Origin of the sequence: Clostridium paraputrificum AGR2156 (genome assembly GCF_000424025.1) — a bacterium.
GTDB classification, from domain to species: Bacteria; Bacillota; Clostridia; order Clostridiales; family Clostridiaceae; genus Clostridium; species Clostridium paraputrificum.
The window spans coordinates 483374-578332 of the sequence record NZ_KE384122.1 but is presented as its reverse complement, the minus strand read 5'-3'; the positions used below and the strand labels follow the sequence as shown (position 1 = coordinate 578332).

The 94959-nt window shown below is 29.2% G+C and carries 92 protein-coding genes, 2 pseudogenes and 1 riboswitch (1 of these 95 running past the window's edge); of the genes and pseudogenes, 20 read left to right on the top strand and 74 right to left on the bottom strand.

The genetic code is table 11. The features are described from left to right. The 12 genes from G594_RS0117555 to G594_RS0117500 form a co-directional block, all read right to left on the bottom strand. Window positions 1-520, bottom strand: a 520-nt coding sequence (locus G594_RS0117555) for a transketolase (RefSeq protein ID WP_027099746.1), incomplete at its 3' end; no start/stop codon positions are given. A 17-nt stretch (window positions 521-537) separates the two neighbouring features. Further along, window positions 538-2037 (bottom strand): glycerol kinase GlpK, encoded by a 1500-nt coding sequence (glpK, locus tag G594_RS0117550; protein WP_027099745.1) that lies wholly within the window; start codon window positions 2035-2037, stop codon window positions 538-540. A 14-nt stretch (window positions 2038-2051) separates the two neighbouring features. Further along, window positions 2052-2990, bottom strand: a complete 939-nt coding sequence (locus G594_RS0117545; RefSeq protein WP_034867065.1) for a transketolase family protein — start codon at window positions 2988-2990, stop codon at window positions 2052-2054. Window positions 2991-3002: 12 nt separating this feature from the next. Beyond that, window positions 3003-3821: a transketolase gene (locus G594_RS0117540; protein ID WP_027099743.1), complete on the bottom strand. Its 819-nt coding sequence runs from the start codon at window positions 3819-3821 to the stop codon at window positions 3003-3005. Between the two features lie 155 nt (window positions 3822-3976). Continuing rightward, complete coding sequence (locus tag G594_RS0117535; RefSeq protein ID WP_027099742.1) at window positions 3977-4981, bottom strand: LacI family DNA-binding transcriptional regulator; 1005 nt, start codon at window positions 4979-4981, stop codon at window positions 3977-3979. Window positions 4982-5124: 143 nt separating this feature from the next. Beyond that, complete coding sequence (locus tag G594_RS0117530) at window positions 5125-6402, bottom strand: glycoside hydrolase family 140 protein (RefSeq protein ID WP_027099741.1); 1278 nt, start codon at window positions 6400-6402, stop codon at window positions 5125-5127. 3 nt (window positions 6403-6405) lie between these two features. Beyond that, window positions 6406-7821: an L-fucose/L-arabinose isomerase family protein gene (locus G594_RS0117525; RefSeq protein WP_027099740.1), complete on the bottom strand. Its 1416-nt coding sequence runs from the start codon at window positions 7819-7821 to the stop codon at window positions 6406-6408. A gap of 86 nt (window positions 7822-7907) precedes the next feature. Then, window positions 7908-9200 carry a PTS sugar transporter subunit IIC gene (locus tag G594_RS0117520; RefSeq protein WP_027099739.1) on the bottom strand — a complete coding sequence of 431 codons (1293 nt, stop codon included), beginning with the start codon at window positions 9198-9200 and terminating at the stop codon, window positions 7908-7910. A 326-nt stretch (window positions 9201-9526) separates the two neighbouring features. Next, a complete protein-coding gene (locus tag G594_RS0117515; RefSeq protein WP_027099738.1) occupies window positions 9527-10381 on the bottom strand; it encodes an alpha/beta hydrolase in 855 nt (284 codons plus the stop codon). A gap of 107 nt (window positions 10382-10488) precedes the next feature. Then, on the bottom strand, window positions 10489-11217 hold the full coding sequence (locus tag G594_RS0117510) for a MurR/RpiR family transcriptional regulator (protein ID WP_027099737.1): 729 nt from the start codon (window positions 11215-11217) through the stop codon (window positions 10489-10491). An 85-nt stretch (window positions 11218-11302) separates the two neighbouring features. Then, window positions 11303-12781, bottom strand: a complete 1479-nt coding sequence (locus G594_RS0117505) for a glycoside hydrolase family 1 protein (protein ID WP_027099736.1) — start codon at window positions 12779-12781, stop codon at window positions 11303-11305. Between the two features lie 81 nt (window positions 12782-12862). Then, a complete protein-coding gene (locus G594_RS0117500) occupies window positions 12863-13474 on the bottom strand; it encodes a hypothetical protein (RefSeq protein ID WP_027099735.1) in 612 nt (203 codons plus the stop codon). A gap of 185 nt (window positions 13475-13659) precedes the next feature. Here G594_RS0117500 and G594_RS19355 point away from each other — a divergent pair, with 185 nt between their 5' ends. Then, window positions 13660-14532, top strand: coding sequence for a diacylglycerol/lipid kinase family protein (locus tag G594_RS19355; protein WP_051196079.1), 873 nt, complete (start codon window positions 13660-13662; stop codon window positions 14530-14532). A 249-nt stretch (window positions 14533-14781) separates the two neighbouring features. Here G594_RS19355 and G594_RS20235 read toward each other — a convergent pair whose 3' ends face one another. The 6 genes from G594_RS20235 to G594_RS0117465 all read right to left on the bottom strand — a co-directional run bounded on the left by G594_RS20235 (window position 14782) and on the right by G594_RS0117465 (window position 18851). Next, window positions 14782-14922, bottom strand: a complete 141-nt coding sequence (locus G594_RS20235) for a hypothetical protein (protein ID WP_155849331.1) — start codon at window positions 14920-14922, stop codon at window positions 14782-14784. A 215-nt stretch (window positions 14923-15137) separates the two neighbouring features. Continuing rightward, window positions 15138-15455: a hypothetical protein gene (locus G594_RS0117485; RefSeq protein ID WP_027099734.1), complete on the bottom strand. Its 318-nt coding sequence runs from the start codon at window positions 15453-15455 to the stop codon at window positions 15138-15140. 89 nt (window positions 15456-15544) lie between these two features. Then, on the bottom strand, window positions 15545-16231 hold the full coding sequence (locus G594_RS0117480) for an ABC transporter permease (RefSeq protein WP_027099733.1): 687 nt from the start codon (window positions 16229-16231) through the stop codon (window positions 15545-15547). Further along, window positions 16232-17140 carry an ABC transporter ATP-binding protein gene (locus G594_RS0117475; protein WP_027099732.1) on the bottom strand — a complete coding sequence of 303 codons (909 nt, stop codon included), beginning with the start codon at window positions 17138-17140 and terminating at the stop codon, window positions 16232-16234. Window positions 17141-17220: 80 nt separating this feature from the next. Beyond that, on the bottom strand, window positions 17221-18156 hold the full coding sequence (locus tag G594_RS0117470) for a sensor histidine kinase (protein ID WP_027099731.1): 936 nt from the start codon (window positions 18154-18156) through the stop codon (window positions 17221-17223). Further along, window positions 18156-18851, bottom strand: a complete 696-nt coding sequence (locus tag G594_RS0117465; RefSeq protein WP_027099730.1) for a response regulator transcription factor — start codon at window positions 18849-18851, stop codon at window positions 18156-18158. The genes G594_RS0117470 and G594_RS0117465 overlap by 1 nt, the downstream gene beginning before the upstream one ends. Before the next feature lie 491 nt (window positions 18852-19342). Between G594_RS0117465 and G594_RS0117460 the strand changes: the two genes are divergently transcribed. Together G594_RS0117460 and G594_RS20770 are read left to right on the top strand one after the other, a co-directional pair. Beyond that, complete coding sequence (locus G594_RS0117460; RefSeq protein ID WP_027099729.1) at window positions 19343-20227, top strand: NAD-dependent epimerase/dehydratase family protein; 885 nt, start codon at window positions 19343-19345, stop codon at window positions 20225-20227. Between the two features lie 73 nt (window positions 20228-20300). After that, window positions 20301-20414: pseudogene (locus tag G594_RS20770) on the top strand (IS30 family transposase); the annotation flags it as partial. Between the two features lie 285 nt (window positions 20415-20699). Here G594_RS20770 and G594_RS0117455 read toward each other — a convergent pair. Continuing rightward, window positions 20700-21074, bottom strand: coding sequence for a hypothetical protein (locus G594_RS0117455; protein ID WP_027099728.1), 375 nt, complete (start codon window positions 21072-21074; stop codon window positions 20700-20702). Window positions 21075-21371: 297 nt separating this feature from the next. Between G594_RS0117455 and G594_RS0117450 the strand changes: the two genes are divergently transcribed. Continuing rightward, window positions 21372-22151 carry a histidinol-phosphatase gene (locus G594_RS0117450; protein ID WP_027099727.1) on the top strand — a complete coding sequence of 260 codons (780 nt, stop codon included), beginning with the start codon at window positions 21372-21374 and terminating at the stop codon, window positions 22149-22151. 135 nt (window positions 22152-22286) lie between these two features. On the opposite strand, the gene G594_RS0117445 is transcribed toward G594_RS0117450, so the two are convergent. Together G594_RS0117445 and G594_RS0117440 are read right to left on the bottom strand one after the other, a co-directional pair. Continuing rightward, window positions 22287-22682 carry a HEPN domain-containing protein gene (locus G594_RS0117445; protein ID WP_027099726.1) on the bottom strand — a complete coding sequence of 132 codons (396 nt, stop codon included), beginning with the start codon at window positions 22680-22682 and terminating at the stop codon, window positions 22287-22289. 2 nt (window positions 22683-22684) lie between these two features. Further along, the gene (locus G594_RS0117440) at window positions 22685-23041 is read right to left on the bottom strand and encodes a nucleotidyltransferase family protein (protein ID WP_027099725.1); all 357 of its coding nucleotides are present in this window, start codon (window positions 23039-23041) and stop codon (window positions 22685-22687) included. Window positions 23042-23196: 155 nt separating this feature from the next. On the opposite strand from G594_RS0117440, the gene G594_RS0117435 reads away from it, so the two are divergent. Continuing rightward, window positions 23197-23646 (top strand): hypothetical protein, encoded by a 450-nt coding sequence (locus G594_RS0117435; protein ID WP_141668618.1) that lies wholly within the window; start codon window positions 23197-23199, stop codon window positions 23644-23646. A gap of 82 nt (window positions 23647-23728) precedes the next feature. On the opposite strand, the gene G594_RS0117430 is transcribed toward G594_RS0117435, so the two are convergent. Further along, complete coding sequence (locus tag G594_RS0117430) at window positions 23729-25582, bottom strand: glycoside hydrolase family 13 protein (protein ID WP_242829746.1); 1854 nt, start codon at window positions 25580-25582, stop codon at window positions 23729-23731. Further along, window positions 25572-26906 carry an MATE family efflux transporter gene (locus tag G594_RS0117425; RefSeq protein ID WP_027099722.1) on the bottom strand — a complete coding sequence of 445 codons (1335 nt, stop codon included), beginning with the start codon at window positions 26904-26906 and terminating at the stop codon, window positions 25572-25574. Before G594_RS0117425 ends, G594_RS0117430 begins: the two co-directional genes overlap by 11 nt. A 116-nt stretch (window positions 26907-27022) precedes the next feature. Between G594_RS0117425 and G594_RS0117420 the strand changes: the two genes are divergently transcribed. From G594_RS0117420 to G594_RS0117405, 4 genes are all read left to right on the top strand, one after another. After that, the gene (locus tag G594_RS0117420) at window positions 27023-27691 is read left to right on the top strand and encodes a helix-turn-helix transcriptional regulator (protein ID WP_027099721.1); all 669 of its coding nucleotides are present in this window, start codon (window positions 27023-27025) and stop codon (window positions 27689-27691) included. A gap of 129 nt (window positions 27692-27820) precedes the next feature. Further along, window positions 27821-29377, top strand: a complete 1557-nt coding sequence (locus tag G594_RS0117415) for an MBOAT family O-acyltransferase (RefSeq protein WP_027099720.1) — start codon at window positions 27821-27823, stop codon at window positions 29375-29377. Window positions 29378-29387: 10 nt separating this feature from the next. After that, on the top strand, window positions 29388-30500 hold the full coding sequence (locus G594_RS0117410; RefSeq protein WP_027099719.1) for a hypothetical protein: 1113 nt from the start codon (window positions 29388-29390) through the stop codon (window positions 30498-30500). 158 nt (window positions 30501-30658) lie between these two features. Continuing rightward, window positions 30659-31162 (top strand): hypothetical protein, encoded by a 504-nt coding sequence (locus tag G594_RS0117405; RefSeq protein ID WP_027099718.1) that lies wholly within the window; start codon window positions 30659-30661, stop codon window positions 31160-31162. Window positions 31163-31218: 56 nt separating this feature from the next. Here the strand turns inward: G594_RS0117405 and G594_RS0117400 are convergent, their stop codons facing one another. The 32 genes and pseudogenes from G594_RS0117400 to G594_RS0117250 all read right to left on the bottom strand — a co-directional run bounded on the left by G594_RS0117400 (window position 31219) and on the right by G594_RS0117250 (window position 63080). After that, the gene (locus G594_RS0117400; RefSeq protein WP_051196078.1) at window positions 31219-32289 is read right to left on the bottom strand and encodes an amidase family protein; all 1071 of its coding nucleotides are present in this window, start codon (window positions 32287-32289) and stop codon (window positions 31219-31221) included. A gap of 50 nt (window positions 32290-32339) precedes the next feature. Then, window positions 32340-33551, bottom strand: a complete 1212-nt coding sequence (locus G594_RS0117395) for a phosphopentomutase (protein ID WP_027099716.1) — start codon at window positions 33549-33551, stop codon at window positions 32340-32342. 16 nt (window positions 33552-33567) lie between these two features. Then, the gene (locus tag G594_RS0117390) at window positions 33568-34728 is read right to left on the bottom strand and encodes a YhfX family PLP-dependent enzyme (RefSeq protein WP_027099715.1); all 1161 of its coding nucleotides are present in this window, start codon (window positions 34726-34728) and stop codon (window positions 33568-33570) included. Between the two features lie 14 nt (window positions 34729-34742). After that, the gene (locus tag G594_RS0117385; RefSeq protein WP_027099714.1) at window positions 34743-35849 is read right to left on the bottom strand and encodes an aminotransferase class V-fold PLP-dependent enzyme; all 1107 of its coding nucleotides are present in this window, start codon (window positions 35847-35849) and stop codon (window positions 34743-34745) included. A gap of 14 nt (window positions 35850-35863) precedes the next feature. Further along, window positions 35864-36742 carry a phosphotriesterase family protein gene (locus G594_RS0117380; protein WP_034867056.1) on the bottom strand — a complete coding sequence of 293 codons (879 nt, stop codon included), beginning with the start codon at window positions 36740-36742 and terminating at the stop codon, window positions 35864-35866. A gap of 134 nt (window positions 36743-36876) precedes the next feature. Beyond that, on the bottom strand, window positions 36877-38163 hold the full coding sequence (locus G594_RS0117375) for a YhfT family protein (RefSeq protein WP_027099712.1): 1287 nt from the start codon (window positions 38161-38163) through the stop codon (window positions 36877-36879). Between the two features lie 70 nt (window positions 38164-38233). Beyond that, window positions 38234-39970 carry a serine hydrolase gene (locus G594_RS20005; protein WP_065423211.1) on the bottom strand — a complete coding sequence of 579 codons (1737 nt, stop codon included), beginning with the start codon at window positions 39968-39970 and terminating at the stop codon, window positions 38234-38236. A 34-nt stretch (window positions 39971-40004) separates the two neighbouring features. Beyond that, complete coding sequence (locus G594_RS0117365; protein ID WP_027099711.1) at window positions 40005-40361, bottom strand: DUF2620 domain-containing protein; 357 nt, start codon at window positions 40359-40361, stop codon at window positions 40005-40007. Window positions 40362-40380: 19 nt separating this feature from the next. After that, complete coding sequence (locus tag G594_RS0117360; protein ID WP_027099710.1) at window positions 40381-40731, bottom strand: PRD domain-containing protein; 351 nt, start codon at window positions 40729-40731, stop codon at window positions 40381-40383. A gap of 48 nt (window positions 40732-40779) precedes the next feature. Further along, window positions 40780-41679, bottom strand: coding sequence for a GntR family transcriptional regulator YhfZ (yhfZ, locus tag G594_RS0117355; protein WP_242829745.1), 900 nt, complete (start codon window positions 41677-41679; stop codon window positions 40780-40782). A gap of 186 nt (window positions 41680-41865) precedes the next feature. Then, on the bottom strand, window positions 41866-42189 hold the full coding sequence (locus G594_RS0117350) for a DUF6572 domain-containing protein (RefSeq protein ID WP_027099708.1): 324 nt from the start codon (window positions 42187-42189) through the stop codon (window positions 41866-41868). Between the two features lie 143 nt (window positions 42190-42332). Next, a complete protein-coding gene (locus G594_RS0117345; RefSeq protein WP_027099707.1) occupies window positions 42333-44351 on the bottom strand; it encodes a methyl-accepting chemotaxis protein in 2019 nt (672 codons plus the stop codon). Between the two features lie 126 nt (window positions 44352-44477). After that, complete coding sequence (locus G594_RS0117340; protein WP_027099706.1) at window positions 44478-45428, bottom strand: TDT family transporter; 951 nt, start codon at window positions 45426-45428, stop codon at window positions 44478-44480. Between the two features lie 12 nt (window positions 45429-45440). Continuing rightward, on the bottom strand, window positions 45441-46673 hold the full coding sequence (locus G594_RS0117335) for an NAD(P)/FAD-dependent oxidoreductase (RefSeq protein WP_027099705.1): 1233 nt from the start codon (window positions 46671-46673) through the stop codon (window positions 45441-45443). A 4-nt stretch (window positions 46674-46677) separates the two neighbouring features. After that, window positions 46678-47094 carry a 4Fe-4S dicluster domain-containing protein gene (locus G594_RS0117330; RefSeq protein WP_027099704.1) on the bottom strand — a complete coding sequence of 139 codons (417 nt, stop codon included), beginning with the start codon at window positions 47092-47094 and terminating at the stop codon, window positions 46678-46680. A 14-nt stretch (window positions 47095-47108) separates the two neighbouring features. Next, entirely contained in the window at window positions 47109-49181 is a 2073-nt protein-coding gene (locus G594_RS0117325; protein ID WP_027099703.1) for a molybdopterin oxidoreductase family protein, read from the bottom strand. A 431-nt stretch (window positions 49182-49612) separates the two neighbouring features. Next, complete coding sequence (locus G594_RS0117320) at window positions 49613-50191, bottom strand: TetR/AcrR family transcriptional regulator (RefSeq protein WP_027099702.1); 579 nt, start codon at window positions 50189-50191, stop codon at window positions 49613-49615. Between the two features lie 65 nt (window positions 50192-50256). After that, entirely contained in the window at window positions 50257-51054 is a 798-nt protein-coding gene (locus G594_RS19345; RefSeq protein WP_051196077.1) for a Tim44 domain-containing protein, read from the bottom strand. 81 nt (window positions 51055-51135) lie between these two features. Continuing rightward, window positions 51136-51570 carry an MOSC domain-containing protein gene (locus G594_RS0117310; RefSeq protein ID WP_027099701.1) on the bottom strand — a complete coding sequence of 145 codons (435 nt, stop codon included), beginning with the start codon at window positions 51568-51570 and terminating at the stop codon, window positions 51136-51138. Window positions 51571-51574: 4 nt separating this feature from the next. Continuing rightward, window positions 51575-52537 (bottom strand): GTP 3',8-cyclase MoaA, encoded by a 963-nt coding sequence (moaA, locus tag G594_RS0117305; protein ID WP_027099700.1) that lies wholly within the window; start codon window positions 52535-52537, stop codon window positions 51575-51577. An 18-nt stretch (window positions 52538-52555) separates the two neighbouring features. Beyond that, a complete protein-coding gene (gene moaC / locus G594_RS0117300) occupies window positions 52556-53029 on the bottom strand; it encodes a cyclic pyranopterin monophosphate synthase MoaC (RefSeq protein ID WP_027099699.1) in 474 nt (157 codons plus the stop codon). Window positions 53030-53040: 11 nt separating this feature from the next. Next, window positions 53041-54054, bottom strand: coding sequence for a molybdopterin-binding protein (locus G594_RS0117295; protein WP_027099698.1), 1014 nt, complete (start codon window positions 54052-54054; stop codon window positions 53041-53043). 13 nt (window positions 54055-54067) lie between these two features. Beyond that, entirely contained in the window at window positions 54068-54724 is a 657-nt protein-coding gene (gene modB / locus G594_RS0117290) for a molybdate ABC transporter permease subunit (RefSeq protein ID WP_027099697.1), read from the bottom strand. Between the two features lie 5 nt (window positions 54725-54729). Continuing rightward, the gene (gene modA, locus G594_RS19340) at window positions 54730-55482 is read right to left on the bottom strand and encodes a molybdate ABC transporter substrate-binding protein (protein WP_051196076.1); all 753 of its coding nucleotides are present in this window, start codon (window positions 55480-55482) and stop codon (window positions 54730-54732) included. Window positions 55483-55504: 22 nt separating this feature from the next. Next, the gene (locus G594_RS0117280; protein WP_027099696.1) at window positions 55505-55996 is read right to left on the bottom strand and encodes a MogA/MoaB family molybdenum cofactor biosynthesis protein; all 492 of its coding nucleotides are present in this window, start codon (window positions 55994-55996) and stop codon (window positions 55505-55507) included. Between the two features lie 13 nt (window positions 55997-56009). Continuing rightward, window positions 56010-56489, bottom strand: a complete 480-nt coding sequence (gene mobB, locus G594_RS20605) for a molybdopterin-guanine dinucleotide biosynthesis protein B (RefSeq protein ID WP_027099695.1) — start codon at window positions 56487-56489, stop codon at window positions 56010-56012. Window positions 56490-56606: 117 nt separating this feature from the next. Continuing rightward, window positions 56607-57077 (bottom strand): annotated as a pseudogene (locus tag G594_RS20600) (molybdenum cofactor guanylyltransferase); the annotation flags it as partial. A gap of 23 nt (window positions 57078-57100) precedes the next feature. Next, window positions 57101-58303 carry a molybdopterin molybdotransferase MoeA gene (locus G594_RS0117270; RefSeq protein WP_034867048.1) on the bottom strand — a complete coding sequence of 401 codons (1203 nt, stop codon included), beginning with the start codon at window positions 58301-58303 and terminating at the stop codon, window positions 57101-57103. A gap of 98 nt (window positions 58304-58401) precedes the next feature. Continuing rightward, a riboswitch (molybdenum cofactor riboswitch) is annotated at window positions 58402-58543 on the bottom strand. Window positions 58544-58730: 187 nt separating this feature from the next. Next, on the bottom strand, window positions 58731-59222 hold the full coding sequence (locus tag G594_RS0117265; protein ID WP_027099693.1) for an LURP-one-related/scramblase family protein: 492 nt from the start codon (window positions 59220-59222) through the stop codon (window positions 58731-58733). Between the two features lie 289 nt (window positions 59223-59511). Continuing rightward, window positions 59512-61395 (bottom strand): PTS fructose transporter subunit IIABC, encoded by a 1884-nt coding sequence (locus tag G594_RS0117260; RefSeq protein WP_027099692.1) that lies wholly within the window; start codon window positions 61393-61395, stop codon window positions 59512-59514. A gap of 18 nt (window positions 61396-61413) precedes the next feature. After that, complete coding sequence (pfkB, locus tag G594_RS0117255) at window positions 61414-62316, bottom strand: 1-phosphofructokinase (protein WP_027099691.1); 903 nt, start codon at window positions 62314-62316, stop codon at window positions 61414-61416. Window positions 62317-62318: 2 nt separating this feature from the next. Continuing rightward, window positions 62319-63080 (bottom strand): DeoR/GlpR family DNA-binding transcription regulator, encoded by a 762-nt coding sequence (locus G594_RS0117250; RefSeq protein WP_242829744.1) that lies wholly within the window; start codon window positions 63078-63080, stop codon window positions 62319-62321. Between the two features lie 235 nt (window positions 63081-63315). Here G594_RS0117250 and pflB point away from each other — a divergent pair, with 235 nt between their 5' ends. Then, entirely contained in the window at window positions 63316-65550 is a 2235-nt protein-coding gene (gene pflB, locus G594_RS0117245; protein WP_034867045.1) for a formate C-acetyltransferase, read from the top strand. Window positions 65551-66024: 474 nt separating this feature from the next. After that, window positions 66025-66231, top strand: a complete 207-nt coding sequence (locus tag G594_RS0117240) for an alpha/beta-type small acid-soluble spore protein (protein ID WP_027099688.1) — start codon at window positions 66025-66027, stop codon at window positions 66229-66231. A 97-nt stretch (window positions 66232-66328) separates the two neighbouring features. Here G594_RS0117240 and G594_RS0117235 read toward each other — a convergent pair whose 3' ends face one another. The 6 genes from G594_RS0117235 to G594_RS0117210 form a co-directional block, all read right to left on the bottom strand. Further along, window positions 66329-66631, bottom strand: a complete 303-nt coding sequence (locus G594_RS0117235) for a spore coat protein (RefSeq protein WP_027099687.1) — start codon at window positions 66629-66631, stop codon at window positions 66329-66331. 4 nt (window positions 66632-66635) lie between these two features. Next, entirely contained in the window at window positions 66636-66851 is a 216-nt protein-coding gene (locus G594_RS0117230) for a hypothetical protein (RefSeq protein WP_027099686.1), read from the bottom strand. A 38-nt stretch (window positions 66852-66889) separates the two neighbouring features. Beyond that, window positions 66890-67561 (bottom strand): manganese catalase family protein, encoded by a 672-nt coding sequence (locus tag G594_RS0117225; RefSeq protein ID WP_027099685.1) that lies wholly within the window; start codon window positions 67559-67561, stop codon window positions 66890-66892. A 183-nt stretch (window positions 67562-67744) separates the two neighbouring features. After that, window positions 67745-67903: a DUF1540 domain-containing protein gene (locus tag G594_RS19995; protein WP_065254241.1), complete on the bottom strand. Its 159-nt coding sequence runs from the start codon at window positions 67901-67903 to the stop codon at window positions 67745-67747. A gap of 61 nt (window positions 67904-67964) precedes the next feature. Further along, the gene (locus G594_RS0117215; protein ID WP_027099684.1) at window positions 67965-69347 is read right to left on the bottom strand and encodes a CehA/McbA family metallohydrolase; all 1383 of its coding nucleotides are present in this window, start codon (window positions 69345-69347) and stop codon (window positions 67965-67967) included. Window positions 69348-69462: 115 nt separating this feature from the next. Continuing rightward, window positions 69463-70563 carry a hypothetical protein gene (locus G594_RS0117210; protein ID WP_027099683.1) on the bottom strand — a complete coding sequence of 367 codons (1101 nt, stop codon included), beginning with the start codon at window positions 70561-70563 and terminating at the stop codon, window positions 69463-69465. A gap of 169 nt (window positions 70564-70732) precedes the next feature. Between G594_RS0117210 and G594_RS0117205 the strand changes: the two genes are divergently transcribed. Beyond that, window positions 70733-71881, top strand: a complete 1149-nt coding sequence (locus G594_RS0117205) for an SEC-C metal-binding domain-containing protein (protein ID WP_027099682.1) — start codon at window positions 70733-70735, stop codon at window positions 71879-71881. A gap of 216 nt (window positions 71882-72097) precedes the next feature. On the opposite strand, the gene G594_RS0117200 is transcribed toward G594_RS0117205, so the two are convergent. From G594_RS0117200 to G594_RS19330, 3 genes are all read right to left on the bottom strand, one after another. Continuing rightward, on the bottom strand, window positions 72098-73636 hold the full coding sequence (locus G594_RS0117200; protein WP_027099681.1) for an AbgT family transporter: 1539 nt from the start codon (window positions 73634-73636) through the stop codon (window positions 72098-72100). Between the two features lie 299 nt (window positions 73637-73935). Then, window positions 73936-76599, bottom strand: coding sequence for an EAL domain-containing protein (locus tag G594_RS19800; protein ID WP_027099680.1), 2664 nt, complete (start codon window positions 76597-76599; stop codon window positions 73936-73938). Between the two features lie 167 nt (window positions 76600-76766). Then, window positions 76767-78464 carry a cell shape-determining protein gene (locus tag G594_RS19330; protein WP_242829743.1) on the bottom strand — a complete coding sequence of 566 codons (1698 nt, stop codon included), beginning with the start codon at window positions 78462-78464 and terminating at the stop codon, window positions 76767-76769. A 225-nt stretch (window positions 78465-78689) separates the two neighbouring features. Here G594_RS19330 and G594_RS0117185 point away from each other — a divergent pair, with 225 nt between their 5' ends. Together G594_RS0117185 and G594_RS0117180 are read left to right on the top strand one after the other, a co-directional pair. Beyond that, entirely contained in the window at window positions 78690-79421 is a 732-nt protein-coding gene (locus tag G594_RS0117185; RefSeq protein WP_051196075.1) for an AzlC family ABC transporter permease, read from the top strand. A gap of 1 nt (window position 79422) precedes the next feature. Then, a complete protein-coding gene (locus tag G594_RS0117180) occupies window positions 79423-79752 on the top strand; it encodes an AzlD domain-containing protein (protein ID WP_027099678.1) in 330 nt (109 codons plus the stop codon). A 22-nt stretch (window positions 79753-79774) separates the two neighbouring features. On the opposite strand, the gene G594_RS0117175 is transcribed toward G594_RS0117180, so the two are convergent. Continuing rightward, on the bottom strand, window positions 79775-81073 hold the full coding sequence (locus G594_RS0117175; RefSeq protein ID WP_027099677.1) for a homoserine dehydrogenase: 1299 nt from the start codon (window positions 81071-81073) through the stop codon (window positions 79775-79777). A gap of 88 nt (window positions 81074-81161) precedes the next feature. Continuing rightward, a complete protein-coding gene (locus G594_RS0117170) occupies window positions 81162-82262 on the bottom strand; it encodes an AI-2E family transporter (RefSeq protein WP_027099676.1) in 1101 nt (366 codons plus the stop codon). Window positions 82263-82414: 152 nt separating this feature from the next. Between G594_RS0117170 and zupT the strand changes: the two genes are divergently transcribed. Then, entirely contained in the window at window positions 82415-83176 is a 762-nt protein-coding gene (zupT, locus tag G594_RS0117165; protein WP_027099675.1) for a zinc transporter ZupT, read from the top strand. 60 nt (window positions 83177-83236) lie between these two features. On the opposite strand, the gene G594_RS0117160 is transcribed toward zupT, so the two are convergent. Then, window positions 83237-84115: an IS1/IS1595 family N-terminal zinc-binding domain-containing protein gene (locus tag G594_RS0117160; RefSeq protein WP_027099674.1), complete on the bottom strand. Its 879-nt coding sequence runs from the start codon at window positions 84113-84115 to the stop codon at window positions 83237-83239. Window positions 84116-84291: 176 nt separating this feature from the next. Between G594_RS0117160 and G594_RS20230 the strand changes: the two genes are divergently transcribed. Both G594_RS20230 and G594_RS0117150 read left to right on the top strand, forming a co-directional pair. Beyond that, complete coding sequence (locus G594_RS20230; protein ID WP_155849330.1) at window positions 84292-84468, top strand: hypothetical protein; 177 nt, start codon at window positions 84292-84294, stop codon at window positions 84466-84468. Window positions 84469-84480: 12 nt separating this feature from the next. Further along, window positions 84481-84744 (top strand): spore coat protein, encoded by a 264-nt coding sequence (locus tag G594_RS0117150; RefSeq protein WP_027099673.1) that lies wholly within the window; start codon window positions 84481-84483, stop codon window positions 84742-84744. Window positions 84745-84817: 73 nt separating this feature from the next. On the opposite strand, the gene G594_RS0117145 is transcribed toward G594_RS0117150, so the two are convergent. Together G594_RS0117145 and G594_RS19325 are read right to left on the bottom strand one after the other, a co-directional pair. Continuing rightward, window positions 84818-86575, bottom strand: coding sequence for an SUV3 family DEAD/DEAH box RNA helicase (locus G594_RS0117145; protein ID WP_027099672.1), 1758 nt, complete (start codon window positions 86573-86575; stop codon window positions 84818-84820). Window positions 86576-86764: 189 nt separating this feature from the next. Beyond that, window positions 86765-89014 (bottom strand): LamG-like jellyroll fold domain-containing protein, encoded by a 2250-nt coding sequence (locus G594_RS19325; protein WP_051196074.1) that lies wholly within the window; start codon window positions 89012-89014, stop codon window positions 86765-86767. 320 nt (window positions 89015-89334) lie between these two features. On the opposite strand from G594_RS19325, the gene G594_RS19320 reads away from it, so the two are divergent. The 3 genes from G594_RS19320 to G594_RS0117125 are packed head-to-tail and all read left to right on the top strand — an operon-like array spanning window position 89335 to window position 91689. Beyond that, a complete protein-coding gene (locus tag G594_RS19320; protein WP_051196073.1) occupies window positions 89335-90246 on the top strand; it encodes a patatin-like phospholipase family protein in 912 nt (303 codons plus the stop codon). A 9-nt stretch (window positions 90247-90255) separates the two neighbouring features. After that, entirely contained in the window at window positions 90256-91122 is an 867-nt protein-coding gene (locus G594_RS0117130; RefSeq protein ID WP_027099671.1) for a DUF5685 family protein, read from the top strand. A gap of 45 nt (window positions 91123-91167) precedes the next feature. Then, entirely contained in the window at window positions 91168-91689 is a 522-nt protein-coding gene (locus tag G594_RS0117125) for a J domain-containing protein (protein ID WP_027099670.1), read from the top strand. Window positions 91690-91716: 27 nt separating this feature from the next. Here the strand turns inward: G594_RS0117125 and G594_RS0117120 are convergent, their stop codons facing one another. The 5 genes from G594_RS0117120 to G594_RS0117100 form a co-directional block, all read right to left on the bottom strand. After that, complete coding sequence (locus G594_RS0117120) at window positions 91717-92055, bottom strand: hypothetical protein (protein WP_027099669.1); 339 nt, start codon at window positions 92053-92055, stop codon at window positions 91717-91719. Between the two features lie 93 nt (window positions 92056-92148). Then, on the bottom strand, window positions 92149-92745 hold the full coding sequence (locus tag G594_RS0117115; RefSeq protein WP_034867039.1) for a nucleotidyltransferase family protein: 597 nt from the start codon (window positions 92743-92745) through the stop codon (window positions 92149-92151). Further along, window positions 92739-93464, bottom strand: a complete 726-nt coding sequence (locus G594_RS0117110; RefSeq protein ID WP_278244172.1) for an ABC transporter ATP-binding protein — start codon at window positions 93462-93464, stop codon at window positions 92739-92741. The genes G594_RS0117115 and G594_RS0117110 overlap by 7 nt, the downstream gene beginning before the upstream one ends. Before the next feature lie 56 nt (window positions 93465-93520). After that, window positions 93521-94507: a FecCD family ABC transporter permease gene (locus G594_RS0117105; RefSeq protein WP_027099666.1), complete on the bottom strand. Its 987-nt coding sequence runs from the start codon at window positions 94505-94507 to the stop codon at window positions 93521-93523. Continuing rightward, window positions 94504-94959 carry the end of an ABC transporter substrate-binding protein gene (locus tag G594_RS0117100; protein WP_027099665.1) on the bottom strand. Its footprint extends 570 nt past the window's final position, so the window shows 456 of its 1026 coding nt (coding positions 571-1026); the start codon falls outside the window, past its right edge; its stop codon occupies window positions 94504-94506. Before G594_RS0117100 ends, G594_RS0117105 begins: the two co-directional genes overlap by 4 nt.

Below are 94959 nucleotides of genomic sequence, written 5' to 3'. Positions count from 1 at the left end.
ATATAGTTAAATTGTCTAAGTTATAATGAGCTGCACACATACTAGCTTCCCACACTTGACCTTCTTCTAATTCTCCATCTCCAAGTAATGCATATACTCTATAGTCTTTTTTATCTACTTTACCTGCTAAAGCCATTCCTACTGCTGCTGAAATACCTTGACCTAATGAACCAGTTGACATATCTATTCCTGGTAGATCATTCATGTTAGGATGCCCTTGTAGATCTGAACCAATCTTTCTTAATGTCATTAATTCTTTAGGATCAAAGAATCCTCTTCTTGCTAATGCACTATATAGTACTGGAGCTGCATGACCTTTTGATAAAACAAATCTATCTCTATTTTCATCCTTCGGATTTTCAGGATTAATATTTAGTTCATTAAAAAATAGTGTAGTAACTATATCTGCTGCTGAAAGTGAACCACCTGGATGACCTGATGCTGATTCTGTTAACATTTCTACTATGTCTTTTCTAATTTGCTTAGAAATTTGGATTAATTCCTCTTTGTTTTTTTTCATGATACACCTCTATTTGTTTAATTACTTTTGTACATAAATAACACACTTTCAACTGCGTTATCCCAACCTTTACATAACTCTTTTCTATTTGCTTCATCTATTTTAGAAAGGAATTCATCTTCCCCTCTATCTAAATTCTTTATTTCATCTATAGACTCCCAAAAGCCTGTTCCTAATCCACCTAAGTAAACTGCCCCCATAGCTGATAGTTCTTCAACTGAAGATCTTATAACCTTTATATCTAATAAATCGCATAAAAATTGCATTAAAAACTTATTAGTTGTAGCGCCACCATCACCCTTTAACTCTTTTATTTCAATCTGGCTTTCTTTGCTCATTTCTCTTACTACAGCATTAATTTGATAAGCTATACTTTCTAATGCAGCCCTCATTATATGTCTCTTATCTGAACTTCTTGATAATCCTACAATTGAAGCTTTTGCATTATGACTCCAGTATGGGTATCCCAAACCAAAAAAGGCTGGTACTAGGTATACTCCTTCATTGCTATCTAAAGATTCTATCCCCTCTTGAAATTCACTAAAATTAGAAAACATGTTTAAATTATCCTTAAGCCAATTTAAAGTATCTCCATTACTATGAATTATTCCCTCTAAAGCATAGTTTGCTCCATCCTTTGTCTTCCATCCTAAAGCTGAAACCAATCCATTTTCAGATTTCATTAACTTACTTCCAGTATTCATAAGAACAGAACATCCTGTTCCAAAGGTTGCCTTAACCATTCCTTTTTCAAAGGCTCTTTGTCCAAATAATGCCCCTTGAGAATCTCCTATAACACCACATATAGGAATTTCTACATCAACTACACCCTCAATATTTGTATATCCAAAAATATCGTCACAATTTTTAAGCTTAGGCAACATTTCCTGGGTAATGTTAAATATTTTCATAAGTTCTTTATCCCAAGATAAGCTATTTATATTTAATAACATTGTCCTACTTGCGTTAGTGTAATCTGACACATGAGCTTTTCCATAAGTAAGCTTCCATATTAACCAGCTTTCAATTGTTCCAAGTAATAGTTCTCCTTTTTCAACCTTCTCTTTTGCACCTTCAACATTATCAAGAATCCATTTAACTTTTGTTGCTGAAAAATAAGGATCTAATACAAGTCCTGTTTTTTCCTTTATCTTCTCTTCTAACCCTAAATCTTTTATCTCCTCACAAATCTTAGTAGTTCTTCTACACTGCCATACTATAGCATTATGAACTGGTTTCCCAGTTACTTTGTCCCATACAACTACCGTTTCTCTTTGATTGGTAATAGATAGGGAAGATATCTCTTCCCCCTTTAAACTGTTTTTCTCTATTAACTCCTTTAGTAAAGAAATTACATTTTCATATATCTCAATAGGATTATGTTCAACATAATCTCTCTTAGGATATATTTGATTATGTTTTTTACTACATTTATAAAGAATTTTTCCTTCCTTATTTACTAAAAGAGCTTTAGAACCTGCTGTACTTTGATCTATTGCAATAATATACTTCTTCATAGTCTTATACCCGTCTAGTTTTTTCCAATTAATTCTTTAGCTAACTTTACTAAATTTTCTTTACTTAAGCCATAGTAATTAAATATTTCTTTACTTGTTCCTGTAATTGCTGCTTCGTCCTTAATGCCAACAATTTTCATTGGAACTGGTGCATTTTGTACAACTACTTCTGATACAGCAGCTCCAAGTCCACCATAAATGCTATGTTCTTCCACAGTAATAATGTGCCCTGTTTCCTTAGCTGCTTTTATAATAGCTTCTTTATCAAGAGGCTTAATAGTATTCATATTTAACACTCTACATTTAATTCCTAATTCTTTAAGTTCATCTGATGCTTCAATTGCTGGTTTTACTGTTTCTCCTGTTGCAATAATTGTTATATCTTTTCCTTCTCTCATAACATTAGCTTTACCAATTTGAAAGTCAAAATCAGTTGATTCATAAACATCATCTACAGGATTTCTTCCTATTCTTATATAAGCTGGTTTATCATATTTAACTAATTCTCTTACAAGTTTTTCTGTTTCAAACCTATCTGCTGGTAAAAATATATCCATATTAGGAATAGCTCTCATTACAGCAATATCTTGAAGTGAATGATGGGACATTCCTAATGCACCATAGCTTACTCCTCCACTTATTCCTATTAACTTTACATTAGTATTTGAATATGCAACATCTACCTTAACTTGTTCTATACTTCTCATTGTTAAGAAACAAGCAGGTGATGCTGCAAAGCACTTCTTTCCTGTAGTTGCAAGTCCTGCTGCTATTCCAACTAGGTTTTGTTCTGCTATTCCAACTTCAACAAATTGCTTAGGATATTCATTTGCAAAGTTTGTCATTGATGCAGAACCTCTAGAGTCACTTGTTAAAACATATATATCTTTATCATCCTTTGCTAGTTCCATTAATGTATCACAAATTACTTGACGATTAGCTATCTTATTCATTATTAATCCCTCCTATAAACTATTAAGTTCTTTCATTGCAATCTTATATTCTTCTTCAGTAGGTACTCCATGATGCCACTTTGCAACATTTTCCATGTATGATACACCTTTTCCCTTTACTGTATTAGCTATTATCATAGTAGGCTTGTCCTTTTGAATTGAATCTTTTGAAAATGCTTTTAATAATGCTTCTATATCATGACCATTTAAAACAATTACATTCCAACCAAAACTTCTCCATTTATCTTCAAGAGAATTTAAAGCCATAACATCTTCTGTACTTCCTGATATTTGAAGTCCATTTCTATCTATAATTGCAGTTAAGTTATCTAGCTTATAGTGAGCTGCTGCCATAGCTGCTTCCCATACAGAACCTTCTGCTAGTTCTCCATCTCCTAATAATGTAAACACTCTATAATCTTTTTCATCTCTTTTGGCACCAAGTGCCATTCCTACAGATGCTGAAAGTCCATGACCTAATGCCCCTGTATTAATTTCAACTCCTGCATTTTTGTTATTTGGATGTCCAATTAAAGTTGAACCAAACTTACTATAACTCTCCAATTTCTCTTTTGAAAAATATCCTTTATCAGCAAGAACACAATATAATAACTCTGCTGCATGACCTTTGCTCATTATAAATCTATCTCTATCTTCATTTTTAGGATCTTTTGGATTAACATTCATAACTGAATAATAAAGTGTAGTTACTATATCTGCACTAGAAAGTGAACCTCCTACATGTCCAGCTTTTGCGCTGTAAACTAAATTAACTACATCTTTTCTAATTTCTCTAGCTTTTTCATTTAACTCTAATACTAAATTATTCATTACTTTCCCTCCCATATTTTATCCTTTACCCTTATTATAAATATTTAGTACATATTTTTCAATAAATTTAGTAAATATTTTAGTATTTTTAAATAAATTTTTAGTTCAGGCAAACAAAAAAGAGCTGACTTTATTAAATCAGCTCTTAAAACCTTTTATATAACACTTTTTCTTTCAACAATATCAGTAGATATTTGTACTTTTAGTTTTCCTTCATCCTCTTCTTCTATCTTTTCTATTAGTCTATTAATAGAAACCTTGCCTAATCTTTCAACATCTACTCTTACAGTAGTCATTGGAGGATTTATCATATCACTAAATGGAATATCATCAAATCCAACTATGGACACATCTTCAGGAATTTTAATTCCTTTTTCATTCATAGCTTTTATTGCACCTAATGCAATAATATCATTAAATGCAAACAATGCTTTTGGAAGTTTTATATTTTCATTTGATAATATCTCTTTAAAATCTCTATAGGCTCCATCTGTAGTTGGTTCTACCTTATACATATTCTCTTCATGAACCTCTAGGTTATGCTCTTTCATTGACTGAAAGAATCCTTCTTTACGACACTTAAAGTTGCTAATATCTACAGTACTACCTATATAACCAATATCCTTAATACCTCTATCAATTATATATTTAGTAGCTAAATATGCTCCTCTATCGTTATTAATAAGAACAAAATCACAATCCTTAGCTTTAAAATAAGTATCTACAACTACCATTGGAATATTTAGATTTTCAAACTCACTAAAATCTTCTTCTTCCATCTCAGTTCCTAAAAGCAATATTCCATCTACTCTCTTTTGAGTAAATATTTTTTGTATATCTTCCTTAGTATCTTTTCCAGCTTCAACTTGAGTAATTAAAAGTTCATACCCACTATTTCTGCAAGTTCTTTCACAAGATTCAATTAACTTTGAAAAGAATGGAGTATCTGATAATATATATCCATGTTTTTTGAATTTTATCATTCTAATTATTTTATCTTCACTCTTTTTTTGAGTTTTGAAGTATCCTAATTCTTCTGCTATCTTCAGTATTCTCTCCTTCGTTTCTTTCCCTACTCCTTTTCTGTTATTAAGGGCATTAGAAACTGTTCCAGGAGATACTTGTGCTAATTTTGCAATATCTTGCATTATTGTCTTCATCTTTTTCTCCTTACCTTCTTATGCTAATTTCTTTTTATTCACTATTATAAGTATATCCTATTTTTAAATAAAAACAAACATATTTACTAAATATTTATCACTTTCATGTATTTTTTTAGAGAAATAAAGAGATTTAACAAATGTTAAATCTCTTTTTCTAATATTATTAATCCATCCTGTTCAAAATTATGCATGTGAATAGTTGTTTTTCCATCTACAACTTCATAGTTAGGTATACAAATATTCTTATCTTCTAAATCCATAATTTTAATGTTATAATCCGATAAGTCTAAATCAACTTTAACAGTTGTATTAACTGGAACATAGATAAATATTTTATCTTTTTCTAATGTACCAGCCATTCTAATATCTTTAACTTCGTTTAATATTTTATCCATAGGAACAAGCTCTCCTATATTATACATTTCAAAAATATACTTTATATAGCCATAATCCCAAGCTCCTGGATACTTAACTGCATCGTTCCAAGGATTAGGGGCATCAAAACCTTCACCTATTCCAAGTCCAAAATTTTTATTTATTTTATGCCAGCTATAAATACCATGAGCTCCATAAGTCACCCCTGCTGATGCACCAGAAAGTATGCTCATCCAAGCTGCTCTTCTAACATCGTATCTATAAAATCTTCCGTACATTCTTCTACTAAATCCCATTTGTTCATAACATGGTTCAGAATTTAGTAAAGGCTTTGCTGGATACTTTTTGTATAGAGTTTCTGCTAATAAATATGGCATAGCTAAGTTTTGCGCATTATGACCAGATTGGTACATATAAAAATCTATTTTATCAATAAACTCTTCTGGAATTTCATCTAACCTTCCTTTTATATGAAGTGTTTGCAACAAGTTTGGTGCAAGCTCTCTTAATAAATTTGATGCCTTCATATAATACTTTTTAGTATCCTCTGTATCAAAATCAGTATCTCCACTAATTACATACATAGGTTCTAAATCTGAGAAAGTACCATGTACCACTTCTACATATTTATCAATAAAATCATATGGCATTATATTTGAACTATTCATATTGCTTGCCCATGTTCCAGGGACATAATTGCACCATAAAACTACTAATGCTAATTCAAACCCTTTATCTTTAGCCATTTTGCACATAGTTTTTGCACGTTCAAAATATTCCATATTAAAATCAGTAAATTCAAAAGTCTTTTTATCCTTTGTAGGAAGAGGATAGTAATTAAGATCTGTACCACTAGCATCCCACTGTGGCATAATATTTATTTGTAAAACGTTAAACCCTTGCATCTTTCTTAGGTTTAAATAATATTCCCACTCTTCAATTGTTATATTTGTAAATGCACTCCAACATGTATCTGCTAAATAAAAAAACTTCTTTCCATCCTTTATAAAGGTTCTTTGGTTGTCACTTACCTTTACAGCCATATTTTATTCACCTCTTAATTGCTCTTTTACTTTTTCTTCTATATTATCATAAAAATCAGGAGTTAAATATCCTAGATACTTACATGCTTCGTATATTTGAGGAAGTATATCTGCATGAATTCCCACACAATGATGGACATATGGACCACAAACCAACTTTTCTTCTAATCTCTTTAAGTTTTCCACTTCAATCCATACATAAGTTCCTTGATTAAATGGTCCTTCTATACCTTTAGCATGTCCCATTAATAATGAATATTCTCCATTATCACCATCAAATCTAATTATAGACATATCTCCACCAATAAGCTCTCCATGTAATGCTCCTGGATGAGAGTGATTAAATGCAAATGGTGCTCCAAAGCTTGGTTTTCCCTTCATTAACGAAACAGGCCATGGGCCACAATGTTGTAAAAGTTCTCCATTTGGATTTGTTGGATGAGGAACTGTCCAATCTGCAAAGAAAGGTTTAACTTTTCCCATAGTAGCTGCTTGAGCTATTACCGATGTAATAGCACCATGAATATCTGTTTCACAAGCTACAGGAATTCCCTCATCACTTAATAGTGAGTTTGCAACGCAAGGGAATATTCCTAATGCATCTTGCATTGAGTTCCAGCATTGAATTGCAACAGCTTTACATCCATACTTGTTAGCAAAGTTTTTCATAGCTATTTTTAAAGCAGCTGTTTTTCTTACTCCATCCTCACTTACATTAATTATCATTTTTTCTTTCATATAATTAACTACATCTTGTAATTCTTGTCCATTTTCTTCTACTAATCTGTTCATTTCTTTTTGAACATCCACCATAGTTACAGGATGAACCTTAATATTAAACTTTTCTAACAACTCTCCCTCATTAACCATCATTGTCCAGAATCCAGCTGGTCTAGTTGAAATTTGTAATACTGTTAAGTTTCTAATTTCCTTTACAATATTACTAGTTGCAATAAATCTATTAATTCCATCTTCAAATTGCTTATCTTCTACATCACACATTGTTAAATAAGAAAACTTAACTCTAAATCTTCTTAATATCTTTCCTGTTGCAAAAAGACCACATTGAGAATCTCTAAGTCTTGCTCCATTTTCTAAAGGGCTTTCATCCTTAGGTCCCCATAAAAGAACTGGAAGATTAAAGTTTTTAGCTACCTTCGCTACTAAATCTTCTGTTCCAAAGTTACAATGTGGAAAAAATAAAGCATCAACCTTTTCACTTGTTAGTTTATCAACTATAGGTTGAACATGACTTTCATCAAATAATAACCCCTCTTCATTTATATCTTTAATATCTACAATATCAATATTCATAGATTTTAATTTATCTAATATAATATCATTGTATTTTATAGCATCTTCTCTACTAAAAATATTTCTTCTTGTTCCTACAACACCTAATCTAATTTTATACTCCATAAATTACCTCTCCTCTATAATTAATAAGAGTTTTCAGCTAAAGACAGCCTCAAACTCTTATTTTCTATTATTTTATATTTTGAACACTATTGCACTAATGTTTCTTCAGATGAAACTTCTTCACTCTTTAAAGCTTGTTTATCTAATACTTTGAAGAATGGGAAATAAACTAACATACCTATAGCTATTAAGACAACTTGAAGAACTGCTACTTTCCAACCACCTGCAAGTACACCATTTACTAATATAGGCATACCAAAAGGAACTTGAACTCCATTTAATCTTGGCACTATATTAGCTGCAATCGCTAAGTAAGCTACTAAAGTTTGAATTAATGGAACAGTTATAAATGGTATTGCCATAATTGGATTTAATATTAAAGGCAACCCAAATACTATAGGCTCATTAATTGTAAAACATCCAGGACCAACAGTTAATTTAGCAATCGCCTTATGTTGTTTAGCTTTTGCAAATATAAGCATTACAAATATAAGAGATAAAGTACCACCAGCACCACCAATACCTGCAAATAATCCATAGAAAGTTTTACCCATTATATTAGGTAAATCAGAATTTGCAACTCCTGCCATAACAGCTTCCATATTCATTGTATCCATTGGTAAGTATAAAGCACTTATAAAACTTCCTACAACTAAAGAACCATGTAGACCAAATATCCAAAGCACCATTTGAATTAATATAATAAATAATAATGACCATATTGATCCAGATAGGTTTTGTAGTGGTGCTGCGATTATCCCATATACAAAATCCGCAAAAGAACCATACTTAGTTAAAGAGAATCCAAAAGCAACAAATACAAATAAGAACCCTACTATAATTGCTGGGAATAACCCCGCAAAAGTATTTGACACTACAGGTGGTACACTTTCTGGCATTTTAATTATTATTTTCTTATCAAGGAACAAGCAATATAATCTACCTGCAATTAAAGCTACTATCATAGCTCCAAATAATCCCTTAGCACCAAGCCAACCAATATCTAAATAGCTACCAGTTTCAAAGTTAGCTAATGGAGTAATAATTAAGAAGCAGAATGCCGATATACATCCAGCACCTATAGCTTTTTGTCCTAAATTTTCAGCTAAACAGTAAGCCACAGTAAAAGATGCATATAAGGCAATAAGACTAGTTGTTAGTGTTGAAGCCGCCATTAAATAAGTTCTTATACCTGTATCAGTTAAAAATTGTTTCCATGCATCGATAGGCAATACAGCTAACAATAAAGCGATTGATCCAATCATTAATAAAGGCATCAACATCATTAACCCATTTGATATTGCAGAAAGATAGTTGTTAGTTTTTACCTTTTCAGCAAATAGCATAACCTTGTCCATAATTTGTTCTTTGTCTTTCATCTTAACCCCTCCAAATTTATAAATGAGTTCTTCTAATTATTTAATTGATCAATTATTACAATACTAATTATAAATGGTATTTCTAAATTTGTAAACCTTTTTATAAATAAATATTTACTAAATTTAAACTAAATTTTATTAAATTTATGCTTTTTTCTTCTATTATTCTCTTTTAACTAGAAAAAAACTACATTTTAGTACTAATATAAGCTTTCTTATCAACTTAATATTTAGTAAATATTGTATAAACTCCCCTTATATGTATTTATATATAAAAAAGAGTGCTATTCCCTTATGTAATAACACTCTTTTTCTATAAATATTTATTAATCTATATAATCTGAAAGCCACTCCATACACAAATCAAACCAACGTATTACATGATTATTAAAATGACTGTCCTTTCTAGCTGTTGTTCTATCACACAAAGCAAGTCCATGCTCACCCTTTTCAAAAATATGAAGCTCAAAAGGAACATTGTTTTCTCTTAAAGCTAATGAATACTTAATTATTCCAGATACATCAACCAACACATCTTCAAATGTATGCCACATAAAAGTTGGTGGTACATCTTTGCTTACTTTGTTTACTAGATTAAATTTATTTAAATCCTCTTCAGTTGGGTTGTCAACTCCAAAAAATCTTTCATTTTGGCTATATTTTAAGTCAAATATTTTGCTACCAAATCCCTTCTCTCCTGGTTCTGTAGGATTCGCTTCAATTGCTGTATAACATAAAATAGATGCACATAACCTTAAATCTTCTAGGGTAACACCCGCTTTATCTGCAAGTTCTTGATTTACCGTATTTACACTTAAATTTGCAGCTAAATGCCCACCTGCAGAGAAACCACATACTATAACTTTTTCAGTATCTACAAGCCACTTATCTGCATTTTCCTTTACTATCTTCATACATTTTGCAAGCTCTATTAAAGCATGTTCTGGTGTATTTTTATTTACATCTCCAGTAGTATACCAAAGTACAACACTATGCAATCCAACACTATTAAACTTTAATGCTATTGGCTCTGCTTCTCTGTCACTTGTAAATGCATATCCTCCACCAGGACAAACAACCACTAATGGTCTTTTCTTACCAACATTATATTCTTGTGAGTTATGAAGAATATATGTGTCTAAATAGGCTGTTTCATTAATTTTAATTCTCTCATTATTCATTTTATACTCCTCCTTATTTTCACTAGATATTTAGTAAAATATTTTTATCATCAAAAAAAGTTTAGCACAAATATGCTAAACTTTAGACGTTAAATTTTGACCTGTATTTATTTATAGTTGGCACATAATGTATTTAATATATATAACAAAGAATACATTCCTTCCCCATATAATGAATTATCCCCACATAAAAGTATTAAATCAAAATACTTAGTAAATTCATTTTTCTCATTTTCTGTAATAAGAATAGTTTTTCCCTTCATTTCAGATACCATGTTCTGATTATCTTCAATTGTAAAATAATTTCCCTTAAAAGAAATAAAAATTGCTAAATCTTTATTGGTTAACTTCAAAACTTCTTCATCTACAGAACTTATAGGTAATACTTCAACGTATTTTCCCTTCATCATCATTCTACATTGAAATTCTAATGTTATAGCTAGGTTGTTTTCAAACCCAAAAATAATAACTCTTTTGGCATCCTTTATTAACTTAATTGATCTTTCTATAATATCATTAGATAAATTATTTCTTGTAACCATTAGTCCATTTATTATCTTTTCATAATAGCCTTCCTGACTAAAGTCCTCATATTTATAAACTTCACTAGGCATTTCTAGAATTGCCTTTACATTTGTGAAATTCTTCAACCCAATTTCTCTAAAAAATCTTGTTGCAGTTGATGGTGAACAAGCACATAATTCCGAAAACCTCTCTAAATTCATATCCTTTACTTTATCTATATTATTAATAAGTTTCTTTGCAATAATGATATTAGTATCATTATCTGAGTGTTCCCTAATATATTGAAATAAAACCATTAAAATATATTCCATAAAAAATAATCCTCCAATAAATTCTTTTGACATTATATCATCTAAACATCAAAAAAACAATTGAAGGACTATTGTAGAGTATATTCTAATCTAAATCTGTTCCATTAGATGCAATTACTTTCTTATACCAGTTAAAGGACTTCTTTTCCTTTCTGCTATAATTACCAGTACCATCATCATATTTATCAACATAAATAAAACCATAACGCTTTGCCATTTCTCCAGTTGATGCACTAACTAAATCTATACATCCCCATGGTGTGTATCCCATTAAATCAACTCCATCAACGTTTATAGCATCATCCATAGCCTTTATATGCTTTCTTAAATAATCTATTCTATAATCATCGTTTATACTACCATCTTCCTCAACCTTATCAAATGCACCAAGTCCATTTTCTACTATAAATAATGGAATTTGATATCTATCATATAGATAATTTAAAGCAACTCTCATTCCTGTTGGATCTATTGCCCATCCCCAATCAGACTCTTCTAAGTAAGGGTTCTTAATACCACCCATTAAGTTACCAGATGATTTTTTAGTTCCATCCTCTGGGTTAGCTGATACAGTTAAGGACATATAATAACTAAAGGCTAAGTAATCAACCTTTCCTTCCCTTAATATTTCCTTATCTCCATCTTCCATTTTTATATTTATACCTTCTCTTTCAAACTCTTTTAGCTTATAAGAAGGATAATATCCCCTACATTGAACATCTGTGTAGAAATAGTTACTACTTGATTTTTGCCAAGCTAGAAAAACATCATCTGGATTACAACTGTATGGATAATTTAACATATATGCAAGCATACAGCCTATTTTAAATTCATGATTAATTTTATGTCCAAGAATTACAGCTTTTGCACTTGCAACAAATTGATGGTGAGCAGCTTGCATAGTAGTTTGCTTATCTCTAGCAATAACACCACCTGCCATATAACTTCCAAGTTCTATACAGTTTATTTCATTAAATGTCATCCAATACTTAACCTTATTTTTATATCTATTAAAAATAGTTTCACAGTATCTTACATAACAATCTATAGTTCTTCTATCTGCCCATGAATTCCACTTCTTAGTTAATCCAAGAGGTGTTTCATAGTGAGATATTGTTACTATAGGTTCTATTCCACATTTTAACAATTCATCAAAAACATTATCATAGAATTTTAATCCCTCTTCATTTGGTGTTTCTTCATATCCAAGTGGGAATATTCTTGACCATGCTATTGATAATCTAAAACATTTAAATCCCATCTTTGCAAATAAAGCTATATCTTCTTTATAATTACTATAGAAGTCTATTCCATCATGATTTGGATATAATTTATCATCAAGACAACAAAGCTCTGCCCCTTCTGGAATATCTTTTATGTTAAACATAGGCACACCGCCTGTTGTTCCATCTTGTAATTTATAAGTTACTAATCTAGGTGATGTATGTGTTCCATTTGTAATAACATCATCAGTAGATAATCCTTTACCACCTTTGTTCCATCCACCTTCAAATTGGTTTGCTGCTGTAGCTCCCCCCCATAAAAAGTCTTTTGAAAAAGCCATAATATCTCCTCCTTTTATTTTATATTTTTAGTCTATCACTAAAAGTTAGAGATTTTACCGTCAAAAAATGACGTGTACTTTTTATATTGGAGAATCACAGTATTCACATCTTCCTACACTACCCTTAACTATATTTCTAGCACCACAACACTTACAAACAACAACATTAGGTTTATAGTACTCATTATTAGGTTTTTGTGATGGAATTACTAATTCATTTTCCCTTTCATCAATATAAGCTCCTTGAAAATATCCTGAACTTATCATATCATCTATATCTTCCCTTACTTCTCTAACAGTTAAGTTTGCTATTTCAGCAATTCTTACTAAATTACATTCTCCTCCATTTATTACTATAGCAATATACTTTCTATATTTTTCTGCTTTTACTGAAAGTTTTTTTGACGTCATAAATAGAACTACTCCAGCTACTAAAAAGAATAGCGCTAAAACTATATCAGATAAATCCCACCCTCTATCAACAAAGGATACAATCCCACAAAAAATCATAAAGAAACATACGTATGAAGCAATTCTTACTCCTTTTCCAGTAGTTAAAATTGTCTTTCTATTTATCTGTGTACGTTTATAAATCAAGTAAATACCAACCGGCCAAAATAGTATAATTGCTATAATTATTACTGGCCATGTATATATTGGATTTATTCTATCACTATTATTAAATGTACTCATTCTATTATCCCCCTTCTATATCCCATAATATTACATTTTATACTTAAATTATATATTCTTATAAAAGTCCAGTCAATGTATTCATCTACCACTTATACTCTTCATTTTTATCATTATTGTATATATACTACATAACCAATAATGATATACTTAATATATACAGCTTTTTAAATAAGGGGGACTTTATGACACATGTATTTATTGTAAATCCATTTGCTGGTGGAGGAAAAAGTTTAAAAATACTTAATAAAATAAAAGAAGTATGCAATAAAGAAAATATAGACTACATTGTAAGGTTTACCAAAGCTCCTAATGATGCCACAAAAATAGCAAGAGAATATGAAAACTTAGGAGGTATAATCTATAGTGTTGGTGGAGATGGTACTATGAATGAAGTATTAAATGGTATTGTTGGCTCTAAGAATCTTTTTGGGATTCTTCCAGCTGGTAGCGGAAATGATTTTCATAGAGTACTTATGGCTATGGATGAGATTTCTCCAACTATTGATATAGGAAAAATTAATGATAGATATTTTATAAATATAGCTTGTATTGGAATTGATGCTGATGTTGCTAACAATGTAAGCATAATGAAAAAGACTAAAATTCCAGCATCTCAAATTTATAACATAAGTATTCTTTATACTTTCTTTAAGTATAAATATAAGGACCTTGAGTTTAACTTAAATAACTCTCAAATAAAGGACAAGTTCACCTTGCTAGCCATATGTAATGGAAAATATTATGGTGGAGGTTACAAGATTGCACCAAATGCAGAACTTAGTGATGGTCTTTTTGATATTTACTTTGCTAAAAAAATATCAAAATTAAGAATTCCTAGCCTTTTCTTAAAACTAATTAAAGGTAGCCATGAAAAATCACCAATTATACATAAAGGAAAAAGTGATTCATTAATAATAAAAACTGATGAAGATATTGTATGTAATGTTGATGGTGAACAATTAATAGCTAGAAATTTTAATGTTCAGATTATACAAAATGCAATAACACTTTACAATAATAAGGAACTTACAGAACAATTTTTATCAGTAAATTAATAAAAAAGGTGTGGCGGATATTTATTTCCCTTGTTCCGTCGCAAGCTCCAAGTCACATGGAAACAAATATTCCCCCCACACGTACTAAAGGTAAGGAAATTATAAAATTACTATCCTTTTTTATATTTTTTAATATGAAAATGTAATAATACCTTTGATTTATAGCTAATTGAAATTTTATACTTTCCTAGACAGTAAAAAAGAGAAATTGCTTTGCAATTTCTCTATCTTTATACCTTATTACCCTAATTAATATCCTAAAGTATCCTCATATTCCTTTAATATAGTAGCTTGGTCCTTTACCCCGTCATCTACTACTCCTTGACTTTGTACACCTTCGTTTACTTCACCATTTAATACTTGTTCATTTAACTTTTCATCTTTCTTCATATTATGTCCCTCCCATATTTATGATAACGTTTTCTCTTGCCCTCGATTTAATTTTATCATCATTTTAAAAACCTAGCAACAAGAGATTTTTTTCTTAATCATTTATTAATAGGATTAACTAATAAAGAATAAATTATTATTACTTCTCTAAATAAAAAAATACTAGCCACATAAGTTTGGAATAAAGACGATAATTAAATATACTTTGATAACTCTTAAGGTGTTATTTTTTCAAAAGTATTAGAATCAACCTTATATTTAGAGTAAAGTGCAGCATTATCCATAGGACCTATAATTTTATCATTACATATAACCCAATAGTTTGTTTTAGTACCATCTCTAGGTGTTTGTTTTAAATAGATATTATATCCACTTATTTTATATGAATTAATATATTCAGAAATAACTACCTCTGAAGTTTCCTTTGTAATTACTTTATATTCTTTTGTAGAGGTATTAGTTAATATATAATGAGAATTTAGTGTAATTGACTTGTCAAAGTTAGCTACACACTTCAGTGTAAGAGATGCCATATATTTAACAGCTAAAAATCCTAATATAAAAATAAAGCTTATTATGAAAAATAAATATTTTTCTATTAAAGTGTTTCATATTTTTCCTCCTACACATCTACCTCATTAAGATTTTTAGCTACATATATATAAGATAAAATTCCTATGATAAATATAATAATTGGAAAAACAGTATTTAAAGTGCTTGTTGTTCCAAGCCTATCAGCATAACTCTTTCCAGATACTAAAAGTATAACTAATACTGTTAATAACGTGGACTTGCTCTTATAGGATATAAATGTAGCTAAAAGCACAAAGCCTATAGCTGATATTATTCCCATAAGATAAATAATTGGCCTGCTTACAATATAGTTGTATCCTAAGCCTACATAAAAACTAAATACTTTATTACTTACTAAGAATAAAATTAGTTGCAATCCTAAGGTAAATATTATACTTAAAACAACAAAGGCTATAACAGTACAAACCTTAGCTAATAATATTCTTCCTCTAGCCTGAGGATATAAAAATAGTGTTTTTACTGTGCCATCATAAAATTCATCACCTACTAAGTTACCCACTAGTATTGCACCATAAACAGAAAATATAACTACTGTTACCTGTACAATTTGTTCTATATGATAGTAGATCACATTTTCTTGGGAAACATCTTTAAAACCAACTAATATAGCAGTAATTGTTGATGCAATAAATATAGCAATATTGGCTAAAATCACTCCAAAAATATCACTCTTTATTTTGTTCTTCTTAAATTCTATCTTCATTAAATTAAACATTTAAATCCCCCTTACCTTTTTTATGAAATATTCCTCTAGGGAGATTTGAACCATATTAAAGGATAATACCTCTACATCACTTTTTACCAAAGTGCTTAATATCTTTTTTCTTTCCTCTAAAGCTTCATAAACTCTAATAGTACCCTTATTTATAAGTTTCATATTTATTATATTTAATTCTTTTTCCAAAATAGCTAAAGCCTTTGAATAATCCTCAACTTCAATTTCAATATAAACTGAACACTTTTCCTTTACTTCTTCTAGTAATCCATCTTCAACTATTTCTCCATTCTTTAAAAACATTACCTTATTCACTAGTGTTTCAAGTTCATTAATAGCATGACTTGATATTATTATTGTAGTATTAAACTCTCTGTTAAGTTTTAATAAAATCTCTCTTAGTTCAACTATTGCAATAGTATCTAGTCCGTTAGTTGGCTCATCTAAGATTAAAAGCTCTGGTTCTGTTATAAGTGCATAAGCAATAGCTAGTCTTTGCTTTTCTCCAAAGGATAATTCTTTAATTTTCCTATCCTTCTTATTATGAAGACCTACCCTTTTCAATACACTTTCTAACTTTTCCTCATCATAAAACCCTAAGTATTCACAATGTACCTTAAAGTTTTCATAAAGAGTTAACTTTTTATAAAATACAGGCTCATCTATTAAAGCTCCAATATTTCTTAAATAATCATAACTATCTTTCTTAATCTCTTTTCCTAGTACTTGTATATTTCCACTTGTTGGCTTTAACAAATTAACTATAAGCTTTAAAAGAGTGGTTTTACCTGCTCCATTTTCACCAATTAAACCATAGATATCTCCTGCTTCTATATTAAAAGAAACACCTTTTAATACAGTTTTATTTTTAAATTCCTTTGTAACATTATTAAAAGAAACCCTATCCACAAAACTTCCTCCTTCCTATGGCTTAATTCTAAAATTAACTTTTAACTATTTTATCTCTTATTTCTTACATAGTTCTTAAGTTAAACAGTGAAGTTCTTAAGAGCAACCCTAAATACAGTTTCCTTCCCCTGTTCACTTTCCACTTCTATAGCCCCCTCCATATTTTCAACTAGCTTTTTACTTATAGCAAGGCCTAGTCCACTTCCTGAAGCTTCTTTATTTCTTGATGACTCTCCTATATAGCTTCTTTCAAACACTTTCTTCTGCTCTTCCTTTGAAATACCTCTACCTCTATCAATTACTTCTATAAATGTATTTTCCTCATCCTTAATTATGTTGAAACCTAAATACTTACCACTTCCCCCATACTTGTATGCATTGTTGATAAGATTATTAATTACTCTCTCAACCCCTTCCTTATTTCCTAAAACATAAGCTGATTCCTCTGGCATATTAATATTAACCTGAAATTCTTCATTGGATAAAATATCATAATAAGATAATATAATTTCCCTGGAAATCTCTCTTAAATCAATTTTTTCAAGGTCTATTTTCTTATCTCCACTTTCAAGTTTTGCAAGGGTAAAAAATTTATTTACTAATTCTAGTACCTCCTTAGAACGAGTATTTATCTTATTTAAAATCTCATTTCTTTCAACTTCTGAAATAGTAGAATCCTTAATTAAAATTTCTATATACCCCATAATTACTGTTAAAGGAGTCTTTAAATCATGAGATACATTAGAAAGCATATTATTTATAGTAGTTTCCTTATTTATTCTTAAGGTCTTTTCCCTCCTATTAAAGTTGATTAAATCATTTATACCAACTAATAACCTTCTTAGCTCTAATTTATCAGTAGGAAGCAATAAAGTTTTACACATCTCATCTTCATTAAACTTATTAAGCTCATCTGAAATAAACTTAATGTCCTTTGTTATTCTTCTTAACCTATATTTATCATAAATAATTACAGATAGGAGAATTATTATTACTACCCACAAAACTAATTTCATTACTCTTTCCTCTCATACTTATACCCTATTCCCCATAGAGTTTTTATATATTTAGGTTTTGATGGATCTCTCTCTACCTTTTCCCTTAATCTTCTTATATGAACATTTATTATATTGTCATCTCCCATAAACTCATCTTCCCATACTTGTCTATAAATCTGTTCCTTGGTAAAAACTATATTAGGATTAGTTAAAAAAAGCTTAAATATTTCAAACTCCTTATTTGTTAACTTTAAATCCTCATCTCCTCTTTTTACTGAATAATTATTTATATCTATTATTAAATTATCTACTTTGATTACTTTATTTTGCTTAACTTCTTCATTAGAATACTCAGTAGCTCTTCTTATTGCAGCCTTAACCCTTGCAGATAACTCAACCATTGAAAAAGGTTTGGCTACATAATCATCAGCACCAAATCCTAGTCCTAAAGCCTTATCTATTTCTCCATCCTTTGCTGATAAAATAATTGCTGGCACATTACTCTTTTCTCTTATTCTTTTTATAAGCTCAATACCATCCATCTTTGGCATCATTATATCTAAGATAACTAAGGAATAATCCTTCTGCCTAAATTGAAATAGCCCCTCTTCACCATTAAAAGCAGTATCAACTATATACCCTTCCTTAGTTAAATAATTCTTAACCATTAAAGAAATCTCTTTTTCATCTTCAACTAACAAAATTCTCTTCATAAAAACCACCCCTCCTTTATATATTTTACCAAAAAGTGTAGCAACTTCATATTTAAAGTCAAATTAAGAAAAGAAATAGGAGGAGTTTAAATAAAAATATATATAATGTATATTTAAGTCATAGAACATCTATTTTTAATCTTAAGTGATATAAAAGGCATAAAAGAGTGCCAGTTATAGCAGTAAGGGAAAACAAAGATGATTGATATGATCTTGTTGCTAGATTAATTGGAGAAGCCAAACAAAAATTATCTCTCTTTACTATTTCATCAATCTTCTTTAAATCATCTGTTATAGTGTATCTTAATATTCTATTAAAAATAGATAAGAAGGCAATATACTAGTTAAGATATAAGAGATTAATATACTGTAGCATAGGTTATTAACATGTTATGGCATATTTTTATATGTAAAATCTAACTAATTATAGATAAATATTCAACTATAGTTTTATAATGTTATAAGAGATGTGTTAAAAAGGAGATGTAGAAATGAATATTTTAATTTTAGGTGGCACTAGACTTTTTGGGAAAGTATTAGTTAGAAATTTAATTGAGCGTGGACATAATGTAACTATAGCTACAAGAGGTTTAACTCAAGATAGTTATGGAGATTTGGTAACTAGGATAATTATAGATAGAGAAAATAAAAAAAGTATTGAAAAAGCTTTAGAAGGAAAGTATTTTGATATTATATATGATAATTTATGTTATTCTCCTAATTCAGCAAGAGACTTATGTGATGTAATTGAGGATAAAACAGATAGATACATAATAATATCAAGTTCAGCTGTCTATAAATTTAATAAAAATATAAAAGAGGAAGAATTTAATCCATATATTTATAAAGTTATTTATGGAGATAGAAATGATTTTTCTTATGCAGAGGGAAAAAGACTATCAGAGGCAGTAGTATTTCAAAATTATAATATTAAAACTGTAGCTGTTAGGTTTCCAGTAGTACTTTCTAAAGATGATTATACAAAAAGACTTTATTCATATGTAGAAAATAATATATTAAACAAAAGTACAAATATTAATAATATTGATTCGAATTTAAGTTTTATTAGTGATAAAGAAGCAGGTGATTTCTTAGCTTGGTTAAGTAATGTTGATTATGTGGGTCCAATAAATGCTGCAAGTTATGGATCTATAACCATTAAAGAAATTATAGAATATATTGAAAAATCTACAGGTAAAAAAATGATAATAAGTAGTGATGGAATAAATGGAAAGTATAATGGAATCTTTGATTCTAATTTGGACATATCTAGAGTAGAAAGTCTAGGTTTTAAATTTAATAATATTAAAGAATATATATTCAATCTGCTTGAATACTATACAGATATATGTATTACAAAATTCTTTCAGTCATAAGAAAACCCAAATCTGATTTATATAAATTTTATCTTGACTAATTGAAAAATAAAACTGAACTAATAAAAAATCCATAGTAAATTATCCATGTTATGATATTGCTTTTGTAGAAGATTGGATGAAAACTCTTCCAAGAAGAATACTGAAATATAAAACTCCAGAAGAGTTATTTTTCACTAATATTTAGAACGATTTTTATCAACTTCAAGATAAATAATCATTTTATTACAAGTAGGACATACAAAGGCTTGATTTTGAATGATTTTCCATTTAAAATAGCTACCTCTTTTTAGGTATATATAGCTAGCTTTAGAATTAGGATCATCAGATTCCTAAGTATTTGCATAACGATCACCAATTAAGTTTCCAGCTATCATGGTATTAGAGCAATATGGACATTTCATAATATCACCTCCTATACTAAATTATTTTAAATATTAATTTTTGAGAAGTTTTTAAAAGTCATATTTCATTATTTAAAGAGATTTTTATCTTTGTAAAGTAGATATGCAAGAAATAGCCATAAGAATAGCCTTGGTATCAAAGTTGTCAAATCTCCAATAATTAACAAATAAGTACAATCTATTAAAACTAATAGATATATTATAAATACTCCTATTTTATTTTTTCTAAGGATTAAAATAAATGAGGCAAAAGATATTAATGATAGAATAAAATAACAAATAATTTCATTAAAGGTATAAGGAATTTTCTTTAATAGTAATGGATTTATAATTGGCGTTAATAACAAAAGTGACCCAATACCATTAGATATAGTTGCAATGATTAATATTATGCTTAGTAATTTATTAAATTTTAAATTTTGATAGTTAAAGAATTTACTCATAATAAGCCCCCCCATTATTATACATATATATCAGTATTCTCCTATAATTTATTTATTCCTTTATAATATAAAAAAGCAATAAATATATTATTTTCCTTGTATGTAATATTGAATTAATAATTACTAAAAGTGAGTTTGTTAAATTATTAGAAGAAAAGGTAGGAATAACGGCTTTATATACTTATCCAGATAAATTAGCATATAAATAGTAGCTACTCTTATTCCCTATGCTACCCTTTTATTACGTCCTCCTTTGTATTACAATTATAATAGTATAAAACTACTAAGGAGGATTTTATGAAGAACAAAGTTAACTTTCACACACATACATATAGATGTAAACATGCAGTTGGAAATGAAGAAGATTATGTAATTGAAGCTATAAATCAAAACCTTACTACCTTAGGTATGAGTGACCATGGACCATATCCTGATGATAGACTAGGTTTTAGAATGGAATATAAAGAACTTCCTGAATATATTTCTACAGTAGAAAAACTAAAAGAAAAATATAAAGACAAAATCAAATTATATTGTGGTCTAGAAATTGAATACGACCCAAATTCTTATGATTACTATAAATACTTATTAAATGAACTACATCTAGATTACTTAGCTTTAGGTCAACATGTATTTACTCATAAGGGGAATTTTTGCAACTCATTTGAATTAACTAGTACTGATGAATACATATCTTATGCTAATAGCATAGTTGAAGCATTTAGCACAGGATTCTTTAAATTTCTTTGCCATCCTGACTTAATATTTTTAAATGACTTTCCTTGGGATGATAATTGCGAAAAGGCATGTGATATTATAATCCAAGGTGCAAAGAAATATAACATGATCCTTGAGATTAATGGAAATGGTGTAAGACGTGGAATAAATGAATTCTGTGATGGAAAAAGGTATCATTATCCTCATGAAAACTTTTGGAAAAAGGTTAGTAAAAATAATTTAAGAGTAATTATAAATTCTGACTGCCATAATCCTAAAGACTTATGGGATGAAAATATGGATAAAGCCTACGAATTTGCAAATAAGTTAGATTTAAATATAGTATATGATATATTCTAATTAGAATTTATCTCACAAAAATCAATTCAACACCGCATTTTTACTATAACTTCTTAAGTTCTTAACTTTTTAAGAACTTAAGAAGCTATATTTTTTCATATAAAAAAAGCGTCGCAATAGAAAAACAAATTTTCTCTATTGCGTCAGCTCCATTGATTTTCTAATTTCTTTTAATTCATTGAGTAACTCAAAAAATCTTTCTAAATATTCCTCATATTCATTATGATCTAATATTTCATAATCATCTGATGCATATCTACGACTAAAATAAAAATCCTTTAATTCTCTGCAAAGTCCCTTATATTCTTTAAGCTTTGGAAAATCACTCAAATATAAAGTTTCTAATAATTTCACAAGATTATGTTCCCTATTTACCACTCCATACTTTTTAGTAATTATACCTTTTAAGTTTTTTTCTATACATTGTTGACAGTGTACTAACACTCCATCTTCTAACCCCTCTATATTCTTTGTATTATAAATAAATTTTTCATCTATATCTGCAAAATAAAACATATCTCTCTTTACCAATGTTACCATCTCCTTATATCTATTAAATCCTTAGTAATTGCTTGTTCAAATGATGGGCTTAATGATAATTCTAAAAATCTCCTTTTAGTATATAACTTTAAATCCACGTCTCTTTCTATTCCAAGCTCTTCTATCTTATCTTCCAAAAAATGTCTCAACTCTTTTAATTCTCTAATTGATTTATCTTCATCAATTAAAGCTAATATATCTATATCGCTATACTTAGAATACATTCCTTTCGAAATTGATCCAAAAAGATATATATCAGTAACCTTAAGGATTCCTAATATGCATTCTTTTATTTTTATTATTTCATTCTTTAAGCATATATCTAAATTATAATCCACATCAAATCTCATATTATCCTCCACTTATGACTCATAGCTATATTATATTATTTAACCTTATCTATTACAATAATACATATATTGAACTTCTCACCCCTTTCTTTATATTGTAAAATAATACTAATATACATTATTACTTAATCATTTTATTTCTCTATGCTATTGGAATGGTGGTATCATACTTCAGATCAGCCACTCATTATATTAAAAAGCATAAAACAGATCCTATCTATAAAGTTAAACTTAATTCTAATTTAACTACTTATTTCACAGTATCATTAACAATTATCACCTTAATTATTCTGATTAAAACTTCTATAGCTACTATTCTTTTTTTAATAATCATTTTAGATGGTATAAACGAAATTATTGAATACTATGTTAATAAATATCTATATTTCTTTGATAATGGTCTATTTATGCATGGTAAGTTCATTGAGTATTCATCAATAAAAAAAGTTAAAATATTAGATACCAAAAGAAAAACATTATTTAAATTACAAATAGAATTTGATAATACTACCCTATCAGAAAACATTAATCACTTATATAAAGATGAAGTAGCTAATTATCTTTCAAGAAATTTACCTGAGGTATTTAATTGCTTAAATACATGATAAAAAGACTAGAAAATGTTTTATATCCATTTTCTAGTCTTTTTTATTTGTAAATAACATTATTTAAGAATTTATATTTCAATTATAATAGTACTTTAAATTCATATCCCTTTAATTTTATAGACTCCTTAAGATCTATATTCTCTTCATTAAATACATCAAATGCTTTTCTATTTTTTAGTTCATCCATGAAAGGTATAACTATTTCCTCCTTTGAATTATTAATTATTACCGTTATATCTTCCTTTTTATATATCAAAACAGGAGTATTTTTTCCTGCTATCACCCACTTATTTTCTAGTGCTTTAAGCTGTGGATTTACTTTTCTCATATTTATTAATTTTTTAGTAAAATCTAACATATCCTTGTCTTGTTTTTCTTTATCCCAAGCCATACATCTTCTATGAAACTCTTGCCCATTACCTTGATTACCTTCCATGCCTATTTCTGTACCATAATAAATGCAAGGAGAACCAGCTTGAGTAAACATAAATAATAATGCTAACTTTACCTTCTCTTTACTACCTTTAGCTAATGTAAGAATTCTAGGAGTATCATGGCTATCTAAAAGATTAAACATCACTTCATTTACTTGCTTTGGATAGCTTACATTTACTTTATTAATCATGTATTTAAACTCTTCTCCATTAGCACAATCATAGCAAAAGAAGTCTTTAATCCCATCTCCTAATGGATAATTCATAACACCATTAAATTGATCCCCCATAAGCCAAGGTAAAGAATCATGCCATATCTCTCCTACTATATAACTGTTAGGATTTACTGCTAATATTCTTTCCTTAAACTTTCTCCAAAACACATGATCAATTTCATTACTTACATCTAATCTCCAACCATCAATATTCATTTCACCAGACCAGTACTCCCCAACCTTTAGTAAGTACTCAACAACATCTGGATTTTCTGTATTTAATTTTGGCATTTTAGGGGTTCTTCCAAAGGTTTCATAATTTAGGTTTCTACCATCTAATTTTTCTAGTGGCCTATCTACTGCTGGGAACTTATTTATATGAAACCAATCCTTAAATTTAGATTTTTCACCATTTTTAATTACATCCTGCCATTGAGGTGAAAAATATCCCATATGATTAAACACACCATCTAATAATATTTTCATATTTCTTTTATGCAACTCATCAACTAATTCTTTGAAAGTTTCTTTATCTCCTAAGGCTGGATCAATTTGGAAATAATCGATTGTTTCATATCTATGATTAGATGTTGCTTTAAAAATAGGACATAGATATAATCCTGTAATTCCCAAATCCTCTAAATAATCAAGTTTCTCTATTATTCCTCTTAAGTCCCCTCCCATGAAGTTTTTACCTGTTGGCTCTGTTCCCCAAGGCTCCACTCCTTCAGGATTTATAGATGGATCTCCATTATTAAATCTATCAGGAAATATTTGATACCAAATCATATCTTTTGCCCATTCTGGTGATTTAGGAACATCTATATTATTCAAATAAGGGAAACAAAAGAAATCAGAGACTTTGCTTAATATATAGATATCATCATTTTTTCCTAATTCATATATCTTCTTTTCAGTAAAAAGGATTTTTTCCTCTTTCCCTTCTAATATAAATGCATATCTCGACCTCTTTTTTTCTGGCTTATATTCTCCTATCCAATAATCAAAATACTCTGTTTCAACCTCTTTTTTCATAGGAAGAGTTTCAGCTTTCCATCCTGTACCTCCAGCACCTAAGTTACCACCATCTGCTCCCCCAACTTCCCATATATAAGGATCTCCAATTCTTAAATAAGCTTTTTTTACTTCTCCTTTTTTGGTCCTAATCCTTAAATGTAAGGTTTCACTATCATATCCATAAGAATAATTACTCTTTGGAAGATGAAAAATTCCTTCTCTTGTTATTCTGCCACACATTTTATCCTCTCCTTCTCTATCTAACAAATGATTTTTCTTCCCACTTTCTTGATTTCCACCTTAATGCCACTAAAACTCCTCTTATGATTTCATCTAATGCAAATCCTATCCATACTCCAATTAACCCAAGTCCTAGCCCTATACCTAAAACATAAGAAATTCCAACAGCAAAAGTCCACATTGAAAATATTGCTATATATACAGGAAACTTTACATCTCCAGTTGCTCTTAAACCATTAATACCTATAAGATTCGTTGTCCTTCCAAACTCAAGAAATATATTTACAAATAAAACCTGACTTCCTAATGATAATATCTCTTCATTAGTTGTAAATATTGCCAATATATACTTTCCAACTATAGCAAGTAAAATACTCATACTAATTGTTACAATTAGAGATCTAGTAACACAGTATTTAAATAAGTTAAATGCTTTATCTTTTTCACCTTCACCAATAAGCCTTCCTATTAAAATACTTCCCCCTTGGGCAACCCCTTGTGCAAAAAGATAGGCTAAAAAAGCAATATTTCCAACATAAGTTTTTGTAGCCATACTGGCTATACCTATGGTATTTATTATGCTTGTTATAACTAATTGGCTTAAGTTATATGAAAGTTGTTCTCCTAATGTTGGAAGTCCTATTGAAACTATATTTTTTAAATGATTAACAGGAAATATTTTAAATAAATCCAATTTAAACTTATTCATAACCACCTTATAAACTCTATATCCTAAAAAAATACAAGCTATAACCTTACTTAATGTAGTTGATATAGCTGCACCTGCAATCCCTAGCTGTGGAAATCCAAAATTACCAAATATCAATATATAATTCCCTATTACATTTACTACATTCATTAATATAGTTATCTTCATACAGGTTTTTGTAAGTCCATATGCTCTTAATATTGCTGTAAATGTCATCATTATTGCTGCAACAAAACTTGCTCCACCAACAATCCCCATATAAGTATTACCCATAGAAATTAATTCACTTGGAGTGTTTAACAATTTAAACATAAACTCCCCACCAAGAATTATTACTATACTTAAAACTATACCAAGAACTCCATTTACTCCTATTGATAAGCCACAAATTTCAACTATATTTTTTTCATCCTTATTGGAGCCAAAGTATTGAGTTAATAAAATGGTTGTCCCAGATGTAATTACTACAAACATAAGGTTTACCATCCATATTATTTGGTTAGATACTCCAACTATTGCTACTGCTTCATCTGAATATTTACCAAGCATGAATATATCAATACTACCTAATAAATACATTAGTATAAGCTCTATCATTATTGGCCAAGTTATTGAAAGAAGCTTGCTTTTTATCTCTTTCATATAAATACCTCTCAAATTATTAAATTCACTTGAATTATAGCACCATACAACTTTATAGCTTTTATATTTTTTAGTTTTTTTGTATAATTTTTATATAATATATTAGGAGTGATGATATGGATAAGTTTATTGGAGATGACGATTTCTTTTATACTGACTTCTTTATTTTGATAAAGACAAATAACTTTCCTCAAATTTTAGAGAGATTAAAAAAGAAACATGAATATGAAAATTCAATAGATAAGGATATCTTAGAAAAAAAACATGACCTTATTATTTGGAATGCTTTTTTATCAAAGGAAGTAATTAAGGATAGGATAATAAAAACAGCTCTTCACGATATTTATAATAAATTTTATTTAGAAATACTAAAATGTACTTCACTAAAAGATTTGCAGGAGCTAGAAATAGAGATATTTAAACAATATATTACTAGAATTATATCTAATATGGAGGTTACAAATAGCTTAACTGTTAACCGTTCCTTAAGATATATACACATGCATATAGAAAACTACTTTTCCTTAAATAAAATGGCTAATGAACTTAACGTTTCTGCTTCATATATTAGTACATTATTCAAAAAAACTATGGGTATATCCATTAATGAATATGTACATGAAGTTAAGATAAATAGAGCTAAAATTCTCTTAAAAACCACCTCTAAAACTATGATTGAAATAGCTCAACAGCTTGGATATTCAGATTCAAGTCATTTTTCTAAGAAATTTAAAGAAAAGGAAGGGCTATCACCTATATCCTATAGAAATAATAATGGTTTTTAAGTTTCTATTTGTATCCCTCTAATCTTACAAATATTAAAATATTTTCTTAAGATTCCCTTATTTTTTGGAAAAATATTGATAAAATAAGATATAATATTTCATGACATCTTATTTTATGGAGGATAAATTATGAGCTTTAACTCTTATGAATTTTTAATTTTCTTTTTACCAATATCCTTAATTGGATATTATGGTTTACATAAGTTAAATAATAAGAAATCTCTTGTATTTTGGTTATGTCTAGCCTCCCTTTTCTTTTATGGAGCTAATAACCCAAAAGTTATTCTTATATTTTTCTTATCTATAATAACTAATTATATATTTACCAAAGTAATTTTATCTAAAAATAATACAAGCCTCACCAAAAGCTTCTTAATTTTAGGAATTACTTTAAACATATTATTTTTATGTTTCTTTAAATACTTTAACTTTAAAAATATTGTATTCCCGCTAGGAATAAGCTTTATTACATTCCAGCAAATATCATTACTTTATGATAGCTATAAAAGAAATGTTAATGATTTTTCATTTTTAAATTATCTATTTTACATAACATTTTTCCCTAAGGTTATTTCAGGCCCTTTAGTTAACTATAATTCATTAACTGAAGAGCTAGATAAAAGCAGTAAAAGTGAAGTAAATTATGCTAGTATTTCTAAAGGAATATTCCTATTTTCCATTGGATTATTTAAAAAGGTAATTATTGCAGATACAATTGCACTAATAGTTACTAATGGATTTGATCTAAGTTCAAATTTAAATTTTCTTGAGGGGTGGATTACAGCATTAAGCTATACTCTTCAAATATATTTTGACTTTAGCGGATATAGTGATATGGCAATAGGAATAGCTGCACTGTTCAATATAAATTTACCAATGAACTTTAATACTCCTTACAAATCTAGGTCTATAAAGGAATTTTGGCAGCGTTGGCATATAGCTTTAGGTACCTTCTTTACTAGATATCTTTATATTCCTTTAGGAGGAAATAGAAAAGGACAAGCACGAACATACTTAAACTTATTTATTATCTTCTTAATAAGTGGAATATGGCATGGTACGGGCTTGGGATTTATTATATGGGGTATCTTACACGGAATTGCACGTGTAATTAATCAAATATTTATAGATAAAAAAATACATGTAAATAAATATTTATCTATATTTATTACATTTAACTTTGTAAATATTGCTTGGGTATTTTTTAGAGCAACTGATTTAAAGTCTGCATTTAAAGTTTTAAAAGCAATGTTTGACTTCTCATTTATCCCAGAAATACTTCCTTTATTTAAGGATAACTTTAAGGTTATAACTACAATATTAATAATTGCAGTCCTTCTAGTTACTTTAAGTAAGATAAATAAACTTAATAAGATTAACAATAAATTGATAATAAAAATATCTCTTTCCATATTAATTATATTATTTGGAGCAGATTTCTTTATAAATGGAAACTTTAATTTCTTAAAAGATGCTCTAGCAAACTTAGACTTTGGTTCTGATTTTGTTATGGCTCTAAAGATTGCAATTATAGGTTTTATACTTATATGTGTAGACTTTAAAAATATTATTTCAACTGAGGACTTTAATCCTACTTTTGTAAATTTAGTACTAGCTTCATTACTTACTTTCATTTCAACATTAAACTTTGATAAAGTTAGTGACTTTATTTACAAGAGCTTTTAGGAGGTGCAAAATGAATAAGCATAAAAAATGGTGTATAGGTTTTTTAGGTATAATGCTAGTAAGCTTATTTACAATGGGATTTGCAATATACTCTATAGACCCTTATCAAATATATAACTTTAACAATCCATCAAAAGAATTTATGGAATCCAGGTCTTTATATATTCAAAGATATCTAGCTGCTGGATTTGCAAAGAACTTGGATTATGAAACTATTTTAGTTGGAAGCTCTATGAGTGAAAACATGACTGTTAACAAAATGGATGAAGCTTTTGACACAAAATCAGCTAAGCTTTCTATCTCTGGAGGAACCCCTTATGAGATAAAAAATGTGTTAAAAAAAGCAATCTCTACTGGAAAAGTAAAAAATGCAATAGTTTGTGTAGATGGTTATATGTATAAGAATGAAATAGATTTTCATAGAACTCCATACCCTGAATACTTATATGATAACAATCCTTTTAATGACTTAAGATACCTTTTAAATCTTGTTATTTTTAAGGATGCAGTACAATTATATACTAATAATAAATCAACTCCTGAAGGGTTTGATATAAATAATCTTTATTTAGATAATCCTAATACAATCTATTCTTATGACAGAGTGTTAGATGGTTATGAGGTTCCAATTTATTCTGACATAAGAGATAATACTTTAGAGAATGATTTTAAGAGAATGTTAAGCTTCCCTGAAGACAATGAACACTATATCCTTATGCAAAAAAACTTTGAAGCTAACCTTCTTTCAATAATAAAGGATAATCCTGATGTAAACTTTAAGTTATACTACCCACCAAATTCAATCCTATATTGGAACAGAACAGTTGGTGGTGATCAGCACCTAAGATTATTAAGATTTAAGCAATATATGTATGAAACCCTTAGAGAATACCCTAATGTTGAAATATATGATTTCCAAGATGTAAAGCAAATAACTTTTAACCTTGAATATTACAAAGATAGTTCTCACTACTCAAAGGAAGTATGTGACAAACTAATTGAAAGAATGGCAACAAAGACTGATTTGCTTACAGATGATAACTATCTTCAAAAGATTGAAAATCTATCAAATCAATTGCAAAATGCTACATTAAAAGAAATAAGAGAATACTCTAAAAGGTAACTAAAGGTAAAAAAGAGAAATCCCATAGCGATTTCTCTTTTTAATCTTCTAAATAAAATTCACTAATAACTTCTTATTGTTTATTTAAGAAAAATATTAACCTGCCGACTCTAAGCATATGGTATAATTTTACTATAGCTGTGTGGGAGGTGTTTATAATGAAACTTATCTTTGCCTTACTTTTTATTCTACTAATTTTAATTCTTACTTACTATATTTATAAAAACTCATCAATTTATTATGCTAAAACAAATAAAGAATCACTTATATGTAAAGTAAGATGCTCCTCAAGGACTTCAATATTTTTCTTAGTATTTTCAGCAATAATAATCTTACTTCTAATAAATGAAATGATGAATTTCAGCACATTTAATTTTTATTATTTATTTGCTTTTATGTATTTACCACAATACATCCTATTTTTGCTATCTGATACCACTATATATATTTTTAAGGATAGAATTATCTCAAGTAATACCACTATAAAACTTAGTGATATATCTAAGATAGAAATTAAACCTACAAAAAGACCTAATAAGTTTTCCTTACTTATTACTAAAGGAAAATCAACCTATGTAGAAACTATTTATAGTAACGGAAGAGAAAAACTTATTGAAAGCTTAAAGCCTTTATTAAATGAAAATATAGAATTTATATATTAAGAGGCTGTCCTAAGACAGCCTCTTAACTTTCTCTATAACTTCATGATTTGTTATATTTAAAAATCTAATGAATTAACGAACTTTTCTTTTCTAATAAAATATTTTTCATATATATCTGGTCTTTTTATAACCTCATTTATTTCTTCTGCTAAAGCAAATAATCCATGTATTTTTTCTTTTCCTTCCTTTGAACACAAGACTATTCCAGATGCAATTTCATTTACTGGTAATGTAATAGCCGAACATCTACATATATTAGCTGATTTTACTAATGCTTTTCCTCCATTTTTAGTTATTTCTTTTGCCCCATTACCCAAAAAGCTCTTTTGAATTGTTTCATCATATCCATATAAATCTATAGGCCCCTCAAAATTAATGATAATATCACCAATATCATTACTAAAAATATTATTAATATCTTTAATGGAACTTTCCCTATTATATATATCCTGAAATCTATATTCCACTATAGTTAATTTATGATAGCTCTTTATTTTATTTAAAATATTAATAACTTTATTATAAATATCTTCCCCCTCTATTGTTTTACATGTATTCTTCTTAGATATAACAACCCTCACTTCTTTTAAAGAATATTCCTCTAGCGACATCAACTCATTAACTACACATTTAAGAGTAGGAAGATCTTTTGAAATCAATCCTATTCCTGGCTTAAAAGCAATGTTATCTGTTGAAACTCCTTTTTTACTTATTTCTAACCCTGCACCTTTTCCTAAGAATGAAAATAAGTTTAAACTTAGTGCTGGTGCTAAAACAGATCCTCCTCCATCTGTTCCTATGCCAAAATCATTTATCCCTTTAAAAACATTTATTGCAGTTCCTGAAGAAGATCCTGTCATTGCTCTATAAGTTAATGGATTTATTAACTCTGTATCTATACTTCTTCCTAAATGAGACATCCTATCTATAGTTGTCCATAAAAACTTTTTATTATTTCTAATGTTATCTATTAAGCTTCTAGGAATATCCCCTGTGTTTTTAACTCCAAAAGTTAAATATTCTTCATCTTTCTCTTTAACTTCTTCTAAAATATTAGGATTAATTTCCATTACAGATTTATTTAAATTATCTTTAGCTAAAACGATAGCTTTATCAATCTTTCTCATAAGGCCTCCTATAAAATAATCTCAGTAAAAATTTACTGAGATTATCTATTCTATATTATTTTACTCAAAAAACTAGTTCCATTTTCAGGTGAAGCAACATTAAAATATTCTGCAACAGTAGCACCTACATCAGAAAGAGTTTCTCTTTCTCCTATATTTACACCTGTTTTTATATTCTTCCCTGTTATCATTAATGGGACCATCTCTCTAGTATGTTTTGAATGTCCTATTGTAGGATCATTCCCATGATCAGCCATAACTATAAGAATATCTTCTTCTTTTAAAGTATTAATAAGTTCTCCTATAAGACTATCTGCAATCTTTAGTTTTTCTGCATATCTATCTACATTTTCACTATGTCCAGCTAGATCTGTTTCTTGCACATTACAACAAATAAACCCATTATTTATCTCTTTAGCTATTTCAATAGTTCTTTCTAGAACAGATTTAGTATCTACCATTGAAATACTTCTTCCTCTTTCATTGATAACTACATCTGCAACTTTTCCAAGTAAATATACAGGTATATTATTTTCAGATAAAATAGTAGTTACTTGTGTTTGAGGATCTACACCATATCCCAAATGAATACACTCATATCCATCATCATACACACCTGACTTTGGCGCATTCACTCCAATAAATCCACCATCTTTTTCTTCAATAGCATTTAATATATTATCTAAAGTAATTCCTTTGCCTCCAAAAGTAATAACTCTTGGAACTTTTACAACTTCTCTAACTAATTTTCCTATTTTTAAAACTTCTTTAAAAGGTATTATATCCAATGCTGATGTAATATTTATAGCCTGTCCTAAATCGCACTCTATATTATCTGCCACAGTTAAGGCTTCTTCTACAATTAATAATTTCTCACTAAATCCTTCTGAGTATCTTACCTTGTATCCTGCTTTCATTAATACTTCATAGATTTCATCAATCTTAACCTTTAAAGGTTCAGTAAATGGCTTTTTAGGTCTTGTACCCATTATTTCCTGATGTCCAAAGAATGTATCAGCACCAAAATGAGTTAACTTCCCTTTTCCCCATGTTGCAGTATTACTGAACTTCATACCATTCACTTCTTTGGATAATACATTCATTAATCCTATTTTTTCTAGATTGTTGAGTATTAAATCTTTTCTCTGTTCTAAAATATGTAAACATGTATTAGAACCAATGTCTGTAGGTCTACACTTACTTACATCATCCATTTCACCAATTCCAAATCCATCTAACACAACAACTATAAACTTTTTCATACTATCACTTCCAAAACTATTTAATTTCCATACCTAGTGAATTGTATAATCCTACTACCTTAGGTTTATTAGTTGAAATTCCTTTTACAACTGCTACATTGCTTCTAGTAACAAATATTTGGCTTCTAAAAGCCATAATAACTGTATCTCCAACTTTTGAATTTTCACTTAGTTCAAAATGATAATCTATACTTTCATCTGTTGGTGGAATCACCTTAACCTTCTTAGAATCCTCTAATGACTTTCCTACTAAAGCTTTTTCTACATGTGATCTTCTATAGTGTCCTCCACCATAACAATAAGACTTTTCTTGTAAATTATGCGATACTTCCGATACATAAATTAAAGCTGGGATTTCTGCTGTATTATTATATTTATGGAAAGGAGTTGTACCAGTTAACCCATGCCCTGGCTCTCCATGAGTACCTCCATTTTCACTTATTAGCTTAACGCTTTCTGTGCATGTAGCTGAAGGCATATTTAATTGATCAATTTTCAAATCAAATTTTTCTTCAAGTATTTCTTTTGCTTTTTTAATAGTTTTTATATTATTTGTTGCCTCAATTTTATTTTCTGATTCTTTATATAAAAAACATGGAAAAGATGCTATTCCAGCTATCCTTACATTTTTTAAACTAATTAGTTCACTAACCTTCTCCTCTAACTCACTCAAGAAAAAACCACCATACTGTCCTGAATAAAGGCTATCATTTTCATCTAATACTCTTAGCATTATCTTCTGAGTTATGCCTAGCTCCTTACAAACTAGGTCTATTTGTTTTGCTTTCTCTATAGAATAAACTGTTATATAATCTGGTTTACTTGAAACTATCTTTTTTAATAATGAAGTTGGAATTTGAACAAGATGTCCAACATGACCTATCTTTATTCCATTATTTATCATAACTTCTGCTTCTCTAAAATCTACTACAACTGCACCTTCATAACCCAATTTCATAAGTTCCTTACATACTAAAGGATTTCTACCAATTTGTTTAGACATGAAATATAATTTAACATTATACTTATCAGCTTCTTCTTTAATTCTTCTTGCATTCTCAATAGTTCTATCTAAATCAATTACATAAGTATCAGGCTCAATTACACCTTTTTTATGGAGTTCAAAGGCTACATTTATTAATTCTTTATTTTTTTCGACCGTCTTTTCTAGAAACACCTTACTCCCTCCTTTTATGCTTCATTCATTGCTTCTTTAATTGCACTATTTAATATTCTAATTATAGTATCTGCTCCACTTCTCATCGGATTAATTCTTATCATTCTCTTTTCTAATGTTGGATCAGCAGCTCTAAATGTTCCTGAAACTCTATACATCATTGGAGCAAACTCATACTTAGATTCAGATCCTACTGGATGAGATGCAGCACCATATTTAGGTGTTATTTCAAGAACCTTTTCTGCTATATTTTCTTTTAGTTCAACAATTAATACTTTTGATTGAGCATTAACTAAAAATGCATCCTTTATTTCAGGTATTTCACCTGCTTTCAATCTTTCAACTAATTCCTCATTAACTTGTGACTGTATTGCTAATGACACAGGTGCATACACTAAACCTCTTAAAGCTTCCATTGCTTCAAATCCTTGAACTTGACTTCCACCAGAATAATTTAATGAATATACTTTATCAATAAGTTCTTTCTTTCCGATAAGTACACCAACACCTTCTGGTCCTAATATTTTGAAACATGAAAAACTTCCAAGATCTGCTCCACATTGATTTCCTATCTTCTTAATCTTTAATGCAGCATAATTATCATCAGTTATAATTCTTATATTTGGATTTTCATTTTTTATAGTATGAATTACCTCTTGTAATTCATAACAATCCTCTATCTGCTGCCTTGTATTTTGCACTAATGCCCCCTTTATGTCAGGATTCTCATTTATAACTCTTTTTATATCATTAATGTTATTAAAGTTAGCTTTTACAACCTTAAGACCCATAGTTTCTATTGTTACTTTTGACGTAGGATATATTGGTGCTTCATGTACTAAAATCTTTTCTCCAGACTTCATAAAACTTATAAGGCCCCATCTTATTGCACCTGTCCCTGCACCTCTTACCAAAATTGATGCCTCTGCATCAAATACGTCTGCAAATACTTTTTCAACCTTTTGTGTATAAGTTGGCTTATTTAAGCCTTTTACTACACCTAAATCTCCTAGGGCAAGAACTTCTCTTCCATCAAAATATTTTGTTACTGTATCTATAATTTTAAATTGTAATTCCATAGCTTCTTGTAATGAAATTGAGTTTAACGGAAATGTCTTCATACCTCTTCCCCCTACTATAATTGATAAATTCTTTTTATATTATTAACTAACATATTTTCAATATGTTTATCTTTGATTTCTGATTTAAGTAACATTGGTACAAATGTATCTATCAAATATGAATAACCTATTCCACCATTTTCTTTAAAATGAGATTTTCTAGTTATATCAACAGACATAACTATTTGATTTGAATAACCTGATAAACATAATTCTCTTAACCATTTAACTCTATTTTCATCTGGTTGATAATTATTTTTACCAATAGTATCAAATGCTATATTTACACCTTTATCTAAAAGAGATTTCATATATTCTAAATCCCCACTTAAGTCAATATGACTTAAAATCACTTTATTTAAATCAACATTATATTTCTTAAATACATCAACTTGTTCATGTCCTAACTTTCCCAATGTTGTATGAGTTACTATTGGACATCCTGTTTCAATATGAGCCCTACATCCTGCATTTAGAACCTTATGCTCCATATCTTCAATTCTATTTAAACTTGTTCCTATCTCACCAATAACTGAAGCCTTAATCCCTGTATCTTCTATCCCATATAATATTTCATTAATCATAATTTTAGATAATTCTACTTCATCTAGATTGTAAACCTCTTGTGGCAAAAATGGTTCTTTATAATATCCCGTTGCACTTAATATCTTAATCCCACTTTCTTTACTTACTTCATTTACATATTGTACATCTCTACCCATACCTCTATTAGTCATGTCAATTATTGTTGATACTCCTTTAGAAACTAAATTTCTAAACTCTTCAATCGTTTGCTCCTTATTATCTAAATGACAATCTTTATCTTTTTTTATTCCTGACAAATCTATAGTAGTATGTTCATGAGCATAAATTATTTCTTTATTTATATTCATAAATATCCATCCTAACTAATAATAATTTATTGATACTTATGGGTGAAATCCAATCATAGATTAGATTCCACCCAATTACTTTATCAAAATATCAAAATATCAAAACATAATCTTTTACTTTATAATTGTTAAATTTAAGCTGGTATTTGATATAATCCTATTAAATATAAGATATTAATTAATATACCTACTCCAATTGCTCCAACTGGTCCAACAGCCATATCTACTATTGGCTTCTTTGAAGTCTTATTTAAAACATATAAGCCTACTACCATAAATAATCCAAATCCTGGAGCCATAGCTTGAGCAGCCATCATTCCTCCAACAAGTAATGCTACTTCTAACACCTTACTCATTGCTGTTCTTATATTATCACCACATTTTCTTACACCTGGGAACTTGTCCATTAGCTTAGCTAATACATCTAATAATAAAATCTCAATAGCCATTACTGCTGCTCCAGCTATAAATGCAATTAAAGGATTAGATATTAATAATCCAACAACAAATACAAACGTCATACCTGCTGGTGCATATACACCTGTTGAAATAGCTGTTGTAGCTACTAGTGGAATAAACCCTATACCTCTAGCAAATGCTGTCATAGCAGCTTCAACATTTTTACCTTCAGCTAAAAGATTTAAACTTATAGGATCTCCTGCTAACAAACAAAGACTTGTAGCTGCTGAAATTAATCCTCCCATTATTGCTAATATAGGTAAATTCTTTTTTATTCTCTTTACTCTTTCTGCAAATATTGCTGTTAAATCTACTTTGGTTGCGTTTTCATCTGGCTTTTCTTTCATTGCAAAAGCTATCATAATAATCATACCTGCAAGTAATGCCATACCTTCTTGATCTAGCTTAATTGTGTTTTCTCCAATTTTAAATGTTCCATACATAACTGTAATTTGTCTAACTAATAATGCTATAATTCCTGTAATTAATCCTTTTTTATATCCAAATTGATATGCTACAACTAGTGCTGGAAAAACCGCAAAAGCCACTGTAATCGGAGTTCCAACCATTTTTAATGGTTCTAAGAAATTTACTGGTAATTTAGCAAATAAATCTACAACAAATTGAAGTCCATAAACGATACCTATTCCATATATAGCCCCAACAACTCCTGATAATACAATTCCCTTCTTTCCACTAGGACAGAAAGTTCCAATGATATCTGTACCAAGTAATATACTATGCACTAAAATAATTGATGCTGCTATTGATACAGGAATACCAAAACCTATAACAAGTCCAAAACTAATTGCAAAAGAAGTTGCTGCTAAGGCTTTTCTATTCATTCTACCTTCTAAAAATTCTGGAACAATTGCTCTAAAACCATCGTTAAAAACTGCTATTCCTTGGTTAACTAAAATTGCTGATAATGCACCTAGAAGTGCTATTACTAAATATTGCATTAATATCTCTCCTTATCTAATTAGTTCTTAAATATTTCTATAAAGCTCTATCTTAATTTAATAACATTAACTATTTTTTTAATAATTTAAATATAACTCCTAAAGAACTTATTGCTCCAACCACTAGCATTCCTATATTACCAGCACTATCTCCAGTTTTTACAGGTTGGCTACTTTCAATCTTATCATTATCATTTTCTGACTCATTTTTATCAGTTTCATCTTTATCAGACGGATTTGTAGCAGAATTCTTTTCTATAACAAATTTAATTTCTTTTACAGTTTCCTTACCATATCTACCTTGAGCTTTAACCAATAATGTATGCTCTCCAACTTCTGATATCTCTTCATTTTTATATTCTTTTCCATCAAGTAATACTTCTAATAAAGTATCATTTTCTCCAACTGCTATTTCTGCTTTTACTGATTTAGAATAAACTTTTCCATTCTCAACTCCAGTAATATTTATTTCTGGCATTATAGATTCATATACGATATTACATAACTCTCTACTAAATTTAAAAGTACTAGGATAACTACCTGACTCATTCACTCCATTATTTTGTTTGTTAGTTAACGAAATAATCTGTAAGTCATTTTCTTTATCAAATATTACTTGTGTACCTGAAAATCCTGTATGGCCAAACACATTATCGTTAGCATATTTACCCATGTAGCCGCTATTTTCTCCACCTCTATTTATTTCCCAACCATATCCATGACCAAATTTACTTTGGATTGATGTAAACTCATCTACTGTTGCTTGATCATATAATGTTACTCCATTGTATGTTCCACCATTTAATATAAGTTGCCCTAATTTAGATAAGTCACTAGCTGTAGAAAAAACTCCTGCATGACCAGCTACACCTTTATTTGCATACCATGCATTACCATCATTAACTTCACCAATTAATGTATAATCTCTCCATCCTTTGAAGTCTTCTGCTTCTTCTTCACATACATATCCAAAATTATCATCGTCAACCATCTTATATTCGTATGGATTTCCCCATGAAGTTGCTGCTATTCTATCCTTTAATGAAGCATTTTTATTTAAAGGTACATACATTGTGTCATCCATTCCTAAAGGCTTATATATTTCATTTTCTACATATTCATCTAGCTTTTCACCTGTTACTGCTTCAACAATAAAACCTAAAGTCATAAAACTAAAATCACTATATTTTCTATCTGTTCCAGTTTCGTATTCAAGTGGTAAGTCACATATAAATTTTAATTCTTCTTCCGGAGTAGATGCATAATAAAAAGTTGGTTTCCATGGTGTTAATCCAGATGTATGAGTAAGTAAATCTTTTATTTTCACATTCTCTTTACCATTTTTCCCAAACTCAGGAATGTGCTTTATAACCTTATCATTGACATCTAACTTTCCCTCATATGATAGTTTCATTATTGCTTGTGTTGTAGCCATTACCTTTGTTACTGATGCTAAATCATATATAGTTTCTACAGATGTCTTTCTTGGCTTTTCTAATTCTTTTCCCATATCATATTTTTGAGAATCTCCAAAAGCCTTTTCATATACTATCTTCCCATCTTTAGCAACTAAAACTACTCCCCCTGGGAAAGTTCCATTTTTAATATTCTCATTTACTAAATCGTCAATTTTACTTAAATCATTCTTATCAATATTAACTATACTAGCATTATCTTTTTGCATATAATTGATACTATAAGTACTATTTACCTCCTTTGCATTTGCAATTACAGGACTAGCTATCGATATTGATTGACCAAATAAAACTGCTCCTACCAATATTTTTACAACAAGCTTTCTTTTCATAACTATACATCCCCTTTTATAATTTAATACTAACTTATAGTAAGTATTTTAAAATTATTGGAACTACTTCCTCAGCATGTTGAGCTGTAAAACCGTACGCTTTTTTACCTGCTTCAACTTCTGCCTTTATTTCCTCCTCACTTTTAATATGTCCAGGCATTGATATTGTTGCACATTCTCCCATTCCTAGTAGCGCTATTGCCATAGCTAATGCACCACCTCCACCAGTGTTGCATGCACCAAGATATATATCAGCCATACCTGTTTTTATTGCCATAGCTGCCTCTATATCACTCTTGATTTCAATCGTTGCTCTATCTCCTGCTACCTTTGCTGTTATATCAGCCACTTTTTGCTTGTCTATTTGTCCACCAATAACTATTCTTTTCATGAAATTCTCCTCCTAAATCTTATTTATTTAATAGAGTGCAAATATGCATCTCAATAAAATCTCTTTCTTGTCTTGGTAACTCTCCTAATATTTCCTCTAAATAATTTGTAACCTCCACAGCCCTTTTATAATTAATATCAGACTTTACTTGTTCAAATATAAATTCATCTATATTTTCAACTAATTTGTTTTGCTCTATTCTAGTTAATGCTGAAGATAAATGAGTTATAAACATTGCTCCATTTTCTTCCTTTAATTCAATTCCTAGTTTTTCTTTAAAAAATGCTATTACCTTAAGTATTTGGTTATAAGTTTTTTCTGTAATTTGACCTGCATCCCTAAGAATGTTTAATCTTATTGTTAAATCCATCTTTCCACCTCAATGTACAAAATTTTGTATATTAACTTAAAATCAAGCCTAATAATTAGGCATGATTAAACCTTCTAATACTTCTCTTTGATATCTTAAAACTTCTTTTCTATCTAAATTTTTAGAGAATAACTTTGGTAATATTGCGTTCTTCTTTGATGTAATAATTACTGCTTCTGTATCTGATATTCCCAAATTCTCTCTTCCAAGCTTTAATACCTTTACTTCATCGCCATCAATATCATCTTTATTCCATATTGCCGCATCTACTTCTTTGTTCTTTATGGCATTTTTAAGAGAACTGTAAGACATATCAACATACTCTACATTAAAATCATTAAAATATGATAACGTTAGTGATGATTGGTCTATTGAAGACCTATCTATACCAACCTTCATATTATTTCTTATAACACCATCATTATCATTTCTTACAACAAGAACATGCTCATTTACGTAAGAATAATCGCCAAATGCTGCCACTATTTCTATAGGTTCATTATTTTTTAAATAATAATCTGCTGTTAATCTTGAAGTAACTGCAAAATCATATCTTCCATCTAACAAGGCTTTTAATCTATGATTTGCCCCCCTCATAAAGGCTAAATTTACTGATAGGTGTCTATCGTTTAATGTATTGAATATCCCTGTAGCTAAACCTTCATATCTTTTTGAGTATGGTAATGGCATAACTCCAACTAATGAATTTATCCCTGCTACTTCTAATAATTTCAGATAATCTATATAAGTAATAAATGTACCTAAATGTCCTCTAGATTCTAACTTTATTGCACCATAATCCTGTAATAACTTAAGAGAACTTTGAACTGTACCTCTTGCAGTTTCATACTTTTCAGATAAAAATGCAACTGTTGGAATTCTATCATCTACATCCAGTTGAATAAATTCATTTGAAAGGTTTGCTGACATGATACCAATCTTCTGCATCAATTTACTTTTAATCTCCATATTTCTCCCTTTCAATATACATTATTTTGTATATTCATAATATAGCATATCGTGTTTTCGTTTTCAACACTTTTTTAATAATTTTTCAAATTTTATTTTTATTACTACTTAGTACCATTTTGTATTTAAAATGTTAAAAAGGGAAATTGTTATACAATCTCCCTTTTAATCTTCAATTTTATAAACAACATTTATCCCTAAAATTACAAGTTTATTTCTTATCCTATTTAAATATGCTTCACATTTTGGTGTAATTCCATTTTTGAAATTAATTAATATTTCTATTCTCTTTCCTTCTGCATTGGGATAATTCTTATATAACTCTCCATTATCAATAAACTCTAAGTATGAATTAATTTTATCCTGTAAAATAGTTAAATGTTGATATTCATCTCTCCATGATGAATCATCATTTATTGTTAAAATGACATTTCCAAATTTATTATCTATACCTATACTATCAATCTTTTCTCTATCAACTATACTCATTACTTTCCTTCCTTTAATTCTAGTAATATATTAATAATATATTTAAAGATTCTTAAGATGTGTATGTTTAAACATATACTTTCATAAAAGAAAAGAAACACTATAATAAATAGCGTTTCTTCCTAAAAATCAATGTAAATATTCTATCGTGTTTTAAATTTTTCTAATTCACATTTCATATTAGAAGTTTGTTCTACTAAAGAGTCAGATTCCTTAACTGCATCATTACTTAATAATGTTACTTCCTTTGAAGATGATGCAATTTCTTCAGAAGATGCTGTAACCTCTTCTGATATTGCAAGTAATTCATCTATACTTGATAAAATATCTTTCTTTTCATCATTCACTTTGTTTGATTTATCTATAACTTCACTAATCATTGGATGTATGTTATCAATAGACTTAGATATATTTTCAAAACTTGATATTGCTTTATTTATTGATTGACTTTGTCCATTTATATACTCACTCATCCCCTTAGATTCTAAAATTAAAACATTCATTTCTTGTAGTATCTCGCCTACAGCCTCATTAATTTTCTTTGTTGAAGTACTACTTTCAACTGCAAGCTTTCTTATCTCTTCTGCAACAACACTAAATCCTTTTCCTGCTTCCCCAGCTCTTGCAGATTCTATTGCTGCATTTAGAGAAAGTAAGTTTGTATTTTCAGATATTTGTTGAATCAATGATGTTATATTAGTTATTCCATCGAATTTACTTCCCATTCTATTTATCATGTTAATAAAATCTTCAAATTTACAAGTAAGATCCTTAATAGAATTTGTTACACTTATCATATCAGTATTACTATTTTTAGCATTTTTATTTATATCTTCAGCTACTTGGCTTATAGCTTGTATGCATGAGTTCATATCATTTAATATATAATTAAAGTTATCTAGTTTTAAAGTGATACTAGAAAGATTATCCGTTTGAGTTGATGTACCTCCTGCTATATCATTTAATGATATAGATATATTTTCATTATTAGTATTTATTGTTTGGAATAAAGAATGTAACTCTCCAGAAGTAGAATCCACCTTAGCTGATACTATCTTTAACTTCTCTATAATACTTGACATACTAATATTTATTTTTTCTACATCAATAGCTATTTCTCCAAACTCATCATTTCTATTTATTAAGCTTTCTTCTATTTCACTAGCAAAATCTCCATCAGCTATTTTACCAATTGACTCTTTTAACTTAACTACACCATTTGAAATATTTCTTGAAATTAAAATTACTATTATTGATGATACAATAATCAATAATAATCCTATTGCTATTAAGAAAACTCCTATTTCTTTAGCACCCTTTAATATTTCACTTTCGCTTACAGTTACTCCAAGAACCCAATAATCTGAAAGAATTCCTGTATAAACTGTTATATAGTTCTTTCCATCTACCTTATAAGATGTAACACCGTTTATATTTTCCATCATTTCTTCTGCAGCTCTACCAAAGTCCTTATAGTCGCTGTCACCATTTACTAAATCAGGTAATAATGTTAACTTCTCAACTATCTCATTATCTGGGAATGCAAGAATTTGCTTAGTTTCTCTATCTAGTATAAATGCTTGTCCTTCATATCCTATTTCTAAAGAGTTTACAATATTACTGTATTCTAATCCATCTTTTGTAGCAACTACTACACCTATTATTTCCTCTCCAGATTTAATAGGAGCACAATATGCTACTTCTAATTTGCCATCAATTTTTGATATGTATAGTTCAGAGGCTGCTCTTGTTCCCCCTATAGCCATTTTAAAATGTGATGTTTCTTTTATATTCGTTATTTTTCCATTGGTATCAGTATAATTTCCTTCCTTATCTGCAAAAGCAAGGGTCTTAAATGATGATTTTTCTTTTTCCTCTCCTAATAGCTTCATTATCTCATCTTTAGATGTTATATTCTTTAATGTTATAAGTTTTGCCATATCTTCAGAAAGTTGTGCATTACCACGAATCTCCTTCTGTACTAATTGTGATGTATCCTTTGCCACCTGTGATAAAAGGTCTTTAGATAATTTAAGTATCGCTTCCTTTGACTTTAAATAAGTTAGTGATGCTAATAATATAGTAGTAATCATAATTATAGGAATAATTACTTTAAAAATCTTAAACCCTATACTCTTTCTATTAAATATTTTTTTCTTCATTTGCTACTATCCTCCTTTTTTCTCCTGTACAATTAATAATATCGGAGGATTTTAAAAAAAATTAATAATAATTTTTAAAAAAGTTAAAAAAATGCATCTTGATTTTTTTCAAGATACATTTTATATTTATTTTTCTTTAAATTTTCTAATTACTATTCTTAAAATTCCAAATACAACTATTGAAACAATTGCAGTTGTTAAGTATATTTGTATACCACTTATTTCTTTAACCATATTACTTAAAACATCATATCCTTGACCTTTTAAAAATCCCGACATTTTTATTGAAGCAACAATACCTATTGCCATAGGGAATGTCATTCCAGCAAATCCCGGATGAAAATCAAATGAGAAAAACCTTGGTAGCTTTACAATTATAAATAATAATGTACAGAAAACTAAAGCATATAATGCATATACTACAAACTTATTAGGTTCCTTAATAAAGTTTAAATAACTTACTAAACAAAGACTTGATGGTGCCAACAGTATTGCTTGAGTATGATGTACTGCATCTTTAATATCAGTTGTTGCTAGCCTATATAACATAAAAGGCATTATAATAATTAAAACTGCTATACCATAATAAACAACTATCTTTCCTATTGTTGGTTCATTCATCACACCACCAACTACAGTTGAAACCATTATTCCATTATAAGTAACAAACCAACTTGGAAGAAAAGTATCTATATTTACTCCCTTAATTACGTTTCTATATGTAAATATAACTATATGAATTGCATGTAATATTAACCCAACAAACCACATTGCTTTACCAATTGTAGGGCTAAAGTCAAATACATAACTTCCTAAGATCATAGTAATCATTGTAAATCCTGCATATAAACTTGCTGGAACTGTATTAGAATATTCATTTTTAACTACATTAAAATTAGTTACAATCTTTATTATATAAGCTATTAAAATTATTGCTGATAACATCATTGTTATATGTCTAATCCATGTATATCCCAGTGTTAAATATACATTTGATAGTGTTGCTGCACCAACCATTGTTGGAAGTAATGGTACTGGTATGTTTTTAAACTTATCTACAAAACTATTGTTTTTCATTTGTTTCTCCCCTTAATTATCATATGTAAATTCAAAGTTATCTTTCATATTAAAGAAATCAGAATAATCTATCTTAAATAATGACTTTTTAATCTTTGATACATCTATATTATTCTTAATTAATTGAGTAAGTATTCCTGAATATGATAAATCACCTTGAATAATTGCTCCATATATCTTTCCATCCTTATGGATTATCTTTTTATAGTTCCCCTCATCATCATTTTCCATTACAACTGTATAGCTATCATCTTCAGGTTCATTTATTCCTAATGACATAGTTGGAATTCCTAAAAAGTTCATGGTTGATTTACTTGCAAAAAAGTCAGTCATTTCAGCCTTTACACCTGTCATATTACTTGCTGCAATTATCCCTTCCTTTGCTGCAGTTGGCCAAATTGGATTTCTTCCTGTTACATCTCCTGCACCATAAATATCTTCCACATTTGTTCTCCCAAGTTCATCTATAACCAATCCAAATCTATCTACTTCTACTCCACTTCCCTCTAAAAAGGCTACATTTGAACGAACACCTGCAGCAACTATTAACAAATCACAAGGAATAACCTCTCCACTAGTTAATATTATTTCTATTATTTCTCCATTCTCGTTAACTATTAATTCTTTAATTCCTTTTTCATAATATTGATTTACACCATGTTTTTTAAATCCTTCTTCATAGGCTGATGCTGCTTTTTTATCAAGCTGTATGGATAACATATGACCTTTCATTTCTACTAAAGAAATATTCTTTCCAGTATGTATTAGCCCTGAGATAACATCTATTCCAACAAGACCTGCTCCCATTACAACTATATTATTACATACCTTTGACATTTCCATAATCTTTTCACAATCATCAAAATTACGGAAACCAATAGCATTTTTAGCCTCTCTTAAATGTGGTATTGGCGGGAAGAATGTGTTAGCACCAGTTGCTATAAGTAACTTATCAAATGAAACCTTTCTTCCATCTTCTAATACAACCTCTTTTTCTCTAGCATTTAAAGAAGCTGCTCCAATTCCTTTAATCCACTCTATTTTATTTTCTTCTATGAAATTATCTTCAACAAACTCTAACTTTTTAACATCTCTAATGCCTTCCATATAGTGATGAAGTATACATCTTGAATAAATCTTATCATCCTTAGATATTAAAGTGATTTGAGAATTGCTGTCTAAAGCTCTAAGTTGTCTTACCCCATTAATTCCTGCTGCTGAAGCACCTAATACAACATATTTCATAAGATTATACCTCCCCTAATGTAATAGCACCCATTGGACATTTTTCTACGCACATTGGCTTACTTCCATCTTTTTCACTACAACTTGTACACATATCACATTTCATAATTTCTTTATGCTTTAATCTGTCGCTCTTTAAAACTCCATAAGGACATGCCATAATGCACATATAACAGCTTGCACAGCGCTCTTTATCATATTCTACAAATCCATTTTTCTTATTTTTAGACATTGCACCAGTCATACAAGTATAGACACATTCAGGTTTATCACAATGACGACAGAATATTGGAGCTGCCTTTGTTTCACTATCAATAGTTACTCTATTTCTTGAATCTGGACTTTCATGACTTACAACACAAGCAGTAACACATGTTAAACATCCTATACACTTACTTCTATCTATTATTATTCTCTTCATTTGTCTTATTCCTCCTAAAGTCTAGAAATGTTTACTGGTGTAGTCTTATATGAAGGTTCTTTTGAATATGGATCATAAAGAGATGGAGTTAAATTATTACACTCTATATAATGCATTGGAGCATATAATTCACCATATCCTACATCTTCTGTAGGCTTAGCCATAAATTCAGAAGATTGTCCATTAATAGATGAAACCTTAATCATATCATTTTCTTTAATTCCCAATTCCTTTGCCAGTGCCATATTTATATAAATATAAGCTTTTTCAGAAGATACATCCTCTATAAATCTTACTTCTCTTGTTCTAGTTTGAGTATGCCATTGTCCTACTGTTCCTCTTCCCGTGTTTAGAACATAAGGATATTCCTCTGTAGTTTGTAGTGGATTCTCACGAACATCTTCAAACATAAACTTTGCTTTCTTTGATGGAGTGTAGAATAGGTTATCTTCATATAAACGTCTTTCATCTTCCTTTAATACTTCTCCCTCTTTAAATGGCCATTGAATTCCTTTTGAATCAACTAATCCATCATAATCCACTCCAGTCATATCGCAAGGCATATTTCTAGAACATTCCTTCATTAAGTTAAATACATCTCTTGGCGTTTTCCACTTATCTAGTAAACTTCCCATACCAAGGGCTTTACCTATTCCATATATAACTTCAAAATCTGTTCGTTCATCCTCTCCCTTAGTAAGAGCTGGTCTCATTGCAGAAATTCTTCTTTCTGTATTTATATAGCTTCCTTCCTTCTTTATTCCAGGAACTACTGGAAGATATACATCACATTCCTTTGCACTATCTGTATCATCATAAATATCTTGTACTACAAATAACTCTAACTTATCTACAGCTTCTTGGAAGGTCTTATTGTTAGTCCAAGAATGACGTGGATTTGTACAAATTACCCATAACGCCTTTATTTTTCCTGAATTTATTTCTTCAACTATTACGTTATAAGGCTTAGTTGGTTTTGTTGCTAAAACTTCATCTTCAACACCTAAAACTTCTGCTATTCTCTTACGTCTTACTGGGTTGTCAAAATCTCCACCACCAAATAATCCTGCTGTATTGCTGTATGCACGGGACCCCATAGCATTACATTGTCCAGTTAATGAGTTAGCTCCAGTTCCTGGTCTACCTATATTTCCTGTCATTAGTGCAATATTTATTATAGCTTGTGCAGTTCTTACAGCTTCATATCCTTGGTTAACTCCCATTGTCCACCAAATAGATACTCTTTCACCTTTATTAATCAGTTCTACTAATTCTAAAATTCTTTCAGCTTCTATTCCAGTAGCTTCTACAGCCTTTTCTATAGTATACTTTTTAACAAATCCCTTAAATTCTTCAAATCCTTCAGTGTACTTTTCTATATATTCATGATTTAAGTAGTCTTTTTCTATTAGAATATTAGCTACTGTATATAATAAAATTAAGTCTGACTTACCTTTTATTCCATACCAATAGTCTGCATGCTTTGCAGTTTCTGATTTTCTTGGATCTATTACTATTAACTTCTTATTCTTATTAGATCTTATTCTATCCCATAATATAGGATGAGCTACCACTGGATTTGACCCAATTAATATAACTGTATCAGATAATTCTACATCCTTTAATGTATATGGAGGAGCATCAAATCCAAAGCTTTGTTTATGAGCTACAACTGAAGTTGCCATACAAAGTCTTGTATTACCATCAACATTTGCCTTTAAAAAATTTCTCATTACATGTCCATATATTGCAAACTCTTCAAGGGTTAATTGTCCTGTACTAATACCTGCAACTGATTCTTGCCCATATTTTTCTTGGATTGATAAGAACTTATCAGCTACATATTTATATCCTTCTTCCCATGAAACCCTCTTAAATGTTCCATCATCCTGCTTTATCTTTGGTAAACTAGATGTTTTAACAACTGTTTGTTGTTTATCTAACGAAAGTCCTTTAATACATGAGAATCCATTATTAACTGGATATCCCTTTGTTGGAATAACTTTTACTATCTTTTCATCTTCCACATAAAAATCTAAATTACAGTCTAACGCACAATAGTTACAAGTAGATTGAACCTTTTTCATACTTTCCCTCTTTTCTCTTTTGCTTAGGTAAAATTCATTTTAATTGTTAAAATCTTCTCATTTACGATATTTTTTTAACAATTATATGCACAGAAATACCTTCTTTTTTCATCTATCACTAATATAATTAATTTTTATATATATTACTGTGATATTTATCACAGTTTCACACTTTTTTGTCTATATAGATTTAATTTATATAAAAAAGGTGGAGTGGATATTTATTTTGTTTGTTCCGTCGCTACGCTCCAAGTCACATCAAAACAAATATCCACCCCACGCGTACTAAAGGTAAGGAAATTATAAAATTACTATCCTTGATTTTATATTTTTTTAATATGAAATTATAATAATACCTTTGAGTTATAGCCAATTGAAATTTTATACTTTCCTAGACATTAAAAAAAGAAGCTACCTTTAATAGCTTCCTTTTACTTTAATAGTATTCTACAAATATTTTCTGATGATGGCATTTCAATGTCACCTTCAAATCTTACTAAGTTTACACACATTGCCTGAAAAAACTTCCAAAACATTGCAGATAGGTGCCTTGGATTTCCATCTATAAAAATATTCTCTCTTTGCCCATCTTCAATTATCTTAGCTAATACCATATTAGGTGTTGAAGAATATGAATTAACTCTAGAGTTCTGTCCTTCAACCATTTGAATCATAAGCATGAAAGCAAACTCTTCCTTTAACCCATAGTTCTTATTTATACCGTCCATAGTACCTTCAACTAATATTTTAAATTTAACTTTTGTTGGTACTCTAGCATTTAATACTCCTATAGTACTTTCATTACTAGTTGTTGTTGCCCTCTTTATAAGCTCATCAATAATCAAACTAATATCACTATAATATTTTTTTATTTCTTTTAGAGTATATCCACACTCTTCACTTATATTTTCTAAAGTTACATTTAATAATCCTTTTTTTACAAATAACCTTAATGACTTATCCAATATAAAATCTTCTTTTTTATCAACTTTTCTTATATCATTCAACAAATATCCCACACTTCCCAATTTTTATAAGTTAAATACTTATCCCCATATTTATTAACTTTGTCACATCACAATTTCTTTTGATTGTCTTCCTCTTTTTTGAAGCCATATTGGGAGCCATCTGTTATAGCTTCGAAGAAACTTTCATCTACATCCTCAATTTGTCTAATTTCATCAAGAACCCAGGTATCCCAGCTTCTTACAAACTTCCAGTATTCCTCGAAACTTTCTCTTCTCCTGCTTCCTTTTATATACCTTCCGTTCCTATCATCAATGTAATAATCAACCATAGCTCCTTTTACATAAAACCATATTAAATCTTCACTTTCATCTTCCAAATCAATAACTCCAATTGGAAGTGTACTAATTAACTTTATGCCCTTAAGTACGTTAATCTCATGCCTTACTTTCATCCATTCAATTTTACTTCTGTGAAGTTCATATAAATCTTTACTAATATAATTTTCTGCTATATCTATATCTCTTTTACTCCAGGCTTCTTGAATCTTATAAAAGGATTCTTCTACCCTGTTTTTCAATTCACTATAATTCCAATCTTTATCTATTCTTTCTAACTCTCTTATTAGTTTCTTACTAACTCTATTCTTTTTATAGATTCTTACCTTATATGCAATAATTCCTCCACTTGAAGCTAAAGCAAATATAGAAATTGTTACAATAGAAGAAATTGGACTACTGCTATTTCCATTACCACTACTTGAAGAACTGTGACTTCCACCGCCGCCGCCCCCTCCTGAACTTCCTCCTCCGCCTCCTCCACCAGCTCTAGCTGACGAAACTATTGGAGTTGAAATTAAAAATACAAGCGCAATTATAATTACAAATATTCCTCTTTTTATTCTCACTATAATCCCCCCCATATGAATTATATCATAATAATTAACAAAAAAACTTTGCCATTAGCAAAGTTTTCCTAATATATATTTCTATTCATTTATTAGTTGTATCTCTTCTCCAATTTTCACATGACCACCCTTAAGAACCCTTGCAAATACACCGTTCTTTGGCATTATACAATCTCCTACCATCTTAAATATATTACACTTAACATGACATTGTTTACCCTTTTGAGTTATTTCTAAAAGTGAATCTCCTATAGTAATCTTATCACCAACTTGGATTTTTTCTAAATCTAGCCCTTCAGTAACAAAATTTTCACCAAAATCTCCATACTTAACCTTGCCACCTCTAGCTATAAAATCTTCTATCTTTTCCTTCTCTAATAAAGAAACTTGTCTGTGCCATTTTCCACCGTGAGCATCATTTTCCAAACCAAATTCTTCAATTAAATTAATCTCTTCTATTTGAGTCTTACCTACACCTTTTTTCTCACTTATACATATTGCAACTATATTAGCCATTTTATTATCCTCCTATTTGAAACATGAATCTATCATCTTCTGTTTTTCTATCTTCTATAAATCTATGTCCTTTGGGCTTATTATATATTGTTTCTTTTATTCTTTCTTTAATCTCTTCCCTTGTAGTATCTTCTCTTAAAATATTTTTAAGATCTAGTCCACTCTTAAAATGTAAGCATTGCTTAAGTACACCATCTGGGGTAATTCTTATTCTATTGCAGCTTTCACAAAAATGATTTGATAAAGCAGATATAAATCCAACTCTTCCTTCTGCCCCCTCAATTCTATAATAAAAAGCTGGTCCATTATCCTTATCACTTTTTGCTTCTTTTATATTGAAGTTTTTCTTTAATATTTTCTCTAAATCTTTACCACTTACTCCAGTGTATTTAGTACCTTCCCCTATAGGCATTAATTCTATAAATCTTATATCTAGCTTATGGTGGACACTTAACTTACATAAGTCTAAAAACTCATTATCATTTATTCCTTTAACAATTACCGCATTTATCTTTACCTTAATTCCTTTATTTACAGCTTTTTTTATTGATTCTACTACACTAATTAAGTTGCCACCTCTGGTAATTTTCTTAAATACATCTTCTTTTAAAGAGTCTAAACTTATATTTATTTCATTTAATCCAGCATTAATTAATCCATCAAGGTACTTAGGCAATAGAACTCCATTAGTTGTTAATGCAATTTTTCCTATTTCCTTCTCTTTTGCCTTTGAAACTAACTCTACTATATTCTTTCGAAGAAGAGGCTCTCCACCTGTAAATCTAATTTTTTTCAATCCAATATCTCCAAATATATCAATTAAATACTTTATTTCATCATCTGTTAATCCATTATCATTTTTAAAGCAAACATCTCCCTCAGGCATACAATATACACATCTTAAGTTGCATGCCTCTGTTAGAGAAATTCTTAAATAATCTATCTCTCTATTAAACTTATCTTTCAAGTAAAATTCACCTCTTATTTAAAAATGGAACTCTCCGTTTTTACCACCTGTCTTTGATACAAGATGTATATTTTCAATAACCATTCTCTTATCTACCGCTTTACACATATCATATATAGTTAATGCAGCAACTGAAACTGCTGTAAGTGCTTCCATTTCAACTCCTGTTTTCCCAGTTGTCTTAACACTGCCATATATTATAACTCTGCTGTTTTCTTCATCTAATTCAAAGTCTATATTAGCTCCATTTATCATTAAAGGATGACACATAGGTATTAAATTACTAGTTTGTTTACTTGCCATAATACCAGCAACTCTTGAAACACCAAGAACATCACCTTTTTTTATATTTCCTGTTTTTATAAGATTCATTATTTCTTTACTAACCTTTATGCTTCCTTTAGCTACAGCAACTCTCTTAGTTTCACTCTTTTCTGAAACATCCACCATTACTGCATTTCCTTTTTCATCAAAATGGTTTAAACCTGACATATATTTTCCTCCTACTTACCAAATGAACAATGTGGGAATGTACAAACTTTGCAGTCTAAACATAATCCACCTTGACCGTATAAAGCAATATCTCTTTTTGTTAATTTTTCATCTATTAAAATTCTAGGTAAAACTAAATCAAATACTGTTCTTTTTGAATACATTACACATCCTGGAAGCCCCATTATAGGAGTATCTCCAAGGTAAGCAAGTAAAAACATTGCTCCTGGTAATACTGGAGAACCATAAGTTACTACTTCTCCTCCACAATCCTTTATAGCTGATGGCGTAACATCATCTGGATCAACAGACATGCCTCCACTGCACACCACTATATCAGCACCTTTATCAATCCACATTTTTATTGCTTCTGTAATTTTTTCTTTATCATCAGGCAGTATTACTTGCCCTAGTATCTCTGAACCATAATATTCAAACTTACTCTTAACAACTGGTCCAAAGGCATCCTTAATTCTTCCATAGAACACTTCATTTCCTGTAGTAACTATACCAACTTTTTTCTTTTTAAACTTTTCAACACTTATAAATGGCTTTTCTATTATTTTTTTTGCTTCATTAAGTTTTTCTTCTTCAACCATTAATGGAATAACTCTTGTTCCACCAAGCTTTTCACCTTTTTTAACTGGTGTATTATTATGTATTGTTGCCATCATAATATCATCTATCATGTTAAGCTCTAAAAGAGCATCTTTATCAATTTTTAATACCCCATCATAAGAAGCAAAGAAATCTATTTTACCTTCTTTTATTTCACCAAATTCTAATCCATCTCCACAGGAGATATCCTTAAGAATTATAGCTGCATCATTTTCATGAACTAATCCTTCTGTCTCTTCCCAAACATATATATTATCCTTCCCTAGAGAAAGTAAAACATCTATATCCTCTTCCTTTATTACATGACCTTTTTTAAAAGCTCTTCCTTTAAATTCACCTGGAACAATTTTAGTAATATCATGTAAAAGTACTCTACCTACTGCATCAACAGTTTTTATTTTTTTCATATCAAAAACTCACCTACTTATTTTCTTTTAATAACCTGTTGTATATAAATATTAATGTTGTGCTTATAATTATCACTACCACAGCAAAAAAATTTGCATTTGAGGAATCCCCTCTTTCTACAGCATAATAAATTGCCATAGGTATATTTTGTGTTTTTCCTGGTATATTACCAGCTATCATCATTGTTGCACCAAATTCACCAAAACACCTTGCATAGCTTAAAACCATTCCACTTAAAATTCCTTTAGAAGCTAATGGAAGTGTTACCTTATAAAATGTTTGAAATTTAGTTGCTCCTAAATCAGCTGCTACCTCTTTATAAGTATCATCTATGGATAATAAAGCACCTTTTGCACTTCCATACATTATTGGCAGGGAGGTAATAACTGCTGCTATTACTGCTCCATACCATGTAAATATAAATGTAAAATCAAAATACTCATATAAAAAGGATCCAATAAAGCTTCTCTTTCCTATTATCATCAATAAAATATATCCTATTAATGATGGAGGCATAAATAAAGGAAGCATAATTGCACTTTCAAAAAAATTCTTTAGTTTCCCTTCTCTTCTTAATAGCAAATTAGCTAACAATATTCCTAAAATGCTTACTATTATAGTTGAAACTATTGAAGTTTTTAGTGAAATTATTATTGGTCCTTCATACATAAAGTTTATTTCCTCTCAAAATTATATTTTTCAAATATATCTATATTTTCGTTTATAAAATCTTTAAAGTTTTGTACATCTTTATTCTCTACATTGATATTAGCAAATGTATATATAGTTGGGTCGTGAAGACTTCCATCTATTTTTTCTACTAGCTTTGCATCACCTAAGTTATTTATTTCATTAGCATAAACTATAGCATAATCAACATCTCCACTTTTCACATAGTTTAATACTAGTTTTGCATCTTTACAAAAGACAATATTACTTTGAATCTTATCCCATACACCTCTATTTTTTAGGGCTTCCCTTGAATAATCTCCTATAGGTACTCCTTCTGCACCTAATGCAATTTTTCCAGTTATTGATGGTAAGTCTTTTATTGAATTTATATCTTCCTTACTTCCACCGCTCTTTACAAGCATTAAACCATTAGTTAAGAATTCTTTAACTTCATCCTCTTTAACACTTCCAATAGATATAAGTTCATCTGTTTCATCTTTACTAGCAGATAAAAACAAATCTACCTTTCCTCCCTCTTGTATTTGTTTTCTTAAGCTTCTTGAACTACCGTAATTTGTATTTATCTTTATGTTAGAATTTTCAGCTTCATATTTTTTTATTATCTCATTCATTGGATCTTCTAAAGAAGCTGCCGCACTAATGGTAATTTCCTTAGCCTCCTTATTGTCACTTCCACATCCTACAAATGTAAAAAGTAATCCTAGTGAAAGAAATATACTTAAAACCTTTTTCATTTCTTTTCAATCCTTTAACAAATTATTTTCTAGCACATTCCTTAGCTGTTTCATTTAAAATGTCAATTCCATGTTTTATATCTTCAAGAACAAAATCTAATGCTTCTTTGCATGCCTTTGGACTTCCTGGTAAATTTACTATAAGAGTTTTCTTTCTTATACCAGATACAGCTCTTGAAAGCATTGCCCTCTTAGTTATGTTTAAACTAAACATTCTTATAGCTTCTGAAATACCAGGTGTTTCTCTTTCAACTATTTCTTTAGTAGCCTCTGGAGTTATATCTCTTGGAGAAAACCCTGTTCCCCCTGTACTTAATACTAAATTAACTCCTAATTCATCAGCTAAATATATAAACTCTTCCTTTAAAAGTTCTTTTTCATCTGGTAAAATAACGTATCTTTTAACTTGAAACCCTGATTTTTCAACTATTTCTCTAATTACTGCTCCACTTTTATCCTCTCTTTCACCTTTTGAGCCTTTATCACTGCTTGTTACTATTGCTACTGTATACATAAATACACTTCCTTTATAAGTATCTTTCTTTTTCAACTATGTCTGCTAATTTCTCGTAATTATTTATATCAACCCACTCTATTCCATTAATTAATGGATTGAAATCACTTGCTACAGCTATAAGTTTATCCCTTGGAGTAATTATATCTCTTCCTTTTTCTTCTCTTGCCACTTCAATTTTTCTCAAATTACTCTTTTTATAACCTTCTACAATTATAAAATCAGTTTCACTTATATCATTAATAATACTATCTAGTGCTAATTCTTCTTCCACTTCTTTTATCATGGCAAATCTATTTTTTGAAGAAATACATACCTGTTCCGCTCCAGCTTTTCTATGTCTCCAAGTATCTTTCCCCTCTTTGTCCATATCAAATCCATGAACATCATGTTTAATTGTTGAAACGGAGTATCCTCTTTTTCTTAGTTCCTTTATAAGCCCTTCAATTAAGGTTGTTTTTCCTACATTTGAACAGCTTGCTACTATATTAATTATTGTACTTCCTTTTTTACTATCCTTTAGTATCTCCCTATATTCCTCAGGAGTATTTACATTTGTCATTGCACGCTCATCATTCATTAAAATGTAGGTTACATCTAAGCTTTTTATTAAACTCTTTAGCTTATAATTCTTATTGTCTATGTTCTCTTTTATCTTATCTAAAGCTGACTTTCTATACACTCCACATAAAGGCTGCTCTTTCCCATCTACTACAGGTATAAGTGCATCTCCTTTAAAATCAATATTTATTAGCGAATTGATTACATACTCACTTATAAATGGCATATCTGCAGCAATAATTAATGCTTTATCATTTTTTATAGATTTTAAAGTAGAATATATTCCTCCAATTGGTCCAATATCTTTAATTTCATCCTCTACTAACCTGCATATATCTAAAAACTCTTGGTACAAGGATAAATTATTACAAGAGATAATAATATCATCTATTAAATTTAATCTTTTAATTATCCTTTCTATAAACCTTTCATTATCCAATGATAAAAAGGCCTTTGTATTATAATTCATTCTAGAATTTTTACCACCACTTAAAATCACAGCACTTGTTTTTACTTTCATCTCTTTTTCATCCCTTAGTTTTATTATTTAATAACCCAAACCTTTTCTCCAATTTCTAAAGTTTTGTTTTCTTCAACTTCTAATAAAGCATTACTTTTAATCATTGTGTTTATTTGTCCTGGACTTTGATAAATGTTATTTATATAAACCTTGTTTTCAAGGTCTTCACTAACTCTTACTCTTAAAAATCTTCTCTTAGGAGACTTTTTCTTAAACTCATCTTGAAGAATACCTTCTACTTTCCTTATATCAATATCCTTGCAGTTTAACATCTTTGCAATTACTCTTCTAGCTGTTAGCTCAAAGGTAGTTGCTGCTGCTACTGGAGTACCAGAAAGACCTATATATATAACTCCATTCTTTACTGCACTAAACATAGGAGAACCTGGCTTCATAGAAATCTTCCAGAATAATCTTCTATATCCTATGGACTCTACTGCCCTTAAAACCAAATCTTTTTCTCCAACAGAAACTCCTCCAGTAGAAATAATTATTTGGCATTCCTTTTCTGCCTTTTCTACTACACTTACTATTCCTTCAATAGAATCCTTGGCAATATCAAAAATCCTCGGTTCTGCTCCAAGTTCTAACAATCTTGTATAAAGAAAGGCTTTATTGCTATTAAATATCTTTCCTTCTTTAAGTTCTTCACCTGGTTCTTGTAGTTCATCACCTGTTGTAATTATTCCAACTATAGGCTTCTTATAAACTTTAACCTTACTGATACCCAAAGAGGCAATGGCAGTTATTATTGATGAAGCTAAGAACTTATCTTTATTTATTATCTTAATTCCTCTTTTGAAATCTTCACCTTGATAAATAAAATTGTCATAAGCTTTATGTGATACAAAAATTCTCACTTCATTTTCGTTTAAAGCCTCTGTATCTTCTTGCTTTACTATACAGTCTGCTCCCTTTGGAATTTTAGCTCCTGTCATTATCCTAATAGCTTCACCATCTCCAACCTTCTTACAAGATACCTCTCCTGCAAACACTTTATCTATTACCTTTAAAATTCTTGGATTTTCCTTTGATACTCCCTCTAAACTTTTAGCTATAACAGCATATCCATCAAGAGGCGATTTATTAAAAGGAGGACTATCTATAGGTGATAAAATATCCTCTGCTAAAACCCTTCCAAGACTATTAAAAATATTTACTTCTTCTATATCATTTACCTTTGTTTCTTTTAACAAAAGCCCTTGAGCCTCTTCTAAGGTAATCATACTCTCACTCCTAATTTTTTAATTTCCTAGTATCTAAAAAAAGCTTATTACTTAATGCATTTTTGGGCATAAGTAATAAGCTTTAAATATTTCTATTTAAAATCAAAAACTTATTTCCTTCCCAAAAACGTGGAGATAATACCCTTTCGAATATTACCCTGCGAATTAACAATGTAATTCAGGCATAATCCCTTAGAATTTCTTCCTTAGGAGTGTTATGCTCTGGAAATCTTATATTCTTTATATTCTTATTAATACTCTCTATATAAATATTCCACTTAATAAAATGATTTAGTCACTTTATTAATGTTATTATTTTAACACTATTAGATATTATTTGACAATAGATTAGATGTTTTTATAATATTTTTTAATTATATAAATTTTGTATTTAAAAAAGGATGATTATTAATAATCACCCTTTCTTCTAGTTATCTGAATGAAACCTTACCATATCTACCATAATTAATAACCCAACTAAAAATACAGTATAATCTTCATCTATTACCTTTAAAGTATATCTATCTCTTCCAAATGTCCACTCTTTATTTATTTCACCAATTTTAAATCCATCTTTTTCAACTGTATAATTTCTACCTAAAATTGCAGAATCACAACTCATTACAAATCTACCAAGACTCCCTGATATATTATATCTAGGCACCATAAATTCCTTTTCTATTGTTGCTATTTCCATACCATTTGAATCATATACCTTATATTTATGTGCGCCAATTCTTAGCTGTTGCCTAAAATACATTAATTTACTTGTTTTATCTGGTGTATAGATATTTATATTCTTCCCTATATCAAATTTATCAGCCTCTACTAAAAATGCTTCGTTTCTATTTTCATCATAAACATCGAATTTAGCTCCAAAAGCTAATAGTCTTTCCTTAATAAAGTAGTTTTTTGACATAATAATCTCCCCTTATATAATATTTTTTATCTTTATATGCAGTATATTATACTATATAACAAAAAGCAATATAACTCTTAACTTTTAAGTTTATTTTAAGAATAGATATTTATTCCCTTCGTACTTAAGGTAAGGAAATTATAAAATTACTATCCTTTATTTTATATTTTTTAATATGAAAATGTAATAATACCTTTGATTTATAGCTAATTGAAATTTTATAATTTACTAGACAGTAAAAAAGAAATAGTTATTGCAAAATAAAATTTACAATAACTATTTCTAATGATTATCTATCTAATGGTTTTTTTAATACTCCTAATAGAACCATTCCTACCAAAGCCCCAATTATAAGGGATACAACAAACATAAATGGATTTGTCATAACTGGTACTACAAATAAACCACCATGCGGTGCTAATGTTTGACATCCAAAGAACATTGATAGTCCTCCAGCTACAGCTGACCCTATTACACATGAAGGTATTACTCTTAATGGATCCGCTGCTGCAAAAGGTATTGCACCTTCTGTAATAAAGGAAATTCCCATTATATAATTTGTTATACCTGATTGCCTTTCTCTTGATGTAAATTTATTCTTAAAGAAAGTTGTAGCTAAAGCTATTGCTAATGGTGGAACCATACCACCTATCATAACAGCAGCCATAATGTCGTTATTGCCAGTTGCTAAGGAAGCTGTTCCAAATACATATGCTGCCTTATTAAATGGCCCCCCCATATCTATAGCCATCATACCACCTAAAACTAATCCTAAAAGAACCTTACTTGTAGATCCCATGCTATTTAATAAATTAGTTATACCACCATTAAGAGCAGCCACTGGTGGGTTTACAATAAATATTAGTATAGCTCCAATAAGCAATATTCCAAAGAAAGGATATAATAAAACTGGTTTTAATCCCTCTAAGCTATCTGGTAACTTATCAAATATTTTCTTTAATCCCACAACTAAATAACCAGCTATAAACCCTGCAAGTAATGCACCTAAGAAACCAGAGCCACCATCTTTAGCTATAACTCCCCCAACAAAACCTACTGCTAATGCTGGTCTATCACCAATAGACATTGCAATATATCCAGCAAGTATAGGTAACATAAACCCAAATGCTAAATTTCCTACTGAGTTAAAGAAAGCTGCGAATTCTGTACTTGTTCCAAATTGTGGAGTTCCTGCTGCTCTTGAGTCAACTAAAAATGATAATGCTATAAGAATACCTCCACCTATTACAAATGGTAACATATGAGAAACACCATTCATTAAGTGCTTATAAACTTTATGTCCTATTCCTTCTTTCTCTATATCAGACGCTCCACCTTCAGACTTTTCACCTGAGGCATGATATATAGGCGCCTTCCCACTAACTGCTTCATTTATAAGTTCCTCTGCCTTGTGAATTCCATTTGCCACTTTAGTCTGAATTACTCTTTTCCCATTAAATCTATCCATATAAACATTTTTATCAGCAGCAATTATTATACAATCTGCATTTTTTATCTCTTCATCTGTTAAAACATTTTTAGCTCCACCAGAACCATTTGTTTCAACCTTTATAGAAATCCCCATATCTTTAGCTTTATTTTCTAAGCTTTCTGCTGCCATATAAGTATGTGCTATTCCAGTAGGACATGCTGTTACTGCTAAGACTCTATATCCATTTTTATCTTCCTTTTTATCTTCTACTGGTTCATCAAACTTTTCTGTTTCCTTTTGATCTATAAGCTTTAAAAACTCTTCCTTGCTTTCAGCATTTATAAGTTTTTTCCTAAATTCTTCATCCATTAAAATAGTAGATAGTCTTGCTAACACCTCTAAATGAAGATTATTTTCACCATCTGGAGCTGCAATCATAAAGAAAAGATGAGCTGGTTCACCATCTAAAGAATCATAATCTACTCCATCCCTAACTACCATAGAACTTAATCCCGCATTTTTAACTGCTGTTGTTTTAGCATGAGGAATAGCTATTCCATCCCCTATTCCTGTTGTACTTAATTCTTCTCTTGATAAAACGGCCTTTTTATACTCTTCTTTGTCATTTAACTTCCCTGAATTATTCATTAATTCAACAAGCTTATCAATAGCCTCTTGTTTGTTTGATACTTTTACATCTAACTCTATTGAATTACTACTTAACAAATCAGTAATACGCATTTTTACTCCTCCTAAAAACTAAATTTTATTTAATAATTTTAGTACTTCATCTTTTGTTGCTAATCCTTCTGAAAAGGCTGTAGCACTGCCAGTGGCTACTCCCATTTTAAAGGCTTCATTAAAATTATAATTCTTTAAATATCCTGCAATAAATCCAGCTACCATTGAATCTCCTGCACCAACAGAATTTTTAACTTTTCCCTTTGGCACCCCACTCTTTATAATTTCTCCACTTTCTGATATGAAAATTGCTCCATCTCCAGCCATGGATATAAGTACATTTCTTGCTCCTTTATTCTGTAGCTTTTTAGCATATTCAATTATTTCTTCATCAGTTTTTAACTCTACATTAAATATTTCTCCAAGCTCATGATTATTAGGCTTAATTAAAAATGGTTTATACTTTAGTACATTTACTAATAAGTCTTTTGTTGCATCTACTATAATTTTAATTTCTTTCTTTTGTAGTCTTTCCATAATTTTTTCATATATGTCTTCTGGAAGAGACTTAGGTATACTTCCTGCTAAGACTAATATGTCATCATTATTTAAGTTATCTAGAATGTTATATAAAGAATTTAGTGCATCTTCATTAATATGTGGCCCTCCACCATTAATCTCACTTTCTTCCTTAGACTTAATCTTTACATTTATTCTAGACAATCCATCATTTAACTTAATAAAGTCTGATTTACAGCCAAATTCTGTTACTCTTCTTTCAATTTCATCCCCAGTAAAGCCAGCTATAAAACCTAAAGCAGAACTATCATACCCTAAGTTCTTTAATACTATAGATACATTTATGCCTTTTCCACCTGGATACACATCTTCTTCTTCTGTCCTATTAACTCTCCCCAACTTTAAATCATTAACTTTAACTACATAATCCAGTGAGGGATTAAAAGTCACTGTGTATATCATTTTTATACCTCCAATATTTCTGTATAATCTTTAAATTTATTCTCTCCTATTTCCTTAGTTATTATTTTTGCTCTATTTATTTCTGCAAATGTTATTGGAAATATCTTATTAAACTTACTATTATCAACTAATACGTAAGATACTTTACTTCTATTTATAGCCTCTTCCTTAACAAGCCCCTCTTTAACATCTGGTGTAGTAAATCCTGATTCTATACTTACTCCATTAGATCCAAAGAAGGCTTTGGTAAAATTATACTTTTTTAAACTTTTTATAGCTTCTACCCCTATAATTGCCTCTGTTGATAACTTAAGTTCTCCCCCTAATATATAAACTGTACATCCCTTTTCAATAAGTTTTTTAGCATGCACAATACCATTAGTAACATAAGTTGCTTCCTTTTCTTCAATGCATTCAGCTAAAATTTCAGTAGTAGTTCCCGCATCAATATATACAAAGTCTCCTTTTTCTATTAAGGAAGCAGAAAATTTTGCAATACTTGTCTTATCTTCTCTATTTAAATCATGCTTGGTTTTGACGTCTTTTTCTTCCGTTGTTAAATTTTTATCAATACCTACTGCTCCACCATGAACCTTATTTAACTTACCCAAATTTGATAAGGCATTTAAATCCCTTCTTATTGTTGATTCAGAGGTATTTAACAAGTTTACCAGTTCACTGACTGTAACTGCTTTTTTCTCATTTAAAACCCCTAAAATTTTTTGAAATCTTTCTTCTGTTAACATTTTCAACACTTCCTTCATCTAAATATTACCCCTCAAATAATTCAAAGTCAATCACTTTCATTCAAAACCATCCATGAATATTTATGAAATACTTTTAATATTCTTACCTAATCTCACTCTTTCAAATATTTAGAATATTTAAACTCTAGAATTTTCTATTGTCTTTATATATACTTCTATGATATATTCAACTTGTTAAATAATTTACAATCTAATTATCTAACGTTTACAAAAAGACAATGAGGTGGACTAAATGATTAAAGAACAATGGACAAGCTTCAACGAAGGTCGTTGGACAAAACATATCGATGTTAGAAACTTCATCCAAACTAACTACACTGAATATACAGGTGATGCTAGTTTCCTTGAAGGTGCTACAGAAGAAACAACTAAATTATGGGATGTAGTTTGCGAACTAAGCAAACAAGAAAGAGAAAATGGCGGAATGTTAGATATCGATACAAAGACTATATCTAAAATCAACGCTTACAAACCTGGATATATAAATGAAGCTTTAGAAAAAATAGTTGGTGTACAAACTGATGCACCACTTAAGAGAGCTGTTATGCCAGAAGGTGGTATAAGAATGGCTGAAAATGCAGCTAAAGCTTATGGATATGAAATAGACCCTTTAATAACTGAAATATTTACAAAGTATAGAAAAACTCATAACCAAGGTGTTTTCGATGCTTATACTACAGATATGAGATTAGCTAGAAAAGCTGGTATAGTTACAGGACTTCCAGATGCTTATGGTAGAGGAAGAATCATAGGTGACTATAGAAGAGTTGCTTTATACGGTGTTGATAGACTTATAGAAGATAAAAACGAACAAAAATTAAGCCTTGAAGTAGGAACTATTGATGAAGATATAATTAGATTAAGAGAAGAAATATCTGATCAAATAGTTGCACTTAAAGAATTAAAAGAAATGGCTGCTTCATATGGATATGATATATCTAGACCAGCTGCTAATGCTCAAGAAGCTATCCAATGGTTATACTTTGGTTACCTTGCAGCTATAAAACAACAAAATGGTGCTGCAATGTCACTTGGTAGAACTTCTACTTTCTTAGATATATACATAGAAAGAGATTTAAGAAATGGTGTTATAACAGAAAAAGAAGCTCAAGAATTAATGGATCACTTCGTAATGAAGTTAAGATTAGTTAAATTCTTAAGAACTCCTGAATATAACGATTTATTCTCAGGAGATCCAACTTGGGTAACTGAATCAATTGCTGGTATGGGATTAGACGGAAGATCTTTAGTTACTAAGAACTCATTTAGAATACTTAATACACTTTACACTTTAGGACCTTCACCAGAACCAAACTTAACAGTTCTATGGTCAACAAGACTTCCTAAAGCATTTAAGGACTTCTGTTCAAAGGTTTCTATTGATACAAGCTCTGTTCAATACGAAAACGATGATTTAATGACTACTTACTGGGGAGATGACTATGCTATAGCTTGTTGCGTATCTGCAATGAAAGTTGGTAAGCAAATGCAATTCTTCGGTGCTAGAGTTAACTTAGCTAAGACTCTTCTTTATGCTATAAACGGTGGTAAAGATGAAAAGCTAGGAATGCAAGTTGGACCTAAATTAGCTCCAATAACTTCTGAATACTTAGAATATGATGAAGTAATGGATAGATTTGAACAAATGACAGATTGGTTAGCTAACCTTTATGTTAACACATTAAATGTTATCCACTATATGCACGATAAATACTCTTATGAAAGCTTACAAATGGCTTTACATGATAGAGATGTATTTAGAACAATGGCTTGTGGTATAGCAGGACTTTCAGTATGTGCTGACTCACTTTCTGCTATTAAATACGCTAAGGTTAAGCCTATAAGAGATGAAAATGGAATTGCTGTAGACTTTGAAGTTGAAGGCGACTTCCCTAAATACGGAAACGATGATGATAGAGTTGATGATATAGCTGTATACCTTGTTGAAAACATGATGAACAAAATCAGACAAAACAAGACTTACAGAAATGCATACCACACTCAATCTATCTTAACTATAACTTCAAATGTTGTCTATGGTAAGAAGACAGGAACTACTCCATGTGGTAGAAAGAAGGGAGAACCATTTGCTCCAGGTGCTAACCCAATGCACGGAAGAGATAATTCAGGATCATTAGCATCTTTAAACTCAGTTGCTAAGCTTCCATATGAACATTCTCAAGATGGTATCTCTAACACATTCTCAATCGTGCCAGATGCTTTAGGAAAGACTCCTGAAGATAGAATAAACAACTTAAGTTGCATGATGGATGGATATTTTGGACAAGATGCTCACCATCTAAATGTTAATGTATTTAATAGAGAAACATTACTTGATGCTATGGAACATCCAGAATTATATCCTCAATTAACTATTAGAGTTTCAGGATATGCAGTTAACTTCATCAAGTTAACAAGAGAACAACAACTTGATGTAATAAACAGAACATTCCACGAAAAAATGTAGTTTTATTATAAGAAAGTAAAAGCTAGTAAGTAGATTTATTTCTACCTGCTAGCTTTTTATCTAGTCCACAATATCTTTGAGTTATATCTAATTAAAATTTTATACTTTCTTATACATTAAACAAAAAAATACAGCAAGTACATTTATATCAACCTGCTGTATTTTTACTTAATTAGCAATTTAAGACACACATTTATTATACTATCTAACTAATATTTCTGTCTAGCATATAGTTCAATAATTTATTTTTTTTATAAAAACTCCCTCTTTACTAATTCTTAATATAAATACATGAATTATTAAAATTAATGCTTTAATTAATCTACAATTTTTCTACATAATAATTAAATTAGGAATTATAGATTTATATTTACATAATAGATATTTATTTCTAGTTTACTTTTTTCATATTTGGTTAATATAAGATTGTACAATATTTGTGCAAATATATTAAATTATAAGGAGGATGCAGATATGTCTTCAAACAATAGTGGTAACAGAAACTTAGTTCCAGAAGCAAAGAAAGGACTAAATTCATTAAGAAATGAAATAGCTTCAAGCTTTGGACTACAAGATTATGAAAATACCGATAAAGGAAACCTTACTTCTAAACAAAATGGAAGTGTTGGTGGAGAAATGGTTAAAAGAATGGTAGAACAATATGAAAATGGACTTAAATAATTAATGTCCTAAAAATAATTAGTAGAGCATTTTATGCTCTACTAATTATTTTTTTATACCAAAACACAGTGTTTTATTTATCTTATTACTTATGATACTACTTATTGTTACCAATAACTTTTTTTGATTCATCATAAGAACAAGTTAATTGTTCAACAGGTGCACTATATGGTTTAATCCAGTTCTTACTGATACTTAGTTCTGTAAGTGCTGTATGACCTTCAACGATTTGTCCCATTGATGCTGAATATATAGCTCTTAGCTCGGGTGTACTACTTGTTAATGTAGAATTAAGATACATGTCTGCTGCTTCTTTAGCTGCTGAAAGCATACTTGCCGCTATAATAGAATCCTTTAGATCAACATTATTTTTTATTAAATTTCCTATCATATTCTTCATATCATTATTCCCCTTTAATATCTAATATATTATTTTCATTAATAAATTGTTGTATACCTTTAATTCTTCCTTCTGCTGCTAAAATACTGGTTTCTGATTGTCTTCTTAAATCTTCATCTGAAATTAAAGAATTTATTGCTCTTTGCATAATTAATCCATCAGTTTCCATTTTTAAAGCTGCTGCTAAAGATATTTTTTCAATTTCTGAAAGTTTTCTCATTTTTATACCTACCTTTATATATTTTATTTTGAACTAAATTATTGTCTTGGATTTTCAAAAGATGGTGGTGTTGGATTTGGTGCACTATGTTCTGGCCCTGGATTTGATAAATTGAAATATAATTTAGAATCCTCTGTTACTCCAAAATCTTTATTAGAACCTGTTTTTTGAACTTTATTAAGTGCTTCTCTAAATAAAGCATTATGCGCTTCTTCTCTATTAAGAAGAAAATCTATAGTTGCTCTTACTTCCTTATCATCTATCTGACGATATAAATATTCATAAACCACCTTAGCTCTTTGCTCTGAGGCTATATTAGATAATAAATCAGCAACCAAATCGCCAGTAACGGTTACATAATCTGCTGTCCATGGTGCTCCAGATGAATTAATTAGTACTGGAGATAATCCACATTGTACATGTGTTTGAATTTCACCATTGGTAACTTCGCTATTATTCACATCATGTCCATTCAGTAAATTTATAGTTTGCGCGACCATTTCCATATGACTTAATTCTTCAGCTCCAATATCTAGAAATAAATCTTTAATTTCAGGGTTCTTTATTCTAAAACTTTGAGAAATATATTGCATTGCCGCCTTAAGTTCTCCATTGCCTCCTCCTAATTGCTCTTGCATTAACACTGCATATTGTGGATTAGGTCTTTCTACTTTCACTTCATGTAATAATTGTTTTTTATGTTCAAACATTATTATCACCTCTATTTTTTATTTTTCTAGCTTATTGTTTCCTACCAAATTAGATTTATTCAATAAATTCATATTCTCCGAATATTTTACATATAAATTAATTAAATATAGTAAAAGAATTATTCTTATAATCTAATAATAATTAAAAAGACTAGAGAAGTATTTTCTCTAGTCTTTTAATTATTATCTTAATTCAAATGATTCACAATCTGTACATTGTGGAACTTTAGGGTGTTGTTCATGTGTTCCTACCTTTATTTCATCAAGTGTACAATAATTTTCATCTACTGCATTATACTTGCATTCTTGTACTGAACATTTTATAGAACTATTTTTATTCATTTCTCATTCCTCCATATAACTAATTTCGTATTTATGTTAACCTATTCTCATAAATATATTCTTATTTTTCAATGATAAAAATAGGATTTGAAAATGCAAATGGAGCTGTATTCCTAACTCCAACTTCAGTTAATAAAGACTGTCCTTCTTCTTCTTTTCCTTCTACTTCCATTCTGATAAAATCTCCTGGTACTACCCTTACTCTTTCTACCATTTCAAAAGTATTATCATTAATATTTTTTTCAGAAATCACTTCACCATTTCTTATTAATCTAACTTTAGAAATACCATTATAATATTCACCTTTTAAATTAACCTTTATAACTTCTCCCATGGAACTTACTTTGTAGTCATCCCCCATCATAGCATTATTTACCTTAATCTCTAATGAAGGTCCATTAGTTCCATACATATGTCCCTTCTTTTGGGCTTCAATTATACCTTCTTCAGTGAAACTTTCTGAATATGTTTTTAAGTATACCTTCCCTATATCAACTGGGTAATGAGCATCTGTTTCTGCAACTCCATAAAGATGCTTTCCTTCTGTATTTAATTTATCCCATTGAATAAATGCATCATTATTATATTTATTTTTTGGCCCCCTACAGCCATTCCACACTTCAATTCCATTCACCCCATTATAATCAGGAAACTTCCAACTTAACCTGCTATCAAAAGGATGAGCAGCATAAATTAAAGTATTATAATTTCCAAGCTCTTTAATTAAATTATCTTTAGATAAAGAGCTATAATTTTTATTATCCTTCACATTCATTAAAACTGCATGACCTGAAGATGTAGTATATTCATTTCCTTTTATAATTATTTCTCCATTACCTTTAGCACTTTTTGATTCCTCATATCCATTGCTATTATTATGATCAGTCATTGTCATATAATTTAATCCAGCGCTTCTCATAGCCCATATATTTTCTGCTACACTCCCATTACCATCAGAATAGTTAGAATGAGTATGATTATCCCCCATGAACCATCCCTTACCACCAACTGTAATTCCACCTAGTTTTATATTCTTCAAGCCTTTATTAGGTTCCTTAACTTGTACTATAAACCTTGTACCTCCACTTTTACATTTTACCTTCCATTGAACATTCCCCTCTTCATTTGGCTCCAAGGTATCTATTGAAAAATTACTTTTTCCTAAAGGTTTACTTTCACCATCACAAATTAACTTACCCTCTATTTTTTCTTTTTTATTATTTGTTATGTTTTTTATCTTTAAATTAACAATTACTTCATCGCCAGAATTTAACAGATCTCCAGCTTTATCTACACTTCCTTCATACACCATATCTTCTTCTGTAGATGCTGTAACTACTCCTATATCCTTTGAAAAGTAAATATAAGCTCCAACTCCTATAAGCATTAGTATTAGAGGGAGAATTGCAATAAATAGTTTATAATGTTTTTTTCTTCTACCCATTTTACCCTTCCTTTCTCTAATACTATTTTCTTTATTTATTTATAAATTATTCTAATTTCTTTATAGTTTTATAAAGAATAAAAAAAGAAACCGCAAAGCGATTTCTTTTTTACCCTTATATCCTCAATTTATCTTCTTCAAGTTCTATAAATTTATTTATAAAACTGATAAATTCATTTAAAATCTTATCATTTATATCTATTACTGTAACTCTCTTACTTAGGGAATCATATCGACCTAATGAAATATACACCTTGTCCTCAATATAATAAAGCAAATATCCTACTTCCAAATCTTCATGAAATATAATTTCTTTACTATTAATCTTTGAGGATTCAAAAAGAAAACTACTTTCCTTTGATAATACCTTATGAAATCCCTTACTTTCATTATTATATATGTATCTATTATTGTTTAAATCTAAATATAAGTCCTTTTTATATTTCTTCATACAAGGTATAAAAAGAAAGTTTTTACTCTGAATAAAGGCTATAATATAATCTCTTAATTTATATGCTTCTTTGTCCTCTTCAAACCTAAATCCAGTTTTATTACATAATTTCATTATTTCCCCAAAATAACCATTCCACTGAAAATTGTAACTTTCCCACTCCATTAATTCTTCCATTAAGCTTTTAAAATCTATGCTGCTATATTTAATATTTGCAAAGGAGTTCTTAATGATTTCACTTTTAAATACATCTTTTTTTCTATTTTCATTTCCATCTAATGAAGATGCATTTCCTAGTGCTTGTACAAATTCTGCAAGCCTATCTCCAAAGCTTGTTGTTATTATTATTTTTAAGGTAATCCTATCAAACTTAACAAGCTCATTTTTCTCTTTACATTTATTAACATACTTTTTTACACAGTCTATACTTTTAAAGGTATATCCATTTTTTATATAACTTCTATACAAAAAATTTTTATTTATGCACTCTTCCTGTAATTTCATATCATATGTGTTACTTTCCTTGTCCTTAATACCAATTATCAAGTCAAACTCATTTTCAAAGTACTCATCTAAAGCATACTCCACTGCCTTAATATAAGTTGAATCTTCTTCTAATACAGATTTACCCATATCACCATAAATTTCATTGGTAATATCTTCTTTACACAAGCTTCTTTCATATGATTTACTTACTATTATCATCTTATTTTTAGGAAAAATATAACACTTTCCATATTCCACAATATATCCACTAGTTTCCACAATATCCCCCCATTAAAAGACCTTATAATCAATTATATAACCACTTCATACTACTAACAACAAGTAAATTATGTAATGGTATTTACTTGACTTTTTGTCAAAAAAAATGGATACTATATAAGGTTAATGGATAATTATAAATGTTAATATATAGCAAAGGAGAATTTTAATGCATACTAAAAAGTACTACTACGATGAGCAACTAAGAAAATACTATTTTGAAAAATACTATCAAACTTTTACTAAATGTAAGAATAGTTTAAAAGAATCTAATACTTCAGAACTTTTATCTCTTCAAACTAAACCTACACTTACAGAAATAGCTAAGAGGTTAGATATTAAAGGGTATTCAAAATTAGGTAAAGATGGGTTAGTTAATCTAGTATCTGCTTATATTACTGATAATATAGATAATATACTTTGCGAACTATCTTATAAGGAACTTAATCTGTTAAAGGAATTAGCTAAAGAAGACTTAGTTGAATATTCTTTTTCAATAGATAACTTAAACTTAATTGGAGGATTATCTTCTCTTGGAGTACTATTTAAATTATCTATAAAGGATAATTACTACCTTGTAGTACCAAGTGATATAAAAGAAGGAATAAATTCTTTAATATCTTCTAAAAAATATATTTCCAACCTTAAAGAACGTTCAGAAGGAATCAATCTTATAGATGGATTAATGACTCACTACGGTCTTTTATTAGGTGGAGAATTATATTCCATAATAACTAATAAGGAAAGTACGGTTTTTAAAGAGGAAAACTTAGATTTTTACTTAAATTATATTTTTAGAAGCTATGAAGCATTTACAGAAGGTAACGCATTAATTCACCCATTTCTTTTCTCACCTGAAGATGTATACGAGGAATTAAGAGTAAGACAAACTATTCAATATAACTTCAGCAATGAAGATTTCTTTATTTCTTTAGGTAGAAATTTCAAAGATACTTGGGGTGAAGAAGTACTAGAACTTAAAAATATTCTTTCTAAGACTAATTTAAAAAAATCCGATATAGATTCATTACTTAGTCAGTTAATATTCTATATAAAAAATGACATGGACACTCAAATAATAGTTGAATTACTAACTTCTTATAAATTAGATTTAAGTAATAAGTCCTTAGCTGATTCAATAGTTAACTCTTTCTCTAAGATCTTTAACAATACACCTATATGGTCTTTAAAGGGCTTAACACCAGCAGAATCAATAGCTAGACAAAAGACTACTATAATAAAGGATAAAGAGCCTGGAAGAAACGAGCCTTGCCCTTGTGGAAGTGGAAAGAAATATAAGAAGTGTTGTGGTAGATAACACGTACTAATTATAATCTCCTAAATAAAAAAAACTGTAAATTTTCTACACTTTTTATTATTTAGGAGATTTATATATTATTAAATCCTGGATAACTCCAACAATTTAGCAATATAAAAAATAAAATTATATGCACCTAATCCTTTTTTCATATGAGTTTTCAAAAGCAGAGTGCGCTAAAAAAGACTTAGCTCAAGAAAGAGCTAAGTCTTTTTATTAAATTCCTAGTGGAATTCCAAATGTAAAGAATACTATTAATAAGATTGTCCAGGAAATCAAGAATGCTACTGAATATGGGAACATTAACTTAATCATATCTCCTAAAGTATATTCAGGCTTATATTTCTTCATGAATACAAGGATAATACCTGCATATGACATAAGTGGTGATATCACATTAGTTGATGAGTCTGCAATTCTATATGCAGCTGCAACCATATCTGGAGTTAGAGCTCCATTAACTTGGTATAACATTGGTATAAATATTGGTCCAAGTAACATCCATTTTGAAGTTAATCCACCAACGAATAAGTTGATTATAGCAGTAACTATAATGAATCCTATTAATAATAAAATTGGTGAATCAGATAATCCTAATGATTGTAATCCTGTTGCACCTAAGTAAGTTATATATGTACCTAAGTTTGAGTAGCTTAATAATGCTAAGAAGTTGTAACAGAAGAATGTTAATACCAATATAGATCCCATTCCACTCATTTGCTTTGACATAGCTTGAACTACATCCATAGCATTATTGAATTTCTTTAATTTCATTCCATATAGTAAGCCTGGAACAAAGAATACAAATGTAATTATAAGAATTATGTTATCCATAAATGGCTTAACTGTTGCACCCTTATCATCTACATACGTAGCAAGTGGTCCAAAGTAAAGTACTGCTGCAAGAGCTAAGGCAATTAACAATCCTAATCCTGCCCATTTTAAAGCTTTATTTTCTTCTTCTTTAACTGTAAAGTCAGCCATATTCATATCTTCAGGAACAATGTATGTTTCTTTTTCTAATCTTGGCTTAATGAATTTAGCTGTAACAAAATAACCAACAACTGATAATAATACTGTTGAAGCAACTATAAATATGTAGTGCATTGTTGCAGGAGTAATAGCTTGTCCCGCTGCTGTAACAAAAGGTATACCTTGACTTTCAGCAAACACCTTTGCGTTGTTACCAACAATAACATCTATAGGTGTACCTGGTATTAAGTTAGCACTAAATCCAGCTGATACCCCAGCAAAAGCTGCTGCCATACCTATAAGTGGATTCTTCTTTAATCCAACATATAACATACCTGCTAATGGTATTAAGATTATATATCCTGCATCAGTAGCTATACTACTCATAATTCCTAAGAATACTAAAACTACTGGTAAAAACTTATCTGAAACTTTTAATCCTACTTTTTTAATTAAAACTGATAGTAGACCAGATTCTTCTGCTAGTCCAACTCCAAGCATAACGATTAATATTGTTCCAAGAACTCCTCCACCGTATGCTAACCAGTTATTTAATAATGCATTTCCAAAAATCCATCTAAAGTTTTCAGCCGCAAACATGTTCTTAATTTCATAAGATATTGTTCCCCCATCAGCGGCTAATGTTTCAAACTCCATTCCACCCATGAATATACTCGCTATCATAACGATTGCATATAATATCATAAATATAATTACCGGATCCGGTATTTTTTTACCTACTTTTTCTATAAAAGACATTTTTATTTTATCTTTTTTACTCATTGGTAGTCCCCCTTTTTCGTCATTTTTTATTTTTTCGATTTAACATGTTAAATTAATTATAAGCATTTTTATAATAATTATCAACAAATATTAAAATTTTTATCATTTTGTTAGATATATAAGTCATTTTCACTCATTTTGTTACTTTTTATAATTTTATTCAACATTTAATTTATAAACTGTAAATTAGTTCCGTATGTATCCGTAGATAGTTATTCTGATTGTTCCGTCGCAAGCTCCAAGTCACAGCTTTCCTAAAGAATAAAAAAAGAAGCTACTTTTAATAGCTCCTTTAAATACTAACTATGTTGTTCTAATAATTTTTTAAATTCTTCTCTTTCTATTGGTTTACTTATAAAGTACCCTTGAATTTTGTCACAGTTTAAAGTCTTTAGTAAGTCTAATTGATCCTGCATCTCTACACCTTCTGCTATTACATCTAACTCAAGGGTATGTGCAAGCTTTATTAATGTTTCAATTATAGCTACTGTTTTTCTATCATTTTCAATCTTTGATAATAGACTTCTATCTATCTTTATGGTATCAATAGGAAGAATTTTTATATAACTAAAGGATGAATATCCAACTCCAAAATCATCTAAAGCTATCATCACTCCTAAAGCTTTAATTTCCTTCAATAACTCTACAACTTGTTTTGCATCTTCTAAAACTTCATCTTCTGTAATTTCAAGCTTTAAGCCATTTGGATCTAGCCCAACTTCATCTAATACATCCTTTAATTTATCAATAAATTTATGTTGTTTTAAAAATCTATAAGAAGCATTTACTGACACTTGAAAATCCTTAAAGCCTTCTTTTCTTTTTTCTTTACAGAAAATACAAGCTTCCTTTAATACATAATTGTCTATTTCGTAAATATCTCCTGTTCTTTTAGCAATATGAATAAATTTGTCAGGATATATTACCTTTCCATCCCTTACCCATCTTACTAAAGCTTCTGCTCCAATTATCATTTTTTTATTTACGCTATAAATAGGTTGGAAGTTAACTACAAATTCTTTATTATCTATAGCCTTTTTTAATAACCCTTCTATTAATATATCTTCTAACATCTCTTCATTAAATACTTCTATAATATTTCCACCTGAATTTTTGCTCTTATACATAGCAATATCTGCATATCTAATCAACGTTTCTATATCTGTTGTATGATTAGGGAAAGAACTTGCCCCAATGCTTGCTTTTAACTCATAATTGAAATTTTTATACTCGAAAGTCTTATTAAGTTTTCTTAAAATCTTATTCCCTAAGTTTTCTGCATCTGCTTTAGATAGTTCTCCCTTTTTAACTAACAGAAATTCATCTCCCCCTAGTCTTCCCACTTCAATATCTTCTTCTAAGTTTTGCAAGGTAAATGCAGCTTGGCATAACACTTCATCTCCACTATTATGTCCTAACGAATCATTTAAAGACTTAAAGTTATCTAAATCTATAAAGAATATGCTAAACACTTTCCCATCTTCCTTAAGCTGTGCCATGTAATTGTATAAACTATATCTATTCTGAAGACCAGTTAATACATCATAGTCTCCTAAATATCTCATTTCATCTTCATTTCTTCTATTTTCAGTTATATCTGTAAGTAACATAGCAAAATGATGGTTCTCAATTGGATATACAGCTATTGATGCCCAATTGTTATTTCCTAGTGCAATACAATTTTTGCTTAATGTCTCTCCATCTCTTTTACCTGATGATAATATGTCCCTTATAAATTCTTCATCATTAATTTTATCAAAGAAAATTTCTTTAAAGGTCATTCTATATAGATTCTTTTTAGGAATATTTAAAATTTTTGACATAGATGCATTCACATCAAGGAGATTTGCATCAACAACATTTCCTTCTTCATCCATAATCTCTCCAAAATAGGCATATCCATTATCTAAGCCCTCTAAAAGCTTAATACTTTTTTCTTCATTCTCCATAAACAAATTATTTGACGTCTCTAAAGCATCAAACATTTCATTTATATCACTAGTTAGTTTACTAATTTCATCACTACTATTATCTAAATCAAGTCTCTCTTTCAAATCTTTATTTTCTTTTATCCTGTTTATTCCTTCGCTTATTCTCTCCACTCTTTTTATAACTATGTTCTTCATTAAAACTATTAAAATAATGTTAATAATAAGATTAATAGATATGAACATAACAGATAAAATAATAATATTATTTTTTTGACTCTCTTTTACTACCAATGGCTCTGAAACTTTAATATAATAATTCTCTCCATCTACACACTCTATTTTATAGTAAGCACTTACATCACTTTCATTTGTTACTAATTTAATGTTTTCTCCACTATCTAGTTTAGAGTCCTCCACCTCACCAGTAGTAGCTATATCTTTTAATAATGAAACATTTTTATTCATATCTTTAGAAACATTTTCTATAAATCCATCATCAAAACTATCTATAATCACCACATAATCAGATGAGTTGTACTTTTTATTGTGTGAAAAAATATATAACCCTTCTTTTCCTGTTATATATCCCTTTTTAATATCCTTTTTTTCTTTTATTATTGTTTTTATTTTATTTAGTAAACTCGAGTACTCATTTTTACTTCTATCACTTACATCCTTAGATTCAAATTTCTCTTTTTCATTAAGATTTGAATCTAACACAACTTTAAAATCAATATTGTCATTTTTAAATTTATTTATAATCCCTAATTCCTCTAAAGCATTAGTTTCATTTAATTTCTCATTATATGTATCAGCTAGCGATAACAAGCTTGTATAATCATTTCCTTTTCCTATTACCTTTGATACTTCTCCATTCACTCTATTTATACATCCGGATGCTATTCCACTTATTCTAGTCACTTCACCGCTATATAAATACTTTGATACAAAGCCCATAGATATCATATATAAAGTTACTGTAACTAAAGATATAGTCATAAATAATATGACAATTTTTTTTGATAACTTCATATCCTACTCTCCCCTATACGTTTTATTATTAATTTTTAACATTTGTGCCTTATTTACAATTATATCTTATTGTAAAAAAAAGATAAATATATATTATTTAGTAAGAAAAAGCATATTGATATGTATCCAAAAAAAGAGGAGATATTGCTATCTCCTCTTTTTACCCATTATTCTACTGGCATAGTAGTTATATTCGTAAATCCATTTACTATTATATATTTACTTGCACCTACATTTATATACTTTATTTCCACCTTATCTCCAACTTTAGTTAAAGCTATCTCTCTTGAAGTTTCTGTTGATACTGAATAAATTTTATCACTATCTTTTAACTTAATATCATAGATACTAGATCCATCTTTAACTACAAGACCAATTCTCTCAACTTCGCCTTGAATAACTTCTTCTTTGTTAGAACCCTCTAGTGAAATATTTGTATTTGTTAATCCCTCTAAATATTTATTTAATGTAGATTGAAGATTATCACCAACTCCTACTGTATTGTAGTTCTTAACATTAACCATTGCATATTGCTTAACTAATCCATTAGAATCTTTTAATGTTGTAAAGTAAGTTGGTTCCCCTTGAATATTAATTAAATATGGGAATGTAGCTTTATATCCATATTGTTGAACCTTACCTTCTGCAGATCTAATAGCAGCTTCTTCAGTTGCTCCAGCTGTCTTATACATTGTAGTTTTACCAGTTCTTGTATTTGTTAATGTAAATCCAACTAATCCTTCATCGTTACCCACAGATGTTATTCCTGTATAATAGAAACATTCATCTTTATTAAATATTAAGTTCATTCCTGTAGTTGTTTTTAACTTATCTTTATCATTAAAGTTAAATACACCATGAACTAATTCTCCCCACTTATTAATATAGTTATTAATAAATTTTGAAGGTTGAATTCTATCTATCCATTTAGGCATATTATCTATATCATATATTTCAGATTCTCCTGTTTGAGCATCAATAACTAATGCCCCAATAGCCTTTGCTTCTGTAATACCAATAGCATTGTCATATCTAGTAACAACCCAGTATGGTCTTCCATTATCATCTAATTCAAAAGTAAAGTCCGTATGAGCTGATTTCATATCTCTTAAAAAAGCTGCTCTATGAAGATCACTTAAAAGATATGATGATTCTAAATATTTAATTTTTAAAGGCTTTCCATCTAATTCTGTAACCAATTGAACATCATTTTGATTAGTTGCACTTACTTTTATATAACCACTTGTACCTTCTCTATTAGTAAGCCACTTAATTAGTGAAGAATGCTCAAGTGGAGCTACATAGTAAAGTTGTCCACCAATACTTTGTAAATGTAATTCTCCAATTGTCACCTGACTTCCAAGAGAAGGAATTTCTCCAAGTTTTTTATCTGCAAGCTTTGCAGCAAGTTGTGTATCTATTGTTGGTAACTGCTTCAAATCAATATGTTCAATTTCATTAGAAAATTCAATTTCATCAACAGTTCCTACTAAATCTCTATGTGCCTTATAATTTAATATAGGGCTACATAGGAATAAAACTACTCCGTATAATATTGCTACTACTATCCCAATTATAGGTAACTTTTTCATAGAATGAGTTAATCCATATAATACTGAAACTACTACGAAAGGTGCAACTATATAAAATGCACTTAAAGATACATCCAATATTAAATCAGATGCTAAAAACTTTGATATAGCAATTGCTATATAAGCTAATGCTAACCACTTTAAAAAGCCTACAAAGGACCCCTTCTTTTTAGGACCTCCACCATTATTAAATCCTTTAAATTGTTTCCCAAAATGAGAAAAAATTTGTCCAAAAATATCTCCGTTAAAATCTTTAAAATTACCTTGTTCCATCATTGCCTCCATAATTTACACTATTACTATCTTTTGTTGTGATAATTATAGCATAATAAGTTATGTAATACCACATATTTTATAATTTTTTTTTTATTTCATAAGCTCTATCTCTATCATTTATGACTCTAATAATTATCTCTGCAATCATAAATAGAATTATATTATACTACAAAATACATATGGTATAATTTTACTTAAGGAATTTTTAAGGGGGGCTTTTAAATGATTGAAACAATACATAATAAAAAGGAAGAAAATAAACTATCTAGAGATGATGTAATATATGGAGTAAAAATGGCTATCCCTATATGTATCGGGTATATACCTCTTGGAATAGCTTCAGGAATTCTATCTCAAAAAGCAGGATTGTCTCCAATAGAAATTGGATTCCTTTCTTTATTCGTATTTGCAGGAAGTGGACAATTTATAACATCATCAATGCTTATAGCTCATTCTTCAATGTTTTCTATAATACTTACAACTTTTATAGTTAACTTAAGACATATATTAATGAGCTCAACTCTCTCTCAATACTTTAGTAAATGTAACAAAAAGTTTTTATTATTTTTTTCTCATGAAATAACAGATGAAACTTTTGCTATTAATTTAATAAAATTTAAAGAAGGTAGATGGAATACACGTAGAGCCACTATACTTAATATAGTTTCTCATTCTACATGGATATTATCTAATATATTGGGTGGGGTTACAGGTTCAATATTCAATTTTAATGATACCATAATTAACTTTGTTCTAACCTCTATGTTTATATGTCTTTTGTGTCTTCAACTTAAGGGAGGAATATACATTTTATGTGCTGTTATTTCTGGATTTACAGCTGTTAATCTTTCTTTGATTATGAACAACAATTTATATGTAATTATAGCTACCTTGCTATCAGCAACCCTTTGTTACTTTGTAGAAAAATTCATTAAAATCAGAAAGGGTGTTTAAGATGGAAGTTAATACAATTAATGTTATCTTACTTATACTAGGAATATCTGTATTTACCTATATTCCACGTAGTTTACCTATGGTATATCTTTCAGGAAAAGAACTTCCAAATTGGCTTATCGAATGGATGAAGTTTATTCCTGCAGGAATTTTTGCTGCTTTAATATGCCCAGGAATTTTCACTGATAATGGTAGTTTAAACTTAAGCTTTTCTAACATAGAACTTATGGCATCTATTATTGTTTTATTAATTTCACTTAAGAAAAAGTCTTTAGGACTTTCAATTGTAGTAGGAGTCATTACAATAACTATTCTAATGACAATAATATAAAAGGAGCTCAAAAGAGCTCCTTTTAATTAAAATCTTCTATTCTTATCATATTATTAATTTCTTTTACAGCATCAATATCTTTAACTTCATTAATTGCACCTTGTAACTGTTTTTCCTCAGTATAATGAGTTACTAAAACTAATCCTACTTCTTCTTCATTTTTAATTCTTCCTCTTTGAATTACAGAACGTAAACTTACTCCATGCCTACCAAATATGGCTGTAATTTCACCAAGTACACCTGGTCTGTCTGTTACTGTTGTTCTAATGTAATACCTACTAGTTATATCATTAATTCCCCCAATTTCTTTATGCCATAAGTTATTTTTTTCTACTGGAAGTCTATTTTCAGTATCCACATCACTTCTTAAAATTGATACTATATCTGCTACAACAGCACTTCCTGTAGGTAAATCTCCAGCACCTCTTCCATAGAACATTAAATCATCTACTGCATTTCCTTTAATAAACACTGCATTAAAGGAATCATGTACATTTGCTAAAGGATGAGTAGCTGGTATCATTGTTGGATGTACCCTTAACTGAAGTTTTCCATCTGTTTCTTTTGCTATGGCTAATAACTTAATTACCAATCCAAAATCCTTAGCATATCTAATATCCTTTGAAGTTATTTTAGTAATTCCTTCTCTATAAACATCATCTATCTTAACTTTAGTTCCAAAAGCTAAAGAAGATAAAATTGCAAGCTTATATTGGGCATCAAAACCTTCAATATCAGATGTAGGATCTGCTTCTGCATATCCCTTTTCTTGTGCTTCTTTTAATACATTCTCAAAGTCACTACCTTCAAGTTCCATCTTACTTAAAATGAAGTTTGTTGTACCATTAATTATTCCATATAGTTTTTCAATCTTATTTGCTGTTAAACTTTCATTTATAGCTTGAATTATAGGTATACCACCTGCTACACTTGCTTCATAATTAAGCATAACCTCTTCTTCATCTGCTTTTTTAAATAATTCATCACCATATGTAGCTAAAAGCATTTTATTAGCTGTAACTATATGCTTCTTTTTATTTAATGACTTTAAGATATACTCCCTAGCTGGCTCTATGCCTCCCATTACTTCAACTATTATCTTAATAGAATCATCATTTAAAATTTCATCAAAGTTAGTTGTTATTAACTCTTCTGGGACCTTAACTGCTCTAGCTTTACTAGGATCTCTTACAAGGATTTTTGCAACTTCAACTTGGCATCCTGAACGCTTCATGATTTCTTCACCATTCATTTGTAGAATATTCCATACCCCACGCCCAACATTACCTAAGCCAAGCAATGCTATTTTTACTTTTTTCAATTGGATTCCCCCTTTTTAATGTATTTTTAATCCCCAATTTTACATGTTTAAATCCATTATATTATTAATCTGGTAAAAATTCCATACCTTATGGTGTTTTATTAGGGCTTATTATATCATATAAAATAAATGCTCCTAAGAAATAAAACATTCCTACAAACCCTACCGGGGTTATTATTAAGAATAATGCAATTATTATTACTAATGGATTTAACCCTAAGAATGTAGACATTAATTGTTGCTGTAAGAACTGTCTTATTACAACACATCCAATATACCCTAAAATAATAATTAGTATTCCCTTATAGTTTTGCCCTAACAAAGCTGTTATTCCAACAATTCCATAAACCAAACCTGCACCAAATATAGGAAGTGCATCTAATACTCCTGTAATAATTGCTATTACTACTGCATACTTTATTCCTGCAAATTTGTATATTACAGATGTGTAAATTATTACTGCTATCATAATAAGTGCAAAGGCCTTCAGATAACCACCAAATATTTCATTTTTCTTTTTTCTTAAACTTCTAATTAACTCAATTCCCTTTTCAGAAAAGGCCCCTTTTAACTTTACTTGTATTACATCTATATCTTTAGTAAAGAAGAAAGTTGCTATAATCGTTATTATCACCATTACAAATGCAGCTGGAATTGATACTAATATATTTAATAAGTTTTGAACAAATGTAGCTGCAAGTGATGTCCCAATAGATATTAGTTTAGGTATTAACTCATTTATCTTTTCTAAAATTCCTGAATCTATGTCATTAGCATTCTTTAAAAGATTATTTATTTCTAAAGAAACTGTACTCATTATATTATTTAATGTATTTTTATCTGTTATGTATGTATAAAAGTTATTTAATTGCTCAGCTATTTTAAACCCTATTATAAATAGTAAAAAAGCTGCTACTGCAACAATGGTTATTGTTAAAACCATTGAAACAAATCCATCTGTAAGCTTAAACTTTTTTAATCTTTTATTTATGCATAGAATTCTATTTTTTATTGGTCTTAAACTCATTGCAATAAGAAGTGCTATTACAAATGGAATTGCATATTTTAATCCCATTGCAAGCAGTATAAAAAGCACAGTGTATATTAGTAGAAACTTAGATATTCTTTTGCAACTATTTATTAACTCTGGTGAAAAGTACTGAGTAACGCTATCCAAAAAGTTCTTCATTTTCCTTTCCTTTCTTATGTTCTTCTTTATTTTATAAAGCATTATAGTTTAATTTTTCTAAATTTACAATAGCATTATATTAAAGTTGGAATTTTTATAGATATTTCAAATAAATTTAATAAGGTAGATAAGAAATTTTTAGGAGTTGTATTATGTTTGATAGTCAATCAATGATTTCATTATTATTATCATTACTAGCAGGATTATCTACTGTTATAGGTGCATTTATAGTTTTCTTTTCAAAATCTTCAAATAAGAAGCTAATCACCTTTGCTCTTGCTTTTTCTGCTGGGGTTATGATAACAATATCTTTTACAGATTTATATCCTTCGGCTCAGGAAACCTTAGTTAAGCAGGAAGGGCACTTAATGGGAGTACTGTTATCCTTATTATTTATGATTATAGGAGTTCTTATAGCATTCTTAATAGACCACTTCATTCCTGAAGGAGATAAAAAAGGTGGTGACCTTTATAGAGTAGGCTTTGTTTCTATGATTGCAATTATGCTACATAATTTCCCTGAAGGTATCGCAACCTTTGTATCAGGTTATCAAAGCACTACTTTGGGTATCTACATTGCAATGGCAATAGCCCTTCATAATATTCCTGAAGGAATTTCTATTGCTATGCCAATATATTATTCTACAAATAGTAAAAGTAAAGCTTTTAAGTATACCTTTATTTCAGGAATTGCTGAACCTGTAGGTGCTTTTTTAGCCTTCTTATTCTTAAAACCATTTATTAATGAAATAATTTTAGCTGTTATATTTGCACTAGTTGCTGGAATTATGCTTTATATAGCATTCCAAGAACTTATTCCAGAGGCCAGAGCCTATGGCTATAATAAACTATATATTTTTTCATTAATATTAGGAATTTGTATTATACCAATAAGTCATATATTCCTTACATGATGATACTTTAGGCTGTATAAAATATCCTATAAATCTTTTTAAGTTAATTGTTGTTACTTTTTATACGGCCTTTAGATTTTTTATTTCATTTTCTTTTATATAAGAGTCATAAATATTCAATGAATATATAAGATCCAGAGATGATATTTCAAAAGTTATTACAAAAATATTTACTAAATATAAGTAATGTACTAAATACTTTGTTGCTACACCTCTATAACCTTTCAAAAAGTTTTTAAAGGTTTTATTATAGTTTTTCAATACTTCTGATAGCTCTATATTTATCCTACTTTTATCACTTCCATTATGCTTCTTAGCTATTACATCTAGGTACCTATCTAAATATGCATTAATATAGGCATCCTTATCAATTTTCTCATAAAATAATTTATTAAAATTTTCAATGTTCCATATACCAATAGATATTGGCCTAGATATTATATTGTCTCCTGAATCCATTGCTATAACATTCCAAACATTTTTCCTTTCCTTATTCCTTATTTGCCTTTTACCTTTAAAATTCTCTTTAATTAATATCTTTGATATATGTATATTATTTTCTAATTTTTCAGCTTCTTTAACTTTTGCTAATGAAAATAATATTTTATGTCTCCAATAAAATGCTGTTGGCAAACTTATCCCAAGCTCTTTAGAGCACTCATCTAGCGTTTTTCTTTTCAACATGAGTTCAATATATTTTATCCAAGTTTCTGAATTTTTCTTAGAATAATAAAAGGATGTGTTTGTTTTATTAGAAAAAGTTTTCCCACATTCTTTACATCTATATCTCTGTACATTTTTATAGTATCCAAACTTTATTATATTTTCAGACCTACAATGTGGACATTCTGTAATCCTTATACTTCGATATAAATCTATATCAAAAATTTTATTTAAGTGGATCTCTAAATTTCTTAAGTTTAAATCATATTTTATCATTCTATATCACCCACTCTAATTCTTGACAACTTTTACAATTTATAACCTTAACAACATTTATCTTTAAAAGAAGTTCATAGCTAAATTTTATGTATAAACTCCAAATACTTTAGAATAAATAAATCCTCTCAGGGGAAAATAATTTCGTATCAATCAACATAAGGAGGATTTTTTAAATGACTCAAAAAGAATTACTTTATCTTGAAGATTTACTGGGTGCCGAAGACCAAGCTAATAAAATATGTTCTGATTTTGCCCAAAAAGCTCAAGATCAACAATTTAAAGATCACTTTACCGCATTAGCTGCTTACCATAAGCAAAATATAGCAAAATTATATGCAATGCTAAAATAGGAGGTGTCATTAATGAATGGGTTAACTGATAAAGAGCTTATTACTGAAGTTCTTACAACAGAAAAAAACTTAGCTAATCTATACAATACAGCTGTAGAAGAATCATCTACAGAACCATTACATACAGATTTAAATAGCCAATTAAATCAAGCATTAACAAAACAAAATGAAACTTTTAAATTAATGCAACAAAAAGGCTTATATCAATTAGAACAAGTTCAACAACCTGCAATTGATAAGGTTAAGAATAAATTTGCTCAAGCTGCAGGACAATAATAGTATTAACCTCTAAATTATTACTTTTACCAAAAAAGAGGTATGCATCATCCTCTCGCATACCTCTTTTTTCTTATATTCTAACCAATATTTCATTAATTTCTTCACTAATTTTAAGTCTTTCATCATAAATCCATTGAACATCAAACTCTAAGTTAAATCCCTTACAGAAAGAATAATACATATTTATTTTCTGATAATAAATCTCTAGCTCATCTAATGTTCCACCTAAAATAGTTGGTCTCGATATAACATCATTTTCAGCTACAAATAATTCATCAACGTAAAATAAGAATTGTTCCATCAGTTCATCTGAGGTTACATCAAAAGGTACCTTTAAAAGACTCCACTCTATTGTTTCCCTAAGTCTATATTTCTTAAGTCTATCTAAAACAATAATATAATCACTAATATCCATTTTTCTATAATAAGGTAGAGCCTCTTTTCTTGTACTCCATAATGCTAACTTTTCAATTAAAGGTAATGTCTTTATTCTTAAAATTGCATCTGAAGGACCTATTACTGCTTCAGTAATAATTTTGTCTTCCCTAATAAGTTTATCCTTAATAACTTCAGCATTATTACCAACTGAAACCACATAACCAACATCATAAATGCCCTGACGTCCTGCCCTACCTGCTATCTGCTTAACTTCTTGGGATGTTAAAAATCTAACTTCTTCTCCATCAAACTTTTTAACAGATAAAAATATTATTCTTCTAATTGGAAGATTAACTCCCATTCCTATAGCATCTGTTGTAATTAATATCTTTGTTTCCTTATTTACAAATTGCTCGTACTGCTTCCTTCTAACCTCAGGTGGTAAATCGCCATATATTAAACTAGCCTTTATTCCCTTTGATGAATATTCTTCAGCTAATTCTAAAACTCTCTTTTTTGAAAATACTACAATGGCATCTCCCTCTTCTACTTCATTATAATTAAAAGCCTTATCTTGAACCTCAAGAGGTATTCTTCTTTTATACTCTATAATTTCATATGGATCTCCACAATCATTTATGATCTCTTCTAAAATTTCTCTAGAGTTTGATGCTCCACACACATGAATCTCCTTAGCTCTTACACCAAGAAGTGCCCTACTCCATGCTGCTCCTCTTTGAGAATCATCAATCATTTGGATTTCATCAATTACTGCCACATCATATTGTCTTTTTAAATCAAGCTTTTCAATAGTACAAGACACATGAGTAGCCCCCTCTGTTATTAACTCTTCCTCTCCTGTTTGAAGGTCGCATAACACTCCCTCATTATTTAGCCTTTCATAATTCTCAAGAGCAAGAATTCTAAGAGGTGATAAATATACACCTTTATCACATTCCTTAAGCCTTTGAATGGCATTATAAGTTTTACCTGTATTAGTGTCCCCAAGATGAATTACAAATTTTCTTCTCATGCCACGTGCTTCTCTATATTCATCCTTAGGATTCCTAGGGAAGTTTTCTTCAAATTCTTCTGAAACCATCTTTGGAATATGCTGTTTAGTTAAAACAGTCATTATACCTGAGTTCAAAAGACTATTATAGTTTCCTCTCACAACTTGATAATAATCAAAATCACAATTGTTTTTCTTATTATAGTTTTCTAGTATTTTTTTAGCTATGTATTCTAATAATTCTTCATATCTTTCTAATAAATCCTTATACTCTTTAAACCCTTCATTCTTCATTCCCATAAGAAGAAGTATTTTCTTTCTAACTGTAGATTCATGTTCCATTAATGCTCCACCCTTTGAATGATGAGCTATTTCTTCTATTTGATTAATTTGACTTTTTAGCTTTTTAAATTCTCTTTGAGATGCATTCTTCTTCATGCCTTGCCTCCTACTTTTTAACCTATTACATAATTATACAATACTTCCTCTACTATTTTAATTTATATCCTATATATTTATATTTTTAAAGCCTAATACCTACCTTTTTATTTTTCTCCCTAATATGTTTACCAAAAAAATACCGCATATTCGTTGAATAATACGGTATTTTAATAGTTAATTTTATTTTTAATTTACTCTAATATTATCTCTTCTTTTCCCATACTTTATAACTCCACCCAAAGCAGCTAGTAATGAAAGTAAAGTATATAACACTGAACTTGAATCACCTGTTTTAGGTAAGTTATTATTAGAATTATTTCCAAAACTATTATCTTGACTGCCATTTGGTTTATTATTTTCTTGGCTACCACCTGGCTTATTACTCTCTTCATCATTAGAAGGCTTATCTTCTATTATCTTAAGATTATCTATTGCATTTTGTAATGTTTTTACAGTATCTAAAACTATATTATAGTTTATATTTTTATCTATTAATATAGCTTTAGCTTTATATACAACTTCCTCTAAAGCATTGAAACTTTCATAAGTATATTTATCTTTATTCAAGGATTCTGCTTTTTCCACTAATGATTTTAATTCTTCTAAGCTTTTATTTATTAAGTCTGATTTCTCCATTCCAGCAAATCTTTCTGTAAAGTTAATATTAAGCTCACTATAATTTCCATCACCAGTTAAATAATTTACATCAAAGAAAGTTCTTTCATCTTCACTTAAAGTTGCTGCGTATGGCGAAAAAGTTGAAAGATAAATCTTATTTGTATTTTCATCAAACTCTGCAAATTTAAATAAAGCATTTCCACCATTATATGCAAATTGATAATCAGCTAATACATTAAATACTTCATTACCAAAGTCATTAATTAAAATTTCATCCCCTGACCCATGACTATGTCCACCAATCATCATAAATACCTGATTGTACTTCTTTACTACATTCCAAACTTCTTTTCCTTTTTCACTTAACTTAATATCACTAGGCGCAGTATCTGAACAGTTTTGTAAATCATGGCTTGTAACAATGGTAGGTATATTAGTATTTGATAAAACCTCTTCAACCCATGATAAATCAGTATCAAAACTATGATAATCAATGGACAAAGTCATATATTTATAAGAGCCACCATCATTCACCATATAACTACTACGTCCTGAAGGGGATGTTCTAACAACATAATCTTTAGTTAACTTACCATATTCACTGTCCCCACCAAAATACTTATCAAAATATTCTGGCCAATCATGATTACCTGGTTGCATAAGTAAATTAATACCAGCTGATGGTAACTTATTAAATAATAGAGCATTATTCCATTGCTCTTCATTATTACCATTTTCAACTATATCACCCAAATTAGCTACAGATATAATATTAGCTTTATTTTTATTTTCGATTATCCAATCCATTGCAGTATCCATAACATTCTTTCTAAATTTAATAGTATTTTGAGTGTCTGGTAAAAATACCATATTATAATTACTTTCACCATTTAAAGAGAACTCATCATTATTTCCATACTCACCAACATACTCTTCTGGATTAGTAACTAGCCACTGTGATTTATCTAAAGCCCCCTCAGATATTCTAATTTCTTGATAATTCCCCCTAGCAAACTTATCTAAAAGTTGATTTTCCTCTTTCCACCAACTAGATCCAACTCTAAAACGCCCGTCATTAGGATCTGCATATAAACCAACCATATCACCACTAACATAATCTCTAAATGCTTCTGCTCCATTTACAAAAGTACGAATAGTTTTATTATCATTAACTATTGCAATATGGTACCAAACGCCACCCTTGTCCATAGATACAGACCATGATGCTGAATCCATTTTATGACTGTCATCTTTATTCGCTGATAAAAATTGAATTTCCTTACAGTTAGAAACTGCAACATTCATGGTTCCAAGTTCAGGCTCATCCATACTTTTAGAATCACCTTGTCTAGATAAAAGAGACATCCAACTATCTGAAACTGTCCAATCACTAGGTAACTTATAAACCAATTCTATTGTATACCCATTTTCAAACTCTTCTTTATTGATAGGTGCATTATCTACAGTAATAAAGTCTGCACCAATTTTATTAACACTATCTCCATTAATAACTACGCTTCCTTTAGCACTTTCATACATCTTATCATCAGAAAAACTTATGTATTTACTATAATCATCTACATTACCATAGGTGTTTATTCTTAAGTTATTTCCATTTCCACTTACATCTTTTAAAACTAAATTATTATCGGCAATACTTCCACTTTCAATATTACTTGAATCAAATTTCCACTCTGCAATTACATTTACTCTTTCCTTTACATAAGCAGAAACAACACTTGTGCCAGATACTACATTTGTTATTGTAATTCCGGCAAGAAGTAGAGTACTTAAAACTCTTTTTTTAACATTTTTCATCTCATTCTCCTCCTCACAATATATAGTGATTTTCTTTTGGAATCAATTAACATTCTACATTATTTTGTATCTATTGGTGTTAATGACCAGTTAGATTATTGTTAAATAATAACTAAAAATATAACTACAAAACCTAATAGGAAAGCTTAATGAAATCTCTATATTGAATAATATCAATTAAAAACAGGCTCTTAACTTATTTATTTTAATTACTCTATAAATAGTTTGTTTTAAAAAGAAAAATAAATTTCAACTACCAATAACCATATTACTAGTATTAACATAGATTAATCTTAGAATGATTATATAGGAGGTGTGGATTGTCCACTTTCAGAATTATCTCCTTTGATGGTGGTGGTATAAAAGGAGCTTTATCTACTAGAATACTGAAAAGACTTTACTTGGATAATCCTAATCTTTTAAAAAAAACAAATCTTTTTGCAGGAACATCTACTGGAGCCTTAATAGCCCTATCCTTAGCCTATGGATTTAACGGCAAGGAAATAGATGATATATATTGCTACAAGAATATAAAAAACATATTTTCTCCAAAAAGATTTAACTTGCTTCATCCAAGATATAAGGATAAAAGCTTGAAAAACTTCATAGAATCCACCATATCAAAAGAAGCTACTTTAAATGACCTCCAAAAATATGTATTTATTCCTGCCTTTCATTTAAAAGGAGTAAATCAAGATCACTGGCAGGGAGTATTCTTTAATAATTTAACAAAAAATATTACTTCAAATGAAAGGTTAGTAGATGTAGCTCTAGCTAGTTCAGCGGCTCCAACTTACTTTCCTTCTCATAAAAATTATATAGATGGAGGTGTTTTAACTAATTCACCTGCTATTGCATCTTTAATAACTGTACTACACAACATGAAAGGAAAATATACCCTAGATGATTTTAAGGTATTATCAATTGGAACTGGAATAACTCCTAAAAAAATCAGTTCTAACACAAAAAATTGGGGAGTTCTTCAATGGGCAATAAAACCTTTTTCAAAGGTTAAACTACCTTTAATTTCAGTTCTACTAAATGATGATGCTGCATTGGAGGATTTATATTGTAGTGAATTGCTTGGAGATAACTATCTTAGAATAAACCCAATTTTGCTAGAAGATATAGAGATAGATGACTATACTAAAGTACCTTTATTAAAACTAACAGCTGATAACTATAACTATGAGAAGGCTAATAAATTTATAAGAGAACAATTTCTAGAATGAGGGGGAGAAATGTTTGGTTATATCACACCTTTAATGAGTGAACTTAAATTGAAAGACTACGAAAAGTTTAGAAGTTATTATTGTGGCATGTGCTATTCTATAAAAAATAAATTTGGAAACATACCCAGACTTGGGTTAAACTATGACGCTACATTTTTTGCAGTATTAATTGATGGACTAAATTCTGAATATACAAAATCCTTCAAAACAAAATGTCTTAAACATCCATTAGAAAACAGAGAATGTATTGAAACAAATAGTGCTTTAGACTATGCCACAGATTTAAATATGGCTTTAATATACTACAAACTTCTAGATGACTATTTAGATAATAATAGCTTAAAAAGTCTAGCATTAGTAAAATCACTTACTCCTTATTACAAAAAACTATCTAATAATAATTTAGATACTATCATTAAAGATAATCTAAATAAGCTTCACTCCTTAGAGCATAGTGGAAATTTTAGTTCTCTTGATGAAATTTGTCATCCCTTTAGTCATATAGTTGGGGAGGTGCTTAAGGAATGTCCTTTTAAGCTAAAAGATGATGGAAAGGAGGCAAGAAATAACTTATATCTATTTGGCTATTACTTTGGAAAATGGATATATTTAATTGATGCTTTTGACGATTTAAAAGAAGATATGGAAGGAGGTAAGTTTAATCCTATTTCTAAAGTTTACAATAAAAAGAAGCATTCTTATGAAGAACTCTTAGATATAGTTAGTGAAAAGGTAGATTTAATATTAATGACATTAGCTTCTAGCTGTAGTGAAAAACTAAAGGACTTACCTTTAATTAAAAATAAGGAAATAATCGAAAACGTCATTAATTTAGGATTAATGGATAAATATAATCATATTTTATTAAAGCTATGAGTATATTTATATCAAAGCAATAGAATGCAAGGAGTATATAAATTTATGGATCCTTATAAAGTACTTGGTGTATTACCTCACTCTTCTGAGGGTGAAGTAAATCAAGCTTATCAAAAAATAGTACAAACTTATAATACTGATGACCTTCAAGACGATTCCATTAAAACATTCTATACTGAAAAGCTTAATGAAGCAAATGAAGCTTATAGAATAATCTCTCATAACATCGCCTGCGAAGAAGTACGTGAAATGATAGAAGATGATGACTTCGTTGCTGCTGAAGCAAGACTTAATTTAGTTTCTGATATCTCATCTGCAGAATGGAATTACTTAAAAGGTGTATTGTTACTTAAGAAAGGATGGGTTGAATCTGGTGTTAACCATATAAAAAAGGCTGCAACTCTTAATCCTTATAATAACGAATATGTTTCTGCTATGAATACACTTAATCAAAAAGTTAGTTCATATAAACAAAACTTTTCAAATGCTAAAGCCGGTGGCGGTGGAGGCGGAAATCTTTGTGGTGGTAACAACAACTCTGGTGGAGGCAAAGGCGGACTATGCTAAAAGGTGGAAGGATAAACCTTCCACTTTTTATTTTTCTTCCTTATAAATATCCTCTACTAAATTATTTAAATTTGGATGATTTTGAATTTCCTCTTCTATAATTCTATCTAAAACATTGTTTTTCTGTATTAAGCTTCTTAGTGAAGATGATACAATAACACTTTCCTCTAGTTCTTCCTTGGCTTGAACTATTATTTCTTCCTTAGAACTATCCTTTTTTTGCTCCTTTAAAGCTTCTTTAAAACTCTTATTTTTTCCTTCATCTCTATATCCATCATCCCTTATCTTTGACGGTCTTTTTCCTCCATATACCTTTTTTACCTCATACTTATTTACAATCTTATTAATATCAGTAGTTCTCCACATAATAGGCTTCCCCCCTTCCTATTCTTATTTATATTATCGTCCTTGCTTGTTATATATTTACAATTCAAAAAAAGAAGACTTTAAAAAGTCTTCTTAAATTAAAGTATTTATTTTATTTAAATCTTCTTTTGTATCTATATCTAAAACTTCAAGCTCATTTTTAATTTCATATTCTAAAACATTATCTAAATCATTTAATATTATACTTTTTCCTCCCATATCCCCATTAAGTTCTAAAAGTTCTTTAAAATATTTCTTTGGAAAAATATTAGGATTCCTTAGTTTGCCACAATACTTAGAACTTATTATTCTATCAGGATTTTCTTTAAATATTTCTATTAAATCCTTCATAGTTTTATATGAAATATATGGTTGATCACATACTAAAAACATTACCCCATCACAATTCCTACACTCTTTTAATCCAAGCTTTATTGAATAAGATATACCTTTGTTTGACATACAATTTCTAATAATTTTAATATCTTTATCCTTTAACATTTCTTTAAGCTCATTATATTGTGTAACTAAAATTATTTCCTTAAAACCAACCTCAAAACTCTTTTCTATGATATGCATTGCTAGGGGCTTTTCATTATAAATCGATAATAATTTATTTCCATTAAATCTACTACTATTTCCAGCAGCTAGAATAATGGCATTAATATTTATACATGAATTTTTTAACATACTACCATTGGTCCTACCTTTGTATATATTAATTCCAATTCTCTGTTATATACCCTTTTCACACATTCAACAAATTTTATTTCATAGCCCTCTTTTGTACAATCTATAGTTTCCACTACACTTTTATCGCTTAATATTACAATTTTATCTCCATATCTCAAAGCCAAATTAATATCATGAACAGTTACAAGGGCTATTAAATTATTATCTTTAATAAATTTATCTATAAATGAGAAAAAATCATGTTGCCTTACATAATCTAAAAATGTATTAGGTTCATCTAAAAGAAGGATTTTACACTCTTGCATAAGTATTCTTCCTAGATAAACCATTCTTCTTTCTCCACCACTTAACTCTCCAATACACTTATTCTTTAAATGACAAATATTTAATTTCTTTAGAATATCATCAACCATCTTATAATGTTCTTCTGAAGGCATGTCAAAAATCCCCAAGTAAGGCGTTATCCCCATTAAAATAACATCTTCTACCCTATAGTTTTGATTTGTGTGTATATATTGAGGTATATATGATATTAATTTTCCTCTTTCCTTATAACTCCATTTTAAAAACTCATTATTATCATATTTTATTTTTCCATTTTTATATTTTACTAATCCAGAAATAGTTTTCAAAAGAGTTGTCTTTCCTGCTCCATTAAGACCTAATAGTATAGTTGTCTCTCCTGGCTTCAACTTGATGTTTATATTTTTTAAAATTTCTTTTTCATCATAATTAACACTTAAATTTTCAATTACTAATTTTTTAGATGTATCTATACTAACCCCTTCTTTCTACATAGTAGATATACTAAAAATGGAGCACCTACTAATGAAGTTAATATGCTTATAGGAATTTCTGTTGTTGATATTGTTCTTGCAATTGTATCTGCTATTATCATCAATATTCCTCCCATTAATAATGTTGTTGGCATTATCTTTGAAATATCATCTTTAGAATAAGACTTAACTATATGTGGTGCTAAAATACCAATCCAACTTACAACCCCTGCAACTGAAACAACAGCTGAAACTAATAATGTTGCTGCTAATATAGCAACTATTCTAATTGCATTTACATTAACGCCTAATAATTTTGCTTGAGTGTCTCCCATGGTTAAAACTTTAAGCTGCCATCTAACTAAAAATAGTACTAATGATGATATTAATGTTAGTATGAATACTATAACTACCTTAGACCATGAACTATTATAAAAATCTCCCATAAGCCAAAAATCAATTGCTGGAAGCTCTTTATATGGATCTGCAAAATACTTAAATATCATTATAAAAGCTGAAGCTATAGCTCCTGTTACTATACCCGAAATAACCAAGGCCAAAACCTTATTGCTTTTCATATTTTTAGAAAGGAGCATTGAAAAAATCACTGCTCCTATTCCAAAAACGAATGACATAACTTGTAATAATATTGTTGATGAAGAAAATAATACTATAGCTACAACTGCACCTAAAGAACATCCTGAAGTAACTCCTAATACATCAGGTGAAATTAATGGATTTTGAAATATACTTTGAAATACCATTCCTGATAATGCTAAGGCTCCACCACCAATTACAACAAGCAGTACTCTAGGAATTCTAATATTCATTAATAAATTAAAATCCTGAGAGCTTGCATCCATATTAAACAAGGTTTTAATAACTTCTTTAGACTCTATATTATATCTCCCTATACTTAATGATACTAATATTAAAATTAAAAGAACTATTCCATGTAATAATATAGACTTCTTTAATTTCATAGGCCAAGTTCCTCTTCACTTACTTCTATATCATAAAATTCTTTATAAAAATCTTTTGCATCCTTTATATAGTCTTCCTTAGAATATAAATCTGGATGTAGATTATTTTCAAGCCATAAAATTCCTAACATAGATGATGGAGTTGGATAATCCCATGCTTCTAAAGTTGATGGGAACACATAAACCTTATTATTCTTTATAGCATTTATTCCTTTAAGTCTTTCATCTTTTAAAATGTCATCTTTTGAATAACTTGCATATCCAACCATATAGATTACATCAGGATTCTTTTTAACTAATTCTTCAACAGAAATAGTTGTCCAATATCCATCTGTAAGCTCTTTTGTAACATTTTCTCCACCGCATACTTCGAACATATAGTTTTGATACATCTTAGATGTACATGTTTTTAAAACACTATCACTACCTGCTAAATATACATTTTGTTTTTC

Coding starts and splice junctions, on each gene's coding strand:
- G594_RS0117415 (WP_027099720.1), top strand. CDS start 27,821: ATGAGCTTTAACTCTTATGAATTTTTAATTTTCTTTTTACCAATATCC.
- G594_RS0117145 (WP_027099672.1), bottom strand. CDS start 86,575: ATGAAGAAGAATGCATCTCAAAGAGAATTTAAAAAGCTAAAAAGTCAA.
- G594_RS0117310 (WP_027099701.1), bottom strand. CDS start 51,570: ATGGCTAATATAGTTGCAATATGTATAAGTGAGAAAAAAGGTGTAGGT.
- G594_RS19330 (WP_242829743.1), bottom strand. CDS start 78,464: ATGGAACAAGGTAATTTTAAAGATTTTAACGGAGATATTTTTGGACAA.
- G594_RS19800 (WP_027099680.1), bottom strand. CDS start 76,599: ATGAAGTTATCAAAAAAAATTGTCATATTATTTATGACTATATCTTTA.
- G594_RS0117150 (WP_027099673.1), top strand. CDS start 84,481: ATGAATGGGTTAACTGATAAAGAGCTTATTACTGAAGTTCTTACAACA.
- G594_RS0117205 (WP_027099682.1), top strand. CDS start 70,733: ATGCATACTAAAAAGTACTACTACGATGAGCAACTAAGAAAATACTAT.
- glpK (WP_027099745.1), bottom strand. CDS start 2,037: ATGAAGAAGTATATTATTGCAATAGATCAAAGTACAGCAGGTTCTAAA.
- G594_RS0117425 (WP_027099722.1), bottom strand. CDS start 26,906: ATGAAAGAGATAAAAAGCAAGCTTCTTTCAATAACTTGGCCAATAATG.
- moaC (WP_027099699.1), bottom strand. CDS start 53,029: ATGTCAGGTTTAAACCATTTTGATGAAAAAGGAAATGCAGTAATGGTG.
- G594_RS0117170 (WP_027099676.1), bottom strand. CDS start 82,262: ATGAAGAACTTTTTGGATAGCGTTACTCAGTACTTTTCACCAGAGTTA.
- G594_RS0117230 (WP_027099686.1), bottom strand. CDS start 66,851: ATGAGAAAACTTTCAGAAATTGAAAAAATATCTTTAGCAGCAGCTTTA.
- G594_RS0117265 (WP_027099693.1), bottom strand. CDS start 59,222: ATGTCAAAAAACTACTTTATTAAGGAAAGACTATTAGCTTTTGGAGCT.
- G594_RS0117330 (WP_027099704.1), bottom strand. CDS start 47,094: ATGAAGAGAATAATAATAGATAGAAGTAAGTGTATAGGATGTTTAACA.
- G594_RS20005 (WP_065423211.1), bottom strand. CDS start 39,970: ATGAAAAGAAAGCTTGTTGTAAAAATATTGGTAGGAGCAGTTTTATTT.
- pfkB (WP_027099691.1), bottom strand. CDS start 62,316: ATGATATACACAGTGACTTTTAATCCCTCACTGGATTATGTAGTTAAA.
- G594_RS0117340 (WP_027099706.1), bottom strand. CDS start 45,428: ATGAAAAACAATAGTTTTGTAGATAAGTTTAAAAACATACCAGTACCA.
- G594_RS0117420 (WP_027099721.1), top strand. CDS start 27,023: ATGGATAAGTTTATTGGAGATGACGATTTCTTTTATACTGACTTCTTT.
- G594_RS0117405 (WP_027099718.1), top strand. CDS start 30,659: ATGAAACTTATCTTTGCCTTACTTTTTATTCTACTAATTTTAATTCTT.
- G594_RS0117450 (WP_027099727.1), top strand. CDS start 21,372: ATGAAGAACAAAGTTAACTTTCACACACATACATATAGATGTAAACAT.
- modA (WP_051196076.1), bottom strand. CDS start 55,482: ATGAAAAAGGTTTTAAGTATATTTCTTTCACTAGGATTACTTTTTACA.
- G594_RS0117295 (WP_027099698.1), bottom strand. CDS start 54,054: ATGAAAAAAATAAAAACTGTTGATGCAGTAGGTAGAGTACTTTTACAT.
- G594_RS0117455 (WP_027099728.1), bottom strand. CDS start 21,074: ATGAGTAAATTCTTTAACTATCAAAATTTAAAATTTAATAAATTACTA.
- G594_RS0117535 (WP_027099742.1), bottom strand. CDS start 4,981: ATGAAGACAATAATGCAAGATATTGCAAAATTAGCACAAGTATCTCCT.
- G594_RS0117120 (WP_027099669.1), bottom strand. CDS start 92,055: ATGTGGAGAACTACTGATATTAATAAGATTGTAAATAAGTATGAGGTA.
- G594_RS19355 (WP_051196079.1), top strand. CDS start 13,660: ATGACACATGTATTTATTGTAAATCCATTTGCTGGTGGAGGAAAAAGT.
- G594_RS0117185 (WP_051196075.1), top strand. CDS start 78,690: ATGATTGAAACAATACATAATAAAAAGGAAGAAAATAAACTATCTAGA.
- G594_RS0117260 (WP_027099692.1), bottom strand. CDS start 61,395: ATGCGTATTACTGATTTGTTAAGTAGTAATTCAATAGAGTTAGATGTA.
- yhfZ (WP_242829745.1), bottom strand. CDS start 41,679: ATGCAGAAGATTGGTATCATGTCAGCAAACCTTTCAAATGAATTTATT.
- G594_RS20230 (WP_155849330.1), top strand. CDS start 84,292: ATGACTCAAAAAGAATTACTTTATCTTGAAGATTTACTGGGTGCCGAA.
- G594_RS0117235 (WP_027099687.1), bottom strand. CDS start 66,631: ATGAAGAATATGATAGGAAATTTAATAAAAAATAATGTTGATCTAAAG.
- G594_RS0117435 (WP_141668618.1), top strand. CDS start 23,197: ATGGTGGTATCATACTTCAGATCAGCCACTCATTATATTAAAAAGCAT.
- G594_RS0117410 (WP_027099719.1), top strand. CDS start 29,388: ATGAATAAGCATAAAAAATGGTGTATAGGTTTTTTAGGTATAATGCTA.
- G594_RS0117470 (WP_027099731.1), bottom strand. CDS start 18,156: ATGAAATTAGTTTTGTGGGTAGTAATAATAATTCTCCTATCTGTAATT.
- G594_RS0117240 (WP_027099688.1), top strand. CDS start 66,025: ATGTCTTCAAACAATAGTGGTAACAGAAACTTAGTTCCAGAAGCAAAG.
- G594_RS0117525 (WP_027099740.1), bottom strand. CDS start 7,821: ATGGAGTATAAAATTAGATTAGGTGTTGTAGGAACAAGAAGAAATATT.
- G594_RS0117500 (WP_027099735.1), bottom strand. CDS start 13,474: ATGAGTACATTTAATAATAGTGATAGAATAAATCCAATATATACATGG.
- G594_RS0117280 (WP_027099696.1), bottom strand. CDS start 55,996: ATGTATACAGTAGCAATAGTAACAAGCAGTGATAAAGGCTCAAAAGGT.
- G594_RS0117480 (WP_027099733.1), bottom strand. CDS start 16,231: ATGTTTAATTTAATGAAGATAGAATTTAAGAAGAACAAAATAAAGAGT.
- G594_RS0117215 (WP_027099684.1), bottom strand. CDS start 69,347: ATGGGTAGAAGAAAAAAACATTATAAACTATTTATTGCAATTCTCCCT.
- G594_RS0117440 (WP_027099725.1), bottom strand. CDS start 23,041: ATGAGATTTGATGTGGATTATAATTTAGATATATGCTTAAAGAATGAA.
- G594_RS19995 (WP_065254241.1), bottom strand. CDS start 67,903: ATGAATAAAAATAGTTCTATAAAATGTTCAGTACAAGAATGCAAGTAT.
- G594_RS19325 (WP_051196074.1), bottom strand. CDS start 89,014: ATGAAAAATGTTAAAAAAAGAGTTTTAAGTACTCTACTTCTTGCCGGA.
- G594_RS0117395 (WP_027099716.1), bottom strand. CDS start 33,551: ATGAAAAAGTTTATAGTTGTTGTGTTAGATGGATTTGGAATTGGTGAA.
- G594_RS0117115 (WP_034867039.1), bottom strand. CDS start 92,745: ATGTTAAAAAATTCATGTATAAATATTAATGCCATTATTCTAGCTGCT.
- G594_RS0117545 (WP_034867065.1), bottom strand. CDS start 2,990: ATGAATAAGATAGCTAATCGTCAAGTAATTTGTGATACATTAATGGAA.
- pflB (WP_034867045.1), top strand. CDS start 63,316: ATGATTAAAGAACAATGGACAAGCTTCAACGAAGGTCGTTGGACAAAA.
- zupT (WP_027099675.1), top strand. CDS start 82,415: ATGTTTGATAGTCAATCAATGATTTCATTATTATTATCATTACTAGCA.
- G594_RS0117125 (WP_027099670.1), top strand. CDS start 91,168: ATGGATCCTTATAAAGTACTTGGTGTATTACCTCACTCTTCTGAGGGT.
- G594_RS20235 (WP_155849331.1), bottom strand. CDS start 14,922: ATGAAGAAAGATGAAAAGTTAAATGAACAAGTATTAAATGGTGAAGTA.
- G594_RS0117225 (WP_027099685.1), bottom strand. CDS start 67,561: ATGTTTGAACATAAAAAACAATTATTACATGAAGTGAAAGTAGAAAGA.
- G594_RS0117400 (WP_051196078.1), bottom strand. CDS start 32,289: ATGAGAAAGATTGATAAAGCTATCGTTTTAGCTAAAGATAATTTAAAT.
- G594_RS0117270 (WP_034867048.1), bottom strand. CDS start 58,303: ATGATTACCTTAGAAGAGGCTCAAGGGCTTTTGTTAAAAGAAACAAAG.
- modB (WP_027099697.1), bottom strand. CDS start 54,724: ATGTATGAAGGACCAATAATAATTTCACTAAAAACTTCAATAGTTTCA.
- G594_RS0117345 (WP_027099707.1), bottom strand. CDS start 44,351: ATGAAGAAAAAAATATTTAATAGAAAGAGTATAGGGTTTAAGATTTTT.
- G594_RS0117485 (WP_027099734.1), bottom strand. CDS start 15,455: ATGGCATCTCTTACACTGAAGTGTGTAGCTAACTTTGACAAGTCAATT.
- G594_RS0117250 (WP_242829744.1), bottom strand. CDS start 63,080: ATGAAGGAAGTGTTGAAAATGTTAACAGAAGAAAGATTTCAAAAAATT.
- G594_RS0117520 (WP_027099739.1), bottom strand. CDS start 9,200: ATGAAAGACAAAGAACAAATTATGGACAAGGTTATGCTATTTGCTGAA.
- G594_RS0117325 (WP_027099703.1), bottom strand. CDS start 49,181: ATGAAAAAGGTTCAATCTACTTGTAACTATTGTGCGTTAGACTGTAAT.
- G594_RS0117200 (WP_027099681.1), bottom strand. CDS start 73,636: ATGAGTAAAAAAGATAAAATAAAAATGTCTTTTATAGAAAAAGTAGGT.
- G594_RS0117505 (WP_027099736.1), bottom strand. CDS start 12,781: ATGGCTTTTTCAAAAGACTTTTTATGGGGGGGAGCTACAGCAGCAAAC.
- G594_RS0117385 (WP_027099714.1), bottom strand. CDS start 35,849: ATGAAGACATTTCCGTTAAACTCAATTTCATTACAAGAAGCTATGGAA.
- G594_RS0117460 (WP_027099729.1), top strand. CDS start 19,343: ATGAATATTTTAATTTTAGGTGGCACTAGACTTTTTGGGAAAGTATTA.
- G594_RS0117465 (WP_027099730.1), bottom strand. CDS start 18,851: ATGAAGAGAATTTTGTTAGTTGAAGATGAAAAAGAGATTTCTTTAATG.
- G594_RS0117375 (WP_027099712.1), bottom strand. CDS start 38,163: ATGCAATATTTAGTAATAGCACTTCTAGGTGCATTATCAGCAATTTTA.
- G594_RS0117160 (WP_027099674.1), bottom strand. CDS start 84,115: ATGATAAAATATGATTTAAACTTAAGAAATTTAGAGATCCACTTAAAT.
- G594_RS0117530 (WP_027099741.1), bottom strand. CDS start 6,402: ATGGCTGTAAAGGTAAGTGACAACCAAAGAACCTTTATAAAGGATGGA.
- G594_RS0117510 (WP_027099737.1), bottom strand. CDS start 11,217: ATGGAATATATTTTAATGGTTTTATTTCAATATATTAGGGAACACTCA.
- G594_RS0117515 (WP_027099738.1), bottom strand. CDS start 10,381: ATGAATAATGAGAGAATTAAAATTAATGAAACAGCCTATTTAGACACA.
- G594_RS0117360 (WP_027099710.1), bottom strand. CDS start 40,731: ATGGATTTAACAATAAGATTAAACATTCTTAGGGATGCAGGTCAAATT.
- G594_RS0117365 (WP_027099711.1), bottom strand. CDS start 40,361: ATGAAAAGAATAGTTATTGGTGGACAAATAGACAAGCAAAAAGTGGCT.
- G594_RS0117105 (WP_027099666.1), bottom strand. CDS start 94,507: ATGAAATTAAAGAAGTCTATATTATTACATGGAATAGTTCTTTTAATT.
- G594_RS0117335 (WP_027099705.1), bottom strand. CDS start 46,673: ATGAAATATGTTGTATTAGGTGCTTCAGCAGCAGGAATTAATGGGGTA.
- G594_RS0117350 (WP_027099708.1), bottom strand. CDS start 42,189: ATGAGTATAGTTGATAGAGAAAAGATTGATAGTATAGGTATAGATAAT.
- G594_RS0117130 (WP_027099671.1), top strand. CDS start 90,256: ATGTTTGGTTATATCACACCTTTAATGAGTGAACTTAAATTGAAAGAC.
- G594_RS0117540 (WP_027099743.1), bottom strand. CDS start 3,821: ATGAATAATTTAGTATTAGAGTTAAATGAAAAAGCTAGAGAAATTAGA.
- G594_RS0117380 (WP_034867056.1), bottom strand. CDS start 36,742: ATGAATATAAATAAAGAAATAATTTATGCTCATGAACATACTACTATA.
- G594_RS0117180 (WP_027099678.1), top strand. CDS start 79,423: ATGGAAGTTAATACAATTAATGTTATCTTACTTATACTAGGAATATCT.